Here is a 115,343-nt window from a genome sequence, read left to right as displayed (position 1 = left end):
AAACGCCCCCTCTAATTATTACTTGTCTTCGTCTTCACGAATAACCATGTAACGAATGATATCGTCACTGATTTTAGCTAGACGTTGGAATTCGTCAGTAGCTTTGTTGTTATCAGATTTAACACGTACGATGTTGTAGAAGCCATCTTTGAAATCATTGATTTCATAAGCTAGGCGACGTTTACCCCAGTCTTTTGCTTCTAAAACTTCTGCACCTTCAGTAGCTAAGATGCCGTTGAAACGTTCAACTAACGCTTTTTTAGCATCTTCCTCAATGTTTGGGCGTACGATGTACATAACTTCATATGTTCTCATTTTATATTTGCACCTCCTTGTGGTCTATACGGCTTATCAATCTTAAAACAGATAAGCAAGGAATAATTTTCATTACTCACAATAAAGAATTATATCATGCGCCATTACTTTTTACAATAATAATTCAAACTACTCTTCATATCATTTTTGACATTAATTCATTTGAAATTTTCTATGATATTTTTAAAAATACACTTCACAAAAGCGAACACGTGTTCTATAATAGTTGTGAGGTGGTAAGGAATGAATTTAAATATTGATTGGTCTAAAGATTTTCAAGAATTCCAAGAGATACTTAATAGTGGCATTCATCCTGAATGGCTTTATTGTGCAAAGGCTAATCTTGTTTTAGAGCCTGCTTATACTGGCGAAGGCAAACAATTTTTCAGCACTCAAGATATTATTAACGCGAGTAAAATTATTCCATTCTTTTAATAAATTATACGCATAATTAAAAGAGGCGAACAATTGATTCCGCCTCTTCTCCATATATACTATTTAATTAACTTCACTCTATCGTTTATACATTAAATCTGAAATGAACGATATCACCATCTTGCATAATATATTCTTTACCTTCTAATCGTTGTCTGCCCGCTTCTTTAGCGCCACTTTCGCCACCATATTGTACATAGTCGTCATAACTTGTTACTTCGGCACGGATAAATCCACGTTCAAAATCAGTATGAATGATACCAGCACATTGAGGTGCAGTCATACCTTGTTTAAATGTCCAAGCACGTACTTCTTGCACACCAGCAGTAAAATATGTTGATAATCCTAATAATTCATAAGTTGTTCTAATTAATCGATCTAATCCTGGTTCTTCGATACCTAAATCTTCTAAGAACATTTCTTTATCTTCATCATCTAATGTAGCAATTTCTTCTTCAATTTTTGCACTAATAACAATCACTTCAGAGTCTTCTTGCGCTGCATATTCACGAATCGCTTTTACTTTATCATTATCATCATCACCAATTTCATCTTCACCAACATTAGCGATATAAAGCATTTTTTTAGAAGTCAGTAATTGCGCTTGATTCACCCATTTTTGATCTTCTTCATTAAAGTCAATACTACGAGCGGGTTTACCATTTTCTAAAGCTTCTTTAATAGTTGTTAAAATACGTACTTCCATTTCAGCAGTCTTATCTTTTTGACGTGCTAATTTTTCAATTCTAGGCAAACGTTTCTCAACAGATTCTAAGTCCGCTAGTACTAATTCCATATTAATAACTTCAATATCATCAATAGGGTCTACTCGACCAGCAACATGAGTTACGTTATCATCATCAAATGCACGAACGACCTGACAAATCGCATCTACTTCTCTAATATGTGATAAGAATTTATTACCTAACCCTTCTCCCTTTGAAGCACCTTTCACAATACCAGCGATATCTGTAAATTCAAATGTAGTCGGCAATGTCTTTTTAGGTTGAACCATTTCTTCTAATTTAAGTAATCTAGCATCTGGCACTTCTACTATCCCTACATTAGGATCAATCGTAGCGAATGGATAGTTCGCTGCTAAAGCACCTGCTTTTGTTATTGCATTAAATAATGTTGATTTACCAACGTTTGGCAATCCAACGATACCTGCTGTTAAAGCCATTAATCATTCTCCTATCTTTGTGTATCATCATGAGATTCGATGATTTTTTTAAGTTTTTTATCAAACGTTTGACGTGGAATCATAATACTTCTTTGACAATTTTCACATTTAATTCTTATGTCTGCACCCATTCTAATAATCTTAAAACGGTTTGTTCCACACGCATGTTGTTTTTTCATTTCTACTATATCATTTATTCCATATTTTGACGCCATTAAATATGACCTCCATGTATTATAAACTACTAAACACCGTTTTCACTATGATTATAAGCAGTCATAATTGGTTGAGGTGTTTTAATACCTTCTTGTAAAAACATTTTTTGTACTTCTTTGCGAATAATTCGAGCTCCAGCAAATCCTTCACCTGGAATTGTTTCTGCAGATATTCTCAATATTACTCTTGTATCTTCAATAGCATCAATACCAATAACAACCGGATCACTAACAAATAAGTAATATTTACTACGTAAAGAAGTAAATAGTTTGTTTAGTTTTTTATCAACATTATCAATGTTTTCTTCGACAGACACTGGAATTTTAACGATAGCTGTACCATTTGTAATTGAGTAGTTCGTTATTTCACCCATACTACTATTTGGTAAAATTGTTAATTCTCCTGAAATTGTATTGATTCGTGTTGAACGAAGTCCTATTGATTTAACCGTTCCCTCTGCCACAGTCGTACCACCATTGTTTATTTTAACATAATCACCTACATCAAATTGACTTTCAAATATAATGAAAAATCCAGTAATAACGTCTTTAACAATGGTTTGAGCACCAAAACCTACTGCTAAACCTACGACACCAGCACTTGCAATAACACCTTCAACACTAATGCCAAATTTACTTAAAATCGTCGTAATAACTATAAACCAAACGATATACTTCACTACATTTTGAACAAGAGATATTAAAGTTTTAGAGCGCTTTTTGTTACTCTTTTTACTCTTATTTTGAATCTTAAATCCCTGTTCAATCATTTTATTCAGTATTTTAATAACTATGAGGGCTACGATAATATAAATAACAATCATAGCGATTTTAGTTGCAATGTTTTCATATGTTTCTATTTTTGTTAATGGCTCAAATAGAGATGAAATAATATTCATGACTTGATTCATGATAAGCGTTACTCCCTTCTATATGATATATCAATATTGTATTCATATTTTTATATACTTCCAACCTACGAAAGTCTCAATATATCTAGAATCAAATGTTCACTGATTACAATTTATTTACACTTGCACAAAGAGTTATTATATAAAATTGTGTAACTATTTACCATACCTACGATTTAATTGTTCAATTATTCTTAGAAAATCTTCTTGTGAATCAAACTCAAATGAGATTTTACCAACCGATTTTTTTATTGATATATCTACTTTGGTACCATACTGTTCTCGCAACTGTCGTTCTTGTTGCTTTATAAATTTAGGCTTAGTTATATCTACTTTGTCTGTTTCCGACTTTGACGAAACATTTTTTAATTCATTAACATGGTTTTCTAAATATCTAACACTCCACTTTTCTTTAACAACCCGTTTCGCTAACCTAAGCATTTGTTGTTCATCTTTAATTGCCAATAACGTTCGTCCATGTGCACTTGTCAGTCGCCCATCTTTTACCATGTCAGCAATCTTTTTCGGCAAATGTAATAACCTCAACATATTCGCTATATACGGGCGCGACTTACTCAATCGCTTCGCTACTTCTTGTTGTGTAATTTTCAAATCTGTCATCAAACGTTGATAACTTTCAGCTTCTTCAATCGCATTTAAGTCTTCTCGTTGTAAATTTTCGATGACCGCCAGTTCCATCATATCTTCATCTGTTAAATCTTTGATAATCGCTGATACGTATTTTAGACCAGCAATTTTCGAAGCTCTAAACCTTCTTTCACCAACTACAATGTAATAACCTTGAACTGTTTTTCTAAGCACAATTGGTTGCAAAATTCCATATTGCTTAATTGAATCTGCCAAATCATTTAAATGATTTTCATCGAAAGTTTTTCGGGGCTGATACGGATTCGGTTTGATATCCGATATATCTATTTGCTTAATTTGTTCATCTTTTGTTTTAGTAATACGTTGATCTTCACTTTTTGACAATTCACTCACATCACTTTTTATTTGATAACAACAGTTAAATATATTTTATGTATTCTAAATGAGTCAGACAACCATTAACCACACTTTATTTAAAAAATAATTCATTTTTCAACTTCAAGATACCAATTACAATTTCACAAACAAATTAACTTTTAAATCAAAATTTTCTGAATAATTGTTGACAAATCTTTTTTTACTCTGTAAGCTAATTAATATCTTATAACAGTTTAATGAAACGTAAACACAATAAAGAGGAAAGTAAAACACACCCTGCTTATACAGAGAGTCTTTAGTAGCTGAGAGAAGATTTTGAAAGCGTGTTTGAAAATGGCCTTGGAGTGTTGATGCCAATATGAGGTGTCTACGGGTTCGCCCGTTATAGCGATACAGTATTAACATTGATGTTAAATGGCGTACTGGATTCTTTACGCACGATTTTTTGTTAATAAGTATGGGATAGCACATTACTATATCCTTACTTACTGACTTTAATTGTGATAATTGTTCAGTAAGCATATTTACTTTTAATGCGTACTGAATAAGGTTATTTCAGCGATGGAATAACAAATAAAGGTGGTACCGCGAAACATAAGCTTTCGTCCTTTTTATCCGATTCATTCGGGTACGAAGGACGGAAGCTTTTTTTATTTTTTCTTATAGGAGGGTCTTAATATGAAGGATACACAGTTAGCCCAAATCACATTAACCGATGATTCAACCGGTGCTATAGCGAATCCAATCCATTTATCTACTGCCTACAAGCATCCAAAACTAGGACAATCGACAGGTTTTGATTATACACGTACTAAAAATCCTACACGCTCAACATTTGAAACCTGTTTTGCCAAACTCGAACATGGTATTGCATCATTCGCTACATCAAGTGGAATGTCAGCCATTCAATTAATATGTAATTTATTTAAACCACACGATGAAATTTTAGTTTCATTCGATTTATACGGCGGCACATTTAGATTATTTGAATTTTATGAGCAACAATACAATATCAAATTTAAGTACGTTGATTTTACAGATTATGAACAAGTTGAAAAAGAAATCACTGATAAAACAGTTGCATTATTCATTGAACCAATATCTAACCCACAAATGATTGCTATTGATGTAAAGCCATACTATCAACTTTGTAAAGCTAAAGGCTTATTGTCAATTATCGACAATACTTTTTTAACACCTTATCTTTCAACACCACTAGCAGAAGGTGCTGATATAGTCTTACATTCAGCCACGAAATATATTGGCGGACATAACGATGTACTAGCAGGTGTCGTAACCGTCAAAGATGAATCACTCGCGCAACAGTTGTTTGATTTTCACAACATGACTGGCGCAACACTTTCACCAATAGATAGTTATTTGTTGTTACGTGGACTTAAAACTTTGCATTTACGCATTGAGCGTGCGCAATCAAACGCTAGAAAACTTGCTAAAAAATGTCAGTCACTTCAAGCAATTGACGAAGTACTATATAGCGGGCAAACTGGCATGCTTAGTTTAAGACTTAACAAGGCCTATAGCGTCGCTAAATTATTAGAAAATTTAGACATTTGCATTTTTGCAGAAAGTTTAGGAGGTACTGAAACATTAGTGACCTTCCCTTACACCCAAACACATGTTGATATGCCAGATGCTGAAAAAGATAAACGTGGCATTGATGAGTATTTAATCCGCTTATCACTAGGTGTTGAAAATTATGAAGACATCGAACGCGATATCATCCAAGCATTAGATAAAGCTCAGATTGGAGAGATTGTATGACACTTTCAAAAGAGACAGAAGTGATATTCGATTGGCGTAGAGGTGTGGAATATCATTCAGCTAACCCACCACTCTATGATTCTTCAACATTCCATCAAACAAGTCTTGGTGGCGATGTTAAATATGATTATGCACGAAGTGGCAACCCTAACCGTGAACTTTTAGAAGAGAAGTTAGCACGATTAGAACAGGGAAAATTCGCTTTTGCTTTTGCATCAGGTATTGCTGCTATTTCAGCAGTACTTTTGACTTTCAAATCTGGTGATCATGTCATCTTACCCGATGATGTATATGGCGGTACTTTTCGCCTCACTGAGCAAATTTTGAATCGATTTAATATTGAATTTACAACCGTAGATACTACCAAGCTCGAACAAATCGAGGGTGCCATTCAATCAAACACAAAATTAATTTATATCGAAACACCATCGAATCCCTGTTTTAAAATTACTGATATCAAAGCTGTTTCTAAAATAGCCGAAAAGCATGAACTACTGGTAGCTGTGGACAATACATTTATGACACCGTTAGGCCAATCACCTTTATTACTTGGCGCTGATATTGTCATTCATAGTGCTACAAAATTTTTAAGTGGACATAGCGATTTAATTGCTGGTGCTGTCATTACTAATAATGAGGCAATTAGTGAAGCTCTTTATTTAATACAAAATGGTACAGGCAATATGTTATCTGCTCAAGATAGCTGGACACTTGCTAAACATTTAAAAACATTTCCAATCAGATTTAAACAATCTGTCGAAAACGCGCAAAAAATCGTGTCATTTTTAATAAAGCAAGATGAAATTTCAGAAGTTTATTATCCGGGACTCACTACTGCTCATTTAGAACAAGCTAAAAATGGCGGTGCCGTTATTGGCTTTCGTTTAGCTGATGAGTCTAAAGCACAACAATTTGTCGATGCACTGACATTACCACTCGTTTCAGTGAGTCTGGGCGGTGTTGAAACGATCCTTTCACATCCAGCAACAATGTCTCACGCTGCACTACCTGAAGAAGTGAGACAAGAACGTGGTATCACTTTCGGTCTATTCCGATTAAGTGTTGGTCTCGAAGATCCTGATGAACTCATTGCAGACATCAAATACGCATTAAAGGAGGCATTCAATGAGTCAATTCCTCACACAATTGAAAGATAATGTTTTAGTAGCTGATGGCGCTATTGGAACCATTTTATACTCTGAAGGATTAGACACCTGTCCAGAAGCATATAATCTTAGCCATCCAGATAAAGTTGAACGTATCCATCGTTCATATATCGAAGCTGGTGCTGATGTCATTCAAACCAATACTTATGGTGCAAATTTTGAAAAGTTAAAACGATTCGGTCTTGAAGATAAAGTTAAAGCTATACATCAAGCCGCCGTACGCATCGCAAAAAAAGCAGCAAATAAAGATACGTATATATTAGGCACAGTTGGTGGGTTTAGAGGTATCAAACAAGAGGATATCAGCTTACAAACTATTCTTTATCATACTGAAATTCAAATAGACACCTTAATTGAAGAAGGCGTTGACGCGCTACTTTTCGAAACGTATTACGACCTAGAAGAGTTAACAAATGTCATTTCACGAACGAGAAAGAAATACGACATTCCAATCATTGCTCAATTAACCGCTTCAAACACAAATTACTTAGTTAATGGTCAGGCAATCAATGAAGGATTAAAACAACTCGTTCAATGTGGTGCCAACATCGTGGGACTCAATTGTCATCATGGCCCGCACCATATGCAAGAGTCTTTCACACATATTGAATTACCAGAGCACGCATACTTATCTTGCTATCCAAATGCCAGCTTATTAGATATTGAAAATAGTGAATTTAAGTATAGTGACAATGCACAATATTTCGGCCAAGTTGCTCAAAATTTAATTCACGAAGGTGTTCGTTTAATTGGTGGTTGCTGTGGTACAACGCCAGAGCACATCAAATTTATTAAAGAATCTATTCAGACACTTAAACCTGTTAATGACAAAAAAGTGATTCCGATACCAACGAAAGCACTTTTCAATCCATCTCAAAATAAAGTTAGACAATCATTAACATCTAAGGTTCAAGAACGTCCAACCGTTATTATCGAATTGGATACACCGAAACATTTAGACACGGATAGATTTTTTGAAAATATCGCTAAACTTGACAAAGCTAATGTAGATGCGGTAACACTCGCAGATAATTCATTGGCAACTGTCAGAATTAGCAACATTGCTGCTGCAAGCTTAATTAAACAATATTACAATATTGAACCACTCGTACATATTACATGTCGAGACCGAAACTTAATCGGCTTGCAGTCCCATTTACTTGGATTATCGCTCATTGGCGTTAACGAAATATTAGCCATAACTGGTGATCCTTCAAAAGTTGGTCACTTACCAGGTGCAACCAATGTCTATGATGTTAATTCTAAAGGATTAACTGAACTCGCTCTAAGATTTAATCAAGGTATTAACACTGACGGTGATGCGCTGAAGAAACGTACACACTTCAACATCGCTGGCGCCTTTAATCCTAATGTTCGAAAATTAGATGGTGCCGTCAAAAGATTAGAGAAAAAGATAGAAAGCGGAATGTCTTATTTTATAACACAACCCGTGTACAGCAAAGAGAAAATCATTGAAATTTACCATGCCACTAAGCACTTGAACAAACCATTTTTCATAGGCATTATGCCTATCGCAAGTTACAAAAACGCACTCTTTTTGCATAATGAAGTGCCAGGAATCAAGATGTCAGATGAAATTTTACAACAATTTGAAGCAGTTAAAGATGATAACGCCAAAACACGAGAGCTAAGTCTTAAGCTTTCAAAGGATTTAATCGATACTGTTCATGAATATTTTAATGGTTTATACATTATCACACCGTTTCAAAATGTCGAAGATTCATTAGAACTTGCAGCATACTCAAAATCTATTACTGCTCACAAGGAGGCAATATTATGACAACAATTAAAACATCAAACTTAGGATTCCCAAGATTAGGTAGAAAAAGAGAATGGAAAAAAGCCATCGAAAGTTATTGGGCAAAAAAGATTTCTAAAGAAGAATTAGATCAAACATTAACTGATCTACATAAAGAAAATTTATTATTACAAAAGTACTATCACTTAGATAGCATCCCAGTTGGTGATTTCTCTTTATATGACCATATTTTAGATACGTCATTATTATTCAACATCATCCCAGAACGTTTCCAAGGTAGAACTATCGATGATGACTTATTATTTGATATTGCTCGCGGTAATAAAGACCATGTTGCAAGTGCACTTATAAAATGGTTTAACACTAACTATCATTACATCGTACCTGAATGGGACAATGTTGAGCCTAAAGTGAGTCGCAATGTATTATTAGATCGCTTTAAATACGCCCAATCTTTAAACGTTAACGCTCACCCTGTCATTGTTGGTCCGATTACTTTTGTTAAATTATCAAAAGGCGGTCACCAAACTTTTGAAGAAAAAGTTAAAACGTTATTACCACTTTATAAAGAAGTGTTTGAATCATTAATTGATGCAGGTGCTGAGTACATTCAAGTTGATGAGCCAATCTTAGTTACAGACGACAGCGAAAGCTATGAAAATATTACACGTGAAGCTTATGACTATTTCGAAAAAGCTGGTGTTGCTAAAAAATTAGTCATTCAAACATACTTTGAACGTGCACATCTTAAATTCTTAAGTTCTTTACCTGTTGGTGGTTTAGGTTTAGACTTTGTCCATGATAATGGCTATAACCTTAAACAAATTGAAGCTGGAGATTTTGATAAATCAAAAACATTATACGCTGGAATTATTGATGGTCGTAATGTGTGGGCAAGTGACATTGAAGCTAAAAAAGTCTTAATCGATAAATTGTTAGCACACACTAATGAACTTGTCATTCAACCATCATCTTCATTATTACATGTTCCAGTATCTTTAGATGATGAAACATTAGATACAAGTGTTGGCGAAGGCTTAAGCTTTGCAACTGAAAAATTAGACGAATTAGATGCATTGCGTCGCCTATTTAATCAAAACGATAGTGTTAAATATGATAAATTAAAAGCACGTTATGAGCGTTTCCAAAATCAATCATTCAAAAACTTAGATTATGATTTCGAAAGCGTGCGTACTTCAAGACAATCACCATTCGCGCAACGTATTGAACAACAACAAAAACGTTTGAACTTACCGGATTTACCAACAACAACTATTGGATCATTCCCACAAAGCCGAGAAGTTCGAAAATACCGTGCAGATTGGAAGAACAAACGCATTACAGACGAAGCATATGAAACATTCTTAAAAAATGAAATTGCTCGATGGATTAAAATTCAAGAAGACATTGGCTTAGATGTATTAGTTCACGGTGAATTTGAACGTAATGACATGGTTGAATTCTTCGGAGAAAAATTACAAGGTTTCTTAGTAACTAAATTCGGTTGGGTGCAATCATATGGTTCACGTGCCGTAAAACCACCAATCATTTATGGTGATGTAAAATGGACAGCGCCTTTAACTGTTGATGAAACAGTTTATGCACAAAGCTTAACAGATAAACCAGTTAAAGGTATGTTAACTGGACCTGTAACAATTCTAAACTGGTCATTTGAACGTGTTGATTTACCACGTAAAGTCGTTCAAGATCAAATTGCTTTAGCAATCAACGAAGAAGTATTAGCACTTGAAGCTGCAGGAATCAAAGTTATCCAAGTTGACGAACCTGCATTACGTGAAGGCTTACCATTACGCTCTGAATATCACGAACAATATCTTAAAGATGCTGTTTTATCATTTAAACTTGCAACGTCTTCAGTTCGTGATGAAACTCAAATCCATACACATATGTGTTATTCTCAATTCGGTCAAATCATTCATGCTATTCATGACTTAGATGCTGATGTTATTTCAATTGAAACATCTCGTAGCCATGGTGATTTAATTAAAGACTTTGAAGATATTAATTATGATTTAGGTATTGGTCTAGGTGTGTATGATATTCATAGTCCACGTATTCCAACAAAAGAAGAAATTACTACAGCAATCAATCGTTCACTACAACAAATCGACCGCTCATTATTCTGGGTAAACCCTGACTGTGGTTTGAAAACGCGAAAAGAAGAAGAAGTTAAAGATGCATTGACTGTGCTTGTGAATGCTGTTAAAGCTAAACGCCAAGAATAATCGCAGCATTTATCATATAATAAACTAAAAACGGGTGATTTTATGACACAATATCCTTTATGGCAACAATTAAATACTTTAAAACAAGCAACTTGGGTTGATTTAACGCATACATTTGATCCGGAAATACCACGTTTTAGTGAGTTTGAAAAAGGCGAAGTTTCAACTTTATTCACGGTTAAAGATCATGGTTTCTATGTGCAACGTTGGAATATTGTAACGCAATATGGTACTCACATTGATGCACCAATTCACTTTGTCGAGAATAAACGTTATTTAGAAGACATTGATTTAAAAGAATTGGTATTGCCGTTAATTGTATTAGACTTTTCAACAGAAGTAGCGAACAACAATGATTTCATTGTAACACGTGCGCATATAGAAGCATGGGAAAAAGAGCATGGTACTATTGAACCTGGCACTTTTGTTGCACTTCGTACCGATTGGTCAAAACGTTGGCCTAATATTGAAAAGTTTGAAAACAAAGATGCGAACGGACAACAACATGCACCGGGTTGGGGATTAGATGCTTTGAAGTACTTAATTGAAGAACGTCGTGTTGAAGCTGTTGGTCATGAAACATTCGATACCGATGCATCTGTGGACGTTGTAAAAAATGGTGATTTAGTTGGCGAACGTTATATTCTTGGTCAGGATAAATACCAAGTCGAGTTATTAACTAATTTAGATCAATTACCAACTCGTGGCGCCATCATTTACGCTATCAGCCCTAAACCAAAAGATGCACCTGGGTTCCCTGTTAGAGCATTTGCAATTAAACCATCAAATGACTAATATTACCCAATAAATCCATAAACAAATAAAAACAGGTTATGCCAACATGTAATTAATACTGTTGTGATAACCTGTTTTCTTATTATTTATACTTTGATACAACTGCAGCGATAGCTTGACCGCCACCAATACACAATGATGTTAAACCAGTTTCAACTTCATCATTCAGTTGATGCAATAATGTCACTAAAACTCTAGCACCAGATGCACCAATAGGGTGTCCTAATGCAATAGCGCCACCTTTAACATTCACCTTTTCAGGAGGTAATTTTAATTCACGATCAACAGCTAATGATTGTGCTGCAAATGCTTCATTTAATTCAAATACATCAATATCGCTTAATTCTTTTTTACTACGTTTCAAAGCCTTTTCTACAGCGCCAACTGGTGCAATACCCATAATAGAAGGATCTACACCATGACTTCCAAAGCCATCAAGCACTGCCAATGGTTCGATATTTAATTCTTTAGCTTTGTCTTCTGACATGACTAACATCATCGCAGCACCATCATTGATTCCTGATGCATTACCTGCTGTAACTGTCCCGTCTTTTTTGAAAGCTGGTCTTAAGCGACTTAATTTTTCGACTGATACATTTTCACGTACACCTTCATCCTTAGTGACTAAGATTGGTTCACCTTTACGTTGAGGAATCGATACTGGAACTATTTCACTATCAAATTCACCATTTTGCTGTGCACGTACTGCTTTTTGTTGTGAGTTTACAGCAAATGTATCTTGTTCTTCTCTTGAAATACCATATTGCTCCACTAAATTTTCAGCAGTAATACCCATATGATATTGATTAAATACATCTGTTAAACCATCATATACCATGCTATCAACCATTGATTGATGTCCCATTTTAAAACCGAAGCGACTGTTGTTGACAAGCATTGGTGACTGAGACATATTCTCCATACCGCCAGCTAGCACGATGTCATTTTCACCAGTCACAATAGATTGATATGCTAATTGAATCGACTTTAACCCAGAACCACATACTTTATTCACTGTAAATGCAGGTACTGTTTCTGGCAAGCCACCTTTCATAGCAGCAATTCGTGCTGGATTTTGTCCTTGTCCTGCTTGTAGTACGTTACCGATGATAACTTCATCAATCTCACTTGGATTCAAACCCGTCTCTTTAATAATATGTTCTATTAAAGTCGCACCTAAATCATAGGCTGGCACGTCTTTAAACGCACCTCCAAAAACGCCAATAGGTGTCCTGTATGCTGCTGCTAATACGACTCTCGTCATGTCATATTCATCTCCTTATGATATATACAATTTTATTACTAATACGTCTAATGAACCAATACGCCACTAACATCCAATTTATGAAACCAATTGCTACGTATGTTACATTTTCATTCTTGTTATGCATTTAACAAATCATATTATACAATGATGTAATTTGTTTGGGCAATCGGAAACGTAAACGGTTTCACTTTAACATTTCACACTCTTAAATATGCTCTATCATCCTCATCTATAGTACAAAATTATGCTTTGATTTACCACAAATTATCATTAATCATTTCGCGTAATGACTCTAATTAAATTCTATCTATCATTGCATCGCTATTCACAGCTGGTTTCACCATCAATTTCTCATCAATTTTTTATTACCATTACGTCTCTAGTCAAATATTAAATCGCTGATGATTGTTAATTCCGCAATTACCATGCAGTCACCTCTCCTTCCACTTCATCGCCAAATCTGCCCCTATTCACTAGAAAAAATAAATAGTATACTTAGTAAATTAATTACACATCTTAAAGGAGTTAAAATTTTATGGTTAATGCATTAACACCAAAACATTTAGCTGAAAAGCGTGCAGGATTCCATGAGTTGTTCTTTGATTTAATTTTCGTCTATGCCATTCAAAAAATTGCACATGTGATTTTAACAACACAAAACGGTTCCATTTCAGCTGATTTATTTTTCAAATACATCGTCATGAGTTTGTTCTTATGGTTAATGTGGTCTCATCAAACATTTTTTACAAATCGATTTGGTCAAGTTACATTCAAAGACGTCTCGTTTATGATGTTTAATATGTTCATCATGGTCTTCCTATCTAACAGCCTATATCCGGACTTTGAAAAGACATTCTTCCCATTCTTCTTATGCGTGGCAATTATGTATTTAAGTATCGGATTACAGTATTTATTACATATACGTACAGGGTTAGATTATGGCGATAAGCGTACATGTCAAGCTTTTGCGAGCGTAGCCTTTGTGATTTCATTTTTATCATTTCTATCATTAGTACTACCACAAAGTATCCATTACATCCCTGGATTTTTAGGCGTATTCATTGCAGCGACAGGACTTATTCCATTTCAGAAATATCTTGTATTATCACCTGTTAATATGATGCATTTAGTAGAACGTTTTTCGTTACTAACAATTATTATCTTTGGCGAGGTACTGGTTGGTTTAGCTTCGTCATCATTTAGCATTGATCATTTTAGTTACATTTATATATTCCAATTTATGATTTTAATTAGTCTTTTCGGTGTATATTGGATCATTACTGAAAATTACATTAATCATAAATTGTCATCTATCGGTTTCCGTTTATCGTATACGCATCTATTAATCAATATCGCTTTAGGTGTGATTAATGCTGCAATTGTTTTTAGTAATAACAATAAACTAAATGACTTGTTTGAAATTAATATGATGTATATAAGTGTTTTAATATTCTATATTGGATTATGGTTAATCACGCCTTATTTCCATAATGAACTGACAAACGCAAAATATATTTCTTCTTCACTAGGCATACTTGTAGTATCATATATCATCAGCCTTATCTTTAAGGGGCATGACCAAGTAATGATTATCTCGGTATCCGTTGCGACTTTCTGCATCATGCTGATTTATTTTAAAAATCAACGTCTACGTAATAAACATGAATAAATAGTATTCACCTCGGTCAAAGTATTTGAACTGAATCCAAAAGTGTCGAACTTCACATTATACTTTTGTGACAATCATCAGTTATGATACATGATCGAGTTTTTATATTTCCGAGGAAATCATTGGCATATACCATCATCAATTGATACACGCAAATAAATTTCAGCAACATACTCAATGATATATACACGTTAATCCTCACTATAAAAGGATGCAATTCCCACACAACCTAATCTTCTAAAAACAAATGATATGATATAGAGATGTCACCTCAACCTATCATCCCGCATTTCATTCCACAACACCAAAAAGAGCAGATGATAATCGTATTGATTTATCACCTGCTCTAAATATTATTTCAATGACTAGCTTCACACCAAGAATATTGATTATAGTTCTTGTTTGTTAAAAATTTTAATAGACAATATATAAGAAACACTTGTTATAACGATACCAATGACCGCATATACTATGACAACTAACCATCCTTCAGTGCTAATTTTTTCAAATTCTAATGCCGATGCACCGCTAACCATACCATATATAAAGAAAAAGACCACGAAAGAAAAAAGTAGTAGGATAGATGCAACTATCATAATGACATTAGAGTTTTCAGCGCCAAATTTAAATGTCAATGGGAAAATGATAGAGTATGCCCCTATGATACCAAAACTCATTAAACCTGACATAATACCAATCATCACACTTTGGGTCACGATCGTAGTCACAACTAATCCAATCATTAAACTTGCACCGAATAAGATTAAATAAAAGGCAAAGTATGACTTAATATAATCACTACGTTTAACCGGTAAAGTAGATACATAATACATCCATCTTGAGTCTTTTTCATGTTTAATATTATCAGTAATGGGTGTGATTAACATAACCCCAGCCATTGCCGAACTCATCAACGGATTAAATACTGCAAAGTATCCCGCAGCTATGATAGCGACTATAAAATAAATATATGTTTGCTTTCTCGTTGCATAAAAACTACTTAGGAACATACCTTTCATTATACTTCACCTCGCATTATGATTTTCGTAGCGTCATCAATGTGTTTTAAAGGCTCTGCATTTTCAATTTCTGCATAATCTTTAACTAAAATTTGATATTTCCCCTTTGACAATCTAGAAGCAATGATTAAATGCTTAGTAATTTCAACATCTTTATCTCCTGTCGTAACAATTCCATATTGTGCTAAAAGTATATCTTTCTGTTCAGTTAAAATCATTCGTCCATCTTTCATAAACACTAATTTATCCGCTAATTGTTCTATATCTTCAGAAATATGCGATGATATTAAGATGCCTCCACCTTGAGCGACAAAATCTTCTAATAGTTCCATTACTTCTTCTCGTCCAGAAACATCCATACCTGCAGTTGCTTCATCTAAGATTAATAGCTTCACATCATGAGAAAGCGCAATCGTTAAAGCTATCTTCATTCGCATCCCTCTTGAAAAAGTTTTAATTTTAGTTTGTCGTGGTAACTCGAAATATTTGATTAAATCAAAGAATTTTTGACTATTCCAAGTCGTATAAATAGATTGAAATACTTTATCAATATCTTTAATAGTCAATTTATTAGGTACTCTCAGATCATCAAACACAACACCTATGTGTTCTTTATATTCGACATCATCCGCAGCATGTTCTTCTCCAAAAAATGCAATACTACCGTTATCTTTATGTCGATTGCCTACTAGAATATTAATTAATGTCGATTTACCTGAGCCATTTTTCCCAATTAATCCAACTGTCTCATTAGTAGAAATCGTTAAAGATGCATCTTGCAATTTAAAATCCGAATCTTTGTATTGTTTGTTCACACGATCTACGTTTAACAATGTTGTCATATCCATGCTCCTCTTTGTTTAATTTTAATAAAAACGTCTTCTCTTCAATAAATAGCTAAAGGCGTTATATATGAAAATAGCAATGATAAGTAGCAAACTAAAGCTTTGATTAATTCCTGTAGCAATTGAATAAGACCCTATAAAAATAATGGCTAGTATCAATATTGATAAGTTGATCGCATATGTTTTAAATAATGCAATTAATTCTATATGGCGTTCACCTTCATCCAATATTTCCAATCGCTTTTCAGTGTAATTCTTATCTGCAATTTTTGGCATTCTGTCATCAAATTTTCTATTAAACAGTGTAAATTGTGTATTGAAAATAGCACTAGCAAAAAATGGTATTAAAAAGAATAGCATTGCATTTGCTTCAGCTTGCCCTACCACAAAAATTAGTAACACTACAAAGGCAATAATTGTCTGTATAACGCTTAATATACTTCCATTTAAAACATAACGATTCGCAAGCAATTCATATTGATCTGTTGCATCGATATCTACCTCTTCATCTACAAGTCGCTTATACTTCAATGCACGTCTTTGATTCATCAAAACAATGGCTTCTACCAATATGATAATAATCGTCGCAACAATCGATATTACAACGACATTGGTATATGTCGCAAACGTCAAGTTCTCAATACCCAATCCATCAAAATTACCTAAAATTCCACCAATGATACCCCCTACAAGTCCACCTAGTAAAAGATATCCGATATATCTTAGTATTTTCATACCTCATCCTCCTCAATAATAAAAACAGTTTCCACCGTTTCATTGAAGATACGAGCAATCTTTATTGCAGTTAATACCGATGGCATAAAGTTATTTCGCTCAATTAGCGAAATGGTTTGTCTTGAAACACCCGCTAGTTTGGCAAGCTGCGTTTGGTTTAAGCCATCTCGTGCTCGTAATTCTTTCAATCGATTACGCACATCGCATCAACTCCTTAATTACACTGTAAATGATATTTGTCTTTTTGACAACTATATTTGTCAAATATGTACAAAAAATATGATTATCCAGCTATGTATGACATTTTGAAACAAACACCTCAACGCCTACAAGTCATAATTGTTTACTTTCGTTACACCTTCCCGCATAATTAACAGCATTCTAATTTTAGTATGATGCACGCATTTTCACTAAATCAAACGATTCAAAGGAGACTATTATGGCATTTACATTATCTGCAATTCAACAAGCACATCAACAATTTACTGGTGTTGATTTTCCAAAACTATTCAAAGCTTTTAAAGATATGGGGATGACTTACAATATCGTCAACATTCAAGATGGCACTGCAACATACGTACATCAATCAGAAGATGATATCGTTACGCCATCTGTGAAAAGTACGATTCCTGTTGCTCAAAAATCAAATCAATCTATCGTTCAAGATGTATTAACTAGACATCAACAAGGACAAACAGATTTTGAAACATTTTGTGATGAAATGGCTGAAGCTGGCATTTATAAATGGCATATCGATATTCAAGCGGGCACTTGTACTTATATCGACTTGCAAGACCAAGCTGTTATTTCAGAATTAATCCCTCAATAAGTTGTGTTTATAGCAATATTTTAATTATTATATAAAATTTGTTGATAATCATTATCGTTCGGTATAAAGTAAATACTATATACTACTTATGAGTGAGGTTGATTATCATGATAACTAACACTTTTATTTTAGGCATCACAGGTCCAACAAGTCTTGTCGTCATTAGCATTATCGCTTTAATTATTTTTGGTCCGAAAAAATTACCACAATTTGGTCGTGCTATCGGTTCTACTTTAAAAGAATTTAAATCTGCAACAGAAGATTTAGATAAAGAGTCTCACGATACACCCAGTAAGGAATCGAAGCAACAGCGAGAGCAATAGTACTGATGATACATTAATGGTTCACTTTAGCGAACTACGCCATCGGTTAGTAAAAATTTTATTGTCGTTCGTCATTACGGTCATCGTCGTATATGTTTCATCATTTTGGTGGATGACACCATTCATAACGTATATTACCCGTGCACATGTGTCCTTACATGCATTTTCATTCACAGAAATGATCCAAATATACGTGATGATTATATTTTTCATCGCGTTTTGTCTCATTTCACCGGTTATGTTTTATCAATTGTGGGCGTTTGTTGCGCCTGGTTTGCATAATAATGAGCGCCAATTTATTTATAAATATAGCTTTTTTAGCGTACTTTTATTTATTTTTGGTGTCGCTTTTGCATTTTATGTTGGCTTTCCAATGATCATTCAATTCGCGTTAAAATTATCATTAACTTTAAACATTTCGCCTGTCATTGGCTTTAAAGCATATTTGATTGAACTTATACGTTGGTTATTCACATTTGGCATTCTATTTCAATTACCAATATTATTCATAGGACTTGCAAAATTCGGTCTTATAGATACCACATCATTGAAGCATTATCGAAAATATATTTATTTCGCTTGCTTTGTATTAGCAAGTATCATTGCACCACCCGATTTAACATTAAATATATTACTCACATTGCCACTCATATTGCTCTTTGAGTTCAGTACGTTCATCGTTAAATTTACATACCGAGGCAAACCGCCAACACATTAATCTTATAAGAATTAATGCTGTGATTATCGTTATACTGCAATACCGAATATTTCCAACATCGCAACAAAAAAACAGGCACTCGGCCTGTTTTTTATTTTTTAAATTTAAAGATTAAGATAGCAACTACCATAATATAGGCAGCTTGTGCTATCAATGGTTCATAAGTTGGATAGAATCCTAACCAGTTAATCGTTGGGAATCCTTCAATGACATGTCTCGGCATAGCACCTAATAATTGTAACTTTTGAATACTTACGCCAAGCATTTTGAATCCCATAATAAAAATAAAAATCGACAACACTCTAAATATATAGAATATAGGTATCAATCTGACGATAAATCTAAATAATAACGCAAAGATAATTAATATAACGATAGCTAAAGCAATACCAATAATAAAATCTTTTGTCGCTAGCTCACCTATCATCCCCATATAGAAAATGATAACCTCAACACCTTCACGCAACACAGATATTAAACCAATCGTCGCTAACAATACCAAATTACCATTACTAATCGCATTGGCATACATATTTTTAATCATATCATTCCAGCGTTTCGCATTTGAACGTTTGTGCATCCAAACACCAACGATAAACATTAATATGACCGCAACAATACCTAATCCCGCTTCCATACTTTCACGAAGAATGCCACTATTACCTAAAGTTTCTACAAACGTAATTGCTAAGATAATACTCAGTACAAGTCCGGCAATTGCACCACCAATCACACTTGCAGTACCCTTCTTATCTTTGACATTACGCGTCATAGTAGTCAATGTCATTACAATTAATAACACTTCTAGACCTTCACGTAAAAAGATAATCATCACATCAACAAAGCTATAACTATGGCCAACAACCTCTTTAATTTGGTTATTTAAATCTACTAAACCATCTTTCACATGTGCTTTATTATGTTCGTCTAATACACTTTGATAATATGGTATTTTATCTTCAATTTTCGTATACAAAGCACCGTCTTTAGTTTGAATTTGACCTTCAACATACGGCCAAATTTCTATAAAATGTGTAAGCGCAGCATCAGCATCCCACAATTGATTGTCGTCGATAGCTTTAATCGCCTTCTCTAACTCATCATTTAATTGTGATACATGGTATTGATCTTTTGCAGACGTATCACTTTTCTTATCGACATGATCAATATTTGATTTAAAAGTTGTCCAAGCATGTGACACTTTCGCTGTATCTAATGGCGACTTATGAATTGCGATTCTAAGTTGCAGTAATGCGACTTCAATTTGTCCATATTGATTTGCGTCATAATTGCGAATTACCGTTTCATTACTTGTCCAAATCTGATTCAAACTATTGTTCAGCGATTCTAGCTCTGCTTTATTTTTATCTTTAATCGCTTTTGTCATTACTGCATCTTTGGCATCGACTTGCTGTTGCAATAGTTTAATTTTAGAACCCGCATCTTTACTAGCCAATTTCTCTTCATAAGCAATTAATGACTTCGTTAATTGCGAAAGTGTATCTTTTTGATTATCATTCGCTTTTGCATCTTCAAGCTTTCTCACATCTGATTTGACAGCATTACCTTCGCTATTATCTTCAAGCGATAATTTCTTAACTGCACTTACCACTTGCTCAATTGCTTTCTGCTTATTGTCATTCGATATCGAATTATTAGAAAGTGCAGATTTCGCATCCGTTATCACACTATATACATCACTAATACTTTGTTGTTTTGCTGCCTGACTTTTCAGTAACCCAAAGCTACACACCATAGCAGCAGTTATTAGCATTGCTACAAATTTAATCAAATAATGTTTCACCAAGGTATCCTCCCTTACTAACACCTGGTAATACTAAAAATGAAGCAGAACCTCTATGTGTAATATATTCATTTAATTTATCATTACTACCTAAATTATTTTGTATATCGATAAATTGTTTTGTCGCTTTTTGAAAAGCAATGAACAACAAGCCTGTTTCGAAGTTACCTGTGCGGTCATCCGTACCATCAACATAATTAAAGGCTCTACGTAAAATTGACGTATTTGCTTCTTTCGCTAGTCTCGTATGGGCATCTTTATCAATAATATACTCGCCATGACTATCTTTCGCTTTTAAGTCAATTTCATCAAACTCTTTCCCACCTGTTAACGGCGCACCACTATGTCGTTTCCGACCAAATGTAGCCTCTTGTTCTTCCAGTGCAGTACGATCCCACGTTTCAATGTGTATTTGAATACGTCTGACAACACAATAAGTTCCATGTTTCGCCCATCCGTCATCAATAAACACATAATCTTTAAGTTGATTACTCTTTCTAGGATTAATTGTTCCATCTTTAAATGCCATTAAATTTCTAGATGTTTCCTTACCTTTAGCAGAGATAAAACCAGATTGCGCCCAACGTACCTTAACAATATCTCGAAATGGACGAACTAAATTATGAACCGCATGAAAGGATACTTGCGAATCATTTGAGCATGCTTGAATCATAATATCACCATCGCTGTAATCGTCTATTAACTGATCATTCGGAAAATGCGGTAAATCTTTAAAGGCATCGGGAATTTTACTAGATAACCCAATTTTCTTCATCAAAGACTTACTAATCCCAAAGGTAATCGTTAACTTGCTTGCACCTAATCCTATCGATTCACCGGTATCTACTGGTGGCATTAAAGGATTGTTACTCGGCTTGCCAACTTTATCACCATCCATCATACGATCAGCCATAACCGTCCACTTTTTAAACATTGCCTTAATTGCATCTCTATCTTTTGACTTCAAATCTAACGCAACGAAATTGCATGTTTTTTGCGTGGGTGTGGTAATGCCTGGTTGCACTTTACCATAAAATTCATACGCATCTTTTTCCGGATCTTCTGGTGTATTGAACATTGATTTGAAAGACCACATGCTACCAACACCACTTGCGCCAATTGCAACACCGGCACCGCCAATACCTAACATTTTCAAAAATGTACGTCTTGAAAATTGCGTACTATCGTTAACTTGTTCATAATTTGTCATTCAGTAATCACAGCCATTTTACTTAGTGGCTCTCCTAATGCATTAACAGCATCCGCAAATGCTTTACGGTCTTTCTTAGATACTTTTTCAAATGACTCATAACCGCCGTTGTTATCTTTATATTTATCCAATAATTGATTCACTTTATCGAAGTTCATTTGAATATCATCACTTAATTTTTTATCTTTTTTCTCTAAAATAGGTTTAAATAAGTCATAAATTTTTTGTGCACCTTCAATGTTCGCTTTAAAATCATATAAATCTGTATGTGAATAAATTTCTTCTTCACCTGTGATTTTAGAAGTTGCAACTTCATTTAATAGGTCAACAGAACCTTGTAACATTAATTTTGGTGTGATATCTAATGTATCAGCTTTGGCATGCAATTCTTTTGCATCTTTCAATAATTGTTGTGCATCTTTTTTAGTCACATCATCAATTTTCTTATCTTCGTATAATGCTTTTTCAATCTTATGATATCCTGACCATTCTTTTTCTTTTTTCTCTTCTTTCATATCTGCAAGACGTGCATCAATTTTAGGATCTAAATCTCCAAATGCTTCTGCAACTGGTTCAGAGCGTTCATAATACATACGAACTTTTGGATATAACGCTTTTGCTTGGGCCATATCATTATTTTCAATCGCTTTAACAAATTTTTCTGTACCTTTTAAAAATTCATTTAACTGTTCATCAGTATATTTATCATATGCTTTTGTTGCTTGTTTTAATTCTGCTTTAACACCATCATCTTTTTTCGATGTCTTTGAATCATCCTTCTTACTATCGTCGTTCCCACATGCAGCAATTAATAACGTTGATGCTAATAATAGCGTTGTTAACTTTTTCATTTTGACACCTCATTATAGAAATTCTATTATCCCCATAGACATGCCCTCATTCGTACTATCTCACACTCCCTAAATGCCAAGATAATACGTGGCTCTTAAAATGATGATTTTAAGGCATCCTCCCATGAACATTATCTAGTTGATAATAATTATCAAAATCATTATATTGTTATAAAATAATACTGTCAACAACCTTTTATTTTAAAAAAATAAATGAAAGAGCGATGCCATTTTAAATGTCATCACTCTTTTGTAAGTCTAATTTGTCATTTTTGGTCGTATTCTGATTTTAATAAACTATAGATGTAACTCGATGAATAAATACCATTTAGTAATTCATTGTCACGTAACATACCTTCTCTAGTAAATCCCAGCCTTTCAGGAATAGCTCGGCTTTTTTCATTATTAACTGCGGCACTAATCTCAATTCGGTTTAAGTCAAGCTCTTCGAAACAATACTTTATCAATGCCTCAACTGCTTGTGTCATAATCCCATGACCCTCAAATTGTTTATCTAAATAATATCCTAATGAAGTTTTTCTGTGCATGCGATTAATTTCATGTAAACCGATGACACCAACTAGCGTTCCTTCATACCAAATGCCACACTGAAATCCATTACCATCAGAAAATTGCAAAAGTCCTCTTTTAATAAACGCACGCGTATCTGATGGTTGCTCAGTTGCATCTACCCAAGGTAACCATTCCCTAAGTGAATTTCTTGAACGATTGACTAAATTGAAAAGCGCTTCTGTGTCATGGGCTTCTAAAATTTTTAATATTATTTGTTCATTCACTTTCATTCCAAACATACCATCACACCCTCATTTATTTTTCATATAATTTTGTAAATTATCATAATAATAACATATTAATATTACGCCTTGTATCTTAAATTTGTTGTCCTTCCCCAACTTGCATTGCTTGTAGAATTTCTTTTCGAAATTCTCTTTGTTGGGGCCCCGCCAATAAGCGTTGTAGTGCCTATTACTTTGATTGATGTCCAAGTTTCCTATCACACAACTTAATTTAATCTCTACTTTATTAACCATTCCAAATTTATATTTAAAAATACGACAAAACAGTGCTAAAATGCTATTAAAGGAGGCACTGCTCATGGCATCATTGAAAAATAAGCATTTTATGATTGGACTAACATTAACATTTATAGTCGCATTATTTAGCTTTTTAGCTGCTAAATTGCCAATCTTAGATAAGGTTGGCGCATTAACTATCGCGATATTAATCGCTATTCTATATCGTCACTTTAGAGGATATCCTGAACAATATAGCTCAGGTATTACGTTTTCATCTAAATATTTATTAAGATTTGCAATCATCCTATATGGACTTAAACTCAATATATTCGATATTATCGGTCAAGGTAGTAGACTATTAGCCATCGATGTAGGTGTCGTTATTTTTAGTATTGTAATGATGCTCTTTGTCAACAAACTGTTGCATGGTGACAAAAACATCGCATTATTACTAGGTGTAGGTACAGGCGTTTGTGGTGCTGCCGCTATTGCTGCAGTCGCTCCAATATTCAAATCACGTGAAAAGGATACAGCTATTAGTATCGGTATCATCGCATTGATTGGTACGATATTTTCACTTATATATACAGCTATCTATGCTATCTTTTCAATGACGACAAATGTTTATGGCGCTTGGTCTGGCGTTAGTCTTCATGAAATTGCACACGTTGTCCTAGCTGGTGGCTTTGGTGGTAGTGATGCACTTAAAATTGCACTTCTTGGTAAACTTGGCAGAGTATTCTTACTGATTCCATTAACCATCGTACTTATTTTAATTATGCGTTTCCGTTCATCAGAATCATCTAGCAATGGTCGAATAAGCATTCCATACTTTTTAATTGGATTTGTCATTATGGCCTTAGTGAATACATATGTAACTATTCCGTCAGCATTGCTAAATATTTTAAATACTGTATCAACAATTTGCTTATTAATGGCCATGGTTGCTTTAGGGTTAAATGTTGCATTTAAAGATCTTAAAAATCGCGCACTTAAACCGCTTATGACAATCATTATTACCTCAATATGCTTGTCATCACTTGCCTTTATCGTCGTTCATTGGCTATATAGTTAATATGAAAAGACGCTCAAACACTTGCAAATTTAGTGTGCCGAGCGTCTTATTTTTATACTTTAAAAGTCGTATTGGTTGTTTTCTTCTTCAAACACTTGTTGTTGTACTTTGGCAGTTCGCATTGTGGATTGTGCCAACGCTTTTAACCGAAATACAACATCATCATTGACAATTTGTTGATTTGAAAAATCTTTCTCTTCAATAAATACATACGTTTGCATCGTATGTGCTTTCATGTAACTCAATATTGGTTTTAAATGCATTTCAGGAATTAAATAATGTTTACTAGAACCTGCTGTCGCTACAAGTCCTATTACCTTGTCACGAAACGCATTGACTGGAAGTAGATCAAACACATTTTTCAAAGCACCAGGGATGGAAGCTTGAAAAATTGGAAAACCAATAAAAATCACATCAGCCTGCATTAACGACGTCGTTAATTTATATACATCTCCTGTAGTATCTAGATAATTCTTTCCAACGCTAAATTCTAATTCAAGTTCTCGTAAATCCATCAACTCTATTTGATGTCCCTCATTGATGACTTCTAGTTCATTTTTTAAATCATCCATAGCAATTCTCGTTTTAGAACCTACTGTGGAACCTGACAATAATACAATATTCATGATGACGCCCCTCCTATTTTGATAAATGCTTTTTAATCGCCGGTATAATGTCGTTGCCAATTAACTCTATATTCTTCATAACATTTTCAAATGGCACACCGCCAAAATCAAGCTGTGCCATAAAACGTTGATGACCATACAACTCGTGTTGATACAATATCTTTTCAATAATTTGTTGCGGGCTTCCAACCATTAGCGCTTCTCTATAATCTGGTGAATTAGCAAATTGCTGTTTCGGATAACCAACGCCACGAATAAATGACATCCCTGTATTCAAATGTGGATAAAATTCTCTCATAGCATCCTGAGTTGTTTCAGCTGTATAAAACAGACTCGCTATACTTACTGGTAAAGACTTAGGCGAAGCATCGAAACCTGCTTCAGTTGCTGCTTGACGATAAGCATCTATAGAACCTTTAAAGTTCATTGCTGGGCCACCAAGGGTTGTAATCATCATTGGCACACCTTGTTTTCCCGCTTTAATAGCACTTGCAGGTGGACCACCAACAGCACGCCATATTGGCAATGTATTATCGATTGGTCTTGGGAATATTTTCATATTTCTAAGTTCTGGACGATATTTTCCAGACCAAGTAATACGCTCAGTTTTATTTAACTCTAAAAGTAAACCTAATTTTTCTTCAAACAATTCATCATAGTCTTTTAAATCATAGCCAAACAAGTCAAAAATACCTGTTCTTGATGCTCTGCCAGCTACAATTTCGGCTCTACCATGAGAAATCAAATCTAATGTCGCGAAGTCTTCAAATACTCTTACAGGATCTGTTGCACTAATAATCGTTGAAGAACTTGAAACTTTGATATGCTTTGTCGCTTGGGCAATTGCACCTAACACAACCGTAGGTGCCTGTGTTGTAAAATGCTCCTGATGACTTTCACCAACTGCAAAAACATCAATACCTGCTTCATCTGCTAATTTACTTGCTTCAATAATTTCATTAATACGTTGCTCATAACTAACTTTTTCACCTTTCAATGGATTCAATAAATGATCACCTAAGGAATACAAACCAAACTCAAGAGGTGTATTTTTATTCATTTCTAATTTTGCCATTAAACATTCTCCTTTATATTTCGTGTAACTTACTTTCAATTTGTTCACGTTCTGCTTCTAAAAAGTCAGGCAAGTTCAATTGACTTCCTAATTGTTCAAGAGGTGTATCAATAGTAAATCCAGGCGCTTCAGTCGCAAATTCATACATAATTGAATTATGGCGATAGTATAATGATTTAAAGAAATAGCGATCAATTATACCTGAATTACTTTGTGTTTGTTGTTGTAATTTCTTGTAAATTGCATCTAAGTCACTCATTTGTGGTGTATTAATTGCAATATGATGGATATAACCTCGTCCAGGTCTTTCACGTTGTCCCTGTTGCTCAATAACTACAAAATCCGAATATAAACCTTGTGGTGCTAATGTCAGCACATCGAATGATTTATTATCTCTTTTGCGATAACCTAAGACATTTTCCAAAAATTCTACCGTACGCGCTGCATTTCTAACTCTTAATTCGACTGGCCCTATTCCTAAAATTTGATATGCTTGAGGTATTTCACTATAAACGTTATGTTGCCATTGATGTGGTACTTCAAAACTATCATTAACAAGCAATATGATTTCTAAGTCGTCTTCATCTTTAAAGACAACACCTTCTTGTCCAAGATAGTACAAACGTTCAGACGTAATACCATTATTATCAAGGCGTTTTTCAAAATAATGAAGTGCCGCTTGATTTGGTACTAATAAAGAAAATCGATAAATCGTTTCAGTACCTGGCTGCTTATGACCCGCATTGGGAATTTCAAAAAAGCTTAAAATTGTTCCGGCTGTACCTACTTCGTCCCCATAAAACAAATGATACATTGAAGGATTGTCTTGATTAACCGACTTTTCAACTAATCGTAATCCAAGGACATTTGTGTAAAAATCCTTATTACGTTTTGCATCTTTTGTATACATGGATATGTGATGATGCCCTACTATATTCATACTATCCCTCCTATTAGTATAAATTTTATACCAACTTACATAAAAAAGATAGTTATATGCCATTTACCCCTTTTCTGCAAATAAAAATATGTTTGTACTCATTCGTAGATACACAGCTAGTATGTATAACGACATAATAATTGCATAATTATAAATTTATGTGTAGCAATTTATTTTTTCTAAATGTTTATAAAATACTTCAATAACTAAATATGCAAGATTTCACAAAAGTATATTGACAACGCTTTCATACATGTCTAATATAAGTTTATCGCACAAAATGCATATAAATACATATTAAGGAGGATTTTATGAATTTTCTTAAACCTGCAAAGCATATTAAGCCTTTGCCAGAAAATCAGATAGATGATACCTATAAACGATTACGTCTCCAAGTATTTCTTGGTATTTTCATCGGTTACGCTGGGTACTATTTATTACGTAAAAACTTTTCATTAGCGATGCCAGCATTGCAAGAGCAAGGTTTTACAAAAGCGGAACTAGGTTTTGCACTTTCTGCTGTTTCCATCGCATATGGATTTAGTAAGTTCTTTATGGGTACTGTAAGTGATCGGAGCAATGCTCGGATATTCTTAGTTCTTGGATTAGCACTCACTGCTATCGTCAATTTGTTAATGGGATTTGTACCGTTCTTTACATCAGGTATCGGTATTATGTTTGTCCTATTATTCTTAAATGGATGGTTTCAAGGTATGGGCTGGCCACCTTCAGGCCGTGTTCTCGTTCACTGGTTTAGTGTAAGTGAACGCGGAAGTAAGACTGCCCTTTGGAACGTTGCGCATAATGTTGGTGGAGGTATTATGGCACCTATTGCTGCTTGGGGTATTACAACAACAGCATTTATCAACTTTGGTTATTTAAAAGGGTTCGAAGGTGTATTCATTTACCCTGCACTCTTAGCACTTATCATTGCCGCAATTTCATACGTATTGATTAGAGACACACCTCAATCTCAAGGTTTACCTCCAATCGAAATTTATAAAAACGACTTTGCTACAAGCGATAAGAAAACATTAGAAACAGAATTAACTACAAAAGAAATTTTATTTAAATATGTACTAAACAATAAATGGGTATGGGCAATTGCCTTTGCAAATATATTTGTTTATTTCGTGCGTTATGGTGTACTTGATTGGGCGCCAGTCTACTTAAGTGAAGAAAAGCATTTCGACTTAAAAGCATCAGGTTGGGCATACTTCTTATACGAATGGGCTGGAATTCCTGGTACATTATTATGTGGTTACATTTCTGATAAATTATTCAAAGGTCGTCGAGGACCTGCAGGTTTCTTCTTTATGTTAGGTGTCACAGTATTTGTATTAATTTATTGGTTAAATCCTCCAGGCAATGCTTGGTTAGACAATGTCTCATTAATTGCCATTGGTTTCTTAATATATGGACCAGTTATGTTAATTGGTTTACAAGCATTAGATTATGTACCTAAAAAAGCAGCTGGCACAGCAGCTGGATTAACAGGATTATTTGGTTATCTGTTTGGTGCTGTAATGGCCAACATCGTCTTAGGTGCTGTAGTTGATAAATTCGGATGGGATGTCGGTTTTATTTTATTAACAGCAATCAGTGTGTTTGCAATGTTGAGCTTTATCCTCACTTGGAATAAAGTAGGACAAGAAACCGTTCATCATTAAATGATAAAAAATAAAGTCATATGGTTATCTTATCGAAAGATGATATATTCATCTCTTATAAGTTCAACCATATGACTTTTTATTAGTATTCAAAAAAATATTTACATTGCCACTTTTGTGTTTGCCCTGCTGTTTTATTCAATTGATTACACCACTTAGGATAAACTCTAAAAGCCATCTTACCTTTATGTTCAAATGTAGTTAAGATACCTTTTTCTACCAATAATTCCCTAGGAAATAAAAAATAACCGCTTAATTCTTCATCAATAACTATAATCATTAAGTAATCTGCAAATGCCTCTTTTGAGTATGGTTGATTACAATTGTTCTCGTCTTTTGTCCAACATGTAACAAAATACCCTGCTTTAGTCGGTGTTTTCTTAGCTAACCTACTTTGATATGTTTCCTCTTTAAAGCTAAATGTTAATGCTTCGTAATCTTGATTATATTTTTCTTCAGTTAAATCTTTAACTTCTGGTTCTTCACTAAAAATATATTTCAACAGTATTTTAGATTTATACATATGTCATTCTCACTTTATTTTTTTCATAATCGTATCATATATTTATTTTTTATTCGAAAAATACACTTCCGACCGAAATATACTCAGCCAGAAGTGTACGAAATATTTAACCTTCTATTAATTCAGATGTATCAACTGTCAAACGATCACGTAATAAATAGACGATTAACATTGCTGCCAAAGCACAAAGTGACTCAGCAATTAATAATGACCATATGACACCTGTGAGGCCGAACAAAGCATTCATAATAAATAATACAGGAATGATAATCGCACCTTGTAAAATGGCCATAATTGTAGCACCACGACCTTGCCCAGTCGCTTGAAGCATACCAGTAAACAAGAAACCTATACCATTTAATAACAATGATGTCATTGTTACTTTCAAAATAAATGTCGCCATCTCAACGATGTCTTGATCAGTAGTAAATAGTCCGACCATATGATGTCCAATTGTAAATACAGCAATCATACATACAACAAAGATAACACCGATAGACATGATAACTGCTTTGATAACGTCTTTCATACGACCTTTATTTGCCATAAAGTTATATGCAATTAGTGGTACAACACCTTCACATAATCCCATGATAATAAGTTCTGGAAATTGCACAAGTCTAAATGAGATACCATAACTTGCAATCGCGAAGTTTCCATAATGTGCTAAAAATAAATTTAAAACTAATCCTGTGAATCCCATTAAGATACTCATTAAAAATGCAGGAATACCGATTTTAAAGATTTCAGAAAGCATTTCTTTATTAGGTTTCGCAAGTTTAATATTAACTGACACAACGTCACTATTTTTCATAAAATAAACGATAAAGAACAGAGCAGCAGCAACATTACTGATTGCAGTACCCAAAGCTGCACCAACAACGTTTAAATCAAAATCAAAAATTAAAATTGGATCTAAAATAATATTTAAGCCTACACTAGCTAACATACCAATCATAGAAATCATTGGTGCTCCAATTGCACGTGCAAATTGTTCTAATATGAAGAACAAAATTACAAAAGGTGCACTTAAAAACATTACTTTCAAATAATTACTTGTTAAAGCTAACGTTTCACCTCTCGCCCCTAAAATTGCTGCGATTTGATCACTGAATGGTAAAGTAACTAAAATCACGATAAGTCCTAGTGCAATACCACCATAAATAGAGAAACTACTTACAAATTTACTCTTACTATAGTCTTTCGCACCTAATAAACGTGAAATATAAGTTCCTGCACCAACGCCAAATAAATTACCTAACCCCATTAAGATAGCAAATACTGGCAGTGTTAGAGAGATAGCAGAAATCATGTGGCTATCTTCTAAAAATCCTATAAAGTAAATATTTAATATGCCATAAATAACGCTTAATAAAGTCCCTATCATCATTGGCAATGAGAAATGCATCATCGCTTTAAATACTGGCGATTTCTCAAAATAATATAATTGTTCGTCTTTCATTGTTCAATACTCCTTGTCTTTTCCAATAATTAGCTTACTAACAATTAGATATCTAACTATAATATTAAAGACAAAGTGACTGATTTCTACCAGTCACACTTATCATTTATTGTAAACTAGATAACATTTTAGTTAAGTTTGCTTTCATTTGTTCATTTTCTTCTTCAGATAACTGCGATACGAGTGTTTGTTCCATTTCATCAAATATCGAAGTGAATGCTTCTACGAGTTTAATCCCAGAGGTAGTCAGCCCTATATTCTTTCTTCTCGTATCTTGTGCATCGACATAGCGATAGATCAGCTTTTTACGTTCAAGGTTCCTTAATAAATTACTGACAGTTGGACCTGTTCGTTGTAATGCTTTAGCAATATCATTTTGTGTCAGTCCATCTTGTTGATGTGCATAAAGATAACCTAACGTATGACCTTGCTCATTTGTAATATCAAATTGCTCTAACTTTTGATCAGCCTTTTGTTTCATCTCATGACTAATCATTCTAAATAAATACGAATAAGTGAATTCCATTTATTGCACCACCATTTCGTTAGATGTCTAACTAAATATACTGCGACATTTTTAAATTGTCAACATGAATATCTAATTTATTTTAAAAGTTCCTATAAAATCTTGCGCCATAAACATTTTGATATGCAATTTTTCGGATTAAAATATGAAAGAGATTGCATATCTACGTTTTTAAGAAATCGCTTACAATTACAAATAGGAGGATATTACGTTGTTAAGTTATAGACAAATCGAAATTTTGTATCTTTTAATTCATGAGCAAACGTTTATTCCAATCAATACCATTGCTAATCAACTTGGTGTATCACCTCGTACCATTCAATATGATATAGCATATATTGAGCAATATGCTGAAACTTATCATTACCAAGTCAGCCGTAATAAAGCTGCAGGCATCAAAGTAACAACAGCTCACGCGACACTATTAAATGAATTAGAGCACAATCTAACAAATCAAATTCATTTTTCAAAAGATGAACGACTCACACATATCGCTTTAAAGTTATTCGAAACAACCGATCCTGTTTCAACAAAGCAACTTGCGCAAGATGTTAATGTTTCGCGTCGGACAATTGCAGATGATATTAAAATGATTCAAGCCCAACTAGATCAATACCATTTAAAGTTAAATTATGTCCACAATAAAGGATTCAATATTATTGGTGAGGAAGATCATTATCGTAAAGCGTATGCACACTTTATACATCAATATATGAAACAAGCTGCACCTTTTATAGAGGCGGATATCTTTAATTCAGAATCAATCGCATTGGTTCGCCGTGCCATTATTAAGACATTAAATAGTGAAAATTATCATTTAGTTCAGTCGGCTATCGATGGCTTAATCTATCATATACTCATTGCCATTCAGCGTTTAAATGAAAATTTTTCGTTCGATATACCTATCAATGAAATTGATAAATGGCGACATACTAATCAGTATGCTATTGCTTCAAAAATGATAGAAAACTTAGAACGCAGTTGTAATGTCACATTTCCAGAGTCTGAAATTATCTTTATCACGTTACATTTACTAGGCTCTAAAATGACTGAACATACAGCATCTTCAATTACCTTTGAATACCATGATTTATCGCAAAATATACATGAATTGATCACTTGTGTTAGCCAAGAATTAGGCATTGATATGTCAAAAGACAACAAGTTACATACCAGTCTGATCACACATATCAAACCAGCTATACATCGTATTAAATACGATATGCTACAACCTAATCCTTTGAGGCAAGAAGTTATGCGTCGCTATCCTCAAATCATTGAAGCCGTTAGCAAGCATATTAGTCCAATTGAACAAGATGCTGCTATTCGCTTCAACGAAGATGAATTAACATACATTACAATTCACTTCGCATCAAGTATAGAGCGTGTTGCAACACATAAACAATCAATGATTAAGGTTGTCTTACTATGTGGTTCTGGTATAGGCACGTCACAACTTTTAAAATCAAAACTAAATCACCTGTATCCTGAGTTTCACATTTGGGATGCCTATTCCATTTATCAATTGGAAGAAAGTCGATTATTGCAAGATAACATTGATTATGTCATTTCAACAGTACCTTGTGAAATATCAGCTGTACCAGTTATTCATGTCGATCCATTTATCAATCAACAATCTCGTCAAAAATTGAATCAAATTATCAATGACTCAAGAGAACAACGAGTCATGAAAATGGCAACTGATGGCAAGTCACTCGCAGATTTATTGCCTGAACATCGCATCATTATAAATAAACAACCATTATCAATTGAATCCGCAATTGCAGTGGCTGTGCAACCTTTAATCAATGATGGCATTGTCTATTCAAATTATACAGCTGCAATTTTAAAACAATTTGAACAATTCGGGTCATATATGGTCATTAGTCCACATATTGCACTTATTCACGCTGGTACTGATTATGTACAGAATGGTGTAGGTTTCGCACTAACATATTTCACTGAAGGGATTATCTTTGGTAGTAAAGCTAACGATCCCGTTCACCTTGTAATTACATTAGCAACGGACCACCCCAATGCACATTTAAAGGCATTGGGACAGTTAAGCGAATGCTTAAGCAACGACTTATATCGACAAGATTTCTTAGATGGGAATATTTTTAAAATTAAACAACACATTGCTTTAACTATGACAAAGGAGGCTTAATAACGTGTCATTAGACATTTTGTCAACAACACGCATCATTGTAAAAGAACAAGTAAATGATTGGACTGAAGCTATAACTATAGCTTCTCAGCCATTACTACAAGAACAAATTATTGAACAAGGCTATGTTCAAGCAATGATTGATAGCGTTAATGAACTTGGACCTTATATCGTTATCGCACCTGAAATTGCAATTGCACATGCAAGACCGAACAATGACGTACATCAAGTTGGTTTAAGTCTATTAAAGTTGAATCAACATGTGGCATTTTGTGATGAAGATCACTACGCATCTCTCATTTTTGTATTGAGTGCCATCGACAATCATTCACACTTATCTGTATTACAAAATTTAGCAACCGTACTGGGCGATAACCAAACAGTCCAGCAACTATTAACTGCAACAAATGCACAAGACATTAAAAACATTTTAAAGGAGCATGATTAATATGAAAATTTTAGTAGTATGTGGCCACGGTTTAGGAAGTAGTTTTATGGTAGAAATGAACGCACAAGAAGCACTTAGGCAACTTAATGCACCATCTGATATCGAAGTTGAACATAGTGACATTATGACAGCAAGTCCAGAGATGGCTGACTTGTTTATTTGTGGTAGAGATTTAGCTGAAAATGCCGAACGTCTAGGGGATGTCTTAGTTCTTGATAATATTTTAGATAAAGCTGAATTACAACAAAAGCTCTCAGAAAAATTACAACAACTTAACATGATTTAAAGGAGGTACGACCTATGCAAGCAATCCTTAATTTTATAGTCGATATTTTAAGTCAACCAGCCATTCTTGTTGCACTGATTGCCTTTATAGGTTTAATCGTTCAGAAAAAACCTGCCGCAACGATCACTTCAGGAACCATTAAAACGATATTAGGCTTCTTAATTTTAAGTGCAGGTGCTGATGTCGTCGTTCGATCTCTTGAACCATTCGGCAAAATATTCCAACACGCATTTGGTGTGCAAGGTATCGTACCTAACAACGAAGCTATCGTCTCACTAGCCTTAAAAGATTTTGGAACAACAGCTGCACTCATCATGGTCTGTGGCATGATTGTTAATATTTTAATTGCCCGCTTCACTAATTTAAAATATATCTTTTTAACAGGTCATCATACATTTTACATGGCTGCGTTTTTAGCAATCATTTTAACAGTCAGTCATATTAAAGGCTGGCTAACGATTGTTATCGGCGCACTCGTATTAGGATTAATCATGGCAGTATTACCTGCATTACTCCAACCTACGATGCGAAAAATTACAGGGAATGACCAAGTAGCTTTAGGTCATTTTGGCTCAATCAGTTACTTTGCCGCAGGTGCTGTAGGTCAATTATTCAAAGGTAAGTCTAAATCAACGGAAGAGATTAAATTTCCAAAAGGCTTAAGTTTCTTACGAGAAAGTACAATTAGTATCTCGATTACGATGGCATTACTTTACTTCATCGCATGCTTATTTGCGGGCGTTAGTTATGTACACGAGTCTATTAGTAATGGTCAAAACTTTATTGTCTTTTCATTAATTCAAGGTGTGACATTTGCTGCTGGTGTATTTATTATTTTAACGGGCGTTCGCTTAATCTTAGCTGAAATCGTCCCAGCATTTAAAGGAATTTCTGAAAAGCTTGTACCAAATTCTAAACCTGCATTAGACTGCCCTATTGTGTTCCCTTATGCACAAAATGCAGTATTAATTGGATTCTTTGTCAGCTTTATTACAGGTGTCATCGGTATGTTTATCTTATTCTTATTTGGTGGCGTCGTCATTTTACCTGGCGTAGTTGCACACTTCTTCTTAGGTGCAACGGCTGCTGTATTCGGTAATGCAAGAGGCGGTATTAAAGGTGCTGTTGCTGGCGCCGCTCTAAATGGTATCCTAATAACGTTTTTACCATTATTATTCTTGCCATTTTTAGGCGAATTAGGTGGTGCTGCAACAACATTCTCAGATACAGACTTTTTAACTGTCGGTATCGTGTTCGGTAACGCAGTAAAATATATGGGATTATTTGGTGCGATTCTATTTATTATTATCGTAGGTGCGACAGCAATTTTATTAAAAGGCCGTCAAAAGCCACAGCAATAGTGTTAACGTAAATATATAAAACACCGTCACATATTGAGTGAATGCCTCTTTTATCAAGAGGAAAGCCACTTACTTATGGACGGTGTTTTGTATTATATTAAATGATACTTAGCCATACTATCGACAGCTGCTAAAATTGCTTCTTTTTGTGTCGCAATCGGTTCCCAACCAAGAAGTATTTTTGCACGTTCGTTACTTACATTTCGATTCATATCTAATAAAAGTTTACCTTCTTTAGCTTGATGATTAAATTTAGCACCTAGACTCAAAACAAAGTCTGGTAATTTTTTAGTAGAAACTTTTTGAGCTATTTCAGGTCTCTTTTCTTTAATTAATTTTGCAATTTCCAACAAATTAATTTGTCCATCAGCTGTAGCAATAAATCGCTTGCCATTAGCCTGTTCATTTGTCATTGCCAAAATGTGTAGTTCAGCTACGTCTCTCACATCAACAACATTCAATGGAATTTGCGGTACACGTTTCATTGAACCATTCAATAAATTTTCTAATAAATGAAAGCTTCCTGAAACGTGTGCATCTAATGATGGCCCAAAAATTGCAACTGGATTGATTGTGGCAAATTCTACTGTTGTATTTTCATTCTCAACAAAATCCCACGCTGCCTTTTCAGCTAACAATTTTGATTTTTCATATACTGATAAGCCTGGTTCATCTTCATTTGTCCAATGACTTTCATTTGTGATTGAATTTTTATCTTTATTGCTAAAACCAACTGCACCAAAGTTTGCAGTCATCACCACACGCTTCACGCCAGCATGTTCTGCAGCTCTTAAAATACGTTGTATGCCTTCAATGGCAGGCTTCGCCATCACTTCTGCATCGTCTGTTTTACCGAAAAACACCGGAGATGCTACACTCAAGACATATTTACAATCTTTCATTGCTTCATCCCAATGTTCATCTTGTGATAAATCCGCTTCGACAAACATTAATCGCTCTGTGGAAATGCCATTGTCTTGCATTGTTTTAATTACTTTATCAGCTTTACTTAAATCACGTATCGTTGTTTGTACCTCATAACCTTGTTCTAATAATCGTGAAATAATTCGCATGCCAACAAACCCTGTACCACCGGTTACTAATACTTTATTATTCATCACATAATCTCCTCTTTGTGTCTATTGATTACTCATTATAGCAGTCATTATATTTTGACGTATATAAATAGACTTTAGTAGCTAGTATTTAATCTTACTTATATAAATGAAAATGAATTTATTCCTTTAAAAACTATCATTAACCATTTTCAAATACCCAATCATTTAGAAACACAAACGCTATAAATATGATGTCTTTGCTAATTAACTAAATTCATTTTCAATCGTATGTTCAAATTACATAACTACATAGTCACCATTTTAAAAGCAAATACACATATTCATTGAGGGTGCGACATTAACGCCTAAACAATATTAACTTAAAATCATCTCAACCAATGATCCAACCGTAACATTACCAAAATAATAAACGATGTCTAATTGCTTTAACTGATGCGTTAAATCTTCTCTTGTCATTTTTGTTCCTTGTAATGCTTCTTCCACATCTTTTATATCACCTTGTCCAAAGAAATCACCAAAAATTCTACAATCTGCAATACGATTTTGTTCAACAGAAATGGTAATATCTACAGTACCTGATGATAATCTTTCACTTCGATTATATTCATATTTGGGTGACTTGCCATAATTCCAATCCCAATTTTTATACTTTTTATCAACTAATTCATCAATCGCTTCCCAATCTGCATCCGTTAATTCGTATCGTTTTGCCTCTTTAATGTCATCGATTCCCAAAATCTGTGTCACCATTAAATTTTTAAATTCTTCAATGGTTATACCACGATACTTTTCATCCAGTGCTTCTCTAAGATGACCAACACGTGCGCGCACAGATTTAATCCCTTTCGATGCAATCTTTTTGCGATTAGGCTTTAACACTTTATCCATTGCTTCATAATTAACATCAAGTAATAGCGAATAACCGCCATAAATACGATTGTTCATTAATGTCATTGCGGCGCCTGACACTTTTTTACCATTCAATGTTAAATCATTTCTACCGCTTTGTATCACATCTGTTGCACCTAATGTATGCAACGCCTTTATAGCTGGCTGATAAAATCGTTGAAAATCACCATAAATTGAAGTGTCTTGTTCTAAAATACAACACATATTAACGGCACCTTTATCAACATACACAGCGCCACCACCAGTATCTCGGCGAACTACTTGAATACTGTGTTTATCTATATAATCTTGATTCACTTCTATAGCAGTATTTTGAAAACGTCCAATTTCCACTTTTGGATCACAATAATAAGGGAATAAAATATCTTCATCTAAAAAGATATGCTGATTAACATAAACTTGCATAGCGAGTGCAATCGCACCATCAGTAATATATTCTCCATTCCTAATCGGTTCTATTAAGTACATCTTTTGTCTCTCCAATGTTGTTATTTTGCGTTGTGCTATCGTTCCGGAGTGCTGTTGTAATCAATGTTGAGATATCCTCAGTTAAATGTATGGTACGTTCTTGAATTGAATTCGGAATGCGATATGCCTTTTTATTCATCGTCATATAAAGTGCATTTTCATTTTTACGTGTCATACGCTGAAAAGGATGCTTCACAAATTGTGGTGTAGTATAACCAATTCCAATTTCCAAATACAACACTTTATCATCTTGATGTTGCTCTAGAAAAGCATTATAACGATGTAGTTGCGCATGAAATTCAGCATCTTCAACCATCCCAACTTCCGCTTTACGTTTATTCACTTCCATTGGGGCATCACATTTTGGACATCTTGGAATCATCTCCCAAGGTATAAGCATATCTTGTTGCGCAACAACCATTTTACGAATTAAATCATCATTGCGATACGTTTGAGCATGACAATGCTGACTACACTGTTGCAGTATATACTCCCCTTGTATATGAAATACATGAGTCATATCATAATCAGCTACATCGAAAGCATTATCTGCATTCGTAGTTATAATGTGGTACTGTTTACCTTCCACCAAGGATTTTAAAGCGAGGTAAGACTGACCTACAGGTTGATCTAAATAGTTTAATGTAATAAAACGACTCTCAAATGCCCAATACTCTTGCCAACTGCCATAAGGATGTAAACTCGCTTGCAACATATCAAAGAAGCGATATTTTTCAATAAAATCTGGGAAATTTTCCGTAAAACGCTCTCCTACATATGTAAATCCGTCAGATGCAGACATGCCTGCACCAATTCCAATCACTATCGCATCTGCTTCATCAATCGCAGTACGCAATACTTCAGCCTGCTTTGTCTTGTCATCCATTAACAGAGACATTGCATTCCACTTACTACTCTGCATCACGGTTAAATGCCTCCTTATACAGTTGTAAATCCTTATCTGTAAATACATTGAACACGACTTTCAATGTTGAATTTGTTTCTTTGAGATAGCTTTCTACTGTTCGAACAGCAATTTCTGCTGCTTCATCTTGAGGAAAAGCAAATACACCTGTAGATATACAGCAAAAAGCGACATGATTTAAACTATGTTGATCAGCCAATTTAAGACAGCTAAGATAACATTTAGCTAACAAGTCCTGATTCATCTTTGAAACAGGCAATCGACGTATTTGCGGACCAACCGTATGAATTATATACTTTGCTGGCAAATTATATCCACGTGTTATTTTGGCTTTACCTACACCTTCATTGCGCCCTTGTTGTCGAATGATCTCTGCACAATCAAGTCGAACTTGAACACCCGCTTTTGTATGAATAATATTATCAATGCAGTCATGATTAGCTTGCATACATCCTAGAAAACGACTATTTGCAGCATTAACAATAGCATCGATTTTTAACGTCGTGATATCACCTTGCCAAACAAAGATATTGTCACCTTTTATCGGCTTCAAATCCTTCAAATCCGTAACATGTTGACGATTCAAATCACTTAACATAGCATCTTGTACAGCTAAATATTCATCACTTACAGGTAATGCCGGTCTGACATTTGCTAAGCCTCGATATAATTCCCACAAATCTTCAAATGAAGATGGCATTACCAATACGTCATTGTCATTTCTCTCTCGATGCATATCATTGATTAAATATTCAAGTCTCGCTTTATTTGATTTTAACGTTTCCATTTAAGCCTCCGGTAATGCTAGGAATGCTTCTTTATCGACATCATCCAATTTGAACAACCAATTTTCTTCTGGTTTTTCAGAGTTTAAAATTGTCGGTTCTTCTTCCGCTTTTGTATTTCGCTCAATAATCGTTCCTGACAATGGCGTTTGCACATCAATGACCGTTTTCGATGCTTCGATACTCACAATTTCATCATCCACTTTAACTTCATCTGGACTTACGAATTCAACATAACCTACTGTCCCAATATCATCTTGCAATTCAGGTGTCATACTAAACACATACAAATCTCCTACTTTTTCTACCCATAAATAATTGGCTAACTTTTTCATCTTATCTTCATCCTTTCTCTTCTATTTAAAATGCTACAAATAAATTTCCGCGAGTAATTTTAATGTTTTACAACGCTGTTCAATACCTGGAATAAGCGGTGCTACTAACACCTCATCAACTTCAAACGTAGCAATGAAATCATCTAATTGTGCTTTAACCTTTTCTTGTGTACCTGCAATGATGCGTGCTTGATGTGCTTGAATCATCTCTTTGTCTCGATCATTAAGCTTATACTTTTGTGCTGTGTCTACTGAAGGAAAATCTTCAAATTCTGCAAATTGTAATTTACCTAATAACCAAACATCTAAGGCATGTTGTAATGCTGCTACTTCCGCTTCGTTATCAGCTACAATGACAAATACAGATGCCATCACCTTTGCGTCCATTTTAATCGTTGATGCTTGGAAATGTTTTTTGTAAATATCAATGTTATCCTTCGCTGCATGTATCGCATTTATATCTGGTAGCAAAAATGTTCCAACAGAAAGCCCTATACCTAGTTCGGCAGCTATTTTGGCAGATGTTGCGCTACTACTTAATAACCACATTTCTGGAAAATGATCAATGTGTGGTTGGACACCTAACGTATGCGCACTTGGTTTATCCTTTATTGTAAGATAATCACGTAATAACGAAATCGATTCATCGTAACTATCATATGTAGGATTTATTCCATCTAAAGCTTGCTTTACCATAGTAGTACCTGGATTATTACCAATACCTAAATCAATACGATTTGGATATAACGCTGCCATCATTCTAAAATGCTCAGCAATTTTATAAGGTCGATAGTGCGGCAGCATCACACCACCAGAGCCAACTCGTATGTGATTTGTCTGCGCCAATGTATGCATCATCAAAAGTTCTGGACTACTACACGCAAACGCTGGTACATTATGATGTTCCGTAAACCAAATTCGCTTAAAGCCAAGTCGATCTGCTAATTTTGCAAGTGTCACTGAATCTTGCAATGCCTTTTGTGCATCCTTACCTTCATCTATTAAGGCATAGTCTAATACGCTTAATTTAACCAATCCGTCATCTCCAAACTTATCCTGTCATGTCAAACCGACATAACATTTTAGCGTTCTTAATACCATTCCCTCTTCATATACCCACGTATATGATAACGTTTTTCAATTAACTTTTATATCTTTTCGCCTTTATTTTTCTTTTTCATATTCATATTTTCAGACCTACAAATGCCATTCATTAGTTTAATTTTAAAAATACTTTCCATGTACCAATTCTATTCTATCAAGACTGTTCATCATTGATTATTCATTCTTTCCATGGTACTTTGAAAACAATATTGAATAGAAAAGGAATCATAGTATGTACCGATACAAACCACTTTTACAATCAATCCACTTACCTAATGGCATCAAAATTTCGAATCGCTTTGTATTATCACCAATGACCGTAAACACATCAACAAAAGAAGGCTATATTACAAAAGAAGACTTGGCTTATGCTGCACGTCGCTCTAATTCAGCTGGAATGCAAGTCACCGGCGCTGCTTACATTGAACCTTATGGTCAATTGTTTGAATATGGCTTTAATATTGATCATGATGCTTGTATCCCTGGATTAACTAACATGGCATCTACGATGAAACAACATGGTAGCCTCGCTATTATCCAGCTAGCGCATGCTGGTCGTTTTTCAAATCAAGCCATTTTAAATTTTGGAAAGGTGTATGGACCAAGCCCTATGACATTGCATTCACCGATTGAACACGATGTTATCGCCATGTCTCATGAGAAAATCAATAGCATCATTCAGCAGTATCGCGATGCTACATTACGCGCGATTAAAGCAGGTTTTGATGGTGTGGAAATTTCGATTGCACAACGTTTGCTGATTCAAACATTTTTCTCAACTTTTTCGAATAAACGTACAGACCATTACGGTGCCGACTCATTAAAAAATCGTGCAAGATTATGTTTAGAAGTTATGCGTGCGGTACAAGAAGTGATTGATAAAGAAGCACCTGACAATTTTATTTTAGGATTTCGAGCAACGCCAGAAGAAACCAGAGGCAGTGATTTAGGATATACCATTGACGAGTTCAACCAATTAATCGATTGGGTCATGGACGTTTCAAACATCCAATACTTAGCAATCGCTAGCTGGGGTCGACATATTTATCAAAATACGTCTCGTACACCAGGTGATCATTTCGGTCGACCAGTTAACCAAATTGTCTATGAACATTTAGCAGGTCGTATCCCTTTAATTGCAAGTGGCGGGATTAATTCTCCAGAGTCTGCTTTAGATGCTTTACAACATGCAGATATGGTCGGCATGTCTTCGCCTTTTGTCACAGAACCTGACTTTGTGCATAAACTTGCTGAACAGCGACCACATGATATCAATCTTGAATTTTCTATGGCAGATTTAGAAGATTTAGCCATTCCACATGCTGCTTTTAAAGATATTGTTAAAATGATGGATTATGGGGAAGGTCTAAAGAAGCATACCCGTGACGCTTTACGTCAATTGGAACAGAATTATCATGACTCATCGTCTTAAGACTATTTTTCATGGAAATTTAAGACAGTGTTATAATGACATCAATATCAAAAATAAGGAGCCTATTAAATCGTGACTGAAATTAAAGATAAAGTAATTACTAAAGATGCATTTGCATTACCTTACACAATTATTAAAGCAAAAAATCAACCAACAAAAGGCGCTATTGTCTACATCCACGGTGGTGGATTAATGTTCGGTAAAGCTAACGATTTATCCCCACAGTATATCGATATCCTTACGGAACATTACGATTTAATTCAACTAAGTTATCGTTTATTACCAGAAGTAAGTCTCGATTGCATTATTGAGGATGTCTACGCATCATTCGATGCGATTCAATCACAATATTCTAATTGCCCTATTTTTACCTTTGGCAGATCATCAGGTGCATATTTAAGTCTATTAATTGCACGAGACAGAGATATTGATGGTGTTATTGATTTTTATGGTTATAGTCGCATCAACACTGAACCTTTTAAAACAACTAATAGTTATTACGCAAAAATAGCTCAAAGCGTAAACGAAACAATGATTGCACAACTCACTTCACCAACACCGGTTGTTCAAGATCAAATCGCACAACGTTTTTTAATCTACGTTTATGCACGTGGCACAGGTAAATGGATAAATATGATTAACATTGCTGATTATACTGATTCAAAATATAATATTGCACCAGATGAACTTAAAACACTTCCACCTGTTTTCATTGCGCATTGTAATGGCGATTATGATGTTCCCGTTGAGGAAAGCGAACATATCATGAATCATGTTCCACATTCAACATTTGAACGCGTGAATAAAAACGAGCATGATTTTGATCGTAGACCTAATGACGAAGCAATCACTATTTATCGTAAAGTTGTTGATTTCTTAAACGCTATAACAATGATGTAATATATCATTATTTTAAAAAACTCAATTTATCATCATGATAAACAGTTATTCGATCAACCATATTATTCATACAATTTATTAAGCTCATAAACAGATACGCCTGTCCCTTTAGTTTTCGCTAATGAGACAGGCGCTTTATTTCACTTTACTATTTTTAAATTCAACACTGTGATGCTACTTATATCTGATGTGCCATGATAACAGCACGATTTACATAGCATATTAAATTCAGAAGATGAATTTAACTTGCTTTCAATTGTGTTCCTTTACTTTCAGTCGCTTCAACACGCAACAAGTCATTTATAATACCTGTATAGAAGTTGGCAAGTTCTGCACCTTTACGTTTGAAATCCAGGAAGTCCACACCGATAAAATCGACATGATCCCATCCTTGTATGATTGGTTTAACTTGCCAGATACCTCTGCGTGTGGCAGGTTCATCATTCGTAACATTAACAAATGGTTGATTGGACGGATGTAATGACGAAATCACTGGTACGACACCATCATTTTTACGCCATTCTTCTCTTGCATCATGACCAATAATTCTACTCGTTGTATCCATTAAGAAAAATGTACCTAAATCAGGATTTTCATAACCTAATGGACCAGTATGAGATGATACACCTGTATAAGTCGTATACGTAATATTAGGATTCATACTTGTCATGTTGTTCAATTTTGCAGAGCCATCTAACGTTAAATCATAGGCAGCATTGTCGTCTGATGTCCAAATTTTGCTTTTACTAACGCGTTTTATATAGTCAATGTAACTCTCATTTGGTAATTGTTTAAAGCCCCATTGCGTTAATCCTAAATCGATATTCGAATACTTGTTACCCATAAATCGATTTAAAGCGAACATGATTTTTCTAACAGCTTCTGTATTTCCAAACTTATCAGCTGCTTGTGAACCATTATGTGGTGTTGCTAATGTTGTGATTGATGCAACCATATTGTTATGACCACCAGTGAATAATGGTGATATTTCTCCACCATGCGCTTTATGATAGGCAATTTCTTCTTTGTTACCATTTCTTAAAAACTCTTCCATTAAACGAATTGTTTGACCACCCATACTATGCCCTACAAGATGTACCTTTTTACCAGGTTCCCAATTAGGCATGATTCCTTTATAAGTCTTACCATAGCGCTCATGTCCGTATTTAGCTGCATGTGCTGCGCCATAATCTACGCGACCACCTTTAATGTAATAATAAAGTTCTACAGCGCGATCATAGTTACTACCAAATGCACTTACACTTGCTTGATGTACATTATAGCCTTGCTTTCTCAATTCTTCGATAACTTTAAATTTATTTCCACCCCAATAATTTGGATATAAAGCAGGTGCATTATCGCCTACTAATCCTAAAAATCCATGTACAAAAACAACTGGATATTTGTTAAGTGGTTGTACTTGATTCGCTTTAAGTGGTCGAACCTTTTTAGCATCTGCTGCTGCATTTGTAGTCGAACGTGTTTTAGGCGCTTGAAGCGCATCTTTGATTAGTTGTTTATTATCAGTATTTTTATCTGTCGGTTTCTCTGGGGAATTTTGACCATCGATATGTTTACTTAAATCGCCAACTTGTGGTTTCTGTTCACTTTGGCGAACAGTATCATCTTGCTTTGCATCTATGATTTGATGCGCGGGTTGATGTGTATCTTGTTGATTTGGATGTTTGTCCGTGGTTGCATCTTGTGCTTTTGTTGATTTAGGTGCAGTTTTATCATTAGACGGGGGTGTAGTTGAAGTTGGTGCTGCTTTATCATGATTGGGTAATACCTTTTGTGCCGGAATGGATGGTTGTGATTTATCAACATCATTCGATTGTGACGTTGTCGATTGTGATCCATTACGTTCAGCATGATGGGTATTTTGAACCTGATCATTTTGACGTTCAGTATTATTAGTCGCATTATTTTGGTGTGACTGTTTAGAACCTTGTCGTTCAGAATCTTGCTTTACTTGATTATCATTTTGCGTTCTGATTGTTTTACTATTTTGTGTTGATTGATACTTCGATAATTGAAGCGTATCTTTACCTTCTGTCACTGTTCCACTTTTACCATTCTCTTTATGCATATCGTCTAATTGCTTTCCTGACTGCATTTGATGTGACGTTATCGCATTCCCTTGTTCTCCCGGTTGATTTAGTGTTTCTTTTTGTACCGCTGCATTAGTTGGTGTTTTTTCCGAGGCTTGTGCTTCATGTGATGACACAACAAACATTGTAGCCGCTAACACTGACACCACGCCTATTGAATACTTTCTAATACTATACTTTCTTTCTTCTTGTCCTCTTAACATATAATCACCTCAAAAGTATTTTTTTGACCCCCTCTTGAGAATGAAAAACAACTGCACCTTCAATATAACATGACATATATTATTTTTTGATTAAGACTACAAAATTAATAAAAATTTAATAATACGATATTAAATCGATACTAATCATTTACAAATATGTGCATTTCCAAATAATTTATAAACACTTTTAGTTGTGGCGTTGAATCATCACAACAACATTTAAGATAAATATTTTATTAAGTAATATAGTTTCAATCTATATATAATTAGTTAATTTGTATTGGTCTGAAAATAATTCAAACTATACAATTATAATAAGTTTTCAGATTTTTCTAAATTAAAATAATGATTCATCTCATTAAGGGGAAGATGCATCATACAGTTTTGTGTATTCATTTAAACAAAGGGGTTGCTTTAATGAATCAATATCATTCTAATGCACAACAACCAAGTGCATGGCGTTTTTTTGTCTATAGTTTAGTGGGCATACTATGTTTCTTTATTCCTTTTACGATTAATGGTAACAACACTATTTTCGTCGATCATGTTCATCTAGCCATTCGCTCAATCATAGGTCCACTTATGCCCTATGTTGCACTGATTATGATTTTAATTGGTACAGCGTTACCAATAGTGAGACGTACTTTTATGACTTCAATCACAAACTTGGTCATTACATTATTTAAAGTTGCAGGTGCAATGATTGGTATAATGTATGTATTTAAAATCGGTCCATCAATACTATTTAAAGCTAACTATGGTCCGTTCTTGTTTGAAAAATTAATGATGCCATTAAGTATCTTAATTCCAGTAGGTGCAATTGCGCTTTCTTTATTAGTAGGCTATGGCTTATTAGAATTTGTCGGTGTTTATATGGAGCCTATTATGAGACCTATTTTTAAAACACCAGGAAAATCCGCTGTCGATGCAGTAGCTTCGTTTGTCGGCAGTTATTCCTTAGGATTATTGATTACTAATCGTGTCTATAAGCAAGGGATGTACAACAAACGAGAAGCCACGATTATTGCGACTGGCTTTTCAACAGTTTCAGCAACTTTTATGATTATCGTTGCTAAAACTTTAGGATTAATGCCGCATTGGAATTTATACTTTTGGATAACTTTAGTCATCACATTTGTCGTGACTGCAATTACTGCATGGCTACCGCCAATCACCAATGAATCAACAGAATATTATAACGGACAAGAAGGAGAACAAGAAGTTGCTATTGAAGGAAGCAGACTGAAAACTGCATATGCAGAGGCGATGAAACAAAATGCATTAACACCATCCCTCGTGAAGAACGTTTGGGACAATTTGAAAGACGGTTTAGAAATGACTGTTGGTATTTTGCCTTCTATATTATCGATTGGTTTTTTAGGACTGATTGTAGCGAACTATACACCATTCATTGATTGGCTTGGCTATATCTTCTATCCATTTATTTATATTTTCCCAATTGCTGATCAGGCTTTACTTGCAAAAGCGTCAGCGATTTCTATTGTAGAGATGTTTCTACCATCTTTGTTAGTAACTAAAGCTGCAATGAGTACTAAATTTGTCGTCGGTGTAGTAAGCGTATCAGCCATTATCTTTTTCTCAGCATTAGTGCCATGTATACTAGCAACTGAAATTAAAATACCTGTCTGGAAACTCATCATCATTTGGTTTTTACGCGTGGCATTGTCGCTATTAATCACCATCCCCGTCGCTTTACTTATTTTTGGATAATTCAAATTGAAAATAAAATCACTATCGTAAACAAACAAAACGAGATGAACCCATTACATTCATTCAGCCACCTAAGATAATTAGGTACCTTTAATTAATGATGGTCATCTCGTTTTTTTATCGTTATCATTTAATCTTCCATAACTTGAACAAAACGTTTCGTAATTTCTTTTGGTCGTGTTATCGCACCACCAACGACTGAACAATGAACGCCTAAGTCCATCACGCGTTTATACATATCCGGTGTAATGACATTACCTTCCGCAATAACTTTTGCATCAACACTTTGTAGTACATCTTTTAGAAATTGGAAGTCATTTTGATAAAGTAATTGTCCTTGCGTATAACTAGTATAGCCATGTAACGTCGTGCCAATATAATCAAAGCCAAGTCGTGCGGCATTTTTAGCTTCTTCAACGGTCGCGATATCAGCCATGATTTCAACGTTCGGTGCATGTGTTCTAATATATGATACTAATTCGTCTAACGTTTCTTTTGGACGTTGCTGTAACGTTGCATCCAATGCAATGACTTCACATTGGCTTTCTATCAGTTCATCAACTTCTTTTGACGTTGCTGTAATGAAAACATCTGAGTGATTATAGTCACGTTTCACAATGCCAATAACTGGTAAATCTACCGTTTCTTTAATTGCTAAAATGTCTTCCTTAGTATTTGCGCGAATACCAACAGCACCACCTTCATACGCAGCTAATGCCATTTTCGACATAATAAAAGATGAATGCAATGGTTCATCTGGTAGTGCCTGACAAGATACTATTAATCCATGTGGTAACATTATTCCTCACTCCATAAGTCGTTTTTTTCACGTAAAGTCATTTACAATATATCATTAAGATAATTTTTATCAATGCTTTTTACTATCTTGAAAATATTTTTCATATATAATAGTAATCATTAAGATGAAGGGGTGACACAATGAAATTTGAGAATCGTGTTCAACGTTATCAACATTTATTTACAAAAACTGATAAACGCATCGTCAATTATATAAGACAAAATGGTTATAGCGATGCCTTTTCAACGATTAACTCCTTAACCCATGCGATTGGTACATCACCAGCAACGATGACACGCTTTAGTCATAAGCTGGATTATGAGAATTTCCAAGATTTAAAATTTAATATTCAACAAGAAATGACAGAGACAGTTATTGAAAATAGCCCAATTATTCAAAGAATTCATAAATATCATCAACAAATCATTCAACAAACTGGTGAATTTATTGATAACGACATTATCCAAACCTTTATCGACAAACTTCAATCAAGTCGACATATACTCTTTGCTGGACTAGGTAGCTCTGGTTTATCAGCGACTGAATTTTATTATCGTATGATTCGTATGGGGCTAAAAGGTAATGTTACTACCGATTCACATTTAATGAAAATATCGGCATCCCTACTATCTCATTCGGATATGTTTATTGCTATGTCAAATAGTGGTAATACTTCGGAATTAATTTCTGCAGCGGAAGTCGCCAAATCTCATGGTGCATATGTCGTTGCCATCACAAATTTCGAAGGTAGCAAACTTACAGATTGTGCAGATTTAGTACTTTTAACAACGGATCAATCGCGTAATACCGACCATCAATTTATCAACACACAAATTGCGACACTCTTTTTAATCGATATCGTGAGCTATCATTTATTAGAAAATACGAATCTGAGTCAAACTTATCAACATACTAAATCTATTATCCTAGACAACAAATAACTAGTAGTATATTCAAATCCACCTGCAACTGTAGACAATCATCGTGATTGTCCCAACGAGTTGCTAGGTGCTTTTTTAATTTCAATACCAAATATTTTTTTCATTTTCTAAAATTTTAATATCTCAGCTTCTTCAATTTAATATGTCTGTGGCACACTGTTGGTTGATATAGTTTAGATTGGTCCTAGATAGAGTGTGATGTGTGGAACTAACAACAGCTCTCATCTCTCGTAACGGTTTCAAATTCTATTTTAGAATGACTCCTTCTTTCAACTATCATTGCAAACAGCCATATAATGCTGCATCATTTTTACTCTTAGTCGTTTGTATTGGTGCATAAACATAGTCTTTTGGTAAATAGTGTGCAACTTTCGGCTCGATATATTTAATGAGATTATCTCCTTGTTCAGATATACCGCCCCCAATTAATATAAGCCCTGGATCATACATGACCTGTATTTGGGCAATCCCTTCTGCTACATCTTCTGCCCACTCATTCAATATTTGTTTTGCAATATCATCACCTTCTTCAGCTGCTTCAAACAATACTGGCACATGTGTGCTTCTCGTAAATCCTCCGGCAATCATGCGCTTTTTCAATGCACTCGTTGCAGCACGTTGCTCAAACGTTGTATTTTCAGTTGGACGATACAATAAATACCCAACTTCATTTGCCTTATGAAGCTCACCATTATCAATATGACCTTGATTATTCTTGTACGCACCCCCAATGCCTGTACCAAGCGTCATACAAAAGATCCGTTCTGCTTGATATTGATGTAATTTCAATTCGCCTAGTAATGCAGCGTTTACATCATTTTTTACTTTGACATAAGGAGACAGTGATTTTAATAATCGCTTAAAATTAGTACCTTTATAATTCGGAATGGTTGGCCCTGCGTATACAATTTCGCCTTTTTGTTCATCAACAACGCCTGCTGATGAAATACCTATGACAGGTTGGATCAACTGATATTGCTTCATATATCCTGTTACAATCTCATATACTTTGTCAGTAATAAGCTCACTTTTGTTGTCCGGCGTTGATATTTGTTGATAGTCAAACATATTCAATTGCTTATCAATAACTGCCGATTTAATTTGAGTGCCTCCAATATCGATTGCGATGTAATACACCTTACTCACTCCATTTCTATTGATTTTGAAAAACATTTTCATTAATTATACATAAATATGACTACAATTTTCAAAAAGATATTGTTACATTTTATGATAGCGTTTACAATTATAGCTGTAAACTATATTATCAAATGATTTTTGGAGGGACTTCATAATGAACAAAGATTTAAAAGGTTTATATGCAGCGTTACTCGTTCCTTTTGATGAAAATGGTCAAGTAAATGAACAAGGACTCAAACAAATTGCTCAAAATGCCATTGAAACTGAAGAATTAGACGGTCTTTATGTAAATGGTAGCTCAGGCGAAAACTTTTTATTAAATACAGAGCAGAAGAAGCAAGTTTTCAAAGTTGCCAAAGAGGCAGTTGGGGATAAAGTGAAATTGATTGCTCAAGTAGGTTCGTTAGATTTAAATGAAGCCATTGAACTTGGAAAATATGCCACAGAACTCGGTTATGATGCACTTTCTGCCGTAACACCATTCTACTATCCATTTACTTTTGAAGAAATTAGAGATTACTATTTCGATATTATCGAAGCAACTCAGAACAATATGATTATTTATGCAATACCAGATTTAACAGGTGTGAATATTTCTATTGAACAATTCAGCGAGCTATTTAATCATGAAAAAATTGTTGGTGTTAAATATACAGCGCCAAACTTCTTCCTACTCGAACGTATTAGAAAAGCATTCCCAGACAAATTAATCTTATCTGGCTTTGATGAAATGTTAGTTCAAGCTACGATTTCTGGCGTAGATGGTGCAATTGGTTCTACATATAACGTTAATGGTCGCCGCGCTAGAAAAATCTTCGACTTAGCAAGACAAGGTCAAATTCAAGAAGCTTACCAACTACAACATGATTCAAACGACATTATCGAAACAGTGTTATCAATGGGGATTTATCCAACATTGAAAGAAATATTACGTCATCGTGGCATTGATGCAGGATTACCGAAAAGACCTTTCAAACCTTTTAACGAAGCACATCGACAAACATTAGATCAACTCATTGCAAAATACGATTTATAGACATCAAAGAATCAATACATTGTAAAGGGGATGTTGCCCATGAAAGAAATTGGATTTGGCACACTAAACTGGGTTGCCGTTATCATTTATCTACTAGCTATGTTGTTCATTGGCGTTTATTTTACCAAGCGCGCGAGCCAAAGTACCAATAGTTTCTTTACCGCAAGTGGTCGCTTGCCATCTTGGGTAGTTGGCTTTTCAATTTATGCTACTACGTTAAGTGCGATTACATTTATGTCGACACCAGAGAAAGCATTTTTAACAGATTGGTCATATATCGCTGGTAACATTGCTATCGTCGCAATTATTCCATTACTCATTTATTTCTATGTCCCTTTCTTTAAAAAGTTAAAAGTAACATCAGCATATGAATATTTAGAAGCTAGATTTGGCCCTAGCATACGTGTTATTGGCTCATTATTATTTGTCGTTTACCATTTAGGGCGTGTTGCAATCGTTATCTACTTACCAACATTAGCAATCACATCTGTATCAGACATGAACCCTTATATCGTTGCATCACTCGTTGGTTTACTATGTATTTTATATACATTTTTAGGTGGATTCGAAGGTGTGGTTTGGAGTGATTTCATTCAAGGCGTCATTTTATTAGGCGGCGCTTTAGTTATCATTATTCTAGGTGTTATGAACATTAAAGGCGGTTTTGGCACTGTCTTTGCAGATGCGATTGAGCACAAAAAATTAATTAGTGCAGACAATTGGAAACTAAATACTGCGGCAGCTGCCATTCCAATTATTTTCCTAGGAAATATTTTCAACAACTTGTATCAATACACAGCGAGTCAAGACGTCGTGCAGCGTTATCAAGCTTCTGATAGTTTAAAAGAAACAAATAAATCGTTATGGACAAATGGTATCCTAGCTTTAATTTCAGCCCCCTTATTTTATGGTATGGGTACAATGCTGTATTCATTTTATACACATGAAGCTGTTTTACCAAAAGGCTTCAATACATCATCTGTAGTGCCATATTTCATTTTGACTGAGATGCCACCATTTGTAGCAGGATTACTTATTGCAGCCATTTTCGCCGCTGCACAGTCTACCATTTCATCTAGTTTAAATTCTATATCTGCTTGTATTTCAATCGACATTAAGCAACGCTTCTTCGGAAAAGGTAGCGAGCGACACGAAGTTAACTTTGCACGTTTCATTATCATCATTGCAGGTATTTTCGGTTTTGGAATGTCACTATACTTAATTGCTTCTAATTCAAATGACTTATGGGATTTATTCTTGTTTGTGACTGGATTATTCGGCGTTCCATTGGCTGGTGTATTTGCAGTTGGTATTTTCACTAAACGTACGAATACATTCGGTGTTATTTGTGGATTAATATTGGGTATCATCTTTGCTTATGTCTATAATGGTGTTGGCAAAGGTAACTCACCTTTCTATGTATCTACCATTTCATTTACAGTTGCTTTTGTCTTTGCTTATATACTTAGCTTCATTGTCCCTTCAAAACATAAAAAAGATATAACGGGATTAACAATTTTTGAAAAAGATAAACCATCAACATACATTTCAAAAACGGCTACGAAAAAGTAGATTGTTATGATAAAACCCCGTCACTAAGTTATGATGCGCTGTTGCGCCAACTTGGTGACGGGGTTTTGATGTTGTTATGAATTTAATTTAGGTACTTCGATTAAATTATAATACTAGGCCAATGATTGATCCTGAAATGATAGAAGCTAGAGTTGAACCAAGTAGCAACCTCATTGCAAAGGATGCAACTTTTTCTCCTTGTTTATCACTAATGCCTTTAATTGAACCTACGATGATACCAACCGTACCAAAATTAGCGAAGCTTACTAAGTAAACTGAAATGATACCTTGTGTTCGAGCTGATACATCACCCAGGACATTTTTAAAATCAAGCATTGCTACAAACTCATTTGTAATTAATTTAGTCGCCATTAAAGAGCCAGCTGGAACAGCTTCGCTCCATGGAATCCCCATTAAGAATGCGATTGGTGCAAACACATAGCCAATAAGCTGTTTAAAGTTCAAACCAACACTACCAAACATGATATTAATTGCTTCCATTAATGAAATAAATGCTAACAACATTACGGCTACTACAACAGCGATTTTAAACCCATCCATCGCACTATCACCAATCATTTGGAAAAAGGCAACTTTCTTAGGTTTTCCTGTTTTTCCATTCACTGATTTCGTTTCCGTTGATTTAGTTAAGTTATCAATTTCAACATCACTATCATCAGATTTATAGGGATTGATTACACTGGCGATGATAAGCGCACTAAAAATATTTAACATTACAGCTGTAACTACGAACTTGGGCTCAATCATCTGCATATATGAACCCAACATTGCCATACTAACAGCACTCATACCAGACGTCGCAATTGTATATAATTTCGCTCTAGATAATCTCGGAATAATATCTTTTATTGTTAAATATACTTCTGGTTGTCCAAACATTGCTGTTGAAATAGCAAAGTAACTTTCTAAGCGCCCCATTCTCGTTATTTTATTAATAGCGATACCTACATATTTGATAATAAATGGTAATACCTTAATATAATTAAAAATGCCTATTAATACAGAAATGAACACTAATGGCAGCAACACATTTAAAAAGAACGTAAAGCCATTTTTATTTTGTATATCTCCAAAAACAAAGTTTATACCTGCTTTACTAACATTTATTAACCCTTCAAAAAATGAGCCTAATGCAGTTAAGATTGTTAAACCAATCGTTGTGTTCATCATAAATAACACAATCAACACTTGAATAAATATCATTATTAACGTCTTTTTGAAGTCTATGTTTTTACGATCAAAACTGAATAAAAACGCAACAAATAGTGCAAATGCTATCCCTGTGATAGCGAATAAAATATTCATGTATCATCACCTACAATAATTTATTAACAGCGACAGCAATTTTAGCACCCAACGCCGCATTGTTTTCAACAAGTTTTATATTTGCTGCTAAACTTTTACCATTCGTTTTTTCTACAATTTTCCCTAACAAGAACGGTGTGGCGTCCTTACCTTTAATACCTTGATTTTCCGCTTCAACAACAGCTTCATTTATGATTGCCTCAATATATGCTTTTGATAAGGCATGCTCATATGGAATTGGATTAGCAACAACAATGCCACCTTCAAGATTTAACTGCTGTTTTGTTAAATGAATGTCAGCAAGTCGTTCTGGCGTTTCAACCGAACTTGTTAACTTAACACCGCTTTCGCGAGTGAAGAATGCTGGCAATTCATTCGTTTGATATCCAATAACTGGAACGCCTTTTGTTTCTAAATACTCCATCGTCTTAGGTAAGTCTAAAATTGATTTGGCACCTGCACAGATAACAGTGACATTTGTTTTAGACAGTTCTTCTAAGTCTGCTGAAATGTCCATCGTATGTTCTGCACCTTTATGGACGCCCCCAATACCTCCTGTAACAAAAAATTGAATACCAGCCATTGCAGCACATATCATCGTCGTCGCTACAGTAGTAGCACCAACACACTTCATCGCAACAACTTCTGCTAAATCCCTTCTAGATACTTTAGCAACGTCTTTACTAGTTGCCAGTATTTCTAAATCTTCGCTTTCTAAACCAATTTTAATTTTGCCATCTATAATGGCTATGGTTGCTGGAATGGCACCATTATTCCTGATAATTTGCTCTACTGTTGTTGCCATTTCAACATTTTGTGGGTACGGCATACCATGCGATATAATTGTTGATTCTAATGCTACAATCGGTTGATTGTTCTCCAGTGCTTGCTGAACTTCTCGAGAATACTCAATATACTTTTGTAAATTTGCCATTTTTATAATCCTCCATATCGTGATAAAGTTGCTGTTGATCTAGGTTTTGCCTAACTGTATATTTCGTTTCTATCGTTTTCTTTGCGTTAACCATACCAGCAATTAATATATCTTCAGTAGACATCCCATTTAACCAGCTATACACTACTGCAGCACAGAATGAATCGCCTGCACCTGTAACATCTTTCACACTATTTGATGGCATAACTGACTTAATGATTTCTTCCTCACCACTTCGATAAATGAGTTCTTTCACGCCATTTGTCACAATAACATTTTTAACACCTAAATCATTCCAGCGTTTAGCAGCTATTTTTAAATCATCAGTAGATTCTATTTTTAAATTTAAGTATGTTTCTGTTTCATCTTTATTCGTGATAATCCAATCAATAGCATGTAATGAATCAGGCATATTTTTCATTTTTGGAGAAGAAACCGTGGTGATAACTAATTTGATTTGATGTTTCGTGGTATAGGCACATAAGAAGTTTAATGCCTCTTTGCCTAAATTCAAATCGACAATAATGCACTTAGCCTTTTTCAATAAGTGTGAACGCTTAATTAAAAATTCAGGCGTAATGTAGTCAAACACTTCCATATCTGCTAAGCCATATGTCATGTCGCCTTCTTTACTAATTAAAGCTGTATATGAACCTGTACTCGCATTTTCAAATTGTTGAACATGATCCAAATTCATAAATGGTGTGGACAATCGTTTAATCATTTCCCATTCACTATCTTGTCCACTAGCAGATAAAAAAGCGACCGTTTCGCCAAGCCTACCTAAGTTCTCAGCAATATTTCTTGCTACGCCACCAATAGAGCGTGTTGACGTTACAGGATTTGATGTTTCTGCAACTAAATTTTTATGCACATAAAACTTACGATCTACATTCGCTGCGCCAATACAAACAATAGGATAATCTTCATTTAAAACATATGCCTTTCCCATAACATATTCCTTTTGTATTAATCCTGAAATAATGTTTGCTACGCTGGGTCTAGATAATCCAATTGCCTCAGCAAGTTCACGTTGTGAAATAAACGGATTATCTTTAATTCTTTTTAAAATTTCTTTCTCAGAATCGCTCATAACATCCCTCCTCATATTGACTTAAAATACTTGAATCAGTGAATTCACAAAAATATCGTAGCATGCTGTTATTTCTGTTGTAAACGCTTACATTTACCGTTATATCAATGATATTTGTTTATAAAATACGCATAATTTCGTAAAAAGTAAGTTCATTCCATCGTGTAAAAGGTACTTGAGAAAATGATAAATGTTTATACAGTATGATATTTGTCGACAATAAATTATGACATTTTTATGTCTTATATTTTTCTATAAAAAAACGTGACTCATTATCGACTGTTACATCGACTGAATCACGTTACTATGTTTTATTTGTTTTTACTATTCAATATGATGATGCTATGCGTCTACTGCACCTCGATTAATCATGTCTTGCTTAGTAACAATTGGATATTTTTTAAATACAATTGAACCAAGATAACCTGCAAGCGCACCTACAATCGCCATTACTACACCATAAATCACAATTGTCGTCGGATGATTAAATCCAAACATAACTAAAAATCCTGCAATCGGTGTAGCTGTACCTGTCGCATCGTTAATTAAACCTGACATAGCAATAATTAAACCAGCAATCGCACCACCAAAGAAATTTGTAATATAGATTGGAATTGGATTGGCTGATACAATATCTGCTTGTGATAAAGGTTCAATACTTACTGCAATCGTAGACTTACGATCACCTAATTTTAAGCGATGGAATAGCGTCCCATTCATAAATGCCGAACTAAATGCTGCCATGGCACCAATAGCCATAGGTACACCCGTTAAACCTAATAATGCTGTCAATGCCATTGAACTCAATGGCGCTGTACCGACAACCGTGATAATACCACCTAAAATGATACCCATGATAATTGGATTCGTATTCGTACTACTTTGGATAATATCACCTATTCGAATCAATGTACTATTCACTACTGGCGTTAATAATACTGCAATAAGACGAGCTAATGGCGCTAAGATGACAATCGATCCAATTAAGTCGACACCATCCGGCACATATTTCTCTGTATATTTCATCACATATCCAATCATATAACCCGCAAAGAAACCTGGTAATAAATCCATACCACCGCACGCGGCTGCTATAACTAATGCATATACTGGTGACACACCGATAGCTAATGCTGTTAATCCAGCGGCAGCGACACCACCTAGACCTCCCGCAGCGTCTCCTAGCTCTTCTAAAAATTTAATACCGAATACTTCGCCACCAACATATTTATTAAATGCTTCTACTAAAAATGTTGCGATTGCTGCATTAGCTAATGCTCCCATGGCACGCATACCATTAGGTGCTTTATATGTAAATAATGTAAAAATCACTAAGACCAAAAATAAAAATAAAGTACCTATCAATAAATCCATAACCATTGACCCCCATTACGATAATTTTATATTCAATCCCCATATTTAAATATTGAATACTTAGAGGCCATTTTACTACAAAAAATATTATATTTCACGGAATATTTCTAATTTTCGATAATAATTATTATTAATTGAATGTGAAAGTTTATTCAAATAATACATAAACATAAAAATACCGGCACATGATGTACCGGCTTAATAAAACTATTCTACTGTTTCATTTTCAAGATTAAGGACGCCATCTTTCATATGATATGAACGATCACAATATGCTTTAAGTCGTTCATCATGTGTAACAATAATACATGCTTTCTTTCTTTGTTTGGCTTGATCACGTAGAATTTTAATGACTTCAATCGCATTTTCAGTATCTAACGCCGCGGTAGGTTCATCCGCTAAAATAATCGACGGATTCGTATATAACGCTTTAGCTATCGCCACACGTTGTTTCTGACCACCTGAAATTTCTGAAGGTAACTTATTAAGCAATGAAGTTAGCCCTAATTGTGACATAAGTTGCTGATAGTCTTCATTAGACATAACATTCTTATTTTTCTTTTTCAATAATGTAAATTGTTGCTTTACCGTTAAAAATGGCACAAGGTTTGTAGCTTGTAAAATAAAACCTATTTCAGACATTCTAACTTTTGCCAATGCTTTTTGCTTCATTGTCGTAATATCTTGGTTATTGATTAAAATGTGCCCAGATGTCGGCGTTTGTAAAGCACCTGCCATAGTTAGAAATGTACTTTTACCAGAGCCAGAAGGTCCAACCAATGCTATAATATCACCTTTATTTATCTCAAAATTTGTATCTTTAACCGCTTCAATGTTACGATTCCCATCTTTAAATGACTTTGTTACATTTTCAAATTTCAACATTTGCTACACCTCCTACCCAATCGCCTTTAACGGATCTATTTTTCTAATTGTTAAAATGGAGAATAAACTTCCTAATACAGAGACAATCATTAACACAATTGCAAATACGAGTAATGTTAGTACATCGAATTTGATAGGTACTGCATCAGGTAAAAATGCACCTGTAACGCCTGTTAACAGTAAGCCAAATGCCGTACCAAATAATGCTAATATGAGCGTCTGCGAAATAACTACGTTCGCTAAATAGCCATTCGTAAATCCTTGAGCCTTTAATATGCCAAATAAACTTGTTTTTTGTAATGTCATGACATATAAGAAAATGCCTATAACTGTAGCTGAAATGACAAATAAGAATGAAATCATAAAGTTTAATGTTAAGTTCTGTGGTTTATAACCTGGTAAATTTTCAATAAAGTCATTAATACTTACCGCTTCAAGCTCTTGGTTTAATTTTTTGTCTTTCCAATTTGTATCACGTACAACAACTGCATTAATTTTATCTCCAGTCAATCTAGGATTGATCTTGGCAATGGTAGCGTCATTCGTGAAAATGACTGGTGACGCATTATATTTTGCACTTTCTGTAAAACCTACGATATGCAATTTTTCATCTGATTGAGATAGTGATAATGTGTCGCCAATTTTAAATCCTTTATTTTTAAGTGTTTCATCAGCTAACACTTCATTATCTTTAGTCGCTTTATGCCCTTCTATTAAACTCGGAACTAAAAATGATGACTTTTCAACACCGAACACTAAAACATTGTCTTTTTGATGGCCATTAGACACAATTTCCCCTGTTTGCTTCAAAGTAGCTTGCTTCTTGTATTTATTTTCAATATCTTTCTTGTTAAAAACAGATTGTTGCACAGTTTGATTGGCATCTTTATTTAGAACAATGGCCTCTGCTTGCCACTTATCAATACCTTCTTTATTCATATTGATAAGACCATTCGCCAATCCAGATAATAAAAATAGCAAGTAACTAATCATCGTTAACACACCAATAATTAGTCCAAACTTCAATTTGTTGCGCCGTATTTCATTCCAAGCTAAAAACATGCATTTCTCTCCCTACTACTATGATTTAAACATTGTTTATATTCTTAGATGCACGTACGTCGTGTTGCGCTCTGTAATGTTATACATACACTTATCCTTCATTATACCCGAACTTTTTATATTAAAAGCAAATTTATGGAAAATGCAATTAATTGTCTATTATTTTTGTACGGTACATTTAAAATTTAAGGATCAATTTAAAAACGCCTACATATACCTTTAAGTACATGTAGACGTCCAATTCATATATTATTTAACTTCGCCTGTTTTAGGATCGAATTGCTTAATAGCATTTTTACGTAATTTATCTTTTGCTTTGTCACTTGCTTTATAGTTATTGTTGTAAATTGTAGCTTCCCAACTACCATACATTGGGTTAGGGAAAATGATATATTTCTTACCGAAATCGTCTTTATGTTTTTCAATTAATGCTTCACGAGATTCAGCTGTAGCTTCTTTTGGATCTGTAAAGTCTAATAAATTATCTCCAAATAGCATGACAAGTTTATGATCCTTTTGAACCATTTGTCTGCGTGATTCTTTACTCTTATCATCTTTACCTTTTAGTAAAATATGACTCTTCTTAGCTTGAGGGATACCTTGTTGTTTTAAGTTCTTTTGTGTTGCCTTTAAATCTTTTTCTTTATCTCTATCAGAAATATAGTAGATATCGACATCTTTTTTGTCAGCATATTTCAAGAATTCTTTTGCGCCATAGACAGGTTTAGCTTTAGCAGCTTGTACCCATTCATGCCAACCTTCTGGGAAAGGTTTATTATGTATTGATGCATAGCCTTGATATGGAGAATTATCTAAAACTGTTTCATCTAAATCCAAAGCAATAGCTAACTTATGTTTACCTTTATTCTTTTTAATCTCTTTATCTAGTTGAACTTTCGCACTGTTATAACCTTGTAAATATAATGCTTTTGCTTCAGCTGAATTTTGATACCAAGCCACTGCCATAATATTTTGATTACCAAGATTCACCTTTTGTGATGCTGGTATAGAAGCTTGTTGCGTTTGTTGAACTTCAGCAGAACTTTTGGCAAACGCTGTAGAATTTGTCGTTTGTGGTGCTGAAACTGTAACCGCTACCGATAATGATGCTATTGCAATATACTTTGAAATTTTATTCATCTTATCACCTCATGATTAATATTTAAAATACAGTTAAAATTATAAATGCATTTATTTAATATTGCTATACTATGAAAAGATATTTAATATTATTTCTTGAAAAGCTAACAAATATGTGAACATTTCATATAAGCATGATTTAATGGGAGACCTATCACATGAGAGAGATTTGTGATTTATCACGTAATAAACTTAAATTCATTTGAGTGACTAGGCCTTCCTATCAGACATATTCACTCATCCACGTATCATTATGTGTACAGTGTGCTATCTCTTATTTACCTATTGGAACAACTATAAACTCATCCATAGTTTACCTTTTATAAATAGCAGTCCTCACTCATACAATTTCTCATAAAAATCACAACGCTCCAACGTATTTCCAACTTATTTTCACTTATTTTAATTCATAAAAACGACACTTTAATTGTCATTATCCAATAATAGCAAGACGTTATTATTGCAATCTTTTTTATAAAATAATAGAATCATAGTATTGTCATTTAAAGATAAAGTAAGAACGTTTTTATTTTTCAGATTTTTTAAATTATTATGAATATCTAGTTTTAGGAAGGAAATTACATTGAAAAAACAAGTTATTATTTCGGGCCTCATGTTATTTTCACTATTTTTTGGAGCCGGAAATTTAATATTCCCGCCCATGCTTGGCCATACAGCGGGTCAAAATATGTGGATTGGTATGCTAGGCTTTGCTCTTACAGGCATATTACTCCCCTTTATTACTGTTATTGTTGTTGCATTTTATGATGAAGGTGTTGAAAGTGTAGGCAATCGTATACATCCATGGTTCGGGTTTATTTTTGCTGTCGTGATTTACATGTCTATCGGAGCATTTTACGGTATTCCACGTGCTGCAAATGTCGCGTACGAAATTGGTACAAGACACATTTTACCTGTGCACAACCAATGGACTTTAATTATATTCGCAGCAATCTTTTTTGCCATCGTTTACTGGATTAGTTTAAATCCATCGAAAATCGTTGATAATTTAGGTAAATTATTAACACCGTTATTACTATTAATGGTCTCTCTATTAAGTATTGCTGTCATTTTCAACCCTGAATCTGCACTAAGTGCACCTAAGGATAAATATATAACACATCCTTTCATTTCAGGAAGTTTGGAAGGCTATTTTACAATGGATCTTGTTGCTGCGTTAGCTTTTTCCGTTGTCATTGTCAATGGCTATAAGTTTAAAGGCCTCACAGATCGCATGAAAATTTTAAAATATGTCTGCTTTTCAGGTCTTATTGCAGCCATATTACTTGGAATGATTTACTTTGCACTTGCATACGTTGGGGCATCAACAGCTCCAGGAAACTTTAAAGATGGTACAGATATATTGACGTACAACTCATTACGAGTATTTGGTTCGTTCGGTAACCTCGTATTTGGAATGACGGTTATCCTTGCATGCCTAACAACATGTATAGGACTCGTCAATGCTTGCGCCACATTTACTAAGAAACACGTACCTAAGTTTTCTTATAAAATATTCGCACTTATTTTCTCTATCATAGGGTTCTTATTTACAACACTTGGTTTAGAAATGATTTTAAAAATTGCTGTCCCATTATTGACATTAATATATCCCGTGTCTATTGCACTTGTACTGATATCATTTGCTAACATGTTTAGCACATTCAGATTCAGTTGGGCCTATCGACTCGCAACTGTTATTACATTGATTATTTCAATTTTACAAATACTAAATAGTTTTAACTTATTACACGGTGTTATTTTGAAATCGTTTATGATGTTACCTTTAGCAGATATCGATTTAGCTTGGCTTGTACCATTCATGCTCTTTGCTATTATCGGTTTCATAATCGATGTATTTATACGCCGTCCGAAACAAGCTACAACTTAATAGACGCATAATCTCCTAGTAATGATCGTCGCATCATTACTAGGTTTTTTTGTATGAAAATCTGTATTTATTCATTGATACTAACTGACGATTAATTATTTTAAAATAAATGATTTGTTAAAAAATCCTAGCTGTTATTCAAAAATATTAGTTTTTAAAATTAATTTTGTGAAATTATTCACAAATAAGACGATTCATAGTATACTCTGATTAACAAATGAAAAGTGAGGATGTCATTGTGAAGGAGAAACATATTAAATGGGATAAAATATTTTATGGGGACGACTGGGTAAATAACGTAGTCGAAACAATAAGAACAAAAGATATATTACAAAGCGTTTATTTAAAACGTTATTTATTACGCGCGATGATGGCAGGATTTATTATCGGGATTATTACGGTCTTCGTATTATCAGTTAAAGCAACACACGAACCAGATTTACCGCCAGGCATTGTGAATATGGCCAGTGCCATTACATTCAGCTTTGCGTTAGTACTCATTTTATTTACAAACTCCGAACTACTAACCAGTAACTTCATGTACTTTACTGTAGGCCTGTATTATAAAGTAATTAAACCGACTAGAGTATTGAAAATATTTTTATTGTGCTTTGCAGGAAATATTTTAGGTGCTGCCATTTTATTTAGTTTCATGCGTTTTTCAAATGTAATGACGCCAGATATGTTAAATCAGTTATCAGCAGTTATTGAGCACAAAACGTTGTCTACTGGTTTTGTAAGTATATTAATGAAAGCGATATTCGCCAATTTCTTTATCAATATTTCATTAGTTATTGCCATGCAAATTGACGATGTACTCGCAAAAATGTTTGTCATGATGTTCGGTGTTACCATATTCGCCTTTATGGGTTATGAACACGTCGTTTACAACAGTTGCTTATTTATGGGTGGTTTAATTTATCAAGTTGATACATTGCACTTCATACCAGCTATTTCGAATATCGCTGCGGCTTTTATCGGTAACTATATTGGAGGAGGACTCATTATAGGTTTATTCTATGCTTACTTGAATGATCATCATCAATTTTATAAAAATAATTAACTCTATTTGAACAATGCGTTAGTCGATGCCTTTAATATTTAGAAGTGCATTGTCTAACGTATTTTTTTAAAGTTCGTCAATGGTTTTTGTCCGATGCTATGAGCATTATCAAATACAAAATGCTCTCTTAAAAGCAGTTATTGACTGAAAATCTACTTCTAAGAGAGCACTTTATTTAATCGGTTAATTTATTAAAAACTAACAGAAATATAATTACTTAAGAAATCTTGAAATTTCAATATACGATGTTTATGATAAGTCGCTTATTTCATCTTTAGGCTTGTTATTAGTAAGTAGTTTAATACCACTGACTAACCATAAAGCAAATGTAATTATGTTACCACTTATTACAGCTCCAATAATCAACAATATACCACTCATTTTTTTGTTTTTAGATGCTTTAAACATACCGATTGCACCTAAAATAATTGAAATGATTCCAAATATGAATAGGAATAAGAATAATACAGTGAAAATTGCTGCTGCTGTTTCTGCATCAACTGGGTCAACCTCACCATTAACTGTTGTTGACACATCTGTAGTCATTACACCTGATGCTGCTAAAACCATCAATAGTAAACTAAATACCGTTGCTAAACCCTGAATAACAATTCCTATTATTGTCATTATTTTGATCGATTTTTCCATTGACTTACTCCTTTATTATTATTTACAAACTTACGTTTGTGTTCTTATATATAAATGTTTAAATTTATATCGTGTTTATTTTAAAAATTATTGTCGCTAAAGCTCATTTACTTTTTGAAACAGGTTAAAAGTTTTAAAGAAAGCCTATGTTAATCTTTTTCCACTTCTACATTTTCATCTTCATAATCTGCTTTATGGTCTTTCATATACTTAATTGGGTCTATTTCTCTATTAATCTCTGCCTTACCATCTTTTATTTCATATGCGAAATAATACATTTTTTCACGATCTTTATATAATTGAATACCAATAACAATGACTTTACCATCTTTATAAACATGTGTATTACTGTCTTCTTGTTTAATGTCTGTTTTAATAGTGTTTTGTACTTTCGAGGCAATTTTATTCATTTGATTCTGTTCTTTGTACACTTTATCAATATCTTTTTGATACTTTTCACCTTTATTAGAACAACCTGCCAATATAATTGCTAACATTAAAAATACTACCAATATTCTTTTCATCATTTTTCTCCTTAGATGGCTGTCATTTTCCACACACTACAATACTGATAATATGCTTTATCATTGTGATGTTTGAACAATGTTTTGCCAATTGTTATCAACTTAAAATTCGTTTAAATGTTTGACGCAAGATTTTGATTAATTATGATATTAAAGTCTTCTTAATATAAACATCTATTTCAGTGTTAATTTACAACTATCTACTGAAAATTATGTCATCATAATAAATTATGCAATAACTATTTGATACCTTTATATTGCTATGTATCTCTAAAAATTGCCTCCTATATATTTATTTAATTCCCAAATATTTAACTATTTATAATTATAGTAAAAAACATTTTAATAGTATATACTTTTCTCATATTTTTTTGATATAAGTTTTAAAAAATAAGTCGATGTGCATCAACTTTATAAAATACACTACAATAACCTTTTCAATTAATGGCAATTTTAAATTTATATCGTGATTTATTAATTAGTTAAACTCATTTATACATATGATGTATGGATACCGAGAAGCTAATAGACTTTTTAAGTTGCAAATAATCTTATCGTTTACCTTCTTCTTTGAGTCAAATGTAAAACTAGGGTGATTTTGCACAGCCTTCTATAACATATATGCTACTCTTGGTCTTTAACATACTTCTCTACTTCTCGAATTTCTTCCATTTCATATTCCGTTTCTGGTAAAACACCAAACTTTTTATACATATAGTAGTTTTCCTTTCCTGATGGACCAAAACCTAATTTAATCCAATCTATATAATCAAACGATACTTTCAAATTACCCTCTCTTGTAAAATCAAATTCACATGATGTCCATGGTTCTAAATCTTCTTCTTTAAATGCGTTTCTTAACTTCTTAAACAATCTATATAAATCCGTCCACAAATCATAAAATACTTTTTCAGAGACATTATACTCTCTAGGGATATATGTGTAATAATTCAATTCATCACTACCTGGTTTAGTATAATTAAAAACGACTTCTCCACCTTCATCATCTACATAAGCAATTGTATATACTTTTTCCCACTCTACTGGTATCATCCCACTAATCTCATTCGCAATCTCGTTGTACATTTGACTTAATTTTTCTTCGAAAGTCATGTTATCGCCCCTATAGTTCAGCTTCATCTTGCTCTTTAATATATTGCTCGATTTCTTTAACTTCTTCCATTTCGTATTCCATTTCTGGTAAAACACCAAACTTTTTATACATATAATAGTTTTCACGGCCTAATTGATCAAACTCTGTATTTATCCAATCAATATAATCAAATGAAACTTTTAATTTACCTTCGCTTGTAAAATCAAATTCACATGATGTCCATGGTTCAAGACCTTCTTTTTTAAATAAATCCCTCAAATTCATAAACAAGTAATAAAGATTCATCCATAAATCATCAAATATTTCTTCTGAAATATTATAATCTCTAGATATATCCGTGTAATAATTCAATTCATCGCTACCTGGTTTAGTATAATTAAAAATGACCTCTCCACCTTGATCAGTTACATAGGCAATTGTATATATATTTTCCCATTCTACTGGTATCATTCCACTGATTTCATCTGCAATTTCATTGTACATTTGACTTAGCTTTTCTTCGAAAGTCATGTTATCGCCCCTATAGTTCAGCTTCATCTTGCTCTTTAATATATTGCTCGATTTCTTTAACTTTATTAATTTCATATTCCGTTTCTGGTATAACACCAAACTTTTTATACATATAGTAGTTTTCCTTTCCTGATGGACCAAATTCTGAATTCATCCAATCAACATAATCAAATACAACATTCAATTTACCATCTCTTGTAAAGTCAAATTCACATGATGTCCATGGTTCTAAATCTTCTTCTTTAAATGCGTTTCTTAACTTCTTAAACAATCTATATAAATCCGTCCACAAATCATAAAATACTTTTTCAGAGACATTATACTCTCTAGGGATATATGTGTAATAATTCAAGTCCTCGCTACCTGGTTTAGTATAATTAAAAACGACCTCTCCACCTTGATCATCTACATAAGCAATTGTATATACTTTTTCCCACTCTACCGGTATCATACTGCTAATCTTATTCGCAATCTCGTTGTACATTTGACTTAGTTTTTCTTCGAAAGTCATATTATCTCCCCTATAGTTCAGCTTCATCTTGCTCTTTAATAAATTGCTCGATTTCTTTAACTTTATTAATTTCATATTCCGTTTCTGGTATAACACCAAACTTTTTATACATATAGTAGTTTTCCTTTCCTGATGGACCAAAACCTAATTTAATCCAATCTATATAATCAAACGATACTTTCAAATTACCCTCTCTTGTAAAATCAAATTCACATGATGTCCATGGTTCAAGACCTTCTTTTTTAAATAAATCCCTCAAATTCATAAACAAGTAATAAAGATTCATCCATAAATCATCAAATATTTCTTCTGAAATATTATAATCTCTAGATATATCCGTGTAATAATTCAAATCTTCACTTTCAGGTTTTGTATAATTAAAAATGACCTCTCCACCTTGATCATCTACATAAGCAATTGTATATACTTTTTCCCACTCTACCGGTATCATACTGCTAATCTTATTCGCAATCTCGTTGTACATTTGACTTAGTTTTTCTTCGAAAGTCATATTATCTCCCCTATAGTTCAGCTTCATCTTGCTCTTTAACATAATCTTTTATTTTTTTAACCCAATTTATGGCATATTCTTTTTCAGGCCAAATTCCAAATTTTTTATACATATAATAATGTTCTCTTCCCATTGGTCCAAATTCTGAATTCACCCAATCAATATAATCAAAAGATACATTCAATTTGCCATCTCTTGTAAAGTCAAATTCACATGATGTCCATGGTTCGAGTCCTTCTTCTATAAACAATTCTCTTAAATTATCAAATTGCTTATATAATTCATATACTGAGTCCATAAATTCTGATCTTGGTATATTATATTTATTTAACACGCTCGTATAGTAAAATAATTCATCACTGCTTGGTTCAGTATAATTGTAAAACACTTCTCCACTTCTTTCATTTACATAAGCCATTGCATATACCGTTTCCCATTCTACCGGTATCATACTGCTAATTTTATTCGCAATCTCATTGTACATTTCATTTAGTTTTTCTTCGAAAGCCATGTTATCTCCCCTATATTTCAGCTTCATCTTGCTCTTTAATATATTGTTCGATTTCTTTAATTTCTTTCATTTCATATTCCATTTCTGGTATAACCCCAAATTTTTTGTACATATAATAATTTTCACGGCCTAATTGATCAAACTCCGTATTAACCCAATCAATATAATCAAAAGATACATTCAATGTACCTTCTCTTGTAAAATCAAATTCGCATGATGTCCATGGTTCTAGTCCTTCTTCTTTAAATAAATTTCTTAATTCCTCAAACAAATCATATAAATCCATCCATAAATCATCAAATACTTGCACAGAAATGTTATACTCCTTAGGTATATCGGTGTAATAATTCAATTCATCGCTGTTTGGTTTAGTATAATTAAAGAATACTTCACCTCCTCCATCATCTATATAAGCCATTGTATATACCTTTTCCCATTCTACTGGTATCATGCTACTAATTTTATTCGAAATCTCGTTGTACATTTCATTTAGTTTTTCTTCGAAAGTCATGTCATCTCCCCTATATTTCAGCTTCTTCTTGCTCTTTAATATATTGTTCGATTTCTTTAATTTTTTCCATTTCATATTCCATTTCTGGTATAACCTCGAATTTTTTGTACATATAATAATTTTCAAGACTCAATTGATCAAATTCTGTATTTAACCAATCTATATAATCAAAAGATACTTTCAATTTACCATCTCTTGTAAAATCAAATTCACATGATGTCCATGGTTCATGTCCTTCTTTTTTAAAAGTTTCTCTTAACTCATCAAACATTCGATAAACTTTCATCCATAAATCCATAAAAATATCATTTGAGACATTGCAATCTTTAGGAATATCTGAATAATAATTCAATTCTTCACTTCCAGGTTTAGTATAATTAAAAATGACCTCTCCACCTTGATTATCTACATAAGCAATTGTATATACCTTTTCCCACTCAACCGGTATCATTCCACTAATCTCATTTGCAATTTTATTGTACATTTCACTTTGTTTTTCTTCGAAAGTCATGTTATCGCCTCTATTGTTCAGCTTCATCTTGCTCTTTAATATATTGCTCGATTTCTTTAATTTCTTCCATTTCATATTCCATTTCTGGTATAACCCCAAATTTTTTGTACATATAATAATTTTCACGACCCAATTGATCAAATTCTGTATTTAACCAATCTATATAATCAAAAGATACTTTCAATTTACCTTCTTTTGTAAAATCAAACTCACATGATGTCCATGGTTCATGTCCTTCTTCTATAAACAATTCTCTTAGTTTTTCAAATTGATCATGCAACTCATATACTGAATTCATAAATCCTGATCTCGAAATATTATACTTTTTTATCACGCTTGTATAGTAAAATAATTCATCACTTCTTGGTTCAGTATAATTGAAAAACACTTCTCCAGATTCTTCATCGATATATGCCATTGCATATACCTTTGCCCACTCTACCGGTATCATGCTGCTAATCTTATTCGCAATCTCGTTGTACATTTCATTTAGTTTTTCTTCGAAAGTCATGTTATCTCCCCTATATTTTCATTACCGTTAAATAAAAAGCATTAAACAACACCTCTACGTGGCTTAATGCTTCTTCAAAATAATATTACTCATTTTAAACCTAAATAAACTAATGAAACTAAAATAACTGAAACTATTGTTACAATAATAGAAATTCTCAATGATTTTTCACATTACAATTTATTCAACTTCTTATCATTATACTAATCTTGATAAAATCATATTCAGAATAAATAACCAACAACTGAATAATATTGGCCTTATTACAACAAAAGCAAACGCTCCTTTTCTAACTCTAATAATTAAATCCCAAACAGCAAATATAATAATGATAAATAAGCTGAGTATGAAAAATGAGATACTTAAGTCACGTGTTTCCGCAGTAATTTGAGGCGTTGACTTTAATGTCATTAATACCGTTAGTACTATAGCTACTATCAAAGAAATAATCCCTTTATACTTAGCTATTTCAATGTTTATACGTAAGCTTTCAACTGAATTATATTCAGATTTATTAACTATTCCACTTGAACTATCTGTAATGTTCTTATATTTTAATAATAATGGTCTGTTCCAAAGATTTCTAAAAGCCATCCATGCATAAAACAAACTCCCCATATACAAAATCACATTGAAATTTGTTAACTGATCATAGCTGTCACCTATAAAAATATAAGTGATACCAATTACTACAAACACAATGGCATAGATGATTATAGGCAATACTACTATTTTTTCAGAATACATCACAGCAGTTAAATATATAATATAATACAGTCCGGCTACGACAATTAATAATAAGAACTCCATATTCGCACCTCAATATTCCATAACTTTTACTTTAATATCAATCCACTTAAATCCATTCACATCATTGAGTATAAAATAATATGGCGATATACGTTGAAGTTGATTTTCTTATTTAAGTATACTTTAACAGTAATTTATAAATTCATTTAGTCATCATCTTCAGTGTTTAATTCAAAAATATAGAATCTACTGTATTGCATAATAAATTGAAATGCCACAAATTGTGCTCCGGCGATAACCATCATGCTCACAATAATTATAAACTTGGATTCTACGACATTAGGAATCAATATATATTCGATAATTTTTTCAATATATATAAATGAGCTCAACGCAGTTAATAATAAACCGAAATGTGTTTTAGTTTTACCCCCCCAGCGTTTTGTTACTTTAGGTAATTTTAACAACGTAAACATTCCGCCAATTACTAATAATAAATAGCTAATTATGATTGAAATCGTACCCATTAACCAATAATTGAATAAATCGTAATGGTTTTGTACAGCTGCAAAATAATAAAGGTTACACAGTGCAAATACTACAGTGATAGTAGTTAACACATTTATAATAACTAAAAATCGAGCATATATTTTTTTATATTTCTGTGTACTTTCTTTTTCGAAGTCTATAAATCTAATCCATTGAAGTAAACTAATTACAATAATTATTAATTCTATAATTGTCGTTATCTTTAAATAGTTTGGAAACCTTTCATAATCTAAACCAAAAAAGAAAGTTAGACATGAAAAAAGTATCAAAAACAATGATATTAAACTTAAGGCTTGTGCACCTGGCTTTCGAAGAGTATCAATATTTTCTTTAGTAGTCATATCTATCTCCTATACATTATCTTTTAAATAGCATATTACGTATTTAAAGCTATATATACTTAGATTCTTTTCGATTAAAAGTTTAAAAACCTAAAATTATCTTTATATTATTATTTGATGAGCATCAACTTTACGGTCTCTATTGCTTTTTACTTAACCGCCAAAAAAGACTAAACAAAGCTTTATTGTTTAGTCTCAAATTAAGATTGTCTATTCTTCTTCTTGCTCTTTAATATATTGCTCGATTTGTTTAACCTCCTCCATTTCATATTCCATTTCTGGTATAACCCCAAATTTTTTGTACATATAATAATTTTGACGGCCCAATTGATCAAACTCTGTATTTATCCAATCAATATAATCAAATGAAACTTTTAATTTATCTTCATTTGTAAAATCAAATTCGCATGATGTCCATGGTTCATGTCCTTCTTTTTTAAATATATTTCTTAACTTTTGAAATTGTTTATACAACTCATACGCTGAATCCATAAATTCTGATTCCGATATATCATATTTATTTAATACACTAGTATAATAGTATAATTCATTACTTCCAGGTTCTGTGTAATAGTAGAACACTTCGCCTCCTTCATCATCTATATATGCCATTGCATATACCTTTTCCCATTCTACCGGTATCATACTGCTAATCTTATTCGCAATCTCGTTATACATTTGACTTAGTTTTTCTTCGAAAGTCATGTTAATCCTCCTATTTATTAATTATATTTTTTAAAAACTGCTCACCATTAATATTATATCTAACTGAAAATTCGGTTGGCCTTTGACTATTACCTTTATATTTAACTTCAACTTTAACATTTTCTATTGACTTCCCAGACTTGATTGCTTTTTCCCATAGTTTTTCCAACTTATACCATTGTCCATTTTCCTTAAATGAACGGTTGATAAATTTACTTTGTGCCACAAGGTTATCTATGTCTTTTGACCCACCAAACATTCTAGCGATTAAATGACCTCCATCATCGTCTGGTAATCTATCCTCTCCCCCCACAGTTCTTTGTGCATGGTTATTACGACCGCCATCTTTTAGAGAAAGATTGTCTACATAAACTTCTTTTATGCGCCCTTTATGATCGGTCCGATATATGTGACCAGTTGGTGTTGTATATTCTATATTTGCTTTTAGTTTCTTAGGTCTAAGTCTTGCATAGTGTTCTCCGAATTCAACCTTGGTGTAGTTTGGTGATTCAACATATTTTGATGAATTTATTTCATGGCTACTTACACTATGTTTACCTTCACTTCTCACCATACTATCTTTCGGACCATGTGTCATGTGATTTTGTGGTGTAACAGCACGTTTCATGTTTTGACCCATGTTTCTCAAAGTAGTTGTTTCAGCAAATTTTATACCACCCATTCCCGCTGGTGCAAGTTGTTGTTTAAATGGATGTGCTATTTCTTTATCAAGTCCATTATTCACTATTCGTTTGACATTTTGCGCTTGTTGTCCAATCCAATTTCTACTTTGTTGAACAGTATGAGTTGCTTGACCACGCATGTTACTCAGCATTTGTCCAACATGAGTATTTTGAGCAAAGTTACGAGATTGATTCAACACACTGTTTTTCATCATTCCCATTTTAGGTGAAATACGACTAACCGCTTGTTGCATTGTCTTTTGCAATCCTGTTTTAACTGCAAATTTTTCTCCGCCTTTGAAGCCTAATTTCATTAAACTTTTCCCAGCACCTTTGAGGAAGCCCATACCTGGCAATGGAATAAGCGAAAGTCCTTCCATGATTCGTTCTTCTTTAGATAGCTTTTTTCCAGTTACAATATTTTTTCCTGTGGCTGCATTTGCTGCTGAATAGGCGGAATAAGCACCAATAGCTACTGCTCCAGCAACAGGATTAATACAAGATAAAACTACCATACCAGCTAGTGCTGCAATCTCTATAGCTTCTTCTTTTTTCTTTTGCTCCTCTAGCTCTTCCGCTTCAGCTACTGTCATGTAATCACAAGAAGCGCCCTGAGTCATCATTTTTTCAAAATCACTCTTAGATAATTTCTTATCTTCTTTTTTCATTTCTTTGTAATGCTGATCAATTACTTTTACAAATTCTTGATCCGATTTTAATATTTCATCGATGCTATAAACATCGCTGTCACTTTTCTTGGCATCTCCCTTTGCAATTTTCCCAGAAGCCCCATAGGTATCTCTACCATGACCACCGCCATTTTTAATTAATATATTTTCCAATTTAACATTCGTTATACCTTTGAATGCTTTATCTATATCTTCTATAAATGGCGTGTCAATAATTTCTTTCATTTTCGAATCTAATTGAGATGCATAATCATATAACTCATTTTGATAATAGCCCATTAATTTAGATCCTTGTGGACCTACTACACTACTTGTTAATGATATTGCGCCATCTTCGTCTAAAGAACTGACATCGCTTACCGCATCATCCATTGTTGTATCTACATCTAAGAAGTCTTGCCCCTCTATTGCATCTATTACACTTTGGATAGATGACTTTTCATTGTCATAATCAGCTGTTAAATATTCAATATCTTTTGTCATGTCATGCACCTATCCCTCAATATTATAGTAAAGCTTGGCAAATTCCGTACCCCAATGTTCATCTGCTTCAAAGAACTTTTGTGCTGAATTCATGACACCACCACCGAGTGTACTCAATGGACCTTTGAGACCACTAATGACTGTTGCAGCACTACTATAGCCGTTTTCCATAGAATGTGAAGCTTTTTCACTACTGTAGTAATTTAATTGCGCAATTTTTCCAAAGTTTTGAGCTATTTCATCATACTTTTGACTAATGCTTTCCAATTCTTTTACAACATGTGCAATCGTTTCAGCTTTAACACTAATTTTTCCACTCAACGTCATTACTCCTCTGCTTTATTAATATGATTTTCATCAGTATTGAATCCAAATAATTCTCGTATAAATGTATTAATGACGCCAATATGAACATTCAGTACTTTATCTTTTAATGGGTATCGAATGAGTAGCAAATCATTTTGTTCATAAATGTTATATAAACTTTGTTGAGGGTCACCTTGATGATTGTATATTTCAATTTCTAAAACACGCCCAATCGTATCGATACTTTCATTATTTAAGTTCTCCAATGTTTCATCGTCAATTTGTTTAAAGTCCCAATCATTGGACTTTTCTTGTCTCATTAATAAAGGATATGATTGTACAATCGACCACCATGCAATGTCTTTATTTATAATTCGTATTTGAAATCCATTATTTTTAAACCGGCTTAACAAAATATATTCATCTTTTTCATAGCTAAATGGTGCAAAATACATATCATTAATTCGAATATTTACAATTGCGCTAATATACTCTCTGACTAATGTAGCCACTTTAAAACCTGCATCAGTTAACTTGTCATTCTCTGTTACTAATTCCTTTTCAATTAAAGCCGCTTTAGCTTCTTCAAAATTTGATGGATCAAACAATTCAAAATTTACGAGAGGTAATTTACTACCACCTAAAATTGTTAATTCTTCGTAAGAAAAATAATCTATTCGCTTAACATCTTTCATCATGGGTTCACCCTATCAAGCCCTTGCTTAATTGATAATGTATCGTATTTCGCTAGATTTTGACTTAAGTTATCAATTGCTTTTTGATGGTCAGCAATCGGTTGTACTAATTCTTCTTGAAACTTTGCCATAATGAGTAACACATCTTTCACCTTATTGGCGAACTGTCCTTCCCAATCACTACCTTCGATATACTCAGCGAGCTGTTGCGTTTGCTTTTGACATGCTTCAATATCTTTAGCTGTTTTTGCCGCTAATTGTTTTGCTTGATCAACCTTGCCACCATCTGCTTTAATACCTTTATATCCACCCATATCTTCACCTCAATATTAATTCATTGCTTTATTAAAATATTCACTTGCCTTTTCTCCAGCAATTTCCTTAGCTTTTTGGAGGGATTCTTTATTTTTATCGATATCTTCACCCAACATTTCAAGCTTTTGTTTCATCAAATTTCTTTTTTCGATATATAACGTATTGGGCGCTTTTCCTTTAACAGTTACACTGTCCTTATTAGCACTAGTTTTTGCAGTTTGTACGTCCTTTGCTGTGCTTTCAATATCATCTAGTGCAAAACTCAAATTAAATTCTAATCGCTTATATTGTTCAGCTTTTCTTAAATATCCAGAACGAACTTCAATTTCATGCGCAATCTCTTCAGCATGCTTTTTAATATCTTTAAATTTCGACTTAACCATTGTTTCAATATCATTAAAATTCATAACATACCTCCCTCCTATTTAATTCATTGCTATTTAAACCATCTAATCTTTTGATAAGCTTGGTTTGCGACCATATATGCTTCATTTTCTTTAATAACAGGTTCTCGTTGAATAAATCTAAATTTAAAGAATTGTTGGTCTGAAATACGAATACCTATACTAAATTGGTTAATCATTTTACGTGCAACATCAATCTGTTTATCATAAGCATCTATTAATTCTTTATGAATACCGACAAATAAAATGTTCAAGCCAAGTTCTGGTCCTTTTGTAATAAGTTTTTTAACATCATCTTCCGGAATATACGTGCAATCAATAAATGTTTTAAAATCATTGATAATGTAAAGTGAATCTTTTTCAAACGGACCGTCCATTTCTCTTTGTTTTAAGTCTTCAATCATTAGTTGATGAATCGCTTTAATGTCTTCTCTTTCTTCGGCAAAGTTAGCCACTTGATGTCTATAAGCTTTAAACTCTCCACTTGAATCTGCGATACAAATCGCATATTTTTCATTTAATATGTCAATTTCTTTCATCATAATTTCAGCAATATGCGCAATTTCTCTCGGATTTTCTGATGAAATCATTGCTGGTTCAGTTAATTTAATTTTTTGTAGTGTAACACCTTCATAATCTAATCCAATTGGTAAAGCACCATTTGCAACTATATCCGGTAAGCTTAATGATTCTCTGTAATCTTCATATTTAATTTCATCTGGCATCATAGGAATATCACTTGGTGTTTCACCTTTATAAAATTCTGTCATCGCCGATACTTCATCATTAATTTGATCATTATATGATTTGGTCTCATCATGTTTAAATGGTTGGCCAATATGGAATGATACGTTGTCATCGCTACTTAACAATGCTCGACCCACTACATCTTTAACCGCAAATTTTTGCTGTCCTACTACGTTCGACACTTCTGATTTATCATATAAAAACATGGCGATACGCGTTTTCATATTAATGTACATTGGTGTTTTCATAGCGTTAGCTCTTGAGGCAGTTAAGGTTACTTGCATGTCTAATGCTAGCCCTTCACGTGTCATTTTAATCATCATATTTTCAAAAACTTCTTGAAAAGGTGAATCTTTTACTGCGTCAAAGTTATCAATAAGAATAAAGACATGCGGAATTGTTTCACCAGTTAATTTTCGATATTCAGAAATACTAGTAACACGATACTGACTTAAAATCTTCTTACGGCGATCGATTTCATCATTAAATATACGTATCGCCTTCGCAATCTTGTCTTCTTGATCTACTGTAAAGTAATCAGCGACATGTGGTATGTCTGTGACTGGCATCAAACCATTGGTACCGAAATCGAACAAGTACATGTGTGCTTGATCAGGACGATGGTGTCTTGCAACATCGAAAATAATGTTGTGTAAGAACGTTGTTCTACCATATCCTGGACTTCCGATTAACGCGATGTGACCAGCTTTTTTCAATTGTAATACCATCGGCCCTTGATATTGTTCTTCTGGTACGTCTTTAAGTCCTAATGTTAATTCCACTTCTTTTGCATCATCTGACCATAATTTTCTGAAATCTGTTTCTACTAAATCTTCTTGATATACATTTTCTGGTAATGGTGGTAACCATGGACGCTTAACTTCTTCAATTTCTAATCGTGTTGTAATAGATTCTATATGATCGATAACCGCTTCTAACTCAGTTTGATTTTCTTTCGTTTCTTCATCTTCAAGTCCACTCAAGTCTTTGTTGATTGCTTGAAGTTGACCATAATCATTAATCATGTAAATCGTCTTATCTTCAACTTCTAATTTATCGCCTTCGATGTCATATGTTGCTCCACTCCATGCAGATTGGAACAATTCATAAATTTCATTATTACCAACTTGTAAATACGCACGACCTGGTAATGTAATGTCTGCTGCATCTGGTGTTTTTAAAATTTCATTACTGTCTTGTCTATCTTGTACTTTTAATGCCAATTTAAATTTAGAGTTAGACCAAATTTGGTCATCAACAACACCCGATGGTTTTTGTGTCGCAAGTATTAAATGAATACCTAACGAACGTCCAATACGTGCCGTTGATACAAGTTCTTTCATAAAATCAGGTTGTTCTGATTTTAATTCGGCAAACTCATCGGAAATAATGAATAAATGTGGCATTGGTTCTGTCGCAATACCTTCTTTAAATAACTTATGGTATTGATTAATATGGTTAACATCATGCTCTCCGAATAAACGTTGACGTTTTCTCAATTCGGCTTTGATTGATGTTAAGGCACGCATCGCTTCATCACCATCTAAGTTTGTAATCGTACCAACTAAATGGACTAAATCTTTAAATAAGTTCGCCATACCCCCACCTTTATAGTCAATCAATAGGAACGCAACTTCATGTGGGTGAAAATTAATAGCTAAAGATAAAATGTATGATTGGATAATCTCAGATTTCCCTGACCCAGTGGTACCAGCAACTAAACCATGTGGTCCGTGTGCTTTTTCATGTAAGTTCAATGATAAAATGTCATCTTTACCTCTTACACCTAAAGGTACTGCCATCGTTTTGTATGTTTCGTTTTGTCTCCATCGATTAACCACATCAAGCTGATCTACTTCTTTCACGTTATACATCTCTAAAAATGTAATACTATCAGGAATTGCATTTTTCAAATGTTCGACGTGTATCAAATTCGCCAAACGTCGCGCGATATATTCTTTATCGACGTTATCAATATTTTCAGGTGTAAATTTCAATTGAACTAATTCTTTTTCTTTCGTAATCAGTTCTCCTTCAGTACGAGACTTGATATCAATAATGGTATCTACATGCTCTGGCAAACTTTCAATCACATCTTCAACAAAGATTAATGAAATACCATATTCTGATAAATCTTGGTTTACATATTCTAAAATGACATGATCAATAATTAATGACATATCTGTAATGACAAACACTAATTGCGGTGTAAAAATAATTTGCTCATTACTTTTACTGCGTTCACGCACAGCTTGGATACGTTCTTTAATCATGCTGTAAATTGACGTTAAAATTTGGTCACGTGTTCGTTGATTGTAAACAAATCCTCTAATGTTTTGACCTCTCAATGTCATATGTGGCAACCAACGTGCCCATTTCAATGTTTCAACTTCATCTTCACGTGTCACAAATAGAAACTCTAAATCATGATAACTATGGAATATTGACAATTGGATTAACATTTTTTCCAATTCTTCTAAAATGAGATGTCGTGCACCAATATATGCAATCGGTCCATGATTTAAATCATTGATTAATGGTGCTTGTTCTACATCTGTGTAAAATTCATACAATTCTTTAGCATCGTCGAATAATTCATCACGACGTTGGTTAAATTCTTCTTCTTGGTAATCTAATTTGAATGACTTTTCTACATTCGCAATACCTAACTTATAATGTAAGAAATCGTGATGATGCGATGTTTTTTCATATATTCTTGGTGCTTTCGTTTCAACGATATCTTTAATTTCAGCAACCGTTGGATAATGGTAATTCAAACTAAAACGTTGTGCTTTAATCGCTTTATTAATTTCTTTAGATTTATTATCCAAATAATCTTTGTAATCTTTCTCTCGTTTTTCAACATCTTTGTTATACTTTTTCTTTTCAGAGAAATACGTTGTAATACCAAATACTATCGTTACTGAACTCATACCAATCATCATTAAAATATAAATACCAATTGGTCTCACTAAAAAGATGACAACAGTTAAAGCAATCATTACTAATGGCGGTATAATGGAACGCCATATCACTGTATTGTTCTTCTGTATTGGCTGTGGCGGTCTTTCAATCTTAATATCATCCGTCGGTTCACGGTGAATAATCCTTGGCGAACGATGGTACGTATTGTAATCATCTGCCTGTGCATGTGGCATCTCTTGTGTTAAGCGAATTAATGACGATGCCACTGTATTCTGACTCAATACATTTAAACCATCAGCTTGTACTTCGAGCCATATCCCTTCAACATAAATATGATCACCAATGTAAGCTTTGTTCGTTAGTTGCTCTTGTAGTTCATAGTTAATATACACATCTGTATTTTTATCGTGCACAATGCGTACGTATTGTGATTCTTGTATTGATTGAAAATCTTTAATAATGATGGCATTCATCAAGCTTTGAATAACCATATCATCATACGCATTTGGTCCAATTGTCATCGTATCTTGAATTGAAGGATACGCAAATGATGCATAATCAGCTTCTGTATAAAGCTGTAATGTAATGTCATCAAGGTCACCTTTTCTAACAAGCACCTTATTAATAGAAGTATGATTCGCTTGCCAAGTACCTTGATTATTTTGTTCTAAATGAATGACTTCGCCTAACGATTTCAACGTAATATCTGCACGCTCGTCTTCGCTAATAGTATATGTCTTACCATCTCGCAAATTGAGCATCTTCAATTGTTTGTTATATTTTATAATCAATTTATGCATTGTCTTTGCCTCAGTCCTATACTATTTTTTTCTTTCAGCTTCTTGGCGTTTTTCTTTATCTTTTTGTGCTTGTTCTTTTTGTTTCTTTTCGTTCTCTTCTTGTTGCTTTAATTTCTCATCTTTCGCTTTTGCTTTCTCTTCTTCAGATTTCGCTTTTTCATCTTTAACTTGTTTTTCTTTGTCTAAAATATCTTGCAATTTATCGTTATACTTTTTCGTTTCTTCAGAACGTTTATCATTCGATAAATCTCCGTTATTTTTAATCTCATTTAATTTATTAATCAACGCTAACTTTGTAATATCGTTATCATCTAAATAAGTGGCAATATTAATCGCTTCATCAAGATGTCCTTGTCCTAATTCCATCCAATATAATAAGTAGTCTTTGTTTGAATTTGGTGTCACATTATTAAGTAAATTTTCTTTCTTATCTTTTTCTAAACCTTGTTTATTTGTTTGGATATAACTTTTGGCATAAATGTAAAGTGCCTCTTTATCTAATTTTTTACCATCTAAATCATCATACGTATTTAGTACTTGCGTATAATCATCCTTTACAAATGCTTGGTATCCTTTTTCAATGCGCTCATTATGCTTCATTACTGAAAAATATAAAAAGGCTAAGAATGCAATTAATAAAACACTTAACGTTGTCATACCGATAGCAACCCATTTGAAAACGGTATGTCCTACTTTGCGTACATATGCATAATTTTGACTATAATCTTGTTCTTGTTTCTGATACTGTTCATCTAAAAATGCCGTTAGTAAATCTAACGTTGCCGCTTCAATAACTTTAGTTTCAAATGGCGTTCCTTTATGTAGTTCTAAGTTTCCTTCAACTAAAGCATCAAATGATTGTTTCTCATTGAATGCACAGATAACCAGTGCTTTATATCTTGTTAAAAATTCAGCTTCTGACACAGGTAATGGATCAACAACATTTTGTAACCCTCTTGTTTTAGCAATGGGTAATCCATCTCTTGTGAAAAATAATTCATCTGGTGCCAACACAAATGTGTAGCGTGTACGATTTACTTCTTCTAAATTTTTGATATTGAGTAAGTAACGTAATTTTTCATTTTTAGTAAATGATTTAATATTATCAAAAGGTGTATGATTGTCATTAATGTCATAATGTATTTGGAAACTGTCACGTAGTTCAGTTAATTCAGCATCTATAAAATATGGAGAATGTTGTTCTAATAAGTACATTAAATGAAAATGTTCTGGTTTAATTGAAGACTTAGGAATCTCTCTCATATCTAAGCGTAATTTTGTTTTAGCTGCTTCTTCAGCATCTAAAGGCGTTAACATATCTTGCATTTCATTTTTAGGGTTATGATTTTTAACCATCTATTTTTCCTCCTATAGTAACTTCAAAATATCTCCATCAGCGATTTGATAATCAATGAGTCGATCATTTTCAACAAGTAATTGACCTTTCGTCATCACTTTAATTTGTGTATTGACATCAAATATTGAAATGTCCAAACTATCCAATACTAAAGCTATTAAGTTTTTTATCGGTAAATATGCTGGTACTGCTAAGTCATATGTGCCGTAATTATAATTAGTAAAATCAAATGTTACTTTTACGTGCTGATTCATTTTTCGTTCGTCTCCCTTTATGAATTGAAAAAATGACAAATCCTAAAGTCAAAAAAGCCCCTACAGACATCAAAATGTACGGGAATATTTTTTTCTCCTGCTTGTTTTGAATATAGGGGCTTTTATCACTCTCCGAAGTCTTTTCTAAGTTAGATTTGGAAAATAACACTTTTTTAGTTTCATTCAAGCGAGTCGAGTGACTCGCTTGATTTTGAAACATATCATTTTTTATTTGTTGTTGTCGTTCTTTTTTCTGCTTAGCAATCGCATCATTAACCGCTTTGCTGTCTTTATTAAATAGCGTTGTATCATATTGATTTAAATCATTATTGATTCGCTTTTCCTCTTCTTGTTGCACGTCAATATTAAGTCCGCCATTATTGCTAGATGCTGTTAAAAAAGTTAAAGCAATCACGCTATTCATCAACATTAGATTAATCTCTCTTTCTTAAAGTGTTTTATAAACATGTTCAGTACAAAGCCAATAATCACAAGTACTGTTAATATTACTAGCGCCAAGCCTATAGGATGCTCTGCATTTAAATAATTGAAGAACATGTTATCGATATAAGACAATGGTGAAATTTTATTAGTCACACCTTGTCCAGCCGCTTTCAAATTATTCATAGCTACAAAGTATAGACCCAATGCAGCAATCATTAAGAACATACCGATAGATTTTACCTGTCTTAGTAAATACGTATTAATAAATACGAAGACCATCATAGTTAAAATCACCATTAAGATGAATTTCGCTCTATAGCCAGCTAATACATGGAACTTATTCATTGCAATTAAACCGACAATTAATCCTTCTACCAAACCAGTTGTACCAATAACACCTGACGTAATGACATTATTCCAAAGATGGTTTTTACTACTATAATCATCTTTAATGAAATTCATTTGTCCTTTGGCACGTTCATAACTATAGAAAATATATGCTGTAATCATTGATAGTAAATACATCAATAATACGAATAATGTCGGTGAAATCACGTCTGTATTACCATTATTAGCTAAAACATTTTCTAAGTTTTTCTTTTGAACCGGATTACTCATAAATGCTTTTAATGCTTGGTTTTGTCTGTCGCCATCTTTAGAATTTTGTAATACTTTTTTAAACTCTTTAGCGAATAACTCATTATCTTTATCGTTTTTAGCCATTTGACGGTTCAAATCATTCGCTCTTACGCCTAATGCTCGACCTGTCGCATGTAGTTTATTCACATTATTATCTAATTGATTTAATTGTCCACTAACTGAATCTGCAATTGTTTTTGATTCTTGTGTATCTGATAGCAATTGCGTACTTTTCTCAGAAATTCTACTAATTTCTTTATCTAAATTTGAAGACATCGTATTAAATTCATCATTTTTGCCTTTATCAATTTTTGGTTCTTGTGGCTCTTCAGCAAAAGTCTTTTTAACGTTTTCTAACTGATCAATCAGCTTAGAAATATCTTCTTTATTTTTTGTTGTATTCTTTTTGTTATTTAAAATGTCATCAATCAGTTTGTCTGAGTTTTCTTCCATTGAATCAATTTGATGTAACACAGCTACTTTATCGTCTTTGAAACTTTCCATGTCATTGATAACTTGGTCAACCATCATATCAATTAAACGTTTGTTGTCGAATGGTTTATCTTCTCTGCCTTTTGTATCTGTGTACATTTTATAATGCGCATCAAACCTAGATAATGCACTCAATTGCTGGCTTAATGCATCTTTCGATAAGCGACCATCAAGGTTATGATTCAATGTTACATCCACAACACTCGTTGTTTTCTTATCATTTGGTTCATCTTGACGATTTGCTTGTCCAAATAACAATTGTAAATGCATTGTTTTATCTTTTAAGAAATCTTTCTCAGCATCCTTTTTCAATTTAGCAACGCCATTGACTTCAACTTTATATTCCTTGTTAGATGTATCGAGTTGAACACTTTGATCCTTAATGTCATATTTTTTACCATTAATTTTAATGTCGCCTTCAAAATTAAAATGAGGATCTGTTGCAACAGTTAATTGATTAATATCATTACTTTTAATCGTTTCAGTACGTTGCACTTTCACACCATCATTAATCAAACTACTTGTGTCTTGCGCAACTTGGTTATCGTAATCTGTTAAATTAATGTGTTCTGCTAACGGTTTTTTCAAATTATATTCGTTTTTATAACGTTTTGCTTCTTTGACAATTGCTTCGTATTTATTAGCTTCATCCTCATTTAAACCTGCAGCTATAAAGTCTTGTTTAGACATGTTATAGATAAATGTTGTATCTGTATCAGGTTCTTTGACAATATCATCATGAAGTTGTTTCTCTAAGTTTTCAGCGAATTGAGCATTGTTCATTTTAATGCTATTTAGCGCATCTTGTAAGTCTTTGTTATTTGCAAGCTCATCTTGCAGCGATTCTGTTAATTGCTTACGATAGTCTTCAATCATACCTTTTGAAAATGGTGACTCTTGTGATTGAATGATTTCTCTTAATTTATCTAAGTTTTCTTTAACAGTTTGTTTATATTCTTCTTTACCTGTATCTTGCATACTTGATTGTTGATCAATTTGGCTGTCCATCTGTTTTAATGCATTGATATAGTTATCAAGTTCCACGCTATCTTTTTGCGATTTATAATCTTGTAACATTTTATCCATCGCTGTATTGTGCTCGTCAAATAATGAATTTTGTTTTTCAATTAAAGTCGAAACATTATAATCTGTGTTCACTCTGAACGTATCTGAATTCGCACTCAATAATGATTTATTGTATGTTTGGAACCATTTTGTAATATCTTTGTTTGCAGAAATTGAATTTACAAGCGTATCTGTAAATAATTCCGGGAAGTCGTTAATTGGATTTAATAAGTAATTCGAGAATTTACTATTCACACCATGTTCACGCGTCATAATAGCGCCAACATTTTTTTGTGCATTATGTAAATTATCAATGATACTTGTTAAATAAATTTCGACTAAGTTTTTGTTAAAGTCGTTAAGTACATTACTTACAACTTTTTCTGTGTTTTTAGCTACTTCTTCTTTTTGTCCTACAGCTGTTTTATACTGTAGCGATATTTTCGATGGTGTTTTAGCGTCTAATTGCATTGCCAATTTTGAAAAGTTTTCTGGGATAACAATCATGACTTGGTATCCACCATTTTTCAAACCAGACTCAGCAACGTTTCGTGTTACTGTTTCAAATTTATAGTTTTTCTCATTTGCTAACCTTTTAATAAATGCTTGACCCAGCTCAACTTTTTTACCGTTATATGTCGTTGGTTGATCCTCGTTAACAATTGCGATATGTATTTTATTATTTTTATTACTTACACTTCGGGATCCTTTTTCTGATTGATCTCCATATTTTGTTTGAACAAAAAATATCATACTAACTATGGCAATTATAATAATTAAAGTGACAATTAATGCATAAATCCAATTTTTCTTTTTCATGCTTATTTCCTTTCAGTTGTTTTCTTAAAAAATGATAAGCAAAGCCACATTAGAAAATGTGACTTTGCCAATTTCAGAATGCTTATTGCAAACCGAAATTATTAGAAAGTTGTTGGTCTTGTTCTTGAACGGCATCAGCAGTGCTATTCAATTGTTGTTTAATTTCTTCTAATAATTGTGCAAATTTTTCTACTTTAGGACTAAGTTGTTGGAATTGCTCTTCGAAACGGCTGAAAGCTTGACCTTCCCAGTTCGCTGCAATTTCACCTTGTGCACGTGTTAAATCAGATAAAATTTGACGGATTTGGTCTGAACCTTGCCCGTAAGATTGCGATTTTGCTCTGATTTCCTCTGGACTCATCTTAATCATTGCCATAACTAGAAACCTCCTGAATATTTTAAGTTTATCAAAACTTTTTAGGGACACTATTTTTTGAAAAAGTGCTCCTTACTCAAATAATATATAAATTATTAGTATATGTATATAGTTTTTTAAGTATTTTTAGCTTTTTTTAAATAAATATATTGAATATACCCATATATTTTTAATTAACCATTCATTTTTGTAATATAAATGTGTATACTAAAATTAAATTAAATACATAAAGGATTAAATGGTTATTATGAAGAAAACAATTTTACTGACGATGACAACTCTTACTTTATTTAGTATGTCGCCTAACTCGGCTCAAGCATATACGAATGATAGCAAAACATTAGAAGAAGCAAAGAAAGCACACCCAAACGCACAGTTCAAAGTGAATAAAGACACCGGCGCGTATACTTATACATATGACAAAAACAACACGCCAAACAACAATCATCAAAACCAGTCACGTACAAACGACAATCATCAACACGCAAATCAACGTGATCTTAACAACAATCAGTACCATTCTTCATTAAGTGGTCAGTATACGCACATTAATGACGCAATTGATTCACACACACCGCCTCAAACGTCACCAAGCAATCCTTTGACACCAGCAATACCGAATGTCGAAGACAATGACGATGAATTAAATAACGCTTTTTCAAAAGATAACAAAGGGCTTATTACAGGCATCGATTTAGACGAATTGTATGACGAATTACAAATCGCCGAATTTAATGACAAAGCAAAGACCGCTGACGGTAAACCTTTAGCATTAGGTAACGGTAAAATCATTGATCAGCCTCTTATCACAAGTAAGAACAACTTATATACTGCTGGACAATGTACATGGTATGTCTTTGATAAACGTGCCAAAGATGGACACACGATTAGTACATTTTGGGGAGATGCTAAAAACTGGGCAGGCCAAGCTTCAAGCAATGGCTTCAAAGTAGATAGACACCCAACACGAGGATCAATTTTACAAACAGTAAATGGTCCATTTGGTCATGTAGCCTACGTTGAAAAAGTTAATATTGATGGAAGTATTCTAATTTCAGAAATGAACTGGATTGGTGAATATATCGTTTCATCAAGAACCATCTCTGCTTCAGAAGTTTCATCATATAATTACATCCATTAAATTAATCATGACATCAATAAAAAGCGACCAGTTCGCAGTTTACAATTCGTAACACTGCAAAATTGGTCGCTTTATTTTGTATGTTATTCGATTATAAAATATGATGTCTACCTTCAAAATTGCAATAACTTGTCACCTTAAAGTTAACCGACATTTTTAAATAATCATTATGTAATCAAAATATTTTTTGTAGTTTATTAGATTTCCAATAACTTATTAAACATTATTATAACTAAAATCCTATTAATTTAAACAAAATTTAAAATAAACCATTTAATAAAATGTATTGTTCTGATATGATTAACTCATAAATAATTGGGAGGAAACAAAATGTCTAAAAAACTAAAAATTATAATTCCTATTATTGTTGTCTTATTATTAATAGGTGGAATCGCATGGGGAGTTTATGCATTTTTTGCTAATACACCGAAAAATACATACCTAAAAAGTGAACAACAAACAGCAAAAATGTATAAAGATTATTTTAATGACCGTTTTGAAAATGAAGTGAAGTTCCAAGAAAAGATGAAAGATAATTCATTTTTATCTTCATTAGAATTAAGCGCAGATGCATCAGATGAAATTGTTAAGGGGCTTGGTATTCCTAAATCTGTTGTTAATGCTTCGAAAATTAAAATGTCATATGGACATGATCCTAAAAAAGAGAAATCAATGATTAATCTTGAACCAACAATAGCAGACTCTGCATTAGGGAAATTCCAGTTAGCTGCAGATAAAGATAAGCATTATTTCGAATCACCATTATTTAAAGGGAAATATAGTGTTAATAATTCTGATTTATTATCAACTTATTCAAAACTTACAGGTGAAGATGAAGAAACAGCAAAAGAAAATGGTATTACAAACCAACAACTAAATTTAAATACTCTTTTTAGTAATGCTCAAGCACAACAAAGTGACTACAGCAAAATTGCCGAAAAATATTCCGAACTTATTGTCGACAAATTAGATGACGATAATTTTGATAAAGGTAAAAAAGAAGAAATTAAGGTTAATGGTGAAAAGTACAAAGTTAGACCTGTCACGTTAACACTTAGCAGAGCTGACACTAAAAAAATTACATTAGCTGTATTAGAAGAAGCTAAAAAGGATAAAGACCTTAAAAAATTAATGGAAGAACAAGGTGCTACAAAAGACTTTGAAAAAGACATCAAAAAAGCAATTGACGATGTCAAAGAAACTAAAAAGGATGAATTTGCTAAAATTCAATCTAAAATTTATACCGAAAAACATACGATTGTAAAACGAGAAATTACTATTACAGACAAAGAAAATAATAAAACTAAAATCAAAGGTACTAATACTTTAGAAGACGATAAGTTAAAACTAGATTACGCACTTGATTTCGATCAAGATAAATACACGTATGCTGAAGCGAAATATACAATTAAAGGCGTATCTTCTAAGGAAAAAGACAATAAATACAGTGATAAATACGAATTTGGTAAAAAGACAGAATATGATGAATCAAAAATCAAATTAGATAACCAAGAAAAAGTAGATGGCACAAAACGTCAAGATAAAGGTAAAATTACTGTCGCATTAGATAAATATAGCGACGAAAATGAATTCACTTTTGAAAATAATATAGATTCTGACGTCAAAAATAACACTCAGAAATCTACGTTAAATATCGGCATCAAATATGCTGAAGAACCAATTAATTTCATTTTAAAATCTAGCACAAAATTGAAAGCAGATATTGATTTTGATGATAGTGGTGCGAAAGATTTCAATAGTCTATCTTCAAAAGACCGTGAAAAACTTGAAAAAGAAATCGAAAAAAATGGCGGCAAAATGTTTGAATCAATTTTAAAAAAGGCATCTAAATAACTAAAATATAAAAATAAGATTGGAAGGTCATCTTGCCTTTCAATCTTATCATTGGAGGAGTGGTTAAATGAAAACAATACATTTGTTTCGCATCTACCACTCTTTTTTATTGAAAAAGTGGTATTTGATTATCTATTTACTATTTATATTAGCGGCACTCGTTATTACATTAACGACGATCCAACATGTAACAGAAGATGACAATCATTTTAATATAGGTGTCGTAGATAAAGATCAATCAAGTGAAACGAAATTAATCTTAAACTCTATTGGTAAAGGGAGTAACCTAGGAAAAAACGTGAGCATTAAGGCATATGATGATAAGCAAGCACATACTTTGTTAAAAAAACATAAACTTCAAGGCTATTTTGTTTTTGATAAAGGTATGACCAAGGCATTTTATAAACAAGGCGAACTACCAATTTCAGTATATACATATGATCAACAATCCATGAAAAGTGTCGTGCTATCTCAGCTAACAGATTCTGTTTACCAACGTCTTATGCGATCAATGGGTGGCATCTTAGCTTTTCAAGACTTAGCACCGAAAGCATCACATTCTGACAGTATCAATGTTATGACTGATTTGCTGATTACAGGATTAAACCGTTCAGGTGCATTTAACTTAGAACCGATTCATTTATACGATACGGGCAGTTATTATGCAATTACAGGTTTTTTAACAACGGTATTCATCTTTGCACTATCTTTATTTACAGTTTTGAAAATGAATCAAGATACTGTATTGAAAGCGCGATTGAAAATGTTTCATTTTTCTAAAGAGCGTTTATTAATCATTCGTGTGTTGATTACATGGTTTTATACTATGTTATGGAGTATCGTTGGTGTAGTTTGGATTGTGTTCAGTATTCCGAATACCTTTGAATTATATAATTGGCCAACGTTAGCCATTCATTTAAGCTATTATGTTACCTTTTTAATACTGTGGTTATTACTCATCGAACTTTTAACAACAGGCTTGTTGAATAGTATTAGTAAAGTCATATTAGCTATTGTCATCCTGGTGTTATCTGGTTTAACAATACCTACGATTTTTTTACAACATATAGCAAATGGCGTTTTCAATATTCAACCGTTCGCAGTTGTAACAAATCAATTGTTAGAAATTATTTTAAACAACTACATTTTAGAACTGCACCCTAGTTTCTATCTTAGTTTCATCGCACTTTTGATAATTAATTTAGCTGTATTGGTTTGGAGGTATCGTCAATGAAGCCTTATATACAACTTGTTGTGTTCAAGCAATGGTTACAATACATCTTGCTCGTAACAACCATTGTCATCGCACTCGTACTTATTGGTATCGGTTACCGTGTAGCACATGACAACTTCAAAATACCGATTACCATTCAAGATTTAGACCAAACCACTGCATCAAAATCATTCGTCAATAAAATTAAACAATCTGACTATGTAACTATTAAAAAAGTCGATGAAGATGAAAGCTATATTGAAGATGATGTTACTAAAAAGGAAGCTATTTTAAGTATGCAAATTCCTAAAGGTTTCTCTCAAAAATTAAAAGAGAACCGTTTAAAAGAAACGATACAGTTATATGGTAGAGATGACTTTATAGGTGGTATTGCTGTAGAAATTGTTAGTAGTTCATTATATGAACAGCAAATTCCTAACATTATTTATGAACACCTTGAGGATATGAAACAACATCAATCCATCGATGCTATCAACAAGTCCTATCATAAACATACACCTGAATCTAAAATCAAATTTGTGTCGCTTACTAAACAAGCACAACAATCTATTTCAATTAGCTTAATCTTTGCTGTGATTTTATTTGTTAGCGCTGTTCAAGTAGTACTTCATTATCGTTTAAACCAACAAGCAGCATTGCAACGATTATCACAATATCATTTAACCCGTTTCAAACTATATAGTACTTATGTAATGACACATACGATCTTGTTATTGTTGGTACTATTGGCAGTTAGTCTATATTTGTCTCAACCACTCAGCTTAATATTTTACTTAAAATCACTGTTACTTATATTGATTTATGAGATAGGTATCGTCTTTATCTTATTCCATATTCAAACAATAAGTCATCGATTATTCATGACATTTATATATGCACTTGCTATGGGTATCGTATACTTGATTATTTTCATGTAAAGGAGCGTAACTGATGATAGAAATTAATAACCTTTCAAAGCGTTACCGTAACAAACAGATTTTCAATCATTTAACCATGTCCTTTGATAGTAATCGTTTAACCGTATTACTTGGTGATAATGGCGCTGGAAAATCAACATTACTTCGTATGATCGCTGGTATTGAAAAAGCTAATGATGGAACTATCAACTATTTCGGCGAAAAATGGAATCAAAGACAAATCCAAAATCACATCGGTTATGTGCCACAAGACATTGCGTTATTTGAACACATGACAGTGGCTGAAAACATTAATTTTTTTAAATCACTTTGTAAAAATCCAATTAACGATACAACTATCAACGAATATTTACAGCAATTAAATTTTGATGATACGTCTGCCAAAGTATCTACATTGTCCGGTGGGAATAAACGTAAAATTAATATATTAGTAGGTTTACTAGGTCAACCTCGAATTCTAATTTTAGATGAACCGACAGTTGGTATTGATTTGAAATCTAGACATGACATCCACCAACTGCTTAACATTATGAAATCTAAATGTTTAATTATATTAACTACCCATCATTTAGATGAAGTTGAAGCACTTGCAGATGATATCAAGTTAATTGGCCAAGATCCTTTTTATCAACATGTTTTAGAGGACAAGCAATGGGCTTATACCTATTATTAAAACGAAAAAATCCCAAGTTGCGTATGATATCGTAACTTGGGATTTACTGTATTATCTACTTTGCAAGTATGACGTTGGGTCTACTGCATATTGATTACCGATGCCACCAGACATACGTTGGAAGTGTACGTGAGGCGCTGTTGAATTACCCGTACTACCTGAATATGCAATTTGGTCACCAGCTTTGACTTTATCACCAGCTGAAACAGTTAAACGATTATTATGCATATACCATTGGTAGTTATTACTGTTCGCTTCTTTAATAGTTACTTGATTGCCGCCACCATAGTTACTCCAACCTGCTTGTACTACTGTGCCATCAGTTAATGAGTAAACTGGTGAATTTTCAGGCATTGCATAGTCGACACCGTAATGCGCACCACCACCGTGATATTGTCCATATGGTTGTAGTTGTTTACGACTTGTTAACCAGCTTGCGTCTTTCGCATGACCACTAGCTGTCGCTTTACTTGCTAATCCGCCATTTTGATTCGATGTGCCATTAGGGTAATTGACCTTTCCATTACCATCATGGCTGTTATACGCTTGGTTGTTGTTACTATGTGAATAATAGCTCGCGTCTGGACCTACATTTGATTGATAACCATATTGATTAATATGCTGTTGGCTTTGACTCGCTGTGTAGTCATTGTTATCTCCTGCTATTGCTGGATTCACATATGTTTGGCCGCTTCCATTGGCATTTGCATTTTTTGGATAACAGTTATAAAAATAATGCGTATGTCCTTGAGCATCTACGAATGTATAGCTATATTCTTTATTATCAAACATTGCTTGATTCCAGTTACCATCAGGTGTGTGATGATAATCCCCATTAGAATCAATTGTATAATAAGTACCATAAGATACGTCTTGTGATTGTGTTGACATTTGTGTATGTGCTTGTTGGGTGTTTGTCGTTTCTGCTGCATCTGCTTGATGCGCCATTGTAAATGTAGCGAAGCCCATCGTTGCAATCGCTGCTGCTGTTAATTTTTTCATGTATAAAACATCCTCCATTAAAATTAAAGTTAGTTTTCAATTAAACTGTACTGCACATACTAAAAGAATTAGACAACTGAGTAAAGGATTTAATTCTCATTTTCCAACTATTTAATATTCCCGAAATGTTTTACTAAACTCATTACATTGTCATTACAAAATAGCCATACATTGATATTAAAATGACATCTCTCACTGCATTCGTTTAACCTTTTATAAATTTTCAAAACTAACAACTAATCGTTCGTCCATGTTCGCGATTCAACGCTAATGTATGATAGTAATCATCCATCAAATCATATCAACCAAATTCCATTATCAATCGCTATTGATTGTCATTCAACTTTCTAATAGTGATATGCTTCTCAGGCTTAAAAATCGTCATATCTTTTCTATTAATTAAATCATCTGTGAGCTTTAATGCTACTAATTCATTGCTGCCATAATACTTAATATATAACGTTCTTGTAGTTAAATTTATTACGGTCTGATACATCGTATAGTGATTGTCAGCATCATGCGGACGTACAATTCCAATCGGTATATTTACCGCATCTAATAAATAAAATGCATTCATTAAATCCATTTCTTTATCATTGTTTTGAGCAATGTTTGCTTTCATAAATGCCATTCTCACAAAGCGCTCAGTTGAAGTAAATCCACCTGGCAATCCAAATGTACCTGCTTCATTGCCTAAAGGTTCAATCGTTACACCTTCCAATAACTTTGCTGTTGCTGGATAAGGAGAAATATTGATATATTGTCTTAAATTACTATAATGCCAATCTAAGTCTGGATGATTTGTTAAGACACCAATAGGGTTATCTTTTATAACCACTTCACCCTCTTTAAATGAAACTTCGACTGAATGTCCAGTTGCATCGGAAACATGATAATGCAATGGCGGAACTTCACCGATGTCATTTAAATATACCGCTACAACATGTATTTGGGATGCTTGTTGTTTCATATCTTCAATGCTTGTTGTATATCCCAAAATCCATGTCACAATTTCATTTTGCGTAATATTCATCGCGCCCGCTTTGTGTGTTGATCCATATGAACTATAACCTCGGAAATATTGTGTTGAAATGGCAACGCCATGTTCATTAACACCATCACCATAAATAAAACCTTCCATATCTGTTCCTGTACCAATAAAGCCATATTGCGTTTGGCCTGTCGTGCCAGTGCGAGATGTCCAACGATAATTTCTAGGCGTCACTGCTGGCGAACCATCTAATGGATAATCATAATCCATCGTGCGTCCAAGAAGTACTTGATTATTTAAAGTTTGTATTGTGAATCCTGTGCACATTGTTCTCACTCCTCTGTACCTTCATTTACTTTAATCACTTTCAAATAAAGCTGTTTCACTTAAACATACTATAAAAATTCAATCATACAAGCAATTAATTGATATTCATTCTCAATAACTGTGGTATGATATGTAAGGAAATCATGACTAATGTGTGAGTGAACGATCATCTATACATCCGTTCACTTCATCTCATGACTTTCTATATTTAATTTTTACAAGGAGTGACATCTGTGAATAACACACAATCTTCACCACGCAGTAATATTATTATTGCGATTATGTTGTCTGCATTAACATATTGGTTGTTTGCACAATCATTTATTAATATAGGACCTCTCGTTGGTCAAACGTATCAAACCTCTCCTGCCGTGTTAAATTTATCTATTAGTTTAACTTCCTTCGCCACAGGTATCTTCATGGTGGCTGCAGGTGATATTGCTGATAAAATAGGACAACTGAGAATGACATACATGGGTCTCATAATCAGTATGTTTGCATCTCTTCTATTAATTATATCGGACATCACTGCACTGCTCATCATCGGTAGAATTTTACAAGGTCTATCAGCAGCTATCTTGTTACCTTCAACAGTTGGCGTTTTAAATAATCAATTTAAAGGAGAACATTTAAGACGAGCGATTAGTTATCTAATGATTAGTACTGTTGGGGGCATCGGCCTAGCTGGTGTTATCGGCGGTTTAATTGCCACAAATTTCGGATGGCAAACGAATTTCATCATTAGTATAGTCATTGCTTTCATTGCCATATTACTTCTAAAAGGCACACCTGAAAAAGTAAGTCAACATAGCCATCGTCATCCATTCGATTACAAAGGTATGTCGATTTTCGCTGTTATGATTGGTAGCTTTACATTATTGTTAACACAAGGATTCGAACAAGGTTGGTTTAGTACATTTTCATTCATTTGTCTGAGCATTTTTATCATCACTACGTTGATATTCATCATCATCGAACGTCGACATGAAGTACCTTTTATTGATTTCTCAGTATTACGCAACCGTCCGTTCATTGGTGCATTTTTAAATAACTTTGTTTTAAATAGTGGCCTAGGCGTAACAGTGGTCTTTTTCATATATGCTCAAACACACCTTGGTTTATCAGCTGCGCAATCTGGACTTGTTACATTGCCATATGCCATTGTGGCAGTTGCGATGATTCGTTTAGGTGAAAAAGCAACATTACGTTTCGGTGGCAAATTGATGCTCATCATTGGTCCGTTGTTCCCTGTCATCGGCATCACTATTATTAGCATGACTCAATTATCGGCATCACAATATGTCATTGCAGTTATCATTGGTTTCGTCATTTGTGCAATTGGAAATGGTTTAGTCGCAACACCCGGCCTTACAATTGCAATTTTCAGTATGCCAAATGAAAAAGTTGGTTTAGCTACAGGATTATATAAAATGAGTGGTACATTAGGTGGCGCCTTTGGTATAGCACTAAGTACTACAGTTTTCAGTATGTTACAACTAAACTATGCACCAAGTGTAGCTGCAACCGTAACATTTATCGTCAGCATTGTATTGATGATCCTTGGCTCATTGTCTGCATACATGATCATTCCAAAAACGGTTAAATCTTAAATATAATAGAAGCATCATGTTTCGAAATATCTGTATCACTTTAAAATGATATACAAGAAATTCAAGAAAAATAAGCGAAGAACGTTTTTCTCTGTTCTTCGCTTACTCTAATTATATTCACTATCAATTAGACAAAATGGCCATTTTCAAATATCACGCGTTGTTTCTGACCTTGAATATATTTATTATAATTCTCTTTTTGAAAATCAGTTAACATTAATTTAGATGTACCGTATTTTAACACTTTTTGCATTGTTTCTATTCTCATTTTTCTAAATAACCATCCATCTTTTAACACAATACGATTAACAGCATCATATGATAATTCTACTGTTTCTTTAATTTCAAATGTCTTGAATGAAATAATCGTGCACATTAAAAACGTATCACCAAAGTAATAAACATCTAAATCATCACGTTTATGTTGTCCAACTAACAAACGACCATATTCGAACTCTTTTTCTGGATATTTCAATTCTAAAAAACTAATAATCTCTTCTTCTTTTAATTTGAATTGCATTTAAAAACATCCTCTCTTATGTTTTAACAAGCCTTAATTAAAAATTTTTTCAATCACATAGTTCAATATACATCATTTCGTTATGTTTTTTAATACTTTTTTCAAAAACAAATATTTTATTATTTAAAATAATCACTTTTGTATTTTTCATCACAATAAACATTTTAAAATTCTTGTTATCATAATCATTAAAAGTTATTTAACCTTAATAATATATTCTCTCGCCTCAACCTTAATCGCATACTATAGGCGTCTGTTTGTAGACAATAAAAGTCATTCACGTCTTCATATGTCATCAAATGTTTATCATGATATGATGAATATAATAATCGGGTATATAACTGTATGATTAATTACACAATAAAGAGAAGGAATATAATATGAAAAAAGTGTCAATTAAAGATGTTGCTAGAGAAGCTGGTGTATCAGTTACAACTGTGTCACATATTTTAAATCATAATGATAGTCGTTTTTCCGCAACAACGATAAAAAACGTACATGCTGTTTCAGAACGTTTAGGCTATGCCCCTAATAAACATGCAAAACAATTGCGCGGCAGTAAAATTCAAACTATTGGCGTCATTTTGCCTAGCTTAACAAATCCGTTTTTCTCAGCACTGATGCAAAGTATTCATGACCATAAACCATCTGATGTTGATTTATGCTTTTTAACATCTACAGCAACTGATTTGTATGACAATATTAAACATTTAATTGATCGAGGTATTGACGGATTAATTATCGCACAATACATTTCATCCCCGGACGCCCTAAATAATTATCTAAAGAAACATCATGTACCTTATGTCGTACTGGATCAAAATGACCATCAAGGCTATACAGATTTTGTTCGGACAAATGAATATCAAGGCGGACAACTTGCAGCACAACATTTAATAGAACTCGGTCACAACAATATGATGATTGTTGCACCATATGACATGATGGCGAATATGTCGACTCGTGTCGCTGGATTTGTTGATACTTTGCGCGCGAATCAATTGCCAGAACCACAAATCGTCCATACTGAATTATCTAAGCGCGGTGGGCTAACCATTGTTGATGACATCATGGTTCAATCTGCCACTGCAATCTTCGCTATTAACGATGAACTCGCTATTGGCATTTTACGAGGACTAATTGAACATGGCATCAGTATTCCGAAAGATATCTCATTAATAGGTTATGACGACATTGATTATGCAGCGTACGTCTCGCCACCTTTAACTACTGTGGCACAACCTATAACTGATATTGGCAAAACATCTTTAACCTTATTACTTCAACGATTACAGCACTTAGATAAATCCATTGATATGATTGAATTACCAACGACTTTAAAAATTCGTGCAACAACTGGCTATCATCTTTCAAACTAACTACGTATCTTCCGAAATATACTCATCATTGTTATGCCCTTAGCGTTGCTTTAATGCTGAGGGTTTTTAATCATAATTATTTCACTAAGAAATTAAAATAATAATGTATGAATTTTTAAATATGATTTAAACGTTTTCATTTTTTATGAAAACGCATGCATTTTACAAATAAAAATGGTACGATGGCACTGGTAAAACGTTTTACTAAAAACAAATCGTGAGGTGTATAACATGAGCATTGTTGCATTACTTATCGGGTTAGGCCCCTTAATTGGCTGGGGCTTCTTCCCAACAGTCGCTTCAAAGTTTGGTGGTAAACCTGTACATCAAATTATCGGTGCTACTGTAGGTACGTTAATCTTCGCTATTATATTAGCCGTAGTCACATCAAGTGGCTTCCCTACTGGAACCAATTTGCTATTCGCCTTATTATCAGGTGCAGGATGGGGATTCGGACAAATCATTACATTTAAAGCGTTCGAATTAGTCGGCTCATCTCGTGCCATGCCAGTCACAACAGCATTCCAATTATTAGGCGCATCTTTATGGGGTGTCTTTGCATTAGGAAATTGGCCAGGCATTGGTCATAAAATCATTGGATTTACAGCTTTAGTCGTTATTCTAATTGGAGCGCGTATGACAGTTTGGAGTGAACGCAAAGAAGCAAGTAACGCCAAAAATTTACGTCGTGCAGTGGTACTTCTGTTAATTGGTGAATTTGGATACTGGTTATATTCAGCTGCACCGCAAGCAACTTCTATTGATGGCCTAACTGCCTTTTTACCTCAAGCAATGGGTATGGTAATTGTTGCAGTCATTTATGGCTTTATGAATATGAAAGCAGAGAATCCATTCCGTAATAAAATTACGTGGTTACAAATTATTTCAGGTTTCTTCTTTGCATTTGGTGCTTTAACATATCTTATTTCAGCACAACCTAATATGAATGGTTTAGCAACTGGATTTATTCTTTCTCAAACATCCGTTGTGCTTGCTACATTAACTGGTATTTATTTCTTAAAACAACATAAAACGTCAAAAGAAATGGTTATTACAATCATCGGCTTAGTACTCATTTTAGTAGCCGCTTCTGTTACAGTATTTATAAAATAAGGAGTGTAGATGTCATGAAAAAATCAGCTGTTTTAAATGAACATATTTCAAAAGCAATCGCGACAATTGGTCATTTTGATTTATTAACGATTAATGACGCTGGCATGCCAATTCCAAATGATCATCGTCGTATCGACCTAGCTGTAACTAAAAACTTACCACGCTTTATTGATGTCTTAGCTACAGTGTTAGAAGAAATGGAAATCCAAAAAATATACTTAGCAGAAGAAATAAAAGAACATAACCCTACACAATTGCAACAAATTAAACAATTGATTTCATCGGAAATCGAAATCATTTTCATTCCTCACGAAGAAATGAAAAGTAACTTAGCTCACCCATTAAATAAAGGTAATATTCGTACTGGTGAAACAACGCCCTACTCTAATATTGCATTAGAATCGAATGTTACTTTTTAAAAGTTATAACTTGAAAGGAGCATACACATGACCAACAAAGTTGTTATTTTAGGTTCAACGAATGTCGATCAATTTTTAACAGTTGAAAGATATGCACAACCAGGCGAAACATTACATGTTGAAGAAGCACAAAAAGCATTCGGCGGAGGTAAAGGTGCCAACCAGGCTATTGCCACTGCACGTATGCAAGCAGACACAACATTTATTACTAAAATTGGCACTGATGGCGTTGCTGATTTCATCTTAGAAGATTTTAAAGCGGCTCATATTGATACATCATATATTATCAAATCAACTGAAGCAAAAACAGGCCAAGCCTTTATCACTGTGAATGCAGAAGGACAAAACACCATCTATGTTTATGGTGGTGCGAATATGACGATGACACCTGAAGATGTTATTAACGCAAAAGACGCTATAATCAATGCAGACTTTGTCGTTGCACAATTAGAAGTACCCATCCCGGCTATTATATCTGCATTTGAAATTGCCAAGGCACATGGTGTGACGACAGTATTAAATCCTGCACCAGCGAAAGCATTACCTAATGAATTATTATCATTAATCGATATTATTGTGCCAAACGAAACAGAAGCCGAATTGTTATCTGGGATTAAAGTAACTAATGAACAATCTATGAAAGACAATGCCAATTACTTTTTATCTTTAGGCATTAAGACTGTTTTGATTACGCTAGGTAAGCAAGGTACATATTTTGCTACTAAAAATCAAAGCCAACACATCGAAGCTTATAAAGTAAATGCGATTGATACAACTGCTGCAGGCGACACATTTATTGGTGCATTTGTCAGTCGCTTAAACAAGTCGCAAGATAACTTAGCAGATGCTATTGATTTTGGTAATAAAGCGAGCTCACTCACTGTACAAAAACACGGCGCGCAAGCATCTATTCCTCTACTAGAAGAAGTAAATCAAGTTTAAATGAAGCAAACACAGCTATGATATGAAGGTTTAGCATATAACATGCAACATTCGTATATCATGGCTGTGCTTTTTTATCTTTATAAAACATCATCTATTAGAAATAATTTTCCACTAAACCTATGCTTGTTGACTCATGTTTAGTTATAAATGAAGTGACAATTTTTTGTAATCTTTTTAACTTCCAAATTATTGCATATAAATATGCTATATTAATGATAATAATTATCAATTAAAAGGAGGTTATGCTATGTCTAAAGAAGCTGGTCATACATTTTTAGCTAAATTAGGAAAAACTCGTCTACGCCCCGGTGGTAAAGAAGCAACAGATTGGTTAATACAACAAGGGGCATTTTCACAAGATAAACAAGTGTTAGAAGTGGCATGTAATATGTGCACAACATCTATTTATCTAGCTCATACATATGGCTGTCACATTCAAGGCGTTGATATAAATAAGAAAGCATTAGAAAAAGCACAGGAAAATATTTCAGCAGCAGGTCTTGAATCATATATTCAAGTTCAACAAGCGAATGCTGTTAAATTGCCCTTTGATGACAATCAATTCGATATCGTTTTAAATGAAGCAATGTTAACAATGTTACCCATCACCATAAAGGAAAAAGCATTACGCGAGTACTACCGAGTCTTAAAGCCTGGGGGTATCTTGTTAACACATGATATTGTCATCGTTAATGAATCACATGCCACACATGTAGTTAAATCATTATCTGCAGCAATTAATGTCAATGTCTCACCGCAGACGAAACTTGGCTGGTTAGATTTATATAATCAAGCTGGTTTTAATCATGTGCATTATCATACTGGTCCAATGAGTTTAATGACACCAAAAGGTTTAATTTATGACGAAGGTATTGTTGGAACTATAAAGATTATCAACAATGCTTTAAAAAAAGAAAATCGACCAATGTTTTGTAAAATGTTTAAAACGATGACTAAATTGCGTAAAGATATGAATTATATTACTTTTGTCGCTAAAAAAGAGGACTAAATATAATGCCACTAACCGTACTTTGTATCTATGTTTGACTGCTACTTTAATTTCTTTGTGACACTAATCATCTACTTAACAATATCGTTATCGTTGATTAGTAAGTCATCAATTTTGGTTAAAGACTTTCATAAACACTCAAACATTAACACTATACATACTTAGTTAGTGGCATTATTTTTTTAAAAATTTTAACATCACGGGATTGGAACAGAAATGATATTTTCGCAAAATTTATTCCTGTCCTTCCCCAACTTGCACATTATTGTAAGCTGACTTTCCGCCAGCTTCTATGTTGGGGCCCCGCCAACTTGCACATTATTGTATGCTGACTTTCCGCCAGCTTCTATGTTGGGGCCCGCCAATATAACACTGTAGGTCCTACTATATTAATTTATGTCTCGGGCTCTAACCCTAAAATACTTATAATATACCTTTATAATTTATCTCCATTTGATGCTATCACTTGTTGATACCAATAGAACGAATCTTTTTTCAAGCGTTCCATCGTGCCATGACCATCATTATCTCGATCAACATATATTAAACCATAGCGTTTCTTCATTTCACCGGTTGTAAATGAAACAATATCAATGATTCCCCACGGTGTATAACCGATTAAATCTACACCATCTTGATCAACTGCTTCTATCGCTGCTGTAATATGTGCTTTTAAATATTCAATGCGATAATCATCATGAATATGTCCATCTACCACTTCATCAACTGCACCAAAACCATTTTCCACAATAAAAAGTGGTAACTGATAACGATCATATAACACATTCAATGTATATCTTAAGCCATCTGGATCAATCGCCCAACCCCAATCACTCGTTGCGATATGCGGATTCTCCACAGAATGATTCAAACCACCGTTGACGATGTTGTTTTCAACTGTAGTATCAACATCATGTTTTACAGCCGTAGACATGTAATAACTAAAGCCAATATAATCAACCGTGCCCTGCTGTAAAATACTGTCGTCCCCTTCTTGCCATCCAACATCATATCCTTTTCGTGCCAACATTTTTTTAGCATAGCTTGGATAATAACCTCTCACTTGGACATCCGGGAAAAAGAAACGTAAGCGATTCGCAATTTGTGCTTCCATCATATCTTTCGGATGACACGAATATGGATAAATGGGTACATGTGAAATCATTGTTCCAATCTTAAACTTCGGATTAATCTCTTTACCAAGACGAACTGCTAAAGCACTGGCTAAAAGTTCATGATGTGCTACTTGATACAAGACTTCTTCAGGATTATCATTTTCTGTCAATGCTACCCCAGAATTCGTCCATAAAAAGATAGGATTTGATGTGTCCATCTGATTATTAATTTCATTAAACGTCATCCAATATGTCACTTTATCTTTATATCTTTCAAATACAACACGCGCAAAATGCACAAAATAATCGACAACTTCTCTATTTCTAAATCCACCATAATGTTTCGCTAAATGAAGTGGCATCTCAAAATGTGATAACGTCACAACAGGTTCAATATCTTGTGCAATTAATTCATCAAAGATACGATCATAAAAGGCGAGTCCTTCTTCGTTTGGCACATCTTCATCCCCATTCGGAAAGATACGTGTCCACGCAATCGACGTACGTAAACATTTCAATCCCATTTCATTAAACAAGGCAATATCTTCCTTATAACGATGATAAAAATCAATACCTTCATGATTTGGATAATAGTGATTTTGATCTATAGACTTTGTAATCTGACGTGCTTTGCCATGTGCACCACTCGTCATAACATCAATTACACTTAACCCTTTACCCCCTTTATCATATCCACCTTCAAATTGATTTGCGGCAAGAGCGCCACCCCACATAAAATTTCGCGGTAATTTGGTCATTATTACAACACACTCCTAGTTTTTAAATATTTTAAAAATAACATCTTCAGTCGTAATGATTTCATTCATTGTCAGTTCTACTTTTCCTAAATCGGCAGAGTTGCTAATAACGACAATAACGTCAGCATTGTAGCCTTGTTGTTGTATATATTGCTGGTCGAATTGTAACAACGTTTGCCCTGCTTCAACACGATCATTTTGCTTTACAAAGCACTTGAACCCTTTACCTTCCAAGTCAACTGTATTCACGCCAATATGAATGACTATGTCCACACCGTCTTCTGATTGAATACGAACTGCATGCTTAGTTGGTACAATCATAGATATTAAACCATTGAACGGTGCGATTACTTTGGATTCTTCATGAGCTTTGATTGCCAAGCCTTCGCCTACCATTTTCTCTCTAAAAATTGAATCTCTTACTTCTTTAAGTAAAATACGACGACCAGCGATTGGTGCTTTCACTAAAATTGGTGTTGTTACTTTTACTTGAGGTATATAACTTGTATCTTGGCTATTAATATTGTCAGTATTCTCACTCTCTTCGACATTAGCATTCTTAATTAATCGCTGTAATTGCTGATACACTTCATCGACATTTCCATTTAATTTTATGACTAACTGCGCATCATTTTCTGCTACAGATGTCACATCAACTATTTGTTTCACTTCATTTGCTGTAGAAGGAATTGTATGTTGCATATGAATTGTAATGCACTTCGTGTCATACGTTGCATCAACAATGTTTTCGACACCACCTACAGCTGTAAGAATGTCTTGGGCTTGTTCTTTATATTTATTGCTCATAAATATTACCCCCTCAACTTGATAGTAGAATGAAAATGTATTTACTTACCTCCAATTATAATTGTACCGGTTCAATTTGTAAACGCCGATACAATTATAATATTTTGTGCTATAATAATTACAGACAAAGTGAAACGAGGACAGAATATTGTTAAAGTATGAACATATTGCTAAGCAACTTAATGCGTTTATACATCAATCTAAATTCAAACCCGGTGATAAATTGCCAAGCGTGACGCAATTAAAAGAACGTTATCAAGTAAGTAAGAGTACTATCATTAAAGCATTAGGCTTATTGGAACAAGATGGTTTGATCTATCAAGCACAAGGCAGTGGTATTTATGTGAGAAATATTGCAGATGCCAATCGTATCAACGTCTTTAAGACTAATGGTTTCTCTAAAAGTTTAGGTGAACATCGAATGACAAGTAAGGTACTTGTTTTTAAGGAGATGGCAACGCCACCTAAATCTGTACAAGATGAACTCCAATTAAATGCAGATGATACCGTCTACTATTTAGAGCGATTAAGATTCGTGGACGATGATGTTTTATGTATCGAATATTCTTATTATCATAAAGAAATCGTGAAATATTTAAATGATGATATTGCTAAGGGCTCTATCTTCGATTATTTAGAATCAAACATGAAACTTCGTATTGGTTTTTCAGATATTTTCTTTAATGTAGATAAACTCACTTCAAGTGAAGCTTCATTACTACAATTGTCTACAGGTGAACCATGTTTACGTTACCACCAGACTTTTTATACAATGACTGGCAAACCCTTTGATTCGTCTGACATCGTATTTCATTATCGTCATGCACAGTTTTATATTCCTAGTAAAAAGTAATAAATACATAAAAACGTCTATATCCCAGTTATAAACTGGAGTATAGACGTTTTTTTACGATAATAACAATGGCTCAAATTGCTATTATCTTGCTTAGGTTTTTCGTTTTAGAAGAATATTGCTACAAAGACAGGCACAACTGCTACAACAACTACACCAACTAACACTAAAGCTATACTTGCCATTGATTCTTCTACAGGTCCTAATTCTTTGGCTGGTGCTACACCTAATGTGTGACCACTTGTTCCAAGTGCTAATCCTCGGGCAATAGGGTTAGTAATTCGGAAAAGCTTCAAGAATTTATTACCTAGGGCATAAATAATGACACCATTTAAAATAACTGCTAATGATGTTAATTCTTTTATACCACCGATACCAGCTGATACTGGTAACGCAATCGCTGTAGTTGCTGCTTGAGGTAACATTGATAAAATAACATCATTGGCAAATTGTGCTAACTTCGCAAAAGTTAAAATAATTAATAACGCTACAACTGTACCGATACCAATACCTCCGATGATACGATGCCAATGTTTAACAAGCACTTCACGCTTTTTATATAACGGAATCGCAAAACAGATTGTTGCCGGTTCTAAGAAGAAGTAAATAATGTCTCCACCTATTTTGTAAGTCTTATACGGAATGCCTGTTAAATAGAGGAAGGCCACACCAAATACCATACTGACAAATAGCGGTGCGAATAAGAAGAAACGATTAGTTTTTTCAAATAATATGGTCGCTAAGAAAAATGGTATAACGGATAACAGTATTCCGAAGTAAGGTGTATTTAGTGCTAAGTGGTTAATCATGAGCTTGTGCCTCCTCTATTTTGATCTTTTTTGTGACTTTGTCACCTTTAGATCTCGAAGTAACTTTCATAATAATTTGTGTGACATAGCCAGTACAAATAAGTAATAGTATTGTTGAGACGATTATTAGTCCAATGATTAAAAATGGTGCTTGGCTAATGACACCTAAAGAGTTAACAACTGAGATACCGGCTGGTACGAAGAGTAAGCCAATGTTATTTGTTAGTGTCGTTCCTACTTTTTCGACTTCGCCTAACTTAACAGCACCAGTACATAATAATACAAATAATAATACTAAACCGATTACTGATCCAGGCATAGGAATTGGCATAAATGATTCAATTATTTTCGATACAAAGAGTACTAAAGCAATTACAATGACTTGGTGAAAAAAGTGTGCTGGTTTTGATGCGTCTTTTTGTTGTTTCACGACCATTGCCTCCTACGTTTGATTTAACTAAAGTATAGATGGCTCACTTCGATTTGCGTAAATTTTAGTCCGAAATACAAAATATCATAGGTAAAATGCATAAAAAAAAGGATTACTGTTAAAGTAACCCTATCGACGCTTTAAAATCTTTCATAAATGAACGTCCAACTTGCATCTTGACACCATTTGTCAATATTACCATATAAGTGTAGTTAAACCATTGTTGCACTTCTTTAATGTGTTTCGTATTAATAATATATGAACGATGAATACGTATGAAATAAGCGGGATTCAATCGTTTTTCATAACGATTCAATGGCTCTGTTGTTTCGTATTTATGATTCGTTGTATGTATGGTTGTAATACCATTATGTGTGCCAATCCCAATAATATTTTGTTGCTTTAACATGTGAATTTTATCGTCTATTTCAACAGGTAAACTTTGATCAAAATTCGCCGACATATCATTCGCAATTGCACTTGCGCTATTATCATCTTTGGCTTTAGTCGCACGCACTTTATTGACTGCTTGTTCAATACGTTTTTGACCAAACGGTTTCAAAATATAGTCTGTCGCATTTAATTCAAATGCCTGTACTGCGTATTGGTCATGTGCAGTTGCAAAAATAATCGCAGGTGGCTCTTTCATCTTTTGAATCTTAGCTCCTAATTCGATCCCATTTTCATCCATTAAATTGACATCTAAAAATATAATGTCATATTGATTGATCAGTAGTGCTTCCAATGTTTCTTTTACATTTTCTGCCTCATTAATTTCTTCAAAACCACCAATTTCATTTAATAAATATGTTAATTCATTACGTGCTAATGGCTCATCATCTATGATTAATGCTTTCATATTTATTCCTCCTCTTGTCTTTCATAAGGAAGTACACACCAAAAAGTGGTACCGCTCGATGTCGATTCAAATTGTAATGCTGCGGATTTTCCAAATAATCCTTTTAGGCGTAAGTTTAAATTTTCTAAAGCACTACCAGTTCCAGACTCTGATTCTACAGATGTTTCTCCCAACAAATGCATTTTATCTTTAGAAATACCCTGACCATTATCTTGTACAATAATACGTACATGTGTTGCAGTTTCTTTAATCACTGACACGTCAATATCGTTACCTTGCTTTCGATTCGTAAACGCATGTTTGATGGCATTTTCAACTAAAATTTGAATTAAAAATGGTGGTACAAGCACATCGCGATATTTGTCTTCAACATTAATATTGATATTAAATCTTCCTGGATAACGTGCTTGTTCGAGTGATAAGTATGCACGCACTTGACTTAACTCTTTATCTAAAGTAATCGTATGTTGCTTAGAGCCTTGTAAATTCGCTCTGAAAAAATAACTCAATTCTAATAGTAACTCTCGTGCCTTTTCGCTATTTATTCTAACTAAAGCTGAAATCGTGTTAATTGAATTGAAGAAAAAATGTGGACTCACTTGTGCCTGTAATGACTTAATCTCAGCATCTTTCAATAACTTACTTTGCGTTTCGGCTTCACCAAGTTCAATTTGGCTACTAAAAATATTTGCCAATCCTTCTGCAAGTTGACGTTCCACAAAAGTTAAATCATTAGGGTTTGTAAAATACATCTTCAATGTACCGACGATAGAACCATGCATCTCAAGTGGTATCACGATAGCTGCTCTAAGCGGGCAATTCGGATGACTACAACCAATCTCTTCTTTAGTATGAACTTCTTTCAACTTTCCTGATTTCAATACATCTTTAGACAGACTTGTTAATATTTCATTTGTTGGTATGTGATGATCACTACCTGCACCTACATGCGATAAGATTTCATTTTTGCTTGTAATTGCTACGGCAGATACTTTCATTAAATTTTTAATAATCATCGCAATTTGCTGTGCCGATTCTCTATTCAATCCTTCTTTAAAATACGGCAATGTCTGGTTCATCAATTGCAGTACATCATGTGTTTGAACAGCCTTCATTTGCTCCTCTTGCTTTAATGTTGAAATGATAATAGACATAAAAATCGCCGTACCGACGCTATTAACAATAATCATTGGTAGTGCAATTAATGATATGAGGTCAACCGCATATGCTTTGTCGTGGGAAAATGTTAAAATGCTCAACATTTGAATCATTTCCATAACAATTCCAATCATGGCACTTTTCGCAATACTCGGGTAACGCTTGCGTCTTTGAGCTTGTAAGCCAAAATAACCAGCAATTATACCGATAAATATAGATGAGATAAGATAAACTTGTGCATCCGCCCCACCCATATACACTCTGAAAATACCTGAAATAACGCCAACAAATAGACCTACAAAAGGGCCACCAACTAATCCTGCGACACCTATCGTTAATACACGTGTGTTAGCTAAAGATACATCATCATCTAAACGGAAGTACACACTTCCTGACAAACTATGTTGATGATCGATGACGATACCAGTTAAATTAGACATTAAGGCAAACAAACTGAAAATAATACATAATTGCCAACGTGCTTTCCATGTACGTCGACGATTCATTAAGTTTTTAAAATATGGAATATTCATCAACACATAGGCCAAAATAATAATTAAACCTACACGCTCAAGTAATAACATTGTTAGCGATAGCACGATAGCACCTCAGTAAATTATAATTATGTTTATTTTATCATAATAGTGCATGTAAAATTCATGAATAAATTATTAAAAAACACGCTACTATTTAATTATCTATACCATTAATTTTTCATATCAATTTTTATGCTAAGTTGACCATTTTTCTTTTCAAATAATGCTGTTCATATCACTAAATTTCTGTTAAGTATAGCGAAAAACTGCTGACATTACTTTGCCAACAGTTTCTAATCGCGTTATTTATGATACTTTTTTAAATAAAACATGATTCTCTAAATGAACATGCTCATGTGTTAACACTTCAAGTGCTTTTAATCTCTGATAAACGAGTCGCCACGTACCACATGCCTCTATCGGTGGTTCATAGCTAGATGTTAAATCGCTCATTTTCACTAACAATTGTCCCGTTGCAATGTGATCAGATACTAAATCATCAATCACTGTATTAATATCGTCTACTACTTCACCTTGTTCATATTTAATTAGTTTTGGAAAATCAACATCATCTTCTTTTTGCATATGCTCTAACATGCCATTTTTAAATGTATCATATGTTTCTTTTAACTCGACTAAATATGGATGGTTAGGTCCATGTACTTTCGATAATTTCGTCACATAAGGTGTTAAATTTTTAAATTCTTCTCTAAGAGGTTCATGATATGCTGCTTGAATATATTGAATAAGTGACGAAACATTTAAAAATTTAGGGTTAAGCGAACCTGGTGTATTCGTTTGTTCAACGTCATTGAGACGCTGTAATAATTCGTTCAAATCTACATTTTTCTTTTCTAAGGATGCTGCTTCTATACTTACTTGTCCACCGCAACAAAAGTCTATACCTACGCTTCTAAAAATATCTGCTGCTTTCGGATAATCTGTTACTACATCTGCTACTATGTCATTTTTATTTATCATTATAGACGACCTCCTCATTTTCAGTGTATACAATTTAATGTATATGAAAATGAAAATCAGGGAAATGTCATAATCATTTCATAAATAGTAAAATAAAACCCTCAAATCATGTTAGTTCACATAGATTTGAGGGCATTTATTATTTATTTTAGCGAGTAAGTCATATGTGCAGTGTTTAACTTAACAATATTTTTGAAGTCTCGCTTCTTAATATCTTTACTAAGTAAGATTTCCACTTCGTTTTCTGACGTTTGGCTTAACATTCCCATAATCATGTCGTCTTTTAGCACGACACTAGCCATACCTTCTTCAAATACATAACCACGATCCAGACCAGTTAAAATGATTTTGTTTTTACCTTTTAACTTCAATGAGATTGAATCCGTTAATGTAATAGCTGTAAAGTATAACGAAATGTTATTAAAGTCTTTTGTGAAATACGGTGTTAATCTATAAAAATCATTATTCAAATGAATTAATGCACTTGTTTCTGCAGTATATGCATATTTATTACGTTGATTACCAACACGCACTTCAAATACTTCCGTACCTATTTGGACTTCTAAGAAAACATCCCAAATTTTTTCTTTAGGTAAATACGCTTTAATATCTTCTAACATAATGTTAAAACGATATTGTTTATTCGCATTGACACTTAAAGGTACATACATTGTGTGCTTCTTGTTTCGTGAATGTAATTTAAGTCTGACATCATAATGTCCTTCGCCAATCATAAATTCATTTAACGTTAGCTCTGTAACAATTTTATGATTATCAAATTTAAATGCTGTCATTTTCACTTTTGGCTTAGCGATATCAATGCCTTCAAAGTATGGTTCGCCTTCATTGAATTGAATGTTTAATTTACCATCTACAATATCAAAACGGTAGTATTGACCTTGACGGTAACTTTCTTCTACAGTTCTATAGTTGTCTATATCTTTCGCTCTCGCGTAGTGCAACAATGGTCGTAATTTACTCATCACCAATGCATCTACACGTTCTGGAACTGCTTGTATAAAGTCTCCTAGAGCATTAATCCATTGCGGTTGATCTTCTAGTTTAACTTTAAGTGAGAAGCCATTCGTACGAGAAAAACTAAAATGACGATTTAAAAATTCTGCTAAGATTTGATCTTTATGAGCTTCTTCTAAATCTGCATTTAATATTTCTACAGCAATCAATCTCATGACTTCGTAAAAGTCTTCAGGTGAAACATACGCACTACTCATATGTTCACCTTCACGCTTTGTAGCATAATAATACGCTTTATCACTTAACACACTGATTCGATTTGCATTCAAATATGCTTTCATTGTAAATAATTGATCTTCTGCACTCTTTAATTCTTCTGGAAAATAAATGTCATTATCTTTTAGTAATGTTGTTCTATAGATTTTAGTCGGGCTTAAAGTATAGATAATTCTTGAATTTAACAAAGTAACTTCAGGTGCTGTTTCTTTAAACATAGATTGTGGTACACCACGACCATTAACACCTTTCATTTTAATCAATAAGACATCGGAGTGATGTTCATCAATAAATGCTGCTGCATCTTTTAAAGTCTCTTTGTTTATATAGTCATCGGAGTCCACAAATAATACAAATTCACCTTCTGCTTGTTTTAACGCCACATTTCTAGGTTTACCTGGACCACCAGAATTTGTTTCGAGTTGACTTACTTTCAAGTTCAATTTATTGCGATACTTTTCAACTATTTGTAACGTTTGATCTGTTGAACAGTCATCAACTACAACCACTTCAAATTCAGTTTTCGGAAAATCTTGTTTCGCAAGGCTATTAAGTAATTCTGTTATATACTTTTCTGAATTGTATGTTGGAACTATTACTGAAAATTTCATCATTATACCTCTCCCACTTTGACTACTATATAAACTTAGCTACCAAATAAATTTCTGACTAAACGCTCACTTGATCGGCCATCTTGATATTTAAAATGTTTATCTAAGAATGGAATGACTTTTTCTCCTTCATAATCTTCATTGTCCAAGGCGTCCATTAATGCGTCAAATGATTGCACAATTTTACCTGGAACAAATGATTCATATGGTTCATAAAAATCACGCGTCGTAATATAATCTTCTAAATCAAATGCATAGAAAATCATTGGCTTTTTAAATACTGCATATTCATATATTAAAGATGAATAGTCACTAATTAATAAATCTGTTATGAACAGTATATCATTAACTTCTCTAAAGTCAGAAACGTCAACAAAATATTGTTTATGTTTGTCTGCAATATTAAGTCTATTTTTCACAAATGGATGCATTTTAAATAATACAACCGCGTTATTTTTTTCGCAATATCTTGCTAAACGTTCAAAATCAATTTTGAAAAATGGGTAATGTGCTGTACCATGACCACTACCTCTAAATGTTGGTGCGAAAAGAATGACTTTCTTACCTTTAATAATTGGTAATTCATCTTCCATCTCTTGTTTGATCTGTGTCGCATAAGCTTCATCAAATAGTACATCAGTACGTGGAACACCTGTAGGCACTACATTTTTCTCTTTAATACCAAATGCTTCAGCGTAGAATGGAATATCGGTTTCAGATGATACATAAGCTTTTGTATAGCTACGATGATTTAATGAATCAATAAATGGTCCACCCTTTTTACCAGTACGACTAAAGCCAACTGTTTTAAAGGCACCAACGGCATGCCATACTTGAATAACTTCTTGAGAACGTCTAAAACGCACTGTATAAATCAATGGGTGAAAGTCATCAACAAAGATGTAGTCTGCCTTCCCAAGTAAATATGGCAATCTAAACTTGTCGATGATGCCACGTCTATCTGTAATATTCGCTTTAAAAACAGTGTGAATATCATACTTTTTATCTAAATTTTGACGTAACATTTCGTTATAGATGTATTCAAAGTTTCCAGACATCGTTGGTCTAGAGTCTGATGTAAACAACACCGTATTCCCTTTTTTCAAGTGGAAAAATTTCGTCGTATTAAATATCGCTTTAAAAATAAATTGTCTTGTATTAAATGATTGTTTGCGGAAATACTTACGTAATTCTTTATATTTACGAACGATATAAATACTTTTAACTTCCGGAGTCGTTACAACAACATCAAGGACAAATTCATTAACATCGCTAGAAATTTCAGGTGTAACAGTATAAACCGTTTTCTTCGAAATGCCGCCTTTTCTAAATTCTTTTAGGTAAGTCTGCAATAAGAAATTGATTTTACCATTTTGTGTTTCTAATTCGTTGTATTCTTCTTCTTGTTCTGGCTTTAGATTTTGATATGCATCATTAATCACATCTGGGTTTAACTGTGCAATATAATCAAGTTCTTGCTCATTCACTAATAAGTACTTATCTTCAGGTAAGTAATAACCATTATCTAAGATAGCTACATTGAAACGACAAACGAATTGATTCCCATCTATTTTGACATCATTCGCCTTCATTGTACGTGTCTCAGTTAAATTTCTTAATACAAAATTACTATCTTCTAAATCTAGGTTTTCACTATGTCCTTCAACGAATAACTGAACACGTTCCCAATAGATTTTATCTATATATATCTTACTTTTAACCAACGTTAATTCATCCTTTTCTATTTACATAATCCATTTTAATACTGTTTTACCCCAAGATGTAGACAGGTCTGCTTCAAAAGCTTCTGTAAGATCATTAATTGTTGCAATTTCAAATTCTTGACCTTTTAACAACGCTAATTTATCTACAATATCTGGGTATTGAATGTATAAGTCTACAACATCTTGGAAATCTTTTGAACCACTTCGACTACTACCAATCAACGTTAGTCCTTTTTCCAATACTAGACGTGTATTAACTTCTACTGGGAACTCACTTACACCTAACAGTGCAATGCTTCCTTCTGGTGAAATGTAATCGATCATTTGATTTATGGCTGATTGACTACCGCGACCACCCACACACTCAAATGCATGATCAAATGTTAAGCCTTCAGGTATTTTATTAATAAAGAAGACATCATCAACAAATGAGAAGTGACTCAATTTATAATCTGTTTTACCAAAGACATATATTTTAGACTCTGGATATAATTTACGTAATAAAATGGCTGTAATGTAACCTAAGTTACCATCACCCCAAATACCAAATGTATTTTTATTTGAAATAGATTTCTTTTCAAAACGACGAATAGCATGCAAACTTACTGTTACAAGCTCTGTATATGAAATAATACTTAAATCAATATCATCAGGTAGTGGTACAGCTCTATCATGATTTAGCAACACAAAATCTTGCATAAACCCATCATGTCCACTTGATCTGAAGTAGCTCGATTTTAAATAGTTTTCAGCAATGACATCGTCTTTTTCTGTCGGCGTATTCGGTACCATAACTACTTTTGTACCTTTATTAAACACACCTTTACTGTCAAATACGACCTCACCAACACCTTCATGAATTAAAGACATTGGCAATTTCTGAGATAAGACATTCTCATCACGGCTACCAGTATAATATCTTTGATCGGCAGCACAAATTGACATATATAAAGGACGTACAATGACATAGTCACTGTAAATATCTACGTTGTTATACGTAACTTCAAATTGTCTAGGTGCAACTAATTGATATACTTGATTAATCATCGGCAATACCACCTCGAATAATAGCATTCGCTACTTTTAAATCGTAAGGTGTTGTTACTTTAATGTTATATAACTCACCTTTTACAAGTCGAACCGGTTTGTTTGTTTCTACAATAATCTTACAAGCATCAGATAAAATACTCTTTTGCTCATCACTCAACTGTGCATAGCTTTCTTTTAATAAATTAATATTAAACGATTGAGGTGTTTGACCTTGGTACATTTCATTACGCACTGGAATTGCATCAATCGTTTGATTATCTTTAGATGTAACAATCGTATCTATAGCATCAATCACTGTATCTACTGCACCGTACTCTAAAGCAGCTTGAATATTTTCTTTAATAATACGATGCGTTAAAAATGGTCTAACTGCATCATGTGTCACAATGACATCGTCATCGTTAATACCATTTGTTGATTCAATATGTTTAACGATATTCATAATTGTATCGTTACGATCGCTACCACCTTGAATGACTTCAATTCTTTCATCAGAAATTTTGAATTTTCTAAGTGTATCTTTCGTATGCGTCATCCATTGTTGTGGCGTCGCGATAATAATTTTTTCAAAATCATTAATTAAAATAAATTTTTCTAATGTATGGATTAAAATCGGTTTGTTGTCTAAATCTAAAAATTGTTTAGGTAAAGGTACGTTACCCATTCTTGAGCCTATACCTCCAGCTAGAATACCAGCGTATTTCATAAAATACTTCCTCCATTCAACTATATCTATATTTAATTATTTAAATTTCGTTGCATTTTTCAATTGAAAACTCATTTTAAAATCAAAACTCTAAATGTCTGTGTATTACTTAAAATTATACATATTTTGCTTATATTTTAGCATATTTTGTTTAAACCTATATTACATTATATCAGACGTTTTCATACACAAATAATAACATACAAGCAAACATTTGATAAAGTCCGTATAATTGTGTAAAAGTAAAAAGGCCATATAACAGTCCTTTTACGGTACAATGTTTTTAACGACAAAAACATACCCAGGAGGACTTTTACATGACCCAAGTACATTTTACACTGA

General features: G+C 33.5%; 113 protein-coding genes, 1 pseudogene and 1 other annotated feature. Of the genes and pseudogenes, 37 read left to right on the top strand and 77 right to left on the bottom strand.

The annotated features are described in order from the left end of the window. Positions 1-18 precede the first annotated feature (18 nt). Positions 19-315: a 30S ribosomal protein S6 gene (gene rpsF, locus IDG66_RS07055; RefSeq protein WP_001261460.1), complete on the bottom strand. Its 297-nt coding sequence runs from the start codon at positions 313-315 to the stop codon at positions 19-21. Between the two features lie 243 nt (positions 316-558). Here rpsF and IDG66_RS07050 point away from each other — a divergent pair, with 243 nt between their 5' ends. Continuing rightward, a complete protein-coding gene (locus tag IDG66_RS07050) occupies positions 559-750 on the top strand; it encodes a hypothetical protein (RefSeq protein ID WP_001052483.1) in 192 nt (63 codons plus the stop codon). 85 nt (positions 751-835) lie between these two features. Here the strand turns inward: IDG66_RS07050 and ychF are convergent, their stop codons facing one another. The 4 genes from ychF to IDG66_RS07030 form a co-directional block, all read right to left on the bottom strand. Next, a complete protein-coding gene (ychF, locus tag IDG66_RS07045) occupies positions 836-1,933 on the bottom strand; it encodes a redox-regulated ATPase YchF (RefSeq protein WP_001218732.1) in 1,098 nt (365 codons plus the stop codon). Between the two features lie 11 nt (positions 1,934-1,944). Next, on the bottom strand, positions 1,945-2,148 hold the full coding sequence (locus IDG66_RS07040) for a DUF951 domain-containing protein (RefSeq protein WP_000157345.1): 204 nt from the start codon (positions 2,146-2,148) through the stop codon (positions 1,945-1,947). A gap of 29 nt (positions 2,149-2,177) precedes the next feature. Next, positions 2,178-3,059, bottom strand: a complete 882-nt coding sequence (locus IDG66_RS07035) for a mechanosensitive ion channel family protein (RefSeq protein WP_001077602.1) — start codon at positions 3,057-3,059, stop codon at positions 2,178-2,180. A gap of 156 nt (positions 3,060-3,215) precedes the next feature. Beyond that, positions 3,216-4,061, bottom strand: a complete 846-nt coding sequence (locus tag IDG66_RS07030; RefSeq protein WP_001566903.1) for a ParB/RepB/Spo0J family partition protein — start codon at positions 4,059-4,061, stop codon at positions 3,216-3,218. A 228-nt stretch (positions 4,062-4,289) separates the two neighbouring features. After that, positions 4,290-4,659: a binding site (T-box leader), on the top strand. Positions 4,660-4,724: 65 nt separating this feature from the next. Between IDG66_RS07030 and IDG66_RS07025 the strand changes: the two genes are divergently transcribed. From IDG66_RS07025 to IDG66_RS07005, 5 genes are read left to right on the top strand one after another with little or no spacing between them, the layout of a single operon-like run. Further along, positions 4,725-5,828, top strand: coding sequence for an aminotransferase class I/II-fold pyridoxal phosphate-dependent enzyme (locus IDG66_RS07025; protein ID WP_000655703.1), 1,104 nt, complete (start codon positions 4,725-4,727; stop codon positions 5,826-5,828). Continuing rightward, the gene (metC, locus tag IDG66_RS07020; RefSeq protein WP_000175854.1) at positions 5,825-6,985 is read left to right on the top strand and encodes a cystathionine beta-lyase MetC; all 1,161 of its coding nucleotides are present in this window, start codon (positions 5,825-5,827) and stop codon (positions 6,983-6,985) included. The genes IDG66_RS07025 and metC overlap by 4 nt, the downstream gene beginning before the upstream one ends. Further along, on the top strand, positions 6,954-8,795 hold the full coding sequence (locus IDG66_RS07015; protein ID WP_000077320.1) for a bifunctional homocysteine S-methyltransferase/methylenetetrahydrofolate reductase: 1,842 nt from the start codon (positions 6,954-6,956) through the stop codon (positions 8,793-8,795). The genes metC and IDG66_RS07015 overlap by 32 nt, the downstream gene beginning before the upstream one ends. Continuing rightward, positions 8,792-11,020, top strand: a complete 2,229-nt coding sequence (gene metE / locus IDG66_RS07010; RefSeq protein ID WP_000207619.1) for a 5-methyltetrahydropteroyltriglutamate--homocysteine S-methyltransferase — start codon at positions 8,792-8,794, stop codon at positions 11,018-11,020. Before IDG66_RS07015 ends, metE begins: the two co-directional genes overlap by 4 nt. Before the next feature lie 42 nt (positions 11,021-11,062). Next, positions 11,063-11,815, top strand: a complete 753-nt coding sequence (locus IDG66_RS07005) for a cyclase family protein (RefSeq protein WP_000195907.1) — start codon at positions 11,063-11,065, stop codon at positions 11,813-11,815. A gap of 82 nt (positions 11,816-11,897) precedes the next feature. Here IDG66_RS07005 and IDG66_RS07000 read toward each other — a convergent pair whose 3' ends face one another. After that, positions 11,898-13,079: an acetyl-CoA C-acetyltransferase gene (locus IDG66_RS07000; RefSeq protein ID WP_000199069.1), complete on the bottom strand. Its 1,182-nt coding sequence runs from the start codon at positions 13,077-13,079 to the stop codon at positions 11,898-11,900. Between the two features lie 538 nt (positions 13,080-13,617). Here IDG66_RS07000 and IDG66_RS06995 point away from each other — a divergent pair. After that, positions 13,618-14,751, top strand: a complete 1,134-nt coding sequence (locus IDG66_RS06995) for a low temperature requirement protein A (RefSeq protein ID WP_000245682.1) — start codon at positions 13,618-13,620, stop codon at positions 14,749-14,751. Between the two features lie 389 nt (positions 14,752-15,140). Here the strand turns inward: IDG66_RS06995 and IDG66_RS06990 are convergent, their stop codons facing one another. From IDG66_RS06990 to IDG66_RS06975, 4 genes are read right to left on the bottom strand one after another with little or no spacing between them, the layout of a single operon-like run. Beyond that, positions 15,141-15,770 (bottom strand): ABC-2 transporter permease, encoded by a 630-nt coding sequence (locus IDG66_RS06990; RefSeq protein WP_000677725.1) that lies wholly within the window; start codon positions 15,768-15,770, stop codon positions 15,141-15,143. Continuing rightward, positions 15,770-16,612 carry an ABC transporter ATP-binding protein gene (locus tag IDG66_RS06985; RefSeq protein ID WP_000209553.1) on the bottom strand — a complete coding sequence of 281 codons (843 nt, stop codon included), beginning with the start codon at positions 16,610-16,612 and terminating at the stop codon, positions 15,770-15,772. The genes IDG66_RS06990 and IDG66_RS06985 overlap by 1 nt, the downstream gene beginning before the upstream one ends. A 24-nt stretch (positions 16,613-16,636) precedes the next feature. Continuing rightward, the gene (locus IDG66_RS06980; RefSeq protein WP_000698768.1) at positions 16,637-17,350 is read right to left on the bottom strand and encodes a DUF3169 family protein; all 714 of its coding nucleotides are present in this window, start codon (positions 17,348-17,350) and stop codon (positions 16,637-16,639) included. Then, positions 17,347-17,550 (bottom strand): helix-turn-helix transcriptional regulator, encoded by a 204-nt coding sequence (locus IDG66_RS06975; protein WP_001246009.1) that lies wholly within the window; start codon positions 17,548-17,550, stop codon positions 17,347-17,349. Before IDG66_RS06975 ends, IDG66_RS06980 begins: the two co-directional genes overlap by 4 nt. 239 nt (positions 17,551-17,789) lie before the next feature. Here IDG66_RS06975 and IDG66_RS06970 point away from each other — a divergent pair, with 239 nt between their 5' ends. The 3 genes from IDG66_RS06970 to tatC all read left to right on the top strand — a co-directional run bounded on the left by IDG66_RS06970 (position 17,790) and on the right by tatC (position 19,220). Beyond that, positions 17,790-18,179, top strand: a complete 390-nt coding sequence (locus tag IDG66_RS06970) for a DUF1398 domain-containing protein (RefSeq protein ID WP_103143681.1) — start codon at positions 17,790-17,792, stop codon at positions 18,177-18,179. A 98-nt stretch (positions 18,180-18,277) separates the two neighbouring features. After that, complete coding sequence (locus tag IDG66_RS06965; RefSeq protein WP_001794540.1) at positions 18,278-18,502, top strand: twin-arginine translocase TatA/TatE family subunit; 225 nt, start codon at positions 18,278-18,280, stop codon at positions 18,500-18,502. A 16-nt stretch (positions 18,503-18,518) separates the two neighbouring features. Further along, the gene (gene tatC, locus IDG66_RS06960; protein ID WP_001566900.1) at positions 18,519-19,220 is read left to right on the top strand and encodes a twin-arginine translocase subunit TatC; all 702 of its coding nucleotides are present in this window, start codon (positions 18,519-18,521) and stop codon (positions 19,218-19,220) included. Between the two features lie 91 nt (positions 19,221-19,311). Here tatC and IDG66_RS06955 read toward each other — a convergent pair whose 3' ends face one another. From IDG66_RS06955 to IDG66_RS06940, 4 genes are all read right to left on the bottom strand, one after another. Beyond that, complete coding sequence (locus IDG66_RS06955) at positions 19,312-21,024, bottom strand: FTR1 family iron permease (protein WP_169249567.1); 1,713 nt, start codon at positions 21,022-21,024, stop codon at positions 19,312-19,314. Continuing rightward, positions 21,005-22,234, bottom strand: a complete 1,230-nt coding sequence (gene efeB / locus IDG66_RS06950) for an iron uptake transporter deferrochelatase/peroxidase subunit (protein ID WP_000186215.1) — start codon at positions 22,232-22,234, stop codon at positions 21,005-21,007. The genes IDG66_RS06955 and efeB overlap by 20 nt, the downstream gene beginning before the upstream one ends. Next, complete coding sequence (gene efeO, locus IDG66_RS06945) at positions 22,231-23,085, bottom strand: iron uptake system protein EfeO (protein WP_000737194.1); 855 nt, start codon at positions 23,083-23,085, stop codon at positions 22,231-22,233. Before efeO ends, efeB begins: the two co-directional genes overlap by 4 nt. Before the next feature lie 266 nt (positions 23,086-23,351). Next, positions 23,352-23,897, bottom strand: a complete 546-nt coding sequence (locus IDG66_RS06940; RefSeq protein WP_000467634.1) for a GNAT family N-acetyltransferase — start codon at positions 23,895-23,897, stop codon at positions 23,352-23,354. Between the two features lie 304 nt (positions 23,898-24,201). Between IDG66_RS06940 and IDG66_RS06935 the strand changes: the two genes are divergently transcribed. Beyond that, complete coding sequence (locus tag IDG66_RS06935) at positions 24,202-25,197, top strand: YeiH family protein (protein WP_000157643.1); 996 nt, start codon at positions 24,202-24,204, stop codon at positions 25,195-25,197. Between the two features lie 59 nt (positions 25,198-25,256). On the opposite strand, the gene IDG66_RS06930 is transcribed toward IDG66_RS06935, so the two are convergent. The 3 genes from IDG66_RS06930 to IDG66_RS06920 are packed head-to-tail and all read right to left on the bottom strand — an operon-like array spanning position 25,257 to position 27,838. Further along, a complete protein-coding gene (locus IDG66_RS06930; RefSeq protein ID WP_001028431.1) occupies positions 25,257-25,823 on the bottom strand; it encodes an NADPH-dependent FMN reductase in 567 nt (188 codons plus the stop codon). A 13-nt stretch (positions 25,824-25,836) separates the two neighbouring features. After that, a complete protein-coding gene (locus IDG66_RS06925) occupies positions 25,837-26,898 on the bottom strand; it encodes an LLM class flavin-dependent oxidoreductase (RefSeq protein WP_001096123.1) in 1,062 nt (353 codons plus the stop codon). A gap of 13 nt (positions 26,899-26,911) precedes the next feature. Next, on the bottom strand, positions 26,912-27,838 hold the full coding sequence (locus tag IDG66_RS06920) for a VOC family protein (RefSeq protein ID WP_001028205.1): 927 nt from the start codon (positions 27,836-27,838) through the stop codon (positions 26,912-26,914). A 311-nt stretch (positions 27,839-28,149) separates the two neighbouring features. On the opposite strand from IDG66_RS06920, the gene glpT reads away from it, so the two are divergent. Next, positions 28,150-29,508: a glycerol-3-phosphate transporter gene (glpT, locus tag IDG66_RS06915; RefSeq protein WP_001010111.1), complete on the top strand. Its 1,359-nt coding sequence runs from the start codon at positions 28,150-28,152 to the stop codon at positions 29,506-29,508. An 82-nt stretch (positions 29,509-29,590) separates the two neighbouring features. On the opposite strand, the gene IDG66_RS06910 is transcribed toward glpT, so the two are convergent. The 3 genes from IDG66_RS06910 to mepR all read right to left on the bottom strand — a co-directional run bounded on the left by IDG66_RS06910 (position 29,591) and on the right by mepR (position 32,019). Then, on the bottom strand, positions 29,591-30,031 hold the full coding sequence (locus IDG66_RS06910) for a MepB family protein (protein WP_000278301.1): 441 nt from the start codon (positions 30,029-30,031) through the stop codon (positions 29,591-29,593). Between the two features lie 106 nt (positions 30,032-30,137). Continuing rightward, entirely contained in the window at positions 30,138-31,493 is a 1,356-nt protein-coding gene (mepA, locus tag IDG66_RS06905; protein WP_032099355.1) for a multidrug efflux MATE transporter MepA, read from the bottom strand. Positions 31,494-31,599: 106 nt separating this feature from the next. Then, positions 31,600-32,019 (bottom strand): multidrug efflux transporter transcriptional repressor MepR, encoded by a 420-nt coding sequence (mepR, locus tag IDG66_RS06900; RefSeq protein WP_000397416.1) that lies wholly within the window; start codon positions 32,017-32,019, stop codon positions 31,600-31,602. Between the two features lie 211 nt (positions 32,020-32,230). On the opposite strand from mepR, the gene IDG66_RS06895 reads away from it, so the two are divergent. Genes IDG66_RS06895 through IDG66_RS06880 form a run of 4 tightly spaced genes read left to right on the top strand, consistent with a single transcriptional unit; the run spans position 32,231 to position 36,281 of the window. Further along, the gene (locus IDG66_RS06895; protein ID WP_000954261.1) at positions 32,231-34,186 is read left to right on the top strand and encodes a BglG family transcription antiterminator; all 1,956 of its coding nucleotides are present in this window, start codon (positions 32,231-32,233) and stop codon (positions 34,184-34,186) included. A 4-nt stretch (positions 34,187-34,190) separates the two neighbouring features. Beyond that, positions 34,191-34,634, top strand: coding sequence for a PTS sugar transporter subunit IIA (locus tag IDG66_RS06890; RefSeq protein WP_000050762.1), 444 nt, complete (start codon positions 34,191-34,193; stop codon positions 34,632-34,634). A 1-nt stretch (position 34,635) separates the two neighbouring features. Further along, entirely contained in the window at positions 34,636-34,920 is a 285-nt protein-coding gene (locus IDG66_RS06885) for a PTS sugar transporter subunit IIB (protein WP_000699538.1), read from the top strand. Positions 34,921-34,934: 14 nt separating this feature from the next. Continuing rightward, positions 34,935-36,281 carry a PTS ascorbate transporter subunit IIC gene (locus IDG66_RS06880; protein ID WP_001147983.1) on the top strand — a complete coding sequence of 449 codons (1,347 nt, stop codon included), beginning with the start codon at positions 34,935-34,937 and terminating at the stop codon, positions 36,279-36,281. Between the two features lie 92 nt (positions 36,282-36,373). Here IDG66_RS06880 and IDG66_RS06875 read toward each other — a convergent pair whose 3' ends face one another. The 7 genes from IDG66_RS06875 to IDG66_RS06845 all read right to left on the bottom strand — a co-directional run bounded on the left by IDG66_RS06875 (position 36,374) and on the right by IDG66_RS06845 (position 42,023). Next, positions 36,374-37,399, bottom strand: coding sequence for an SDR family oxidoreductase (locus IDG66_RS06875; protein ID WP_001060936.1), 1,026 nt, complete (start codon positions 37,397-37,399; stop codon positions 36,374-36,376). 315 nt (positions 37,400-37,714) lie between these two features. Continuing rightward, positions 37,715-38,737, bottom strand: coding sequence for a lipoate--protein ligase (locus tag IDG66_RS06870; RefSeq protein WP_000280800.1), 1,023 nt, complete (start codon positions 38,735-38,737; stop codon positions 37,715-37,717). Next, positions 38,715-39,659 (bottom strand): SIR2 family NAD-dependent protein deacylase, encoded by a 945-nt coding sequence (locus tag IDG66_RS06865; RefSeq protein WP_001191947.1) that lies wholly within the window; start codon positions 39,657-39,659, stop codon positions 38,715-38,717. Before IDG66_RS06865 ends, IDG66_RS06870 begins: the two co-directional genes overlap by 23 nt. Next, positions 39,649-40,449, bottom strand: coding sequence for a protein-ADP-ribose hydrolase (locus IDG66_RS06860; protein ID WP_000449060.1), 801 nt, complete (start codon positions 40,447-40,449; stop codon positions 39,649-39,651). The genes IDG66_RS06865 and IDG66_RS06860 overlap by 11 nt, the downstream gene beginning before the upstream one ends. Next, entirely contained in the window at positions 40,450-40,782 is a 333-nt protein-coding gene (locus IDG66_RS06855; protein ID WP_000731878.1) for a glycine cleavage system H family protein, read from the bottom strand. 33 nt (positions 40,783-40,815) lie between these two features. Continuing rightward, positions 40,816-41,817, bottom strand: a complete 1,002-nt coding sequence (locus IDG66_RS06850; protein ID WP_000240058.1) for an LLM class flavin-dependent oxidoreductase — start codon at positions 41,815-41,817, stop codon at positions 40,816-40,818. 113 nt (positions 41,818-41,930) lie between these two features. Next, positions 41,931-42,023 carry a hypothetical protein gene (locus tag IDG66_RS06845; RefSeq protein ID WP_001801779.1) on the bottom strand — a complete coding sequence of 31 codons (93 nt, stop codon included), beginning with the start codon at positions 42,021-42,023 and terminating at the stop codon, positions 41,931-41,933. Positions 42,024-42,118: 95 nt separating this feature from the next. Here IDG66_RS06845 and IDG66_RS06840 point away from each other — a divergent pair, with 95 nt between their 5' ends. Together IDG66_RS06840 and IDG66_RS06835 are read left to right on the top strand one after the other, a co-directional pair. After that, on the top strand, positions 42,119-43,318 hold the full coding sequence (locus IDG66_RS06840; protein WP_000286483.1) for an NADH-dependent flavin oxidoreductase: 1,200 nt from the start codon (positions 42,119-42,121) through the stop codon (positions 43,316-43,318). Between the two features lie 72 nt (positions 43,319-43,390). Further along, complete coding sequence (locus IDG66_RS06835) at positions 43,391-44,218, top strand: alpha/beta hydrolase (protein WP_000136014.1); 828 nt, start codon at positions 43,391-43,393, stop codon at positions 44,216-44,218. 241 nt (positions 44,219-44,459) lie between these two features. Here IDG66_RS06835 and lip2 read toward each other — a convergent pair whose 3' ends face one another. After that, entirely contained in the window at positions 44,460-46,532 is a 2,073-nt protein-coding gene (gene lip2, locus IDG66_RS06830; protein WP_000943814.1) for a YSIRK domain-containing triacylglycerol lipase Lip2/Geh, read from the bottom strand. A 417-nt stretch (positions 46,533-46,949) separates the two neighbouring features. Between lip2 and IDG66_RS06825 the strand changes: the two genes are divergently transcribed. Next, entirely contained in the window at positions 46,950-48,263 is a 1,314-nt protein-coding gene (locus IDG66_RS06825; protein WP_001077729.1) for a YjiH family protein, read from the top strand. Between the two features lie 130 nt (positions 48,264-48,393). Here IDG66_RS06825 and IDG66_RS06820 read toward each other — a convergent pair whose 3' ends face one another. After that, on the bottom strand, positions 48,394-49,062 hold the full coding sequence (locus IDG66_RS06820; RefSeq protein WP_000936729.1) for an N-acetylmannosamine-6-phosphate 2-epimerase: 669 nt from the start codon (positions 49,060-49,062) through the stop codon (positions 48,394-48,396). A gap of 140 nt (positions 49,063-49,202) precedes the next feature. Here IDG66_RS06820 and rpiRa point away from each other — a divergent pair, with 140 nt between their 5' ends. Continuing rightward, positions 49,203-50,003 (top strand): pentose phosphate pathway transcriptional regulator RpiRA, encoded by an 801-nt coding sequence (rpiRa, locus tag IDG66_RS06815; protein ID WP_000667389.1) that lies wholly within the window; start codon positions 49,203-49,205, stop codon positions 50,001-50,003. A gap of 276 nt (positions 50,004-50,279) precedes the next feature. Here rpiRa and IDG66_RS06810 read toward each other — a convergent pair whose 3' ends face one another. Then, positions 50,280-51,140, bottom strand: coding sequence for an ROK family protein (locus tag IDG66_RS06810; RefSeq protein ID WP_000291445.1), 861 nt, complete (start codon positions 51,138-51,140; stop codon positions 50,280-50,282). 157 nt (positions 51,141-51,297) lie between these two features. Between IDG66_RS06810 and IDG66_RS06805 the strand changes: the two genes are divergently transcribed. Together IDG66_RS06805 and IDG66_RS06800 are read left to right on the top strand one after the other, a co-directional pair. Continuing rightward, a complete protein-coding gene (locus IDG66_RS06805; RefSeq protein ID WP_001030738.1) occupies positions 51,298-52,179 on the top strand; it encodes an N-acetylneuraminate lyase in 882 nt (293 codons plus the stop codon). A 39-nt stretch (positions 52,180-52,218) separates the two neighbouring features. Next, positions 52,219-53,751, top strand: a complete 1,533-nt coding sequence (locus tag IDG66_RS06800) for a sodium:solute symporter family protein (protein WP_000658552.1) — start codon at positions 52,219-52,221, stop codon at positions 53,749-53,751. Between the two features lie 105 nt (positions 53,752-53,856). Here the strand turns inward: IDG66_RS06800 and IDG66_RS06795 are convergent, their stop codons facing one another. The 4 genes from IDG66_RS06795 to IDG66_RS06780 all read right to left on the bottom strand — a co-directional run bounded on the left by IDG66_RS06795 (position 53,857) and on the right by IDG66_RS06780 (position 58,436). After that, entirely contained in the window at positions 53,857-55,077 is a 1,221-nt protein-coding gene (locus tag IDG66_RS06795; RefSeq protein ID WP_001022971.1) for a NupC/NupG family nucleoside CNT transporter, read from the bottom strand. Positions 55,078-55,087: 10 nt separating this feature from the next. After that, complete coding sequence (locus tag IDG66_RS06790) at positions 55,088-56,011, bottom strand: pseudouridine-5'-phosphate glycosidase (protein ID WP_000002056.1); 924 nt, start codon at positions 56,009-56,011, stop codon at positions 55,088-55,090. After that, positions 55,986-57,104 carry a carbohydrate kinase gene (locus tag IDG66_RS06785; RefSeq protein WP_001283977.1) on the bottom strand — a complete coding sequence of 373 codons (1,119 nt, stop codon included), beginning with the start codon at positions 57,102-57,104 and terminating at the stop codon, positions 55,986-55,988. The genes IDG66_RS06790 and IDG66_RS06785 overlap by 26 nt, the downstream gene beginning before the upstream one ends. 342 nt (positions 57,105-57,446) lie before the next feature. Beyond that, positions 57,447-58,436 (bottom strand): PTS sugar transporter subunit IIC, encoded by a 990-nt coding sequence (locus tag IDG66_RS06780; protein ID WP_223181135.1) that lies wholly within the window; start codon positions 58,434-58,436, stop codon positions 57,447-57,449. Here IDG66_RS06780 and IDG66_RS14170 point away from each other — a divergent pair. Beyond that, positions 58,387-58,527: a hypothetical protein gene (locus IDG66_RS14170; protein WP_011446983.1), complete on the top strand. Its 141-nt coding sequence runs from the start codon at positions 58,387-58,389 to the stop codon at positions 58,525-58,527. The genes IDG66_RS06780 and IDG66_RS14170 overlap by 50 nt on opposite strands. Before the next feature lie 158 nt (positions 58,528-58,685). Here the strand turns inward: IDG66_RS14170 and IDG66_RS06775 are convergent, their stop codons facing one another. The 3 genes from IDG66_RS06775 to IDG66_RS06765 form a co-directional block, all read right to left on the bottom strand. Next, on the bottom strand, positions 58,686-59,363 hold the full coding sequence (locus IDG66_RS06775) for an ABC transporter ATP-binding protein (RefSeq protein ID WP_000911019.1): 678 nt from the start codon (positions 59,361-59,363) through the stop codon (positions 58,686-58,688). Between the two features lie 12 nt (positions 59,364-59,375). Further along, a complete protein-coding gene (locus IDG66_RS06770) occupies positions 59,376-60,425 on the bottom strand; it encodes an ABC transporter permease (protein ID WP_032099357.1) in 1,050 nt (349 codons plus the stop codon). A gap of 249 nt (positions 60,426-60,674) precedes the next feature. Further along, complete coding sequence (locus IDG66_RS06765) at positions 60,675-61,565, bottom strand: 5'-nucleotidase, lipoprotein e(P4) family (RefSeq protein WP_001033885.1); 891 nt, start codon at positions 61,563-61,565, stop codon at positions 60,675-60,677. Positions 61,566-62,148: 583 nt separating this feature from the next. On the opposite strand from IDG66_RS06765, the gene brnQ2 reads away from it, so the two are divergent. Next, positions 62,149-63,456, top strand: coding sequence for a branched-chain amino acid transport system II carrier protein BrnQ2 (gene brnQ2 / locus IDG66_RS06760; protein WP_000745112.1), 1,308 nt, complete (start codon positions 62,149-62,151; stop codon positions 63,454-63,456). A 238-nt stretch (positions 63,457-63,694) separates the two neighbouring features. After that, the gene (locus IDG66_RS06755; RefSeq protein WP_000659770.1) at positions 63,695-64,519 is read left to right on the top strand and encodes a formate/nitrite transporter family protein; all 825 of its coding nucleotides are present in this window, start codon (positions 63,695-63,697) and stop codon (positions 64,517-64,519) included. 249 nt (positions 64,520-64,768) lie between these two features. Here IDG66_RS06755 and IDG66_RS06750 read toward each other — a convergent pair whose 3' ends face one another. From IDG66_RS06750 to esxA, 24 genes are all read right to left on the bottom strand, one after another. Then, a complete protein-coding gene (locus IDG66_RS06750; RefSeq protein WP_000415663.1) occupies positions 64,769-65,167 on the bottom strand; it encodes a DUF4064 domain-containing protein in 399 nt (132 codons plus the stop codon). A 149-nt stretch (positions 65,168-65,316) separates the two neighbouring features. Then, a complete protein-coding gene (locus IDG66_RS06745; RefSeq protein WP_000822161.1) occupies positions 65,317-65,691 on the bottom strand; it encodes a DUF4467 domain-containing protein in 375 nt (124 codons plus the stop codon). A 624-nt stretch (positions 65,692-66,315) separates the two neighbouring features. Continuing rightward, positions 66,316-66,804 (bottom strand): TIGR01741 family protein, encoded by a 489-nt coding sequence (locus tag IDG66_RS06740; protein WP_000142090.1) that lies wholly within the window; start codon positions 66,802-66,804, stop codon positions 66,316-66,318. 10 nt (positions 66,805-66,814) lie between these two features. Next, entirely contained in the window at positions 66,815-67,315 is a 501-nt protein-coding gene (locus IDG66_RS06735) for a TIGR01741 family protein (protein WP_000142064.1), read from the bottom strand. A 10-nt stretch (positions 67,316-67,325) separates the two neighbouring features. Next, positions 67,326-67,826 carry a TIGR01741 family protein gene (locus tag IDG66_RS06730; protein ID WP_064138689.1) on the bottom strand — a complete coding sequence of 167 codons (501 nt, stop codon included), beginning with the start codon at positions 67,824-67,826 and terminating at the stop codon, positions 67,326-67,328. Between the two features lie 10 nt (positions 67,827-67,836). Next, positions 67,837-68,337, bottom strand: coding sequence for a TIGR01741 family protein (locus tag IDG66_RS06725; RefSeq protein ID WP_000142133.1), 501 nt, complete (start codon positions 68,335-68,337; stop codon positions 67,837-67,839). A gap of 10 nt (positions 68,338-68,347) precedes the next feature. Further along, positions 68,348-68,848, bottom strand: a complete 501-nt coding sequence (locus IDG66_RS06720) for a TIGR01741 family protein (protein ID WP_000863384.1) — start codon at positions 68,846-68,848, stop codon at positions 68,348-68,350. Between the two features lie 10 nt (positions 68,849-68,858). Further along, on the bottom strand, positions 68,859-69,359 hold the full coding sequence (locus IDG66_RS06715; RefSeq protein ID WP_000141966.1) for a TIGR01741 family protein: 501 nt from the start codon (positions 69,357-69,359) through the stop codon (positions 68,859-68,861). 10 nt (positions 69,360-69,369) lie between these two features. Further along, complete coding sequence (locus tag IDG66_RS06710; RefSeq protein ID WP_001837422.1) at positions 69,370-69,870, bottom strand: TIGR01741 family protein; 501 nt, start codon at positions 69,868-69,870, stop codon at positions 69,370-69,372. Positions 69,871-69,880: 10 nt separating this feature from the next. Beyond that, complete coding sequence (locus IDG66_RS06705) at positions 69,881-70,381, bottom strand: TIGR01741 family protein (RefSeq protein WP_000141964.1); 501 nt, start codon at positions 70,379-70,381, stop codon at positions 69,881-69,883. Between the two features lie 198 nt (positions 70,382-70,579). Beyond that, a complete protein-coding gene (locus tag IDG66_RS06700) occupies positions 70,580-71,191 on the bottom strand; it encodes a DUF5080 family protein (protein WP_000394917.1) in 612 nt (203 codons plus the stop codon). A gap of 146 nt (positions 71,192-71,337) precedes the next feature. After that, a complete protein-coding gene (locus IDG66_RS06695; protein ID WP_000208418.1) occupies positions 71,338-72,021 on the bottom strand; it encodes a DUF5079 family protein in 684 nt (227 codons plus the stop codon). 210 nt (positions 72,022-72,231) lie between these two features. Next, positions 72,232-72,726, bottom strand: coding sequence for a TIGR01741 family protein (locus IDG66_RS06690; RefSeq protein ID WP_206172181.1), 495 nt, complete (start codon positions 72,724-72,726; stop codon positions 72,232-72,234). A 10-nt stretch (positions 72,727-72,736) separates the two neighbouring features. After that, on the bottom strand, positions 72,737-74,581 hold the full coding sequence (locus tag IDG66_RS06685) for a DNA/RNA non-specific endonuclease (protein WP_103143655.1): 1,845 nt from the start codon (positions 74,579-74,581) through the stop codon (positions 72,737-72,739). 9 nt (positions 74,582-74,590) lie between these two features. Then, positions 74,591-74,908 (bottom strand): type VII secretion system extracellular protein EsxD, encoded by a 318-nt coding sequence (gene esxD, locus IDG66_RS06680; protein ID WP_000175723.1) that lies wholly within the window; start codon positions 74,906-74,908, stop codon positions 74,591-74,593. After that, positions 74,908-75,582: a DUF5081 family protein gene (locus tag IDG66_RS06675; RefSeq protein ID WP_000655877.1), complete on the bottom strand. Its 675-nt coding sequence runs from the start codon at positions 75,580-75,582 to the stop codon at positions 74,908-74,910. The genes esxD and IDG66_RS06675 overlap by 1 nt, the downstream gene beginning before the upstream one ends. After that, positions 75,582-75,896: a WXG100 family type VII secretion effector EsxB gene (esxB, locus tag IDG66_RS06670; protein ID WP_000509667.1), complete on the bottom strand. Its 315-nt coding sequence runs from the start codon at positions 75,894-75,896 to the stop codon at positions 75,582-75,584. The genes IDG66_RS06675 and esxB overlap by 1 nt, the downstream gene beginning before the upstream one ends. 15 nt (positions 75,897-75,911) lie before the next feature. After that, positions 75,912-76,304, bottom strand: a complete 393-nt coding sequence (gene esaC, locus IDG66_RS06665) for a type VII secretion substrate EsaC (protein ID WP_001010291.1) — start codon at positions 76,302-76,304, stop codon at positions 75,912-75,914. Between the two features lie 29 nt (positions 76,305-76,333). Further along, a complete protein-coding gene (gene essC / locus IDG66_RS06660) occupies positions 76,334-80,773 on the bottom strand; it encodes a type VII secretion protein EssC (RefSeq protein ID WP_000549274.1) in 4,440 nt (1,479 codons plus the stop codon). A 21-nt stretch (positions 80,774-80,794) separates the two neighbouring features. Next, the gene (essB, locus tag IDG66_RS06655) at positions 80,795-82,129 is read right to left on the bottom strand and encodes a type VII secretion protein EssB (RefSeq protein WP_000240338.1); all 1,335 of its coding nucleotides are present in this window, start codon (positions 82,127-82,129) and stop codon (positions 80,795-80,797) included. A 12-nt stretch (positions 82,130-82,141) separates the two neighbouring features. After that, entirely contained in the window at positions 82,142-82,384 is a 243-nt protein-coding gene (gene esaB, locus IDG66_RS06650) for a type VII secretion protein EsaB (protein WP_001071606.1), read from the bottom strand. Continuing rightward, positions 82,356-82,814, bottom strand: a complete 459-nt coding sequence (essA, locus tag IDG66_RS06645; RefSeq protein ID WP_000928935.1) for a type VII secretion protein EssA — start codon at positions 82,812-82,814, stop codon at positions 82,356-82,358. Before essA ends, esaB begins: the two co-directional genes overlap by 29 nt. Next, positions 82,814-85,843: a type VII secretion protein EsaA gene (esaA, locus tag IDG66_RS06640; RefSeq protein ID WP_001837420.1), complete on the bottom strand. Its 3,030-nt coding sequence runs from the start codon at positions 85,841-85,843 to the stop codon at positions 82,814-82,816. The genes essA and esaA overlap by 1 nt, the downstream gene beginning before the upstream one ends. Positions 85,844-85,925: 82 nt before the next feature. Further along, positions 85,926-86,219 carry a WXG100 family type VII secretion effector EsxA gene (gene esxA / locus IDG66_RS06635; RefSeq protein WP_001240826.1) on the bottom strand — a complete coding sequence of 98 codons (294 nt, stop codon included), beginning with the start codon at positions 86,217-86,219 and terminating at the stop codon, positions 85,926-85,928. A 247-nt stretch (positions 86,220-86,466) separates the two neighbouring features. On the opposite strand from esxA, the gene IDG66_RS06630 reads away from it, so the two are divergent. From IDG66_RS06630 to IDG66_RS06610, 5 genes are all read left to right on the top strand, one after another. Beyond that, positions 86,467-87,360, top strand: coding sequence for a CHAP domain-containing protein (locus tag IDG66_RS06630; protein ID WP_000751207.1), 894 nt, complete (start codon positions 86,467-86,469; stop codon positions 87,358-87,360). Between the two features lie 330 nt (positions 87,361-87,690). Beyond that, positions 87,691-89,214: a DUF6583 family protein gene (locus IDG66_RS06625; protein WP_000038541.1), complete on the top strand. Its 1,524-nt coding sequence runs from the start codon at positions 87,691-87,693 to the stop codon at positions 89,212-89,214. A gap of 67 nt (positions 89,215-89,281) precedes the next feature. Further along, positions 89,282-90,448 (top strand): ABC transporter permease, encoded by a 1,167-nt coding sequence (locus tag IDG66_RS06620; protein WP_000848781.1) that lies wholly within the window; start codon positions 89,282-89,284, stop codon positions 90,446-90,448. After that, positions 90,445-91,365 carry an ABC transporter permease gene (locus IDG66_RS06615; RefSeq protein WP_000806117.1) on the top strand — a complete coding sequence of 307 codons (921 nt, stop codon included), beginning with the start codon at positions 90,445-90,447 and terminating at the stop codon, positions 91,363-91,365. The genes IDG66_RS06620 and IDG66_RS06615 overlap by 4 nt, the downstream gene beginning before the upstream one ends. A gap of 13 nt (positions 91,366-91,378) precedes the next feature. After that, on the top strand, positions 91,379-92,038 hold the full coding sequence (locus IDG66_RS06610; RefSeq protein WP_000570075.1) for an ABC transporter ATP-binding protein: 660 nt from the start codon (positions 91,379-91,381) through the stop codon (positions 92,036-92,038). 51 nt (positions 92,039-92,089) lie between these two features. Here IDG66_RS06610 and lytM read toward each other — a convergent pair whose 3' ends face one another. Both lytM and IDG66_RS06600 read right to left on the bottom strand, forming a co-directional pair. Further along, positions 92,090-93,040: a glycine-glycine endopeptidase LytM gene (lytM, locus tag IDG66_RS06605; RefSeq protein ID WP_000736792.1), complete on the bottom strand. Its 951-nt coding sequence runs from the start codon at positions 93,038-93,040 to the stop codon at positions 92,090-92,092. A 325-nt stretch (positions 93,041-93,365) separates the two neighbouring features. Next, complete coding sequence (locus tag IDG66_RS06600) at positions 93,366-94,358, bottom strand: choloylglycine hydrolase family protein (RefSeq protein ID WP_000337383.1); 993 nt, start codon at positions 94,356-94,358, stop codon at positions 93,366-93,368. A gap of 233 nt (positions 94,359-94,591) precedes the next feature. Between IDG66_RS06600 and IDG66_RS06595 the strand changes: the two genes are divergently transcribed. After that, the gene (locus tag IDG66_RS06595) at positions 94,592-95,968 is read left to right on the top strand and encodes an MFS transporter (protein ID WP_001066553.1); all 1,377 of its coding nucleotides are present in this window, start codon (positions 94,592-94,594) and stop codon (positions 95,966-95,968) included. A 127-nt stretch (positions 95,969-96,095) separates the two neighbouring features. Here IDG66_RS06595 and IDG66_RS06590 read toward each other — a convergent pair whose 3' ends face one another. Both IDG66_RS06590 and IDG66_RS06585 read right to left on the bottom strand, forming a co-directional pair. Further along, a complete protein-coding gene (locus IDG66_RS06590; RefSeq protein WP_001159765.1) occupies positions 96,096-96,488 on the bottom strand; it encodes a hypothetical protein in 393 nt (130 codons plus the stop codon). A 49-nt stretch (positions 96,489-96,537) separates the two neighbouring features. Next, a pseudogene (locus IDG66_RS06585) lies at positions 96,538-96,718 on the bottom strand (NADH-quinone oxidoreductase subunit L). Positions 96,719-96,868: 150 nt separating this feature from the next. Here IDG66_RS06585 and rbsR point away from each other — a divergent pair. The 4 genes from rbsR to rbsK all read left to right on the top strand — a co-directional run bounded on the left by rbsR (position 96,869) and on the right by rbsK (position 100,341). Continuing rightward, entirely contained in the window at positions 96,869-97,867 is a 999-nt protein-coding gene (gene rbsR / locus IDG66_RS06580; protein WP_000757884.1) for a ribose utilization transcriptional repressor RbsR, read from the top strand. 231 nt (positions 97,868-98,098) lie between these two features. Next, positions 98,099-98,980 carry a ribose/proton symporter RbsU gene (gene rbsU / locus IDG66_RS06575; protein WP_000029204.1) on the top strand — a complete coding sequence of 294 codons (882 nt, stop codon included), beginning with the start codon at positions 98,099-98,101 and terminating at the stop codon, positions 98,978-98,980. Between the two features lie 14 nt (positions 98,981-98,994). After that, positions 98,995-99,399, top strand: coding sequence for a D-ribose pyranase (gene rbsD, locus IDG66_RS06570; protein ID WP_000747873.1), 405 nt, complete (start codon positions 98,995-98,997; stop codon positions 99,397-99,399). 27 nt (positions 99,400-99,426) lie between these two features. Then, positions 99,427-100,341, top strand: coding sequence for a ribokinase (gene rbsK / locus IDG66_RS06565; RefSeq protein WP_000182738.1), 915 nt, complete (start codon positions 99,427-99,429; stop codon positions 100,339-100,341). 97 nt (positions 100,342-100,438) lie between these two features. Here the strand turns inward: rbsK and IDG66_RS06560 are convergent, their stop codons facing one another. Then, entirely contained in the window at positions 100,439-100,573 is a 135-nt protein-coding gene (locus IDG66_RS06560) for a hypothetical protein (protein ID WP_001789860.1), read from the bottom strand. Positions 100,574-100,591: 18 nt separating this feature from the next. Here IDG66_RS06560 and IDG66_RS06555 point away from each other — a divergent pair, with 18 nt between their 5' ends. Next, positions 100,592-101,353 carry a class I SAM-dependent methyltransferase gene (locus IDG66_RS06555; protein WP_000031274.1) on the top strand — a complete coding sequence of 254 codons (762 nt, stop codon included), beginning with the start codon at positions 100,592-100,594 and terminating at the stop codon, positions 101,351-101,353. Positions 101,354-101,789: 436 nt separating this feature from the next. Here the strand turns inward: IDG66_RS06555 and IDG66_RS06550 are convergent, their stop codons facing one another. After that, positions 101,790-103,226: a 6-phospho-beta-glucosidase gene (locus IDG66_RS06550; protein ID WP_000164010.1), complete on the bottom strand. Its 1,437-nt coding sequence runs from the start codon at positions 103,224-103,226 to the stop codon at positions 101,790-101,792. Positions 103,227-103,241: 15 nt separating this feature from the next. After that, on the bottom strand, positions 103,242-104,033 hold the full coding sequence (locus IDG66_RS06545; RefSeq protein WP_000066930.1) for a glucose PTS transporter subunit IIA: 792 nt from the start codon (positions 104,031-104,033) through the stop codon (positions 103,242-103,244). A 148-nt stretch (positions 104,034-104,181) separates the two neighbouring features. On the opposite strand from IDG66_RS06545, the gene IDG66_RS06540 reads away from it, so the two are divergent. Next, positions 104,182-104,886 (top strand): GntR family transcriptional regulator, encoded by a 705-nt coding sequence (locus tag IDG66_RS06540; protein WP_000922317.1) that lies wholly within the window; start codon positions 104,182-104,184, stop codon positions 104,884-104,886. A gap of 107 nt (positions 104,887-104,993) precedes the next feature. On the opposite strand, the gene lrgB is transcribed toward IDG66_RS06540, so the two are convergent. From lrgB to IDG66_RS06495, 9 genes are all read right to left on the bottom strand, one after another. Beyond that, on the bottom strand, positions 104,994-105,695 hold the full coding sequence (gene lrgB, locus IDG66_RS06535; RefSeq protein ID WP_000607067.1) for an antiholin-like protein LrgB: 702 nt from the start codon (positions 105,693-105,695) through the stop codon (positions 104,994-104,996). Next, entirely contained in the window at positions 105,688-106,131 is a 444-nt protein-coding gene (gene lrgA / locus IDG66_RS06530) for an antiholin-like murein hydrolase modulator LrgA (protein WP_001793213.1), read from the bottom strand. Before lrgA ends, lrgB begins: the two co-directional genes overlap by 8 nt. A 112-nt stretch (positions 106,132-106,243) precedes the next feature. Then, positions 106,244-106,984 (bottom strand): response regulator transcription factor LytR, encoded by a 741-nt coding sequence (locus tag IDG66_RS06525; protein ID WP_000645456.1) that lies wholly within the window; start codon positions 106,982-106,984, stop codon positions 106,244-106,246. A 2-nt stretch (positions 106,985-106,986) separates the two neighbouring features. Then, positions 106,987-108,741: a sensor histidine kinase gene (locus IDG66_RS06520; RefSeq protein ID WP_000950281.1), complete on the bottom strand. Its 1,755-nt coding sequence runs from the start codon at positions 108,739-108,741 to the stop codon at positions 106,987-106,989. A gap of 243 nt (positions 108,742-108,984) precedes the next feature. Further along, entirely contained in the window at positions 108,985-109,659 is a 675-nt protein-coding gene (gene scdA / locus IDG66_RS06515; RefSeq protein ID WP_000608831.1) for an iron-sulfur cluster repair di-iron protein ScdA, read from the bottom strand. A gap of 143 nt (positions 109,660-109,802) precedes the next feature. Further along, complete coding sequence (tarS, locus tag IDG66_RS06510) at positions 109,803-111,524, bottom strand: poly(ribitol-phosphate) beta-N-acetylglucosaminyltransferase (RefSeq protein WP_000975365.1); 1,722 nt, start codon at positions 111,522-111,524, stop codon at positions 109,803-109,805. Between the two features lie 32 nt (positions 111,525-111,556). Further along, on the bottom strand, positions 111,557-113,245 hold the full coding sequence (tarL, locus tag IDG66_RS06505; RefSeq protein WP_000240920.1) for a teichoic acid ribitol-phosphate polymerase TarL: 1,689 nt from the start codon (positions 113,243-113,245) through the stop codon (positions 111,557-111,559). A gap of 21 nt (positions 113,246-113,266) precedes the next feature. Further along, on the bottom strand, positions 113,267-114,292 hold the full coding sequence (locus tag IDG66_RS06500; RefSeq protein WP_000610203.1) for a ribitol-5-phosphate dehydrogenase: 1,026 nt from the start codon (positions 114,290-114,292) through the stop codon (positions 113,267-113,269). Continuing rightward, entirely contained in the window at positions 114,285-115,001 is a 717-nt protein-coding gene (locus tag IDG66_RS06495; RefSeq protein ID WP_000872486.1) for a D-ribitol-5-phosphate cytidylyltransferase, read from the bottom strand. The genes IDG66_RS06500 and IDG66_RS06495 overlap by 8 nt, the downstream gene beginning before the upstream one ends. Between the last annotated feature and the right edge of the window lie 342 nt (positions 115,002-115,343).

It is taken from the genome of Staphylococcus sp. EG-SA-18, from assembly GCF_017151825.1.
Taxonomy (GTDB): domain Bacteria; phylum Bacillota; class Bacilli; order Staphylococcales; family Staphylococcaceae; genus Staphylococcus; species Staphylococcus aureus.
Note: the sequence above shows the minus strand (reverse complement) of the source record. Positions and strands in the feature narration are given on the sequence as shown.

Coding starts and splice junctions, on each gene's coding strand:
- rpsF (WP_001261460.1), bottom strand. CDS start 315: ATGAGAACATATGAAGTTATGTACATCGTACGCCCAAACATTGAGGAA.
- IDG66_RS07050 (WP_001052483.1), top strand. CDS start 559: ATGAATTTAAATATTGATTGGTCTAAAGATTTTCAAGAATTCCAAGAG.
- ychF (WP_001218732.1), bottom strand. CDS start 1,933: ATGGCTTTAACAGCAGGTATCGTTGGATTGCCAAACGTTGGTAAATCA.
- IDG66_RS07040 (WP_000157345.1), bottom strand. CDS start 2,148: ATGGCGTCAAAATATGGAATAAATGATATAGTAGAAATGAAAAAACAA.
- IDG66_RS07035 (WP_001077602.1), bottom strand. CDS start 3,059: ATGAATCAAGTCATGAATATTATTTCATCTCTATTTGAGCCATTAACA.
- IDG66_RS07025 (WP_000655703.1), top strand. CDS start 4,725: ATGAAGGATACACAGTTAGCCCAAATCACATTAACCGATGATTCAACC.
- metC (WP_000175854.1), top strand. CDS start 5,825: ATGACACTTTCAAAAGAGACAGAAGTGATATTCGATTGGCGTAGAGGT.
- IDG66_RS07015 (WP_000077320.1), top strand. CDS start 6,954: ATGAGTCAATTCCTCACACAATTGAAAGATAATGTTTTAGTAGCTGAT.
- metE (WP_000207619.1), top strand. CDS start 8,792: ATGACAACAATTAAAACATCAAACTTAGGATTCCCAAGATTAGGTAGA.
- IDG66_RS07005 (WP_000195907.1), top strand. CDS start 11,063: ATGACACAATATCCTTTATGGCAACAATTAAATACTTTAAAACAAGCA.
- IDG66_RS07000 (WP_000199069.1), bottom strand. CDS start 13,079: ATGACGAGAGTCGTATTAGCAGCAGCATACAGGACACCTATTGGCGTT.
- IDG66_RS06995 (WP_000245682.1), top strand. CDS start 13,618: ATGGTTAATGCATTAACACCAAAACATTTAGCTGAAAAGCGTGCAGGA.
- IDG66_RS06990 (WP_000677725.1), bottom strand. CDS start 15,770: ATGAAAGGTATGTTCCTAAGTAGTTTTTATGCAACGAGAAAGCAAACA.
- IDG66_RS06985 (WP_000209553.1), bottom strand. CDS start 16,612: ATGACAACATTGTTAAACGTAGATCGTGTGAACAAACAATACAAAGAT.
- IDG66_RS06980 (WP_000698768.1), bottom strand. CDS start 17,350: ATGAAAATACTAAGATATATCGGATATCTTTTACTAGGTGGACTTGTA.
- IDG66_RS06970 (WP_103143681.1), top strand. CDS start 17,790: ATGGCATTTACATTATCTGCAATTCAACAAGCACATCAACAATTTACT.
- tatC (WP_001566900.1), top strand. CDS start 18,519: ATGGTTCACTTTAGCGAACTACGCCATCGGTTAGTAAAAATTTTATTG.
- efeB (WP_000186215.1), bottom strand. CDS start 22,234: ATGACAAATTATGAACAAGTTAACGATAGTACGCAATTTTCAAGACGT.
- efeO (WP_000737194.1), bottom strand. CDS start 23,085: ATGAAAAAGTTAACAACGCTATTATTAGCATCAACGTTATTAATTGCT.
- IDG66_RS06940 (WP_000467634.1), bottom strand. CDS start 23,897: ATGTTTGGAATGAAAGTGAATGAACAAATAATATTAAAAATTTTAGAA.
- IDG66_RS06935 (WP_000157643.1), top strand. CDS start 24,202: ATGGCATCATTGAAAAATAAGCATTTTATGATTGGACTAACATTAACA.
- IDG66_RS06930 (WP_001028431.1), bottom strand. CDS start 25,823: ATGAATATTGTATTATTGTCAGGTTCCACAGTAGGTTCTAAAACGAGA.
- IDG66_RS06925 (WP_001096123.1), bottom strand. CDS start 26,898: ATGGCAAAATTAGAAATGAATAAAAATACACCTCTTGAGTTTGGTTTG.
- IDG66_RS06920 (WP_001028205.1), bottom strand. CDS start 27,838: ATGAATATAGTAGGGCATCATCACATATCCATGTATACAAAAGATGCA.
- glpT (WP_001010111.1), top strand. CDS start 28,150: ATGAATTTTCTTAAACCTGCAAAGCATATTAAGCCTTTGCCAGAAAAT.
- IDG66_RS06910 (WP_000278301.1), bottom strand. CDS start 30,031: ATGTATAAATCTAAAATACTGTTGAAATATATTTTTAGTGAAGAACCA.
- mepA (WP_032099355.1), bottom strand. CDS start 31,493: ATGAAAGACGAACAATTATATTATTTTGAGAAATCGCCAGTATTTAAA.
- mepR (WP_000397416.1), bottom strand. CDS start 32,019: ATGGAATTCACTTATTCGTATTTATTTAGAATGATTAGTCATGAGATG.
- IDG66_RS06885 (WP_000699538.1), top strand. CDS start 34,636: ATGAAAATTTTAGTAGTATGTGGCCACGGTTTAGGAAGTAGTTTTATG.
- IDG66_RS06880 (WP_001147983.1), top strand. CDS start 34,935: ATGCAAGCAATCCTTAATTTTATAGTCGATATTTTAAGTCAACCAGCC.
- IDG66_RS06875 (WP_001060936.1), bottom strand. CDS start 37,399: ATGAATAATAAAGTATTAGTAACCGGTGGTACAGGGTTTGTTGGCATG.
- IDG66_RS06870 (WP_000280800.1), bottom strand. CDS start 38,737: ATGTACTTAATAGAACCGATTAGGAATGGAGAATATATTACTGATGGT.
- IDG66_RS06865 (WP_001191947.1), bottom strand. CDS start 39,659: ATGCAGAGTAGTAAGTGGAATGCAATGTCTCTGTTAATGGATGACAAG.
- IDG66_RS06860 (WP_000449060.1), bottom strand. CDS start 40,449: ATGGAAACGTTAAAATCAAATAAAGCGAGACTTGAATATTTAATCAAT.
- IDG66_RS06855 (WP_000731878.1), bottom strand. CDS start 40,782: ATGAAAAAGTTAGCCAATTATTTATGGGTAGAAAAAGTAGGAGATTTG.
- IDG66_RS06845 (WP_001801779.1), bottom strand. CDS start 42,023: ATGGAAAGTATTTTTAAAATTAAACTAATGAATGGCATTTGTAGGTCT.
- IDG66_RS06840 (WP_000286483.1), top strand. CDS start 42,119: ATGTACCGATACAAACCACTTTTACAATCAATCCACTTACCTAATGGC.
- lip2 (WP_000943814.1), bottom strand. CDS start 46,532: ATGTTAAGAGGACAAGAAGAAAGAAAGTATAGTATTAGAAAGTATTCA.
- IDG66_RS06825 (WP_001077729.1), top strand. CDS start 46,950: ATGAATCAATATCATTCTAATGCACAACAACCAAGTGCATGGCGTTTT.
- IDG66_RS06820 (WP_000936729.1), bottom strand. CDS start 49,062: ATGTTACCACATGGATTAATAGTATCTTGTCAGGCACTACCAGATGAA.
- rpiRa (WP_000667389.1), top strand. CDS start 49,203: ATGAAATTTGAGAATCGTGTTCAACGTTATCAACATTTATTTACAAAA.
- IDG66_RS06805 (WP_001030738.1), top strand. CDS start 51,298: ATGAACAAAGATTTAAAAGGTTTATATGCAGCGTTACTCGTTCCTTTT.
- IDG66_RS06800 (WP_000658552.1), top strand. CDS start 52,219: ATGAAAGAAATTGGATTTGGCACACTAAACTGGGTTGCCGTTATCATT.
- IDG66_RS06795 (WP_001022971.1), bottom strand. CDS start 55,077: ATGAATATTTTATTCGCTATCACAGGGATAGCATTTGCACTATTTGTT.
- IDG66_RS06790 (WP_000002056.1), bottom strand. CDS start 56,011: ATGGCAAATTTACAAAAGTATATTGAGTATTCTCGAGAAGTTCAGCAA.
- IDG66_RS06785 (WP_001283977.1), bottom strand. CDS start 57,104: ATGAGCGATTCTGAGAAAGAAATTTTAAAAAGAATTAAAGATAATCCG.
- IDG66_RS14170 (WP_011446983.1), top strand. CDS start 58,387: ATGGCACGCATACCATTAGGTGCTTTATATGTAAATAATGTAAAAATC.
- IDG66_RS06775 (WP_000911019.1), bottom strand. CDS start 59,363: ATGTTGAAATTTGAAAATGTAACAAAGTCATTTAAAGATGGGAATCGT.
- IDG66_RS06770 (WP_032099357.1), bottom strand. CDS start 60,425: ATGTTTTTAGCTTGGAATGAAATACGGCGCAACAAATTGAAGTTTGGA.
- IDG66_RS06765 (WP_001033885.1), bottom strand. CDS start 61,565: ATGAATAAAATTTCAAAGTATATTGCAATAGCATCATTATCGGTAGCG.
- IDG66_RS06750 (WP_000415663.1), bottom strand. CDS start 65,167: ATGGAAAAATCGATCAAAATAATGACAATAATAGGAATTGTTATTCAG.
- IDG66_RS06745 (WP_000822161.1), bottom strand. CDS start 65,691: ATGAAAAGAATATTGGTAGTATTTTTAATGTTAGCAATTATATTGGCA.
- IDG66_RS06740 (WP_000142090.1), bottom strand. CDS start 66,804: ATGACTTTCGAAGAAAAATTAAGTCAAATGTACAACGAGATTGCGAAT.
- IDG66_RS06735 (WP_000142064.1), bottom strand. CDS start 67,315: ATGACTTTCGAAGAAAAGCTAAGTCAAATGTACAATGAAATTGCAGAT.
- IDG66_RS06730 (WP_064138689.1), bottom strand. CDS start 67,826: ATGACTTTCGAAGAAAAACTAAGTCAAATGTACAACGAGATTGCGAAT.
- IDG66_RS06725 (WP_000142133.1), bottom strand. CDS start 68,337: ATGACTTTCGAAGAAAAACTAAGTCAAATGTACAACGAGATTGCGAAT.
- IDG66_RS06720 (WP_000863384.1), bottom strand. CDS start 68,848: ATGGCTTTCGAAGAAAAACTAAATGAAATGTACAATGAGATTGCGAAT.
- IDG66_RS06715 (WP_000141966.1), bottom strand. CDS start 69,359: ATGACTTTCGAAGAAAAACTAAATGAAATGTACAACGAGATTTCGAAT.
- IDG66_RS06710 (WP_001837422.1), bottom strand. CDS start 69,870: ATGACTTTCGAAGAAAAACAAAGTGAAATGTACAATAAAATTGCAAAT.
- IDG66_RS06705 (WP_000141964.1), bottom strand. CDS start 70,381: ATGACTTTCGAAGAAAAACTAAATGAAATGTACAACGAGATTGCGAAT.
- IDG66_RS06700 (WP_000394917.1), bottom strand. CDS start 71,191: ATGGAGTTCTTATTATTAATTGTCGTAGCCGGACTGTATTATATTATA.
- IDG66_RS06695 (WP_000208418.1), bottom strand. CDS start 72,021: ATGACTACTAAAGAAAATATTGATACTCTTCGAAAGCCAGGTGCACAA.
- IDG66_RS06690 (WP_206172181.1), bottom strand. CDS start 72,726: ATGACTTTCGAAGAAAAACTAAGTCAAATGTATAACGAGATTGCGAAT.
- IDG66_RS06685 (WP_103143655.1), bottom strand. CDS start 74,581: ATGACAAAAGATATTGAATATTTAACAGCTGATTATGACAATGAAAAG.
- esxD (WP_000175723.1), bottom strand. CDS start 74,908: ATGACGTTGAGTGGAAAAATTAGTGTTAAAGCTGAAACGATTGCACAT.
- IDG66_RS06675 (WP_000655877.1), bottom strand. CDS start 75,582: ATGAAAGATGTTAAGCGAATAGATTATTTTTCTTACGAAGAATTAACA.
- esxB (WP_000509667.1), bottom strand. CDS start 75,896: ATGGGTGGATATAAAGGTATTAAAGCAGATGGTGGCAAGGTTGATCAA.
- esaC (WP_001010291.1), bottom strand. CDS start 76,304: ATGAATTTTAATGATATTGAAACAATGGTTAAGTCGAAATTTAAAGAT.
- essC (WP_000549274.1), bottom strand. CDS start 80,773: ATGCATAAATTGATTATAAAATATAACAAACAATTGAAGATGCTCAAT.
- essB (WP_000240338.1), bottom strand. CDS start 82,129: ATGGTTAAAAATCATAACCCTAAAAATGAAATGCAAGATATGTTAACG.
- esaB (WP_001071606.1), bottom strand. CDS start 82,384: ATGAATCAGCACGTAAAAGTAACATTTGATTTTACTAATTATAATTAC.
- essA (WP_000928935.1), bottom strand. CDS start 82,814: ATGTTGATGAATAGCGTGATTGCTTTAACTTTTTTAACAGCATCTAGC.
- esaA (WP_001837420.1), bottom strand. CDS start 85,843: ATGAAAAAGAAAAATTGGATTTATGCATTAATTGTCACTTTAATTATT.
- esxA (WP_001240826.1), bottom strand. CDS start 86,219: ATGGCAATGATTAAGATGAGTCCAGAGGAAATCAGAGCAAAATCGCAA.
- IDG66_RS06630 (WP_000751207.1), top strand. CDS start 86,467: ATGAAGAAAACAATTTTACTGACGATGACAACTCTTACTTTATTTAGT.
- IDG66_RS06625 (WP_000038541.1), top strand. CDS start 87,691: ATGTCTAAAAAACTAAAAATTATAATTCCTATTATTGTTGTCTTATTA.
- IDG66_RS06620 (WP_000848781.1), top strand. CDS start 89,282: ATGAAAACAATACATTTGTTTCGCATCTACCACTCTTTTTTATTGAAA.
- IDG66_RS06615 (WP_000806117.1), top strand. CDS start 90,445: ATGAAGCCTTATATACAACTTGTTGTGTTCAAGCAATGGTTACAATAC.
- IDG66_RS06610 (WP_000570075.1), top strand. CDS start 91,379: ATGATAGAAATTAATAACCTTTCAAAGCGTTACCGTAACAAACAGATT.
- lytM (WP_000736792.1), bottom strand. CDS start 93,040: ATGAAAAAATTAACAGCAGCAGCGATTGCAACGATGGGCTTCGCTACA.
- IDG66_RS06600 (WP_000337383.1), bottom strand. CDS start 94,358: ATGTGCACAGGATTCACAATACAAACTTTAAATAATCAAGTACTTCTT.
- IDG66_RS06590 (WP_001159765.1), bottom strand. CDS start 96,488: ATGCAATTCAAATTAAAAGAAGAAGAGATTATTAGTTTTTTAGAATTG.
- rbsR (WP_000757884.1), top strand. CDS start 96,869: ATGAAAAAAGTGTCAATTAAAGATGTTGCTAGAGAAGCTGGTGTATCA.
- rbsU (WP_000029204.1), top strand. CDS start 98,099: ATGAGCATTGTTGCATTACTTATCGGGTTAGGCCCCTTAATTGGCTGG.
- rbsD (WP_000747873.1), top strand. CDS start 98,995: ATGAAAAAATCAGCTGTTTTAAATGAACATATTTCAAAAGCAATCGCG.
- rbsK (WP_000182738.1), top strand. CDS start 99,427: ATGACCAACAAAGTTGTTATTTTAGGTTCAACGAATGTCGATCAATTT.
- IDG66_RS06555 (WP_000031274.1), top strand. CDS start 100,592: ATGTCTAAAGAAGCTGGTCATACATTTTTAGCTAAATTAGGAAAAACT.
- IDG66_RS06550 (WP_000164010.1), bottom strand. CDS start 103,226: ATGACCAAATTACCGCGAAATTTTATGTGGGGTGGCGCTCTTGCCGCA.
- IDG66_RS06545 (WP_000066930.1), bottom strand. CDS start 104,033: ATGAGCAATAAATATAAAGAACAAGCCCAAGACATTCTTACAGCTGTA.
- lrgB (WP_000607067.1), bottom strand. CDS start 105,695: ATGATTAACCACTTAGCACTAAATACACCTTACTTCGGAATACTGTTA.
- lrgA (WP_001793213.1), bottom strand. CDS start 106,131: ATGGTCGTGAAACAACAAAAAGACGCATCAAAACCAGCACACTTTTTT.
- IDG66_RS06525 (WP_000645456.1), bottom strand. CDS start 106,984: ATGAAAGCATTAATCATAGATGATGAGCCATTAGCACGTAATGAATTA.
- scdA (WP_000608831.1), bottom strand. CDS start 109,659: ATGATAAATAAAAATGACATAGTAGCAGATGTAGTAACAGATTATCCG.
- tarS (WP_000975365.1), bottom strand. CDS start 111,524: ATGATGAAATTTTCAGTAATAGTTCCAACATACAATTCAGAAAAGTAT.
- IDG66_RS06500 (WP_000610203.1), bottom strand. CDS start 114,292: ATGATTAATCAAGTATATCAATTAGTTGCACCTAGACAATTTGAAGTT.
- IDG66_RS06495 (WP_000872486.1), bottom strand. CDS start 115,001: ATGAAATACGCTGGTATTCTAGCTGGAGGTATAGGCTCAAGAATGGGT.